Origin of the sequence: Petrimonas mucosa (genome assembly GCF_900095795.1) — a bacterium.
Classification (GTDB): domain Bacteria; phylum Bacteroidota; class Bacteroidia; order Bacteroidales; family Dysgonomonadaceae; genus Petrimonas; species Petrimonas mucosa.
Genome location: NZ_LT608328.1, coordinates 3,038,725 through 3,154,067, shown reverse-complemented (window position 1 = coordinate 3,154,067; position 115,343 = coordinate 3,038,725). Strand labels below are relative to the sequence as shown.

General features: G+C 47.7%; 99 protein-coding genes and 1 pseudogene (2 of these 100 only partly in view). 57 read left to right on the top strand and 43 right to left on the bottom strand.

The window, feature by feature from the left end; genetic code table 11:
- From ING2E5A_RS12585 to ING2E5A_RS12550, 8 genes are all read left to right on the top strand, one after another.
- Positions 1 to 895: the 3' end of a SusC/RagA family TonB-linked outer membrane protein gene (locus tag ING2E5A_RS12585; protein WP_197678504.1), read on the top strand. 1,940 nt of this gene lie to the left of the window's left edge; 895 of the gene's 2,835 nt are visible here — the last part of the coding sequence; the start codon falls outside the window, past its left edge; it ends in the stop codon at positions 893 to 895.
- Between the two features lie 19 nt (positions 896 to 914).
- Positions 915 to 2,513, top strand: a complete 1,599-nt coding sequence (locus tag ING2E5A_RS12580; protein WP_071137701.1) for a RagB/SusD family nutrient uptake outer membrane protein — start codon at positions 915 to 917, stop codon at positions 2,511 to 2,513.
- A gap of 320 nt (positions 2,514 to 2,833) precedes the next feature.
- Positions 2,834 to 3,610: a hypothetical protein gene (locus ING2E5A_RS12575; protein WP_071137700.1), complete on the top strand. Its 777-nt coding sequence runs from the start codon at positions 2,834 to 2,836 to the stop codon at positions 3,608 to 3,610.
- 69 nt (positions 3,611 to 3,679) lie between these two features.
- Positions 3,680 to 4,936: a S8 family peptidase gene (locus tag ING2E5A_RS12570; protein ID WP_083373338.1), complete on the top strand. Its 1,257-nt coding sequence runs from the start codon at positions 3,680 to 3,682 to the stop codon at positions 4,934 to 4,936.
- On the top strand, positions 4,933 to 5,163 hold the full coding sequence (locus ING2E5A_RS12565; RefSeq protein ID WP_071137698.1) for a hypothetical protein: 231 nt from the start codon (positions 4,933 to 4,935) through the stop codon (positions 5,161 to 5,163). Before ING2E5A_RS12570 ends, ING2E5A_RS12565 begins: the two co-directional genes overlap by 4 nt.
- Positions 5,164 to 5,424: 261 nt before the next feature.
- Positions 5,425 to 6,591, top strand: a complete 1,167-nt coding sequence (locus ING2E5A_RS12560) for a COG1470 family protein (protein ID WP_231960387.1) — start codon at positions 5,425 to 5,427, stop codon at positions 6,589 to 6,591.
- Positions 6,592 to 6,594: 3 nt separating this feature from the next.
- Positions 6,595 to 7,386, top strand: coding sequence for an ABC transporter ATP-binding protein (locus ING2E5A_RS12555; protein WP_071137697.1), 792 nt, complete (start codon positions 6,595 to 6,597; stop codon positions 7,384 to 7,386).
- A 112-nt stretch (positions 7,387 to 7,498) separates the two neighbouring features.
- The gene (locus tag ING2E5A_RS12550; RefSeq protein ID WP_071138359.1) at positions 7,499 to 8,425 is read left to right on the top strand and encodes an ABC transporter permease; all 927 of its coding nucleotides are present in this window, start codon (positions 7,499 to 7,501) and stop codon (positions 8,423 to 8,425) included.
- A 92-nt stretch (positions 8,426 to 8,517) separates the two neighbouring features.
- Here ING2E5A_RS12550 and ING2E5A_RS12545 read toward each other — a convergent pair whose 3' ends face one another.
- Positions 8,518 to 9,021: a VOC family protein gene (locus ING2E5A_RS12545; RefSeq protein WP_071137696.1), complete on the bottom strand. Its 504-nt coding sequence runs from the start codon at positions 9,019 to 9,021 to the stop codon at positions 8,518 to 8,520.
- Positions 9,022 to 9,334: 313 nt separating this feature from the next.
- Here ING2E5A_RS12545 and ING2E5A_RS12540 point away from each other — a divergent pair, with 313 nt between their 5' ends.
- From ING2E5A_RS12540 to ING2E5A_RS12515, 6 genes are all read left to right on the top strand, one after another.
- A complete protein-coding gene (locus ING2E5A_RS12540; RefSeq protein WP_071137695.1) occupies positions 9,335 to 9,808 on the top strand; it encodes a YciI family protein in 474 nt (157 codons plus the stop codon).
- A gap of 13 nt (positions 9,809 to 9,821) precedes the next feature.
- The gene (locus ING2E5A_RS12535) at positions 9,822 to 10,250 is read left to right on the top strand and encodes a DUF1801 domain-containing protein (protein ID WP_071137694.1); all 429 of its coding nucleotides are present in this window, start codon (positions 9,822 to 9,824) and stop codon (positions 10,248 to 10,250) included.
- Positions 10,251 to 10,325: 75 nt separating this feature from the next.
- Positions 10,326 to 10,862 (top strand): GNAT family N-acetyltransferase, encoded by a 537-nt coding sequence (locus ING2E5A_RS12530; protein WP_071137693.1) that lies wholly within the window; start codon positions 10,326 to 10,328, stop codon positions 10,860 to 10,862.
- Positions 10,852 to 11,205 (top strand): DUF2200 domain-containing protein, encoded by a 354-nt coding sequence (locus ING2E5A_RS12525; RefSeq protein WP_071137692.1) that lies wholly within the window; start codon positions 10,852 to 10,854, stop codon positions 11,203 to 11,205. The genes ING2E5A_RS12530 and ING2E5A_RS12525 overlap by 11 nt, the downstream gene beginning before the upstream one ends.
- Positions 11,206 to 11,224: 19 nt before the next feature.
- Positions 11,225 to 11,785 carry a DUF4256 domain-containing protein gene (locus ING2E5A_RS12520; protein ID WP_071137691.1) on the top strand — a complete coding sequence of 187 codons (561 nt, stop codon included), beginning with the start codon at positions 11,225 to 11,227 and terminating at the stop codon, positions 11,783 to 11,785.
- Between the two features lie 92 nt (positions 11,786 to 11,877).
- Positions 11,878 to 14,178, top strand: coding sequence for an NADP-dependent malic enzyme (locus tag ING2E5A_RS12515; RefSeq protein ID WP_071137690.1), 2,301 nt, complete (start codon positions 11,878 to 11,880; stop codon positions 14,176 to 14,178).
- 13 nt (positions 14,179 to 14,191) lie between these two features.
- On the opposite strand, the gene ING2E5A_RS12510 is transcribed toward ING2E5A_RS12515, so the two are convergent.
- From ING2E5A_RS12510 to ING2E5A_RS12500, 3 genes are read right to left on the bottom strand one after another with little or no spacing between them, the layout of a single operon-like run.
- Positions 14,192 to 14,740, bottom strand: coding sequence for an RsmD family RNA methyltransferase (locus ING2E5A_RS12510; protein WP_071137689.1), 549 nt, complete (start codon positions 14,738 to 14,740; stop codon positions 14,192 to 14,194).
- Between the two features lie 15 nt (positions 14,741 to 14,755).
- Positions 14,756 to 15,565, bottom strand: a complete 810-nt coding sequence (locus ING2E5A_RS12505) for a DUF3822 family protein (RefSeq protein WP_071137688.1) — start codon at positions 15,563 to 15,565, stop codon at positions 14,756 to 14,758.
- 28 nt (positions 15,566 to 15,593) lie between these two features.
- On the bottom strand, positions 15,594 to 16,295 hold the full coding sequence (locus tag ING2E5A_RS12500; RefSeq protein ID WP_071137687.1) for a hypothetical protein: 702 nt from the start codon (positions 16,293 to 16,295) through the stop codon (positions 15,594 to 15,596).
- 114 nt (positions 16,296 to 16,409) lie between these two features.
- On the opposite strand from ING2E5A_RS12500, the gene ING2E5A_RS12495 reads away from it, so the two are divergent.
- The 5 genes from ING2E5A_RS12495 (at position 16,410) to ING2E5A_RS12475 (ending at position 21,022) form a co-directional block, all read left to right on the top strand.
- Positions 16,410 to 17,834: an ATP-dependent DNA helicase gene (locus tag ING2E5A_RS12495; protein ID WP_071137686.1), complete on the top strand. Its 1,425-nt coding sequence runs from the start codon at positions 16,410 to 16,412 to the stop codon at positions 17,832 to 17,834.
- A gap of 61 nt (positions 17,835 to 17,895) precedes the next feature.
- Positions 17,896 to 18,603 (top strand): hypothetical protein, encoded by a 708-nt coding sequence (locus ING2E5A_RS12490; RefSeq protein ID WP_071137685.1) that lies wholly within the window; start codon positions 17,896 to 17,898, stop codon positions 18,601 to 18,603.
- Between the two features lie 15 nt (positions 18,604 to 18,618).
- Complete coding sequence (rsmI, locus tag ING2E5A_RS12485) at positions 18,619 to 19,293, top strand: 16S rRNA (cytidine(1402)-2'-O)-methyltransferase (RefSeq protein ID WP_071137684.1); 675 nt, start codon at positions 18,619 to 18,621, stop codon at positions 19,291 to 19,293.
- A gap of 76 nt (positions 19,294 to 19,369) precedes the next feature.
- Positions 19,370 to 20,236 carry a Cbp1 family collagen-binding glycoprotein adhesin gene (locus tag ING2E5A_RS12480; RefSeq protein WP_071137683.1) on the top strand — a complete coding sequence of 289 codons (867 nt, stop codon included), beginning with the start codon at positions 19,370 to 19,372 and terminating at the stop codon, positions 20,234 to 20,236.
- A 93-nt stretch (positions 20,237 to 20,329) separates the two neighbouring features.
- Positions 20,330 to 21,022 carry a YjjG family noncanonical pyrimidine nucleotidase gene (locus tag ING2E5A_RS12475; protein WP_071137682.1) on the top strand — a complete coding sequence of 231 codons (693 nt, stop codon included), beginning with the start codon at positions 20,330 to 20,332 and terminating at the stop codon, positions 21,020 to 21,022.
- 1 nt (position 21,023) lies between these two features.
- Here ING2E5A_RS12475 and ING2E5A_RS12470 read toward each other — a convergent pair whose 3' ends face one another.
- The 4 genes from ING2E5A_RS12470 to ING2E5A_RS12455 all read right to left on the bottom strand — a co-directional run bounded on the left by ING2E5A_RS12470 (position 21,024) and on the right by ING2E5A_RS12455 (position 24,836).
- Positions 21,024 to 22,280, bottom strand: coding sequence for an arginine deiminase (locus ING2E5A_RS12470; protein ID WP_071137681.1), 1,257 nt, complete (start codon positions 22,278 to 22,280; stop codon positions 21,024 to 21,026).
- Positions 22,281 to 22,367: 87 nt separating this feature from the next.
- Positions 22,368 to 22,874, bottom strand: coding sequence for a flavodoxin (locus ING2E5A_RS12465; RefSeq protein ID WP_071137680.1), 507 nt, complete (start codon positions 22,872 to 22,874; stop codon positions 22,368 to 22,370).
- A 122-nt stretch (positions 22,875 to 22,996) separates the two neighbouring features.
- Positions 22,997 to 23,989 carry a GNAT family N-acetyltransferase gene (locus tag ING2E5A_RS12460; protein WP_071137679.1) on the bottom strand — a complete coding sequence of 331 codons (993 nt, stop codon included), beginning with the start codon at positions 23,987 to 23,989 and terminating at the stop codon, positions 22,997 to 22,999.
- A complete protein-coding gene (locus tag ING2E5A_RS12455; RefSeq protein WP_071137678.1) occupies positions 23,964 to 24,836 on the bottom strand; it encodes a 1-acyl-sn-glycerol-3-phosphate acyltransferase in 873 nt (290 codons plus the stop codon). Before ING2E5A_RS12455 ends, ING2E5A_RS12460 begins: the two co-directional genes overlap by 26 nt.
- Before the next feature lie 402 nt (positions 24,837 to 25,238).
- Here ING2E5A_RS12455 and ING2E5A_RS12450 point away from each other — a divergent pair, with 402 nt between their 5' ends.
- From ING2E5A_RS12450 to ING2E5A_RS12385, 14 genes are all read left to right on the top strand, one after another.
- The gene (locus ING2E5A_RS12450) at positions 25,239 to 25,682 is read left to right on the top strand and encodes a division/cell wall cluster transcriptional repressor MraZ (protein ID WP_071137677.1); all 444 of its coding nucleotides are present in this window, start codon (positions 25,239 to 25,241) and stop codon (positions 25,680 to 25,682) included.
- Positions 25,683 to 25,726: 44 nt separating this feature from the next.
- Positions 25,727 to 26,623, top strand: coding sequence for a 16S rRNA (cytosine(1402)-N(4))-methyltransferase RsmH (gene rsmH, locus ING2E5A_RS12445; protein ID WP_071137676.1), 897 nt, complete (start codon positions 25,727 to 25,729; stop codon positions 26,621 to 26,623).
- A 27-nt stretch (positions 26,624 to 26,650) separates the two neighbouring features.
- Positions 26,651 to 26,992 carry an FtsL-like putative cell division protein gene (locus tag ING2E5A_RS12440; protein ID WP_071137675.1) on the top strand — a complete coding sequence of 114 codons (342 nt, stop codon included), beginning with the start codon at positions 26,651 to 26,653 and terminating at the stop codon, positions 26,990 to 26,992.
- 1 nt (position 26,993) lies between these two features.
- Positions 26,994 to 29,195 (top strand): penicillin-binding protein, encoded by a 2,202-nt coding sequence (locus tag ING2E5A_RS12435; protein ID WP_071137674.1) that lies wholly within the window; start codon positions 26,994 to 26,996, stop codon positions 29,193 to 29,195.
- A 56-nt stretch (positions 29,196 to 29,251) separates the two neighbouring features.
- Positions 29,252 to 30,730 carry a UDP-N-acetylmuramoyl-L-alanyl-D-glutamate--2,6-diaminopimelate ligase gene (locus ING2E5A_RS12430; protein ID WP_071138358.1) on the top strand — a complete coding sequence of 493 codons (1,479 nt, stop codon included), beginning with the start codon at positions 29,252 to 29,254 and terminating at the stop codon, positions 30,728 to 30,730.
- Positions 30,731 to 30,751: 21 nt separating this feature from the next.
- Entirely contained in the window at positions 30,752 to 32,011 is a 1,260-nt protein-coding gene (mraY, locus tag ING2E5A_RS12425) for a phospho-N-acetylmuramoyl-pentapeptide-transferase (protein WP_071137673.1), read from the top strand.
- A 13-nt stretch (positions 32,012 to 32,024) separates the two neighbouring features.
- Positions 32,025 to 33,362 (top strand): UDP-N-acetylmuramoyl-L-alanine--D-glutamate ligase, encoded by a 1,338-nt coding sequence (gene murD / locus ING2E5A_RS12420; protein ID WP_071137672.1) that lies wholly within the window; start codon positions 32,025 to 32,027, stop codon positions 33,360 to 33,362.
- A gap of 103 nt (positions 33,363 to 33,465) precedes the next feature.
- On the top strand, positions 33,466 to 34,761 hold the full coding sequence (locus ING2E5A_RS12415) for an FtsW/RodA/SpoVE family cell cycle protein (RefSeq protein ID WP_071138357.1): 1,296 nt from the start codon (positions 33,466 to 33,468) through the stop codon (positions 34,759 to 34,761).
- Complete coding sequence (murG, locus tag ING2E5A_RS12410; protein WP_071137671.1) at positions 34,758 to 35,876, top strand: undecaprenyldiphospho-muramoylpentapeptide beta-N-acetylglucosaminyltransferase; 1,119 nt, start codon at positions 34,758 to 34,760, stop codon at positions 35,874 to 35,876. Before ING2E5A_RS12415 ends, murG begins: the two co-directional genes overlap by 4 nt.
- A 1-nt stretch (position 35,877) precedes the next feature.
- Entirely contained in the window at positions 35,878 to 37,254 is a 1,377-nt protein-coding gene (gene murC, locus ING2E5A_RS12405) for a UDP-N-acetylmuramate--L-alanine ligase (RefSeq protein WP_394332590.1), read from the top strand.
- Between the two features lie 34 nt (positions 37,255 to 37,288).
- A complete protein-coding gene (locus tag ING2E5A_RS12400; protein ID WP_071137670.1) occupies positions 37,289 to 38,020 on the top strand; it encodes a cell division protein FtsQ/DivIB in 732 nt (243 codons plus the stop codon).
- 12 nt (positions 38,021 to 38,032) lie between these two features.
- Positions 38,033 to 39,406: a cell division protein FtsA gene (gene ftsA, locus ING2E5A_RS12395; protein ID WP_071137669.1), complete on the top strand. Its 1,374-nt coding sequence runs from the start codon at positions 38,033 to 38,035 to the stop codon at positions 39,404 to 39,406.
- A gap of 19 nt (positions 39,407 to 39,425) precedes the next feature.
- Positions 39,426 to 40,715: a cell division protein FtsZ gene (gene ftsZ / locus ING2E5A_RS12390; protein ID WP_071137668.1), complete on the top strand. Its 1,290-nt coding sequence runs from the start codon at positions 39,426 to 39,428 to the stop codon at positions 40,713 to 40,715.
- A 90-nt stretch (positions 40,716 to 40,805) separates the two neighbouring features.
- The gene (locus ING2E5A_RS12385; RefSeq protein WP_071137667.1) at positions 40,806 to 41,255 is read left to right on the top strand and encodes a GatB/YqeY domain-containing protein; all 450 of its coding nucleotides are present in this window, start codon (positions 40,806 to 40,808) and stop codon (positions 41,253 to 41,255) included.
- A 16-nt stretch (positions 41,256 to 41,271) separates the two neighbouring features.
- On the opposite strand, the gene ING2E5A_RS12380 is transcribed toward ING2E5A_RS12385, so the two are convergent.
- The 10 genes from ING2E5A_RS12380 to ING2E5A_RS12335 form a co-directional block, all read right to left on the bottom strand.
- Positions 41,272 to 42,798: a 4Fe-4S binding protein gene (locus tag ING2E5A_RS12380; protein WP_071137666.1), complete on the bottom strand. Its 1,527-nt coding sequence runs from the start codon at positions 42,796 to 42,798 to the stop codon at positions 41,272 to 41,274.
- Positions 42,799 to 42,812: 14 nt separating this feature from the next.
- The gene (locus tag ING2E5A_RS12375; protein WP_071137665.1) at positions 42,813 to 43,751 is read right to left on the bottom strand and encodes a DUF362 domain-containing protein; all 939 of its coding nucleotides are present in this window, start codon (positions 43,749 to 43,751) and stop codon (positions 42,813 to 42,815) included.
- Positions 43,752 to 43,781: 30 nt separating this feature from the next.
- The gene (locus ING2E5A_RS12370; protein WP_071137664.1) at positions 43,782 to 45,668 is read right to left on the bottom strand and encodes a TonB-dependent receptor plug domain-containing protein; all 1,887 of its coding nucleotides are present in this window, start codon (positions 45,666 to 45,668) and stop codon (positions 43,782 to 43,784) included.
- Positions 45,665 to 46,063 (bottom strand): phosphoribosyltransferase, encoded by a 399-nt coding sequence (locus ING2E5A_RS12365; RefSeq protein WP_071137663.1) that lies wholly within the window; start codon positions 46,061 to 46,063, stop codon positions 45,665 to 45,667. The genes ING2E5A_RS12370 and ING2E5A_RS12365 overlap by 4 nt, the downstream gene beginning before the upstream one ends.
- Before the next feature lie 9 nt (positions 46,064 to 46,072).
- Positions 46,073 to 46,582, bottom strand: coding sequence for an ECF transporter S component (locus ING2E5A_RS12360; RefSeq protein WP_071137662.1), 510 nt, complete (start codon positions 46,580 to 46,582; stop codon positions 46,073 to 46,075).
- A gap of 249 nt (positions 46,583 to 46,831) precedes the next feature.
- On the bottom strand, positions 46,832 to 50,215 hold the full coding sequence (locus tag ING2E5A_RS12355) for a DUF1080 domain-containing protein (protein WP_071137661.1): 3,384 nt from the start codon (positions 50,213 to 50,215) through the stop codon (positions 46,832 to 46,834).
- An 18-nt stretch (positions 50,216 to 50,233) separates the two neighbouring features.
- The gene (locus ING2E5A_RS12350) at positions 50,234 to 51,490 is read right to left on the bottom strand and encodes a Gfo/Idh/MocA family oxidoreductase (RefSeq protein ID WP_071137660.1); all 1,257 of its coding nucleotides are present in this window, start codon (positions 51,488 to 51,490) and stop codon (positions 50,234 to 50,236) included.
- 94 nt (positions 51,491 to 51,584) lie between these two features.
- A complete protein-coding gene (locus ING2E5A_RS12345; RefSeq protein WP_071137659.1) occupies positions 51,585 to 52,148 on the bottom strand; it encodes an RNA polymerase sigma factor in 564 nt (187 codons plus the stop codon).
- Between the two features lie 103 nt (positions 52,149 to 52,251).
- Entirely contained in the window at positions 52,252 to 53,502 is a 1,251-nt protein-coding gene (locus tag ING2E5A_RS12340; RefSeq protein ID WP_071137658.1) for an outer membrane beta-barrel protein, read from the bottom strand.
- A 193-nt stretch (positions 53,503 to 53,695) separates the two neighbouring features.
- Positions 53,696 to 54,928 (bottom strand): DUF4998 domain-containing protein, encoded by a 1,233-nt coding sequence (locus ING2E5A_RS12335; RefSeq protein WP_071137657.1) that lies wholly within the window; start codon positions 54,926 to 54,928, stop codon positions 53,696 to 53,698.
- 215 nt (positions 54,929 to 55,143) lie between these two features.
- Between ING2E5A_RS12335 and ING2E5A_RS15765 the strand changes: the two genes are divergently transcribed.
- Positions 55,144 to 57,027: an IS1634 family transposase gene (locus ING2E5A_RS15765; RefSeq protein ID WP_071135763.1), complete on the top strand. Its 1,884-nt coding sequence runs from the start codon at positions 55,144 to 55,146 to the stop codon at positions 57,025 to 57,027.
- Between the two features lie 12 nt (positions 57,028 to 57,039).
- Here the strand turns inward: ING2E5A_RS15765 and ING2E5A_RS12325 are convergent, their stop codons facing one another.
- From ING2E5A_RS12325 to ING2E5A_RS12315, 3 genes are read right to left on the bottom strand one after another with little or no spacing between them, the layout of a single operon-like run.
- Entirely contained in the window at positions 57,040 to 58,251 is a 1,212-nt protein-coding gene (locus ING2E5A_RS12325; protein WP_071137656.1) for a DUF4959 domain-containing protein, read from the bottom strand.
- An 18-nt stretch (positions 58,252 to 58,269) separates the two neighbouring features.
- Positions 58,270 to 60,204, bottom strand: a complete 1,935-nt coding sequence (locus tag ING2E5A_RS12320) for a RagB/SusD family nutrient uptake outer membrane protein (protein WP_071137655.1) — start codon at positions 60,202 to 60,204, stop codon at positions 58,270 to 58,272.
- 11 nt (positions 60,205 to 60,215) lie between these two features.
- Positions 60,216 to 63,647, bottom strand: coding sequence for a SusC/RagA family TonB-linked outer membrane protein (locus ING2E5A_RS12315; RefSeq protein ID WP_083373336.1), 3,432 nt, complete (start codon positions 63,645 to 63,647; stop codon positions 60,216 to 60,218).
- A 185-nt stretch (positions 63,648 to 63,832) separates the two neighbouring features.
- Between ING2E5A_RS12315 and ING2E5A_RS12310 the strand changes: the two genes are divergently transcribed.
- The 7 genes and pseudogenes from ING2E5A_RS12310 (at position 63,833) to ING2E5A_RS12280 (ending at position 71,571) form a co-directional block, all read left to right on the top strand.
- Positions 63,833 to 65,539 carry a transposase gene (locus tag ING2E5A_RS12310; protein WP_071137654.1) on the top strand — a complete coding sequence of 569 codons (1,707 nt, stop codon included), beginning with the start codon at positions 63,833 to 63,835 and terminating at the stop codon, positions 65,537 to 65,539.
- Between the two features lie 30 nt (positions 65,540 to 65,569).
- Positions 65,570 to 66,850, top strand: a complete 1,281-nt coding sequence (gene glyA / locus ING2E5A_RS12305; RefSeq protein WP_071137653.1) for a serine hydroxymethyltransferase — start codon at positions 65,570 to 65,572, stop codon at positions 66,848 to 66,850.
- Between the two features lie 11 nt (positions 66,851 to 66,861).
- Positions 66,862 to 68,643: pseudogene (gene recG / locus ING2E5A_RS12300) on the top strand (ATP-dependent DNA helicase RecG); the annotation flags it as partial.
- Positions 68,644 to 68,711: 68 nt separating this feature from the next.
- Positions 68,712 to 69,071 (top strand): IS66 family insertion sequence element accessory protein TnpA, encoded by a 360-nt coding sequence (gene tnpA, locus ING2E5A_RS12295; RefSeq protein ID WP_071137354.1) that lies wholly within the window; start codon positions 68,712 to 68,714, stop codon positions 69,069 to 69,071.
- 3 nt (positions 69,072 to 69,074) lie between these two features.
- A complete protein-coding gene (gene tnpB / locus ING2E5A_RS12290; RefSeq protein WP_071137652.1) occupies positions 69,075 to 69,425 on the top strand; it encodes an IS66 family insertion sequence element accessory protein TnpB in 351 nt (116 codons plus the stop codon).
- 80 nt (positions 69,426 to 69,505) lie between these two features.
- Complete coding sequence (gene tnpC, locus ING2E5A_RS12285) at positions 69,506 to 71,155, top strand: IS66 family transposase (RefSeq protein WP_071137651.1); 1,650 nt, start codon at positions 69,506 to 69,508, stop codon at positions 71,153 to 71,155.
- A 92-nt stretch (positions 71,156 to 71,247) separates the two neighbouring features.
- Positions 71,248 to 71,571 (top strand): hypothetical protein, encoded by a 324-nt coding sequence (locus tag ING2E5A_RS12280; protein ID WP_394332589.1) that lies wholly within the window; start codon positions 71,248 to 71,250, stop codon positions 71,569 to 71,571.
- A gap of 65 nt (positions 71,572 to 71,636) precedes the next feature.
- On the opposite strand, the gene ING2E5A_RS12275 is transcribed toward ING2E5A_RS12280, so the two are convergent.
- The 9 genes from ING2E5A_RS12275 to ING2E5A_RS12230 form a co-directional block, all read right to left on the bottom strand.
- On the bottom strand, positions 71,637 to 72,590 hold the full coding sequence (locus tag ING2E5A_RS12275) for an IS1595 family transposase (protein ID WP_071137649.1): 954 nt from the start codon (positions 72,588 to 72,590) through the stop codon (positions 71,637 to 71,639).
- A 131-nt stretch (positions 72,591 to 72,721) separates the two neighbouring features.
- Positions 72,722 to 73,573 carry a sugar phosphate isomerase/epimerase family protein gene (locus ING2E5A_RS12270; RefSeq protein ID WP_071137648.1) on the bottom strand — a complete coding sequence of 284 codons (852 nt, stop codon included), beginning with the start codon at positions 73,571 to 73,573 and terminating at the stop codon, positions 72,722 to 72,724.
- Between the two features lie 65 nt (positions 73,574 to 73,638).
- On the bottom strand, positions 73,639 to 75,153 hold the full coding sequence (locus tag ING2E5A_RS12265; RefSeq protein ID WP_071137647.1) for a Gfo/Idh/MocA family protein: 1,515 nt from the start codon (positions 75,151 to 75,153) through the stop codon (positions 73,639 to 73,641).
- A 612-nt stretch (positions 75,154 to 75,765) separates the two neighbouring features.
- A complete protein-coding gene (locus ING2E5A_RS15400) occupies positions 75,766 to 76,299 on the bottom strand; it encodes a transposase (RefSeq protein ID WP_161942021.1) in 534 nt (177 codons plus the stop codon).
- Between the two features lie 177 nt (positions 76,300 to 76,476).
- Positions 76,477 to 77,370 (bottom strand): IS3 family transposase, encoded by an 894-nt coding sequence (locus tag ING2E5A_RS12250; RefSeq protein ID WP_071137644.1) that lies wholly within the window; start codon positions 77,368 to 77,370, stop codon positions 76,477 to 76,479.
- Positions 77,367 to 77,666: a transposase gene (locus tag ING2E5A_RS12245; protein WP_071135911.1), complete on the bottom strand. Its 300-nt coding sequence runs from the start codon at positions 77,664 to 77,666 to the stop codon at positions 77,367 to 77,369. Before ING2E5A_RS12245 ends, ING2E5A_RS12250 begins: the two co-directional genes overlap by 4 nt.
- 74 nt (positions 77,667 to 77,740) lie before the next feature.
- The gene (locus tag ING2E5A_RS12240; protein ID WP_083373335.1) at positions 77,741 to 78,556 is read right to left on the bottom strand and encodes a DOMON domain-containing protein; all 816 of its coding nucleotides are present in this window, start codon (positions 78,554 to 78,556) and stop codon (positions 77,741 to 77,743) included.
- An 11-nt stretch (positions 78,557 to 78,567) separates the two neighbouring features.
- A complete protein-coding gene (locus ING2E5A_RS12235) occupies positions 78,568 to 79,647 on the bottom strand; it encodes a DUF4838 domain-containing protein (protein ID WP_071137642.1) in 1,080 nt (359 codons plus the stop codon).
- Positions 79,640 to 81,148, bottom strand: coding sequence for an IS5 family transposase (locus ING2E5A_RS12230; protein ID WP_071135755.1), 1,509 nt, complete (start codon positions 81,146 to 81,148; stop codon positions 79,640 to 79,642). The genes ING2E5A_RS12235 and ING2E5A_RS12230 overlap by 8 nt, the downstream gene beginning before the upstream one ends.
- 347 nt (positions 81,149 to 81,495) lie before the next feature.
- On the opposite strand from ING2E5A_RS12230, the gene ING2E5A_RS12225 reads away from it, so the two are divergent.
- Positions 81,496 to 82,449 carry an IS1595 family transposase gene (locus tag ING2E5A_RS12225; RefSeq protein ID WP_071137180.1) on the top strand — a complete coding sequence of 318 codons (954 nt, stop codon included), beginning with the start codon at positions 81,496 to 81,498 and terminating at the stop codon, positions 82,447 to 82,449.
- A 66-nt stretch (positions 82,450 to 82,515) separates the two neighbouring features.
- Here the strand turns inward: ING2E5A_RS12225 and ING2E5A_RS12220 are convergent, their stop codons facing one another.
- The 7 genes from ING2E5A_RS12220 to ING2E5A_RS12195 all read right to left on the bottom strand — a co-directional run bounded on the left by ING2E5A_RS12220 (position 82,516) and on the right by ING2E5A_RS12195 (position 92,169).
- On the bottom strand, positions 82,516 to 83,556 hold the full coding sequence (locus ING2E5A_RS12220; protein ID WP_083373334.1) for a DUF4838 domain-containing protein: 1,041 nt from the start codon (positions 83,554 to 83,556) through the stop codon (positions 82,516 to 82,518).
- 46 nt (positions 83,557 to 83,602) lie between these two features.
- Complete coding sequence (locus ING2E5A_RS12215; RefSeq protein WP_071137640.1) at positions 83,603 to 85,357, bottom strand: RagB/SusD family nutrient uptake outer membrane protein; 1,755 nt, start codon at positions 85,355 to 85,357, stop codon at positions 83,603 to 83,605.
- Between the two features lie 12 nt (positions 85,358 to 85,369).
- Complete coding sequence (locus ING2E5A_RS12210) at positions 85,370 to 88,837, bottom strand: SusC/RagA family TonB-linked outer membrane protein (protein WP_083373333.1); 3,468 nt, start codon at positions 88,835 to 88,837, stop codon at positions 85,370 to 85,372.
- Between the two features lie 122 nt (positions 88,838 to 88,959).
- Entirely contained in the window at positions 88,960 to 90,147 is a 1,188-nt protein-coding gene (locus ING2E5A_RS12205; RefSeq protein ID WP_071137638.1) for a FecR family protein, read from the bottom strand.
- A 116-nt stretch (positions 90,148 to 90,263) separates the two neighbouring features.
- On the bottom strand, positions 90,264 to 90,797 hold the full coding sequence (locus ING2E5A_RS12200) for an RNA polymerase sigma factor (protein ID WP_071137637.1): 534 nt from the start codon (positions 90,795 to 90,797) through the stop codon (positions 90,264 to 90,266).
- Positions 90,798 to 90,954: 157 nt separating this feature from the next.
- Complete coding sequence (locus tag ING2E5A_RS15615; RefSeq protein WP_197678503.1) at positions 90,955 to 91,212, bottom strand: hypothetical protein; 258 nt, start codon at positions 91,210 to 91,212, stop codon at positions 90,955 to 90,957.
- 18 nt (positions 91,213 to 91,230) lie between these two features.
- Positions 91,231 to 92,169: an IS4 family transposase gene (locus tag ING2E5A_RS12195; protein ID WP_197678502.1), complete on the bottom strand. Its 939-nt coding sequence runs from the start codon at positions 92,167 to 92,169 to the stop codon at positions 91,231 to 91,233.
- A 288-nt stretch (positions 92,170 to 92,457) separates the two neighbouring features.
- Between ING2E5A_RS12195 and ING2E5A_RS12190 the strand changes: the two genes are divergently transcribed.
- The 3 genes from ING2E5A_RS12190 (at position 92,458) to ING2E5A_RS12180 (ending at position 97,793) form a co-directional block, all read left to right on the top strand.
- Positions 92,458 to 93,978, top strand: a complete 1,521-nt coding sequence (locus ING2E5A_RS12190; RefSeq protein ID WP_071137636.1) for a TldD/PmbA family protein — start codon at positions 92,458 to 92,460, stop codon at positions 93,976 to 93,978.
- Complete coding sequence (locus ING2E5A_RS12185) at positions 93,975 to 95,294, top strand: TldD/PmbA family protein (RefSeq protein WP_071137635.1); 1,320 nt, start codon at positions 93,975 to 93,977, stop codon at positions 95,292 to 95,294. Before ING2E5A_RS12190 ends, ING2E5A_RS12185 begins: the two co-directional genes overlap by 4 nt.
- Before the next feature lie 183 nt (positions 95,295 to 95,477).
- Positions 95,478 to 97,793 (top strand): transglycosylase domain-containing protein, encoded by a 2,316-nt coding sequence (locus tag ING2E5A_RS12180; RefSeq protein ID WP_231960476.1) that lies wholly within the window; start codon positions 95,478 to 95,480, stop codon positions 97,791 to 97,793.
- Positions 97,794 to 98,095: 302 nt separating this feature from the next.
- Here ING2E5A_RS12180 and ING2E5A_RS12175 read toward each other — a convergent pair whose 3' ends face one another.
- The 3 genes from ING2E5A_RS12175 to serC all read right to left on the bottom strand — a co-directional run bounded on the left by ING2E5A_RS12175 (position 98,096) and on the right by serC (position 100,699).
- Positions 98,096 to 98,467, bottom strand: coding sequence for a BlaI/MecI/CopY family transcriptional regulator (locus ING2E5A_RS12175; RefSeq protein ID WP_071138354.1), 372 nt, complete (start codon positions 98,465 to 98,467; stop codon positions 98,096 to 98,098).
- A gap of 143 nt (positions 98,468 to 98,610) precedes the next feature.
- Positions 98,611 to 99,543 carry an NAD(P)-dependent oxidoreductase gene (locus ING2E5A_RS12170; RefSeq protein WP_071137633.1) on the bottom strand — a complete coding sequence of 311 codons (933 nt, stop codon included), beginning with the start codon at positions 99,541 to 99,543 and terminating at the stop codon, positions 98,611 to 98,613.
- An 88-nt stretch (positions 99,544 to 99,631) separates the two neighbouring features.
- The gene (gene serC, locus ING2E5A_RS12165; RefSeq protein WP_071137632.1) at positions 99,632 to 100,699 is read right to left on the bottom strand and encodes a 3-phosphoserine/phosphohydroxythreonine transaminase; all 1,068 of its coding nucleotides are present in this window, start codon (positions 100,697 to 100,699) and stop codon (positions 99,632 to 99,634) included.
- Positions 100,700 to 100,894: 195 nt separating this feature from the next.
- Between serC and recR the strand changes: the two genes are divergently transcribed.
- The 5 genes from recR to ING2E5A_RS12140 are packed head-to-tail and all read left to right on the top strand — an operon-like array spanning position 100,895 to position 104,844.
- Complete coding sequence (gene recR, locus ING2E5A_RS12160; RefSeq protein WP_071137631.1) at positions 100,895 to 101,521, top strand: recombination mediator RecR; 627 nt, start codon at positions 100,895 to 100,897, stop codon at positions 101,519 to 101,521.
- Positions 101,518 to 101,952 (top strand): hypothetical protein, encoded by a 435-nt coding sequence (locus tag ING2E5A_RS12155; RefSeq protein WP_071137630.1) that lies wholly within the window; start codon positions 101,518 to 101,520, stop codon positions 101,950 to 101,952. The genes recR and ING2E5A_RS12155 overlap by 4 nt, the downstream gene beginning before the upstream one ends.
- The gene (locus ING2E5A_RS12150; RefSeq protein WP_071137629.1) at positions 101,949 to 102,476 is read left to right on the top strand and encodes a GNAT family N-acetyltransferase; all 528 of its coding nucleotides are present in this window, start codon (positions 101,949 to 101,951) and stop codon (positions 102,474 to 102,476) included. The genes ING2E5A_RS12155 and ING2E5A_RS12150 overlap by 4 nt, the downstream gene beginning before the upstream one ends.
- Positions 102,477 to 102,480: 4 nt before the next feature.
- Entirely contained in the window at positions 102,481 to 103,044 is a 564-nt protein-coding gene (locus ING2E5A_RS12145) for an L-threonylcarbamoyladenylate synthase (protein WP_071137628.1), read from the top strand.
- 9 nt (positions 103,045 to 103,053) lie between these two features.
- Positions 103,054 to 104,844: a chloride channel protein gene (locus ING2E5A_RS12140; RefSeq protein WP_071137627.1), complete on the top strand. Its 1,791-nt coding sequence runs from the start codon at positions 103,054 to 103,056 to the stop codon at positions 104,842 to 104,844.
- A gap of 3 nt (positions 104,845 to 104,847) precedes the next feature.
- Here the strand turns inward: ING2E5A_RS12140 and ING2E5A_RS12135 are convergent, their stop codons facing one another.
- Positions 104,848 to 107,106, bottom strand: coding sequence for a T9SS type A sorting domain-containing protein (locus ING2E5A_RS12135; protein WP_071137626.1), 2,259 nt, complete (start codon positions 107,104 to 107,106; stop codon positions 104,848 to 104,850).
- A 105-nt stretch (positions 107,107 to 107,211) separates the two neighbouring features.
- Between ING2E5A_RS12135 and ING2E5A_RS12130 the strand changes: the two genes are divergently transcribed.
- Positions 107,212 to 108,012, top strand: coding sequence for a TIGR02757 family protein (locus tag ING2E5A_RS12130; protein WP_092032577.1), 801 nt, complete (start codon positions 107,212 to 107,214; stop codon positions 108,010 to 108,012).
- On the opposite strand, the gene prfB is transcribed toward ING2E5A_RS12130, so the two are convergent.
- Together prfB and ING2E5A_RS15530 are read right to left on the bottom strand one after the other, a co-directional pair.
- Positions 107,987 to 109,100, bottom strand: a protein-coding gene (gene prfB, locus ING2E5A_RS12125; protein WP_143102491.1) for a peptide chain release factor 2 whose coding sequence is annotated in 2 segments (ribosomal slippage) — positions 107,987 to 109,036 and positions 109,038 to 109,100 — 1,113 coding nt in all. Because the reading frame shifts where the segments join, the coding sequence is not laid out codon by codon here. The two genes, ING2E5A_RS12130 and prfB, sit on opposite strands and share 26 nt — an antisense overlap.
- 121 nt (positions 109,101 to 109,221) lie before the next feature.
- A complete protein-coding gene (locus tag ING2E5A_RS15530; RefSeq protein ID WP_071137623.1) occupies positions 109,222 to 110,199 on the bottom strand; it encodes a C40 family peptidase in 978 nt (325 codons plus the stop codon).
- A 184-nt stretch (positions 110,200 to 110,383) separates the two neighbouring features.
- Here ING2E5A_RS15530 and ING2E5A_RS12115 point away from each other — a divergent pair, with 184 nt between their 5' ends.
- From ING2E5A_RS12115 to ING2E5A_RS12090, 6 genes are all read left to right on the top strand, one after another.
- Positions 110,384 to 110,992, top strand: a complete 609-nt coding sequence (locus ING2E5A_RS12115; protein ID WP_071137622.1) for an HAD family hydrolase — start codon at positions 110,384 to 110,386, stop codon at positions 110,990 to 110,992.
- Between the two features lie 277 nt (positions 110,993 to 111,269).
- Positions 111,270 to 112,574, top strand: coding sequence for a methionine adenosyltransferase (gene metK / locus ING2E5A_RS12110; protein WP_071137621.1), 1,305 nt, complete (start codon positions 111,270 to 111,272; stop codon positions 112,572 to 112,574).
- 37 nt (positions 112,575 to 112,611) lie between these two features.
- Positions 112,612 to 113,223 carry an LOG family protein gene (locus tag ING2E5A_RS12105; RefSeq protein ID WP_071137620.1) on the top strand — a complete coding sequence of 204 codons (612 nt, stop codon included), beginning with the start codon at positions 112,612 to 112,614 and terminating at the stop codon, positions 113,221 to 113,223.
- 21 nt (positions 113,224 to 113,244) lie between these two features.
- Positions 113,245 to 114,132, top strand: a complete 888-nt coding sequence (locus ING2E5A_RS12100) for a DUF4271 domain-containing protein (RefSeq protein WP_083373332.1) — start codon at positions 113,245 to 113,247, stop codon at positions 114,130 to 114,132.
- Between the two features lie 6 nt (positions 114,133 to 114,138).
- Positions 114,139 to 114,906, top strand: a complete 768-nt coding sequence (locus tag ING2E5A_RS12095) for a uroporphyrinogen-III synthase (protein ID WP_071137618.1) — start codon at positions 114,139 to 114,141, stop codon at positions 114,904 to 114,906.
- A 110-nt stretch (positions 114,907 to 115,016) separates the two neighbouring features.
- Positions 115,017 to 115,343, top strand: the 5' portion of a protein-coding gene (locus ING2E5A_RS12090; protein ID WP_071137617.1) for a ribonuclease P protein component. It continues 84 nt past the right edge of the window; only the first 327 of its 411 coding nucleotides appear in the window; its start codon is at positions 115,017 to 115,019; its stop codon lies off the right edge, out of view.

Sequence of the window (115,343 nt, the reverse complement as noted above, 5' to 3'; positions counted from 1 at the left end):
CGATTTCCCGGTTCCACCCTTGACCGGATCCTACTATCTGACCTCTTCAGTCAATATCGGAGAGGTGGAAAACAAAGGATGGGAGGTTTCTGCAAAATGGCAGGATAAGATTGGAGATCTCTCTTACAGCATTGGAGGAATGTTGTTCGACAATAAGAATCAGGTCCTGAAAGCCGGATACAGTGCCTCAGACACGCTGATATTCAAGGGGACAAATGACCGGATCTGGTTCAGAGGTATTCCCATCAATAACTATTATGGTTTCGAAACTGATGGTTATTTCCAGAACCAGGAAGAGATTGATGCAACACCGGCGAAATTTCCCAATACACTCCCTGGTGATATCAAGTATGTGGACCAGAACGGTGACGGGGTATTGAATGATGAAGACAGGATTTTCCTGGGTGATACAGCTCCCCATTATAACTATTCTGTGACGTTCGATCTGCGGTATAAAAAGTGGGATTTCAGCCTGCTTGGTCAAGGTGTAGGTAAAAGGGTAGGCAGATTGGGTGGTCAGGAAGGTTATCCGGTCTTTGTTGATGGAGGAAGTAACAACTTGGGTGCACCCCGTCAGTATTATGCTGATAACCGTTGGACCCCGGAAACACCCAATAGCCGTTTCCCGCGTGTATGGACCGGAACCAGTACAAATACATATTTGAGCGATGTATGGTTGAGTGATGCCTCTTTCTTCCGTATCAAGTCGCTCCAGGTGGGTTATACGATACCTAAAATAAGGCACAATATGAGAAATCTCAGATTATATTTCAATGCTCAGGACTTCCTCACCTTTACAAAATGGGAGGGGCTTGAGCCTGAGCGGGATGGCGGAAATGGGGCATATCCCAGGATGGCAGCCTACAGCATTGGTTTTCAGGTAACATTATTCTAACCTAAAAATAGTTGCAACGATGAAAAGATTATTATATCCGATATTGATACTGACTTTCCTGATTGGTTGTGATGACTTTTTGGATAAAAGAGATCCAACGGCCACATCATTTGTTGAGTTTTTCAATGATGAGGAGGATCTTCGGCGAGTAGTATACAGCAGTTATCTGGATGTCTTTACAAATCCTACGTCCAGACCAATCATATTCTACATGGATGAGGCCAAGTCAGATAACGCATACAGCAGGCTTGCAGATGACAGGCATCAGAATATCGCCAACGGGAACTTCAACAGTAACACTTACGATTTTCTCTATTATTATGAGTTATACATGAAGCATTTGGGACGTTTGAATACGTTTATTGCCAATGTGGATGTGCCCTATGTGGAGGATGAGAGTGTCAGGGGCAAATATCATGGTATTCTTGAAGCGTTGAGGGTATGGCATTATTTCAGGCTGACCATGCGGTGGGGAAATGTCCCGTTCGTATTGGAGCCGGCAGACCTGGAGACCGCCCGTCAACCGGCCACACCCAAAGAGGAGATCTTGAATACCCTGTTCATCCTGGCCGATGAGATAGCCGCAAAATTGCCACCTGATGAATACACTTCGGATAAATACATGTTCAACAGGTATTCATTTAAGGCACTTACCATGCGTTATGCCCTCTATAACGGCAGGTATGAATTGGCGGCTAAACTGGCCAAGGAGATCATTGACAGCAAGAAGTATTCACTCTATCCCGTATATGAGGACCTATTCAATTATAAAGGTTCAAAGGTGAACAACGAGTTCATCATGTGGTTTGACATGGCAAGTCACAACAATAGTGCCACACAGTCATTCCAACACCTGGGACCTCATTACCGGACGGGTCCCGGACAATCATACTGCGTGCCAACCAAAGCATTGGTGGATACATATTGGACTGCACAAGGCAGACCTATAGACAAATGCCCCTTACACTCCAAAGAGGAGTATGAATTAACGCCTTCTCTGAACAGGGATCCCCGTTACAGTGCATCGATCATGGGGCATGGAGACCTCTTCTATGGTGAGGAGATTGATATCTACAATGAGAACTCTCCCATGTTTTATCAAAATCTGAGGTCAAGCAGGACAGGCTTCTGGTTCAGGAAATTTGTGGATGAGACAGATGCCTTTAAAAGCGGAGGCAATATGGACTTCCCGTTGCTGCGTTATGCAGAGGTGTTGTTGACATATGCAGAGGCAAAGATAATGCTGAATCAAATTGATGAGCTGACCAAGAAATGCATCAATGATGTCAGAAGAAGGGCCGGTCTGGATATGAACTATGCTGATGTCACCCTTCCGGAATATAATTCCTATACCCAGCAACAGTGGATTGATCTGATCAGGAATGAACGGAGGATTGAACTTGCAGGAGAGGGGCAACGTTATGACGACATCATACGCTGGAGGATTGCAGAGGTTGTTTTAAATAAACCGGCCGAAGGACATACCAGAATTGTTGATGGTAGAAAGGTCACATTGAAGGTGGAGGACCGGTCATTTAAACCTCACAACTACTTATGGCCTTTCCATGAGAACAGTCTGAAAGTGGAGCCGGGACTAATTCAGAACCCTGGATATTAGACTATTTTAAGGATTGATATGTTTCATTATTTGGGGCGGATTGAGAGTCCGCCCCTTTTTTTGAGATAAACTTTATCTGGTATCAAACAGTTAATTGTTTATGCTGTTTACATTGGGGTTATCATGGTGAAATCTCTTCAAGAGTTTGCCTGTTTCAAAAGTTTTTATTAACTTGCCTATCTGTTGAATAATATGATTGGCCGCACTCGATTCCAAGGTCTGTGCGGATCCTGTGGACCTGCATCTGCAGGGGTAAGCCCCAGCTGAGGAGAGGAATATCTATCTGAAGGAAACGAAAGGATAACTTTACCTGGACAACAATGAATGTAAAACATCTGTGGCCCCTTGCCATCGTGGTTGCCGGAATAGGAGCTACTGCCATAGGTGCTGCCATTTCCCACCATTACTGGAGTTTTTTCGGATTGCTTCTGATCATCTCACTGGCCTCCATGCTTAGTGGGGCCCTGTTGGGTTTTCTGTTCGGGGTTCCACGGTTGAACCGCAACTACGACCCGAGGGAAGATTATGGACGGACCACCAAGTATTTGCCCAACACAAACCTCGAAGATGTATCGGATTGGTTGACCAAGATCATTATCGGAATTACGCTGACTCAGCTTGCCAAGATTCCCGATTACCTGCAGGGCATCGCAGACTACGTCACCGCCAACAGTAGCTGTGCCGGCCAGGATTGCCATCTTGCCGGTCCGGTGATCGTTTCACTTCTCGTCTATTTCTTTATTGCCGGATTTCTATCGGGCTATTACTATACCCGGATTTTCTTGCCCACCCTCTTTTCAATTATGGAAGAGAACAGTATTCTCAGGGCGGAGACTGCCATCTGGAGGAAAGGGGGACAAATTTTGTTTTCAGCTTCCGGCGGATCTGGCCTCTCTTCCAGGTTCGAATCTCTCACCGGTCAGGAGAAAGCAATGTTGCAGCGGATCAGGGAGGAGGGTACTCTTGGCCGACTTAGCCACGATGATAGTGCCGCTTTGAACGTACTGCTTGCGAAGGGAGTTGTAGAGAGCTCACCCGGGAAGAGATCCTGGCGGATTATCGACGAGGAGGTGTTGAGGTTGCTGCAGGAAGATTGAGCAATCTATTGAGAGATCCCTGAACGGAATGTGCAGGGAGTTGAAAAACGGTATATAAATGAACTGACAATGAAACCTCCATTTCTAGGAAAAAGGGTCTTTTGGGATCACCCTGCATCTGATAGTAGTTCGAGTGAGATGTATCGTGAGGCTGCGGCAAGTGATCTGGAGGTCACCCCCTTTTATACCGGACGACATCTGCTCATTCTCCGGAATGGGAAGAGGGAGGTGGTGAAAACTACCCGGCTGCTCGAGACAAAATGGGGCTTGACGGTTGCCAATACGGCCGATTTTATTACGGAAACCATGTGTGAAAGCAGGATAAAGGATGCAGATGTACTCTTCTACAATGAACTGGGGATAGCTCTTGTGGCGGTGGATGACGACAGTATGGAGCTGTTGCACCCTGTAGATGCCGATTATACTGTGGAACCGGAGAAAGTAGTTTATATCCCGGACGATGTTACTGTCGATACAGTGGTAGAATCCTCCTGGGGCATTAAGGCTGTAAGGGCACACGAGTCGGTCTATACCGGTGAAGGCGTCAAGCTGGCTGTGCTGGATACCGGTTTCGATGTAAGACACCCCGATTTTAAAGGAAGAAACCTGACGACCTTCTCGTTTGTTCCCGATGAAACTGCGGAAGATCTCCACGGGCATGGAACGCATTGTATCGGGATTGCCTGTGGTTCGTCCGATCAGCAGGGGGTGCGGTACGGTGTGGCTCCGGGGGTTCAGATTTACGCAGGAAAAGTGTTGAACAACGGGGGAAGAGGGGCGCAGGCCTGGATTCTGGACGGGATGACCTGGGCAGCGAACAACGGGTGTCGCGTATTGTCGATGTCACTGGGATCGAAAGTCCTCCCGGGACAAAGTTACGACATTGCCTACGAAAGGGCTGCCCGGTTCGCACTTTCAAAAGGAACGCTCGTCGTGGCTGCAGCAGGAAATGACAGCAGGCGATCCGAAAATCGGTTCAGCCCGGTGAGCAGCCCCGCCGATTGTCCTTCCATCCTCGCGGTGGGTGCGGTAGACTCAGCGCTGCAGGTGGCCGATTTCTCAAACCGTGCAATCAATCAGGAGGGACTGGTGGATCTGGCCGCACCAGGCGTGGCGATCTACTCATCCTGGCCCATGCCTGCGAGGTACCGTACCCTTTCCGGTACCAGCATGGCTACACCGCATGTGGCAGGAATAACTGCCCTGCTGTGCGAAAAGTTTCCCGATGCCACGCCCGCGATGATCGGACAGGAGTTGATCCGGACGGCAGGCAGTTTAACGTCACCTGCACAGGATGTAGGTGCAGGACTCCCTTTAGCGCCATGAAACAAATTGTTATTACCGTATCTGCTTACTATCTCGACCGGTTAGACGTTGTGGCGGAGAACCTCCGGGAGGAAGGGGTGACGATAACCCGGCTCTACGAGTTTGGAGTGATTATCGGATATGCCGAAGAGACAACCATCGATAAAATCCGTCATCGCAAGGAGATTGCTTCACTGAGAGATGAAAAGGAGGCTGAAATTCCACCCCCAGGGGAGGATATTCAATAAGTAACGGATCTGAATCCGTCGACCGGCTGTAGCTCTTGCTGCCAGCAAGAGCTACAGCTGTTAAATTTTGTCAAATGTTTGATTAGGAGAGATCATTTTCCTTAATTTTGTGTTTGGGAAAACCTTATCCCCCATACTGTGCCGGCCTCCACCGGAATGAAAAAAACAGACTTTACCCGGATCTCGTTTCGTTGGGGCCGACCGGCATTTTTTATTATACATAACCATTTTAAAAGTTTATTATTCGATTTTTGTGAAGCTATGAAAGGAGAATTATTTATGTTGAGTTGCAAGCAGAGTTTAACCCGAATTTTTCTGCCATTCCTTCTGCTTACGCTAGCAGGCTTTTCAACAACTACTGCACAGAGCCTTCGCCTCTACACACCTTATCCCGAAATTGTGGTTCCTCCGGGAGAGAAGATTGACTACACCATCGACCTGATCAATGACGGCGGATCGGTTGCCACGGCTGAAATTGCCGTTGAGGGAATTCCCGACACCTGGACATACTCGCTCCGCTCCGGAGGTTGGAGCGCGCGCCGCATTTCGGTACTGCCCAAAGAGAAGAAAACTGTTAACCTGAAAGTTGAATTGCCCTACGATATAGATAAAGGGAGCTACACGTTCCGGGTATTGGCCAAAAATTACACTGTTTTGCCCATCACCATAGAGGTTTCCGAAAAAGGAACAGTAAAGACCGAATTCACTGCCGACCAGAGCAACATGCAAGGTCACGCAACCTCAGATTTTAACTTCAGGACAAAACTGGAGAACCAGACCGGCGAGAAACAGCTTTATGCACTCTCTTCGCACGCCCCGCGCGGATGGACGGTGGTGTTTAAGCCCAATTACCAGCAGGCTACATCGGTTGAAATTGAACCGGGTCAGAGCAAGGATATCACAATCGAGATCAAGCCTCCCTATAACGTGAAAGCAGGAAAATATACCATCCCGGTGATGGCTACTACCGGATCCTCTTCTGCCCAGTTGGAACTTGAGGCTGATATATCAGGGACCTATGGCATTGAACTGACCACGCCGGAGGGTAGACTCAGCGAGAAGATAACCGCCGGCAGAAGGAAAAAGATCGATCTGGTGGTGAGAAACAGCGGTTCTACCGACCTGAGCAGCGTGCGTATGAGTGCAAACAATCCACGCGGTTGGGAGGCAACTTTTTCTCCCGATACCATTCCTTTCATTGCGGCAGGTGAGACAGCCCAGGTGAAAGCAGAGATAAAAGCTTACGGAAAGGCCATCCCGGGTGATTATGTAGTCAACCTTACCGCACAGACACCTGAAGTTAAGTCCGACGCTTCGTTCCGGATGTCGGTCAGGACCCCCCTGCTCTGGGGTTGGCTGGGTATTCTGATTATCTTTGGTGCGATTGGTACAGTATATTGGCTGTTCCGCAAATATGGGAGGAGGTAGTCTATGCAATCACCAACCATTGAAATCTGTAATCTCACCAAGAAGTATGGCGATTTTACGGCGGTGGATAATCTTACTCTTTCCATTGGCAAAGGGGAGGTCTTTGGTCTGCTTGGCCCCAATGGCGCGGGCAAGTCGACCACTATCCTGATGCTGATGGGGCTGACCGAACCCACCTCCGGAACGGTACAGGTATGTGGTCTGAACCCTGTATCCCAGCCTATCGAGGTGAAGAGAAGGGTAGGATACCTGCCCGAGGATGTGGGGTTTTACGACGATCTGACCGGTCCCGAAAACCTGATCTATACGGCTCGACTGAATGCCATTCCCGATAAGGATGCTGAGGAGAGGGCATTCCGGCTTTTAGAGCGTGTAGGTCTTGATGGAGAGATAAACAAGAAGGTAGGCAAGTACTCCCGGGGAATGCGGCAGCGCCTTGGGCTGGCAGATGTATTGATAAAGAACCCTGAGGTGATCATCCTCGATGAGCCCACATTGGGTATCGACCCGTCAGGTATTAGGGATTTCCTGGGGCTGATCGTATCGTTGAGCCGGGAAGAGGGTATTACGGTACTCTTCTCGTCGCATCACCTGCACCAGGTACAACAGGTGTGCGACCGGGTAGGAATCTTCGTGAAAGGACGCCTGCTGGCGCAAGGCGACATCACTTCACTTGCCCGTCAACTCTTTGCGGAGAGTGAAGAGCAGAACGGCCGTGAATATGGTCTGGAAGATATTTATTACCGTTATTTTGAAGGAGGAGAAAGGAATGAAGATAACAGCGATTCAGCATAGATTTCTTACACGTGGGTATTGGGAGGAGCAATTGCGCCGGATTGTACCGGAATTGCGTAATCTGTGCAGCGCTTACCGGAAATCGGGGGCAACCCCCGGAGTGTTCCGGTCAATGGTGCTGAAGGAAGTAAGTGATCATATCCGTAGCTGGCGGGTGGTTATCCTGATGGGACTTATCCTGCTTACCTGTATAGGTTCGCTTTATACCTCCCTGACTGCAATCGGCAATGCTGGAAGCACGGGAAACAACGATGATCTCTTCTTTTTCCTGCATCTTTTTACCCTTTCCGACGGTAGTCTGCCGCCCTTTTTTGTCTTCATCGGATTTTTGGGCCCGCTTTTAGGTATCAGTCTCGGATTCGATGCAGTCAACTCGGAACAAAACAGGGGTACGTTAAGTCGCTTGCTGGCACAGCCCATCCCGCGTGATTATGTGATCAATACCAAGTTTGTTGCAGCCTTGCTGGTGATCTCGCTGCTCTTTTTCGTACTGAGTTTTGCAGTGATAGGTGCTGGTCTGGTAGCACTTGGTGTTCCACCCACTCCGTCCGAGTTTATGCGTATCCTCTCATTCACGCTGCTGAGCATTGTGTATGTGGCGCTGTGGCTCAATCTGTCGGTCTTTTTTTCTGTCCGTTTCCGGCAGCCTGCTACCTCCGCTTTGGCCGGTATTGCTGTATGGCTCTTCTTTACGGTGTTCTACCCGTTGATTGCCAACCTGCTGATCAAGGCTGCAACGCCGTCGCCTTATGCGTCGGGTAGAACGATCTACCTGTTTGAGCGGTTCAGGTTTCTGCTGATGCAGGCAATGCCCAATGAGCTTTACAGCCAGGCTACCTCTACATTGCTGGTTCCTTCCGTGCGAAGTCTGGGCCCACTTACCATGGAGCAGATGGAGGGTGCCATCCCGGGTCCCCTGCCACTTGGACAGAGCCTGTTGCTGGTTTGGCCGCAACTTACCGGACTGATCGCGCTGACCTTCCTCTGTTTTATCCTCTCATATCTTGCCTTTATGCGGCGGGAGATCCGCTCGAGGTGATACGGCCGTAATCGATAAAGAAGAGCCATCGGCTTCTCCCTTCCAGGGAGCAGTGGCCGGTGGCTCTTCTGCCTTAATTTCTATTCCGTGCCTCAGTGTGCCGGTTCCTTTTCGGCTTCATGCAACAGATCCCTTACGTTAAGGGCCCTGGTGTACATGGTGAGCGATCCGTCCGCCTCCACCGGCCACTGCTCCCTGGGCTTGTCCCAATAGAGCTCCACACCGTTGCCATCGGGATCATCCATGTAGATGGCTTCAGATACTCCGTGGTCACTTGCTCCGGTGAGTGGATAGTTTACTTCGAGTAAACGTTTCAATATCAGTGCCAAATCGCGTCGGGTAGGGTAGGCGATGGCAGTGTGGTAAAGTCCCACCCCCTCAAGTGGCGCCTCCGGCATCCCCTGGCTATGCCAGGTATTCAATCCGATATGATGATGATAACCGCCTGCGGAGAGAAAGGCAGCCTGTTTGCCGTACATCATGGTTACCTCGAACCCTAGCAGGTCGCGATAAAAGGAGAGTGCACGGTTAAGGTCAGACACCTTCAGATGGATATGTCCGATGCGTGCTTGTGCAGGAATTGTATATTTCTCCATAAAATTTTTTCCGCTGTTTTTGATTAATTTAGTAGATTGTATCCATAGGTAACAGCTTTACGCGCGATATTGTTTTGCAACTTACTCTCTTTTCAGCTTTTTAACGGGGTAGAATCCTTTTTTGACAGTTTCGCTACTGCTCTTCCAAAACAAATTCTTTTTTTGTGTGTTAAACTGTTGATTCTGATTTGCAGGGTGTCGATGTTCCTGCGCTTACGCAAGAGCATGATCAATGCAAGTTTTTGATCCGTCCAAGATAAAAACTGAAATCGTATGAAGTCAATCTTGTCGTTTTTTCATCCTCTTTCTTGCGTTGACATATCCTGCTTTCGCCTCTTTCCACTCCGTTTTACAGGAGAGGGGGAAGAAGGCAAAGGCAGAGACAACAACCGTTAACCCTGCGTACGATGCAGCCCTGGCAAAAAAGCTGGGAGCTGATGATTATGGGATGAAGAGTTTTGTGCTGGTAATTCTGAAGACAGGACCCAACACTACTGCCGACGCCGCTTTGGTGTCGGAGTGTTTCAGGGGGCACATGGAGAATATCAATCGTCTGGTGAAAGAAGGTAAACTGGTGGTGGCCGGTCCGTTGGCGAAGAATGAGCAGCACTACCGCGGGATCTTCATTCTCAGTGTGGATACAACGGAGGAGGCAGAAAAATTGTTGGAGAGTGATCCGGCAGTAAGGGAGAAACTGTTGGCCGCCGATCTCTATCAATGGTATGGCTCGGCTGCCCTGCCGCTATACCTGGAGCAGGCGGACAAAATATGGAAAAAGCAACCCTGATTATCTAAAATATATGGCAGAACTGAAGACTAGAGAACATGACGGCGATGTGGCGCATTTTATCCGTAACCATGCCGACACCGAACAGAAGCTGGACGACAGTTTCGCCTTGCTGGAGCTGATGCGCGAGGCAACGGGTTATGAGCCGAAGATGTGGGGCGACTCGATAATCGGTTTCGGGAAGTACCATTACAAGTCGGAGCGTAGCCGTCAGGAGGGTGACTGGATGCTTGTAGGCTTCTCGCCACGAAAGGCCGCCATCTCCCTTTATGTCTATGCAGGTACTCCGGAACAGGAGCAGTTGCTTGCCAGACTGGGTAAGTTCAAAATGGGTAAGGGGTGCATCTATGTGAAAAGGTTGTCGGATATCGATCCTGATCTGTTGCGGAAGATTATCCGTTCAACAGTATCATTCCTGGAGGAGACCTACGGCAAGCAATAAGATGGGCCCGCAGGAACCCGACAGGGGAAGATGATTTCGCTAAACATGGAAGGAGAGTGACTATAAGACAAATATATGATACTGGAAATTGATTCGGAAATAACATTGAGACAATTGGAACGTTCCGACGCTGAGGCGATTTTCGAAACGATCGACCAGCAACGGGAATATCTGGGAAGATGGTTGCCCTTTGTGGCTTATACCCTGGATATCTCAGACTCGCAAGGGTTTGTGGATTCGGTGGTGAATGCCCCGGCCGATCGGTTTGAATATCTCTTTACTATCAGGAAGTGTGGTCGGTTTGTAGGCCTGATAGGCTTTAAGGATACCGACAGGCAAAACAGAAAAACGGAGATCGGTTACTGGCTCTGCGAGCAATATCAGAAACAGGGGATTGTGACAAGGTCGGTAGAGCGGCTCTGTGATTTTGCTTTTAATGAGTTGGGCATAAACCGGATTCAGATAAAATGTGCAGTTGGAAACAGCGCAAGCAGCAATATCCCGAAGAGGCTGGGATTCATATTTGAAGGGATTGAGCGAGAAGGTGAACTCCTTTCCAACGGTTTTTTTACAGACCTGGAGGTATACAGCAAACTGAAACATGAAAAATAGCGAAAAGATATACAAGATGTCTGTTGCCGGCGTCTACCCTTATTATGTAGGGAAAGCTGAACGAAAAGGCAGAAGCAGGGAGGAGGTGGATGAGATCATCTGCTGGCTGACAGGATACGGTAAAGATGAGTTAAAGGCCATCTTGGAGAGCGACATCAATTTTGAAACCTTCTTCAGGCAGGCGCCGGAGATCCATCCAAATGCCTCAAAGATAAAAGGGATAATCTGCGGTTACCGTGTTGAGGAGATTGAGGATGAGATAGTTCAGAAGGTGAGATATCTCGATAAATTGATTGATGAACTGGCTAAGGGGAAGAGCATGGAGAAGATACTGAGAAAGTGAACCGGAAAATTATCAGGATATGGAGAGTAACATCATTGAACCGGAACAGAAGGACCTGCTGCTCGACGTTTTAAGCAGGCGTTTTGCTGGGAATATGGGGCGCCATCCCGGATTGCAATGGGATGAGGTGCTGCGGCGTCTTGAAGAGCATCCCGAAAAATTGTGGTCGCTGCGGGCAATGGAAGAGACGGGAGGGGAACCCGATGTCATCGGTCGCGACAAAAATACCGGAGAATTCATCTTTTGCGATTGTGCTCCTGAAAGTCCCAAAGGGCGTAGGAGTCTATGCTATGATCCAGAGGCGTTACAGTCGAGAAAAGAGCACAAACCCCGGCAGAGTGCCATAGGAATGGCAGAAGAGATGGGAATCTCGCTGCTGAATGAGGAGCAGTACCGGGAACTTCAGCAACTGGGGAGGTTCGATACCAAAACCTCCAGCTGGATTGCTACACCATCCGCGATCCGGCAGCTTGGGGGAGCCATTCTCGGTGACCGGCGTTACGATAGGGTTTTTATCTATCATAACGGCGCTGAATCCTATTATGCCGCCAGAGGGTTTCGCGGGTTGTTGAAGGTATAGCCGTTATATAAATCTCCCCTATTCTTTCATTTATTCGATTGGATTGCCTAAATTTGTACATTTTATTTAGGTTATATAGAAAATCCTGAACAATGTCAACTAAATTGCGCGAAGAGGCCCTGAGGTATCATGCCGAAGGGCGTCCCGGTAAGATTGAGGTAGTCCCCTCCAAACCCTATAGTTCCCAACACGACTTGTCGCTGGCATATTCGCCGGGGGTGGCCGAGCCTTGCCTCGAGATCGAGAAGGATGAGCAGAAAGCTTACGAATATACCTCCAAAGGTAACCTGGTGGCAGTTATTTCTAACGGTACGGCTGTGCTCGGCCTGGGTGATATTGGTGCAGTTGCCGGGAAACCGGTGATGGAGGGAAAGGGACTGCTCTTCAAGATCTTCGCCGGAATCGATGTCTTCGACATTGAGATCAACGAGAAGGATCCGGAGAAATTCATTCAGGTGGTCAAGGCCATCTCGCCCACTTTTGGTGGCATCAACCTGGAAGATATCAAGGCGCCGGAATGCTTTGAAATTGAGGAGCGACTCAAGGCGGAACTGGATATCCCCATCATGCACGACGATCAACACGGTACCGCCATCATTTCCGCGGCAGGTCTGCTAAATGCGTTGGAGTTGACCGGCAAGAAGATCGAAGAGGTGAAGATTGTGGTGAATGGAGCAGGTGCTGCTGCCAACTCCTGTACAAAACTTTACATTGCCCTGGGAGCCAAATTGGAGAATATTGTGATGCTCGACTCCAAGGGAGTGATATCGAAATACCGGAACGACCTGAACGAACGGAAAAGGCCGTTTGCAACCGATCGGAACATCTCCACCCTGGAGGAGGCACTTGTAGGGGCTGATGTTTTTCTCGGGCTTTCAGTAGCCGATGTGCTGACTGTTGAAATGGTGCAATCGATGAACGAGAACCCGATCGTTTTTGCATTGGCCAATCCCAACCCTGAAATATCGTACGAGCTGGCAATCTCTTCCCGCAAGGATATAATCTTTGCAACCGGCCGTTCCGATCATCCCAACCAGATAAACAACGTGCTGGGTTTCCCCTACATCTTCAGGGGGGCGCTGGATGTTCGTGCCACCTGTATCAATGAGGAGATGAAGATTGCAGCTGTCCGCGCGATTGCCGATCTGGCCAAAAAAGCGGTCCCCGATGTGGTGAATGCCGCATACAATCTGAAAAGGTTGAGTTTCGGACGAGACTACATCATTCCTAAACCTTTAGATAACAGGCTGTTGACAGCGGTAGCGCCAGCTGTTGCCAAAGCTGCCATTGCCTCTGGAGTTGCCCGGAAGACCATAACCGACTGGGACGAATACAATGAGATACTTCTTGAAAGGATGGGGTTGGACAACAAGATGCTGCGTCGCTTCTACGAAATGGCCAAACAGAACCCCAAACGGGTGGTCTTCTCGGAGTCGAATCACCTGAACATGCTCAAGGCTGTAGAGACCTGTGTCAGTGAAGGTATCTGTTATCCGATACTGTTGGGCAATGAAGAGAAGATCGCCAATATTGCAGCCGAGAACCAGATCAATCTGGAAGGGGTGGAGATTGTGAATCTTCGACACGACAGGGAGGAGTCAAGGCGTCTGCGATATGCCAAACTGCTTTCCGATAAACGATGCCGTGAGGGTTATACCTTCCATGAGGCAGCCGAGCAGATGTTCAACCGCGACTCCTTCGGGATGATGATGGTGGAGTCGGGCGATGCCGATGCGCTCATTACCGGCGTCTTCGGAAAGTACCTCGACACTATCAACCTGGCCAAGGATATTATCGGCATCAGAAAGGGACTGAACCATATAGCGGCCATGCATATCGTCAATTCAAAGAAAGGGGTGCTCTTCCTTGCCGACACGCTCTTCAACCGGCACCCTTCGGCCGATGCATTGATCGATATTGCCCGGCTGGCCAACTCGACGGTAAAACTGTTTGCTCATGACCCCGTTATTGCAATGCTTTCCTACTCCAATTTCGGCGACGACAAGGTGGGAAGCCCAGCCAGCGTCCACAAGGTGGTGGAGACACTCCATCGAGATTATCCGGATATGGTGGTGGATGGCGAGATGCAGGTGAATGTGGCGCTGAACAAGGAGTTCAGGGACGAGAAATTTCCCTTTACAAAACTGAGGGGGAAGAGTGTGAATACACTGGTTTTTCCCAACCTGAGTTCGGCAAACACGGCCTACAAGCTCCTGCTTGAGACTGGTGTGGGTGATATTATTGGGCCGATCCAGATGGGACTGAACAAGCCCGTTCACATCCTCGACGTGGGCATGTCGGTACGAGACATCGTAAACATGACTGTTATTGCAGTCATTGATGCCATCGTGGAGGAGAATATCAGCGTGAATAGACTGAAAAGGGTAGAGTAGGGGGTGGATATGTTCAGGGCCTCTCCTCCCTCTTCTCGAAAAAAGTGAAATGGACACTGCCATACTTTCGCTCCTCCTTGAAGAGGGGAAGATGTGAGAAGTTGTACTCCTTGGAGTGTTCCATCACGAAGATTCCACCCTCTTTCAGCAAGTTCTTTTCGAGGACAAGCAACGGAACTGTTCCCAGTTCAGGAAGATCGTATGGTGGATCGGCAAAGATCAGATCGAACTGCTGATGAACCGACTGAAGGTATTTGAATACATCTCCTCTTATCGGAAATAGCTCCTTTGCTCCCAATAACTCTTTTGCCTTGCAGATGAAGTTGTAATGGTTGGCATTCATCTCAACGTTCACCACATAGGGACAACCGCGCGACACAAGTTCAAGGGCCACGCTTCCAGTACCGGAGAATAGATCCAAAGCTGTTGTCTCCTCCCACTCTATCAGGTTGTTGAGCACGTTGAAGAGGCTCTCCCTTGCAAAATCGGTAGTAGGCCTTGCTTTCAGGTTAGCCGGTACAGGAATCCGCCTCGATTTATATTTTCCACTGATTATCCGCATACAGGATTTGAGAAGTTAAGATTCAACACTATTCAATGCCAAAAGGATGTCGGTAGGAAGAGAGAGATATCCATTCGGAGTATCGGGCTTCAGCTCCTCCACGTTTCTTATGAGTCTTCGCAGCGTATCGGCACTTTCGCTGTTCTCCCGCAAATTGCCTGAAAGCACCAGCAGGTCTGTATTCTGATCTAGGGATTGATGCTCCCACACATTGGCGATATTGAACAACGCCTCATACCTCTCCCTGGCAGGATAGGTATTGGATGAAAGCAGCCTGGTTCCGTAGAAACAGGTTACGGAAACCATCTCGTCGTGGAAATCCACAAAGCACCTTTTCCGGTTCCCCTCATTCCGGTAGTTGGAGAGAAAGGGGTGTAGCCTGGCCTGATGGCTGTAAAAAGCAGGATTCCACAGATTGCGGCACAAGAAGGAGTAGAGCTCCTCGTCGAGATCGAAAAGGATGTGATATCCAGTTTCAGAAACGAGATTGTTCAGCACCTTTCCATGCTCACCATGTATATTGAATGTGAACAGTTCGCCGGCTCTCTTTTTTTCGAAATAGGCATCCGGAACGGTGGTGTATCGGGGTGACACAACCGTTACCTCTACTTTCTGAAATGGATGAGAGAAAAAATTGACCTCAAAAAATATTTTCTCGATATTTCCGATCTGGGAGAGGGTTTTACTGAACCTCTTTTCCTGGTAGTGAAATACCGATCTGTCGGCGGTGGAATAGATACAAAAAGAAAATCCATCCGGTATTAGCCGGATGGATAATGTATACTTTTCAGATTGAGCTAAATCAATATTCTCAGGTAAAAACATAGATCTTCACAGCGATTTACTGCTGAAGTTATTCCCAGTTTCCAGCGTTGTTGTTAGCCACCTTCAGTGAACCCACCATCAAGCCTGGATATCTGTCGCCGGGACGATCCAATACCTCCTGGATTTTCTGGCTCAACAGTTTCTTGTCCAAATCTCCCAAATAAACTGTGTATGGCGTTTTGACTTCAAACACCTGTACCGGATAACCCGAGGCAGTTATCAGTGAATCAACCGCCATCTCAAATTTTGCCCCTTTTCCATAAGGAACATATGCCAACGAATCGGGATTGATTTTCCTGTTCGGGAAAAGTACTTCAGCAGCAGGTGCAAAGATAGAGTCACGCATGAGCTGGGGAGCATTCTTGGTTTCGTCCCACAAGCCGGCAGCACGTATTGCTTTTTCATTTCCGGTACGGATGATACTCATTGCTTTCGCTTCGGTCATCCCAGCTTCCAATTGCTCCTCGGTGAGGTCTCCCGACCGTGCCACAGATGCCACTTTGCCGTTTTTGATGAACTCGGCCAATTCATTGAAGTCGGCCGTATATGTCCCTTTTTGTGCACGGTAAGCAACCTGTGTTGTGCGGATATCAACCAGTCGTTGAATAACTGCGTTGTCACGACGTTTTACCTCCGCATTGAAGTCAATAGGACCCTGAATACTTTTCCAGCAAAGGAAAACTAATAGGATAATGGCTGCTACTAAAAGCACTCTTGCTACAACTTTCATGGATGTCTTTTTATTTTTTTATTTAGTTTTGAAATATTACTTTCGATTTTAGAGTACAAATTTAGAAAAAGAATAATAAATGTGCTACATTTACCACAAAAATAACTCAAAAAAATGGTAAATCGGTACTTTATCGAAAAAATCAAAGAGAATTTTGCTTTCGATCTTACTGCCGATCAATACGCTGCGATCGCAAAGATAGTTGATTTTCTTTATTCGCGATCAAATAACCAGCTCTTTTTGCTAAAAGGATATGCCGGAACCGGCAAATCATCCCTTATCGGGAGTCTGGTAAGAACGATGTCGCAGTTTAACCAGAAAACGGTATTGATGGCTCCAACGGGAAGGGCTGCAAAGGTATTCTCTGCTTATGCAGGTCAGCCCGCATTCACCGTTCACAAGAAGATTTATCGGATGGATAAATTTACTGAAGGCCCAGGCGTTTTCTCACTGGCCGAAAACAGGCATAGACAGACGCTGTTTCTTGTTGACGAGGCCTCGATGATCAGCAACGATAACCGTGAATTTTCCATTTTTGGCTCGGGCAGGTTGTTGGATGATCTGATAGAGTATGTATATTCGGGCGATGGAAACCGGTTGTTGCTGATTGGCGACACGGCCCAGTTGCCACCCGTACAGCAAGAGTTCAGCCCGGCTCTCGATGAGCAGACCATAAGCTCTTATCTGTTGGAGGTGGTCTCATGTACACTTACCGAAATCGTGCGGCAATCTGAGAACTCGGGCATCCTGATGAATGCAACCCTGTTGAGGAACGCCTTGCGGAACAATGATACGAAGAGGTTTCCCAAAATCAATCTTCATGCCTTCAACGATGTGATGCGAATATCTGGCACCGAACTTATCGAGGAGATTTCGTCTGCCTACCATCGGGACGGGATTGAGGAGACCATCGTGATCTCACGCTCCAACAAACGGGTGAATGCCTACAACAATGGGATCAGGAATAGGGTCCTTTACCGTGAGGAGGAGCTTTCTCCTGGGGATCTGCTGATGATCACGAAAAACAATTATCATTGGGCTGGCGGGATTGAGGATATCGACTTTCTGGCCAACGGTGAATTTGTGGAGGTGGTTCGGGTACGCCGTCAGGAAACGATGTATGGATTCCGTTTCTGCAATGTCCTGCTTCGGCATAACGATTATGGTGTGGAATTTGAAGCGAAAATCAACCTCGACAGCCTGCATACCGAAGTGCCGGGCCTGACCCGTGAACAGAGCGATCAACTCTTCACTGCCGTAATGGAAGATTATGCAGATATCTCCCGGAAAAGTGCAAGATACAAGAAAGTGAAGGAAAATCCTTATTTCAACGCCCTTCTCGTAAAGTACGGGTATGCGGTAACCTGTCATAAAGCCCAGGGCGGTGAGTGGAAAAACGTCTTTCTGGATCTCGGATATCTCAATGAATCGCACATGGGTGACAACTTCTACAGATGGCTTTACACTTCAATTACAAGAAGTTCACAAATGTTATATCTTGTGAATTTGCCAAACGATTTTATTGAGCCAAACAAATAATGATTACTTTTGTGGTCGATTTATCCCGTTTTAACACAAAAACAGCTCAAACCGGGTAATTATGGAAAGAAAAGAGGAGTATATCGACAAGTTGCTTCACCAATTGCACAATCTTGAAGCAATGGTGTCTGCCATAAAACGTGAGGAGTCCGTTTCATTCTCTTTTTTTCGTGAAGCATTTCAGTCAGGACAGGAGGTGATGAAACTGCTTCATGAACTGGAGATGTCCCAGATAGAAGAGATGAAACATCAGATGGGTAAACTGTTGATGTTCCTGTCGGAAAGCGAGAATAAAAAATCGGCCGAGGAGGCCAAGCCTGTTGAGGTGGTCAAGCCTGTTGAAGAGGTCAAACCGGAAAAACCCCGATTGCCGTCAATTGAAGCTGTGGTGGAACCGGCATCACCTCGGAAAAATCTATATGCAGAGGGTGTAGATTTGCCCTCCTATTCCAATCCCAAGATTTCGAAACCAAAGCGGGAAAAACCGGTTGAGGAGATACTTGCAAATCCCCGATCATTGAACGACATGATACAGGCGCCCTCTCCCAGACTGGACATCAGGCGCGGGTTGAGCCTGAACGACCGTTTCTACTTTCAGCGGGAGCTGTTCGACAACGATCGTGAGGCAATGAATGGCATGATGGCCAGATTGAATGCATTCGACAATTATGTGGATGTAGAGCGCTATTTACGGGAAGAGACCTCGTGGGATTTTGACGATGAGAAGGTGAAAAATTTTCTGGCCCTGCTGAAGAAAGGGTTCGAGTAGTTTGCAGTAATCAACATGGCTAAGCTGGTGGTAGTGCCGACACCTGTCGGAAACCTTGACGATATGACGTTTCGTGCAATTCAGGTGTTGAAGAGTTGTGACCTGATCCTTGCCGAAGATACCCGGACAACCGGTTTCCTATTGAAACATTTCGGTATCGAGACCAGGATGCAGTCGCATCATAAATTCAACGAACATCATACCGCAAAACAGGTTGCCGAGCGCATCAAGGCGGGTGAAACCGTGGCGCTTGTGTCGGATGCCGGTACGCCCGCAATTTCCGATCCTGGATTTCTACTGGTTCGTACCTGTGTAGAGGAGGGGATCGAAGTGGAGTGCCTACCCGGCGCAACGGCGTTTGTCCCGGCACTGGTGATGTCGGGACTCCCCAACGACCGCTTCTGTTTTGAAGGTTTCCTGCCCCAGAAGAAGGGACGGCAAACTCGCCTGAAGGAGCTGGCCGAGGAGCAGCGAACATTGATCTTTTATGAATCACCTTACCGGGTGGTAAAGACGTTGGCGCAACTGGCCGAATTCCTCGGTGCGGAGAGAAGAGCCTCAGTTTCAAGGGAGATATCCAAGAAGTTCGAGGAGACTGTCCGTGGAAAGCTGTCGGAACTTGTTGCCCATTTCGAGATCCACGAACCCAAAGGCGAGTTTGTAATCGTTGTGGAAGGAAAATCGGTATAGACAACGGACGAACTCTTCCGCCTCAATCAAACTATTTTGGGTTGAAATCGTTTATTAACAATAAAAGTATTGAATTATGAAAAAAGTATTCGTTCTATTACTCGGCGCAGGGGTCTTGTTCTCTTGTACCAATACTGGAAAGAAAGTAACCGAGTCTGAAGAATATCGGAAACTTCTGGCAGAACGAGATTCATTGGAAACGGTCTTGAGGACGTCGGATGCCGAAACCCAGGAGATGATGGCCGTAATCAGTGAAGTTGAAGCAAACTTCGACAAGATCCGCGAAGCGGAGAAGTATATCTCTACCCAGTCGGCACAGAATGGCGAGATGAGTCAGGATACCAAGAAGAGAGTTAACGATAATTTCCAGATGATTCAGGAGATCCTGAAACGCAACAAAACCCAGTTGGCCGAATTGAACCGGAAATATGCCGCCAGCAACAAGCAGGTGAAATCGATGCAAAATACGATCGACCGGCTAAACAAGGAGATGCAGGAGAGTTCCGCCAGACTGGTCGCCCTGCAGAGCGAACTGGCCAAGAAGGATGAGACCATTGCCCAGTTGTCGGGAGATATCAGTGAATTGGCTCAACATGCCGAACAGCAGTCGGCAACAATCAGGGAGCAGGACAAAACATTGCATACCGCCTATTACGTTTTCGGGACAGCCAGTGAACTGAAAGAGCAGAAGATTCTTTCGGGAGGATTCCTGAAGGCTACCCGGGTGATGCAGGAGACTTTCAACAAGGACTATTTCCTGCAAATTGACATCCGCGAGGTGACTGAAATCCCGTTGTACGCTCCCAAAGCAAAACTCTGGTCGACACACCCCGAAGGGACTTACGAGTTTGTGAAGGGAGCCAACGATAACCTCACATTCCATATCACCGATACACAACGATTCTGGACCCTCACCAAATACCTGATCATTGAGGTGAACTGAGTGAAGCAGCGGGGAGTATAATATTGTGCATCCTGGACGTTACTACCGTTCAGGATGCTTTTTAGATGGAGTTACGATTATTGTTGCCGGATAATGAGTTACAAGAACCTTTTTATCGATTTGGACGATACGTTGTGGGATATACACCAGAACGGCAGGGAGTGCCTTGAGGAGATCTATCTGGATTACGGATACAGCCGTTTTTATCCTACGTTCGAAGACTATTACAACGTTTATATGCCCTCCAATCACCATCTCTGGAATTTATACCGTTTGGGGGAGATCCGGAAGGAGGAGCTGATCGTGGAGCGCTTTCTGGTGCCGGTGAGGAAGTTCGGGATTGACGATCCGGAATATGCCCGGAAGTTGAGCGACGACTTTCTTGAGCGTACTACCCACAAGACAAGGTTGATTGAGGGTGCGCTGGATCTGCTCGATTACTTGAAACCGAGGTATAGGATGCATATCCTCAGTAACGGTTTTAGAGAAGTTCAATACAAGAAGATTGAAAACTCCGGGCTGAAGCCCTATTTCGATAAGATTATCCTTTCGGAGGATGCAGGAGTGAACAAGCCGCATCCGGAGATCTTCACCTATGCACTCAAGAATACCAACTCCCGACGCGACCAGACTGTAATGATCGGTGACAGTTGGGATGCCGATATTACAGGGGCGCAACAGAGCCGTATTGCGCAGATATGGTTTAATCCCGCCAACCTTTCCCCAGCCGGATTTGAACCTACTTACACCGTTTCAAGATTGGAGCAGATAAAGACAATTTTGTAAATTACCCTCTCCGCAGAGGCATGGTCATGCATCTGGGGCCTCCACCGCCTCGGGGAAGTTCAGATCCATCGAGTGTTACCACACATTTTCCAACCCTCTCCAGATCAATTTTTCCATTGATCACATCTTCGGCCGGTACAATCTCGAATCCCTTCTTGTTCAGCTCTTCCAGCGTATTGATGTTCCGGGCATAGGAGAGTACCTTCCCGGGTGCAATTGCCAGAAAATTGGCCCCGCTGTGCCACTGCTCCCGTTCCTGATCCCAGTCGTCCGCCTTTCCCCCACAAATGACCGGCTCGATCTCCATGCCGAGTTTTTTCAGTGCAGTGGGGATATTGTTTGTTTGGGATATCTTGATCACCCTGCCGTTTTCGATCTGTATATGTACGGTCTTGTAGGGATTGCTGTTTATAATCAGTGGTTTGTATACCATGGCGGTGTTGCTGTCGAGAAAGGTGAACACCATATCCAGGTGGATAAAAGATTCTGGAGCTTCAGGCAGTTGCTGCACAATGACATGCTTCCTGCACGACTTCTCGCCACACAGTTCCCGTATCAACAGGTCGATGGCCTGCGGAGTGGTTCTTGCCCCGCTGCCAACCAGCAGAACATCTTCCCGTGCAACCAGTACATCGCCCCCCTCAATGGTGACGGGATCGTTGTTGTGCGACAGGTCGTACATATTTGAGACTTGCGTATTGAAAAAAAGTCCACTGTTGAAGATCGCATCCATGATGAACGACTCCCGCATGCGGACAGCATTGGCCATCTTGCAGACCAGTGATCTGTTTCCGATGACCACCGACGTGTCGCGTGTGAAGTAGAAATTGTAGAGCGGCTGTAATGCATAATACTCCTCCTTCAGAAAGTCGGTCAAGGTCTTCACCTGCATCGGGAGCCCTTCTATCAATACCCGTGCCAGTTGATGCGAGGAGAGCTCCATGAGATATTCGAAGTAATCCTGCACCTTTTCGGCGGAACAGATCTTCTGGAGCAGTATGGCTCGTTGTCGGGGTATTTCAACCACCTTTTCCAGCAGGTCGGAAACTTCGTATACCCTGGAGTATTTCTCCAATACCCCTTTCAGTTGGGCATACTCCTTCTGTGCGATGGCGAGGTTGAGAATATCGTTGTATAGCGCCCGTTGTGCGTTTTTGGGCGTCATGTTCTCCACTTCGGGACCTGGGTAGTGCAGCATCACCGCTTCCAGCTTCCCGATTTCCGATTGAACATTTAAGGTAAGCCTGTTTGTCGACATAGTCTCTCAATTGTATGATTTGAAGCATGACAATTTACGGGCGCGACCGAAGGCGCTCCCGGACCGAAAAGAGGCTTTACCGGCAGGTCAATCCAGGTATTTCTTCAGCGACTCCACCCATTTGTCGATCCGTTCATCGGTGAGGTCGGCGTCATTGTCTTCGTCCAGCGGTAACCCTACAAACTGACCGTTCTTCAATGCCCTGGAGAAATCGAACTGATACCCTTCGGGCGAAACTTCACCTACGACTGTGGCACCCCTCTCCGAAACCGTTTCGTACAAGATGCCCATGGCATCCACAAACGAGTCGGGATAGATAAACGAGTCACCCAACCCGAAGAGGGCTACGGTCTTGCCGGTAAGGTCCATTTTTTCCAGTTTGTGGTAGAAGTCGGACCAGTCGTCTTGCAGATCCTTGACCCCCCAGGTTGAGACACCAAGAATCAGAACCTCGTTTGCATGAAATGCCCCTTCATCCCCGTCGTAGATGTCTACCAGAGCGGGAGAGTATTCAGATAACCTTTCAGCGATTTTCTCGGCAGCTCTTTTGGTGTTCTCCGTACTTGACCCGTATATGATTGCGATTGACTTCATATGATATGACACGTTTAATTAAATGATGATTCTGCAAAGGTAGCATTTAGTTCCATCGATGCAAATTTTTTGCTTCAAAGATGAAGTTGCATCCCTGGTTTCGGCAAGTCGTAAAAAAGTGGCTATCGCTTTCTCGCTTTTCCGGAAATGGCCTGCCTTAACCCGAGCAGGAAGCGTCTGCTCGGCTTGGATTTTATGTATGATTCGATATGCCGTTGCTTTTTCTCCTCCAGGATCTGATTGATCTCGATGAGAATACCCGACTCTTCCACATCGCCAAATTCGTCGTTGATCGATGTCCCGAAGAAACGCATGGAGGGCGACAACCCCATGTATGCGTTGATGAGCGGTGGGATATTCAGTCCGAAACTGCGCACCTCCTTGTTCAGCACCCGGTAATCCTCCTTGAAACTCTTCCCCTTGAAGAGTTGCCTCATCTTATCGATGTCGGTGTTGGTGACAAGCTGCGTGATGGGAGTCACCAGCTTGTCGGGATCGGGAAAATGGAGATGCATGAAATAGAGAATCATGTTCCTGGCCTCTTTGTTGTATGTCCCGTACATGGTTACTTTTCCGAAAAAGTACTTCATTGAGGGATCGATTACTGTCAGTGCCCCCAAACCGTCCCACAGGTTGTCGAGGGCAAAGATGCCCTTGCGGCTGTGGAGGGTGGACTGGTATTCGAGAGAGACGAACGATCGGCCCAGTTCAACGGTATAGGGGAGATAGTTTTTCAGAAAGTCGTCGGAAAAGTTCAACAGATGAGCGGTGGCAAGCATCGGTTTTCCCTTCTCGTCGAAGTCGACCTGTTTGCCCATGATGAATCGGTAACCGCCCAGTATCTCCTCTTTTTCGGGGTCCCATACTATGAGTTGATGATACGGATTCTTCATCAGGTCATACTTGTCGATATCCGCCTCTAGACCTGTTCCCCCACCGTAGTAACGGAAAGCGATCTCTCGCAGCCTCCCTACTTCCCGCATCAGGTTTGGTGAATCGTGAGCGGTGAAGATGTAGATCTCGTTATTGGCCTTGTTGGTGGTGCGAACTCTCTTTCCTACAGTCAGTTCGTTTTTTATAAGGTCTTTATCAACCGGGTCGATGATTTTTTCCATACTTGCTAGTTCTCTGTTTGGGTAAATTGTAAACAACCGTTTTTATCTCTTCTGCCCACTGCGCCGGACTTTTCGATTTGTCCAGAGATTGCCAGGGTATCGGCTTTCCGAAGGTGATGTGGAATGTCTCTCCTTTGTTTTTAAACATCTCACCGGGCAGATAGATCAGTTCGATATTGAACTTGATGCCCAGCGCTTTTCTTATGTTGGCAAAGTTGTAAAAGAAGTTGGAGTTCCTGGCGCCGAAATGGATGGGTATGATATCCCGTTGATATTCGACAGCCTTGACGACGAAGTTTTTCATCCACTGTAGATCCCTGATCTCCCCTTTCTGCTTCCTGGAGCACAATCCTGCGGGGAAGGTGATGATCTGGTTTCCGGATGCGTATGCCTCGTTGATGACCGCGGCCGACATTTTGGCCTGTGAACCGTATTTGTTTACCGGAACAAATATCGATTCAAGATTCCGGATGTTCAGCAATACATCGTTTACCAGGTATTTGATTTTTCCATTGTACCTCTCTCCCAGATAGGCCGACAGGCAAATGCCATCCAGTCCCCCCAGCGGGTGGTTGGAGGCAAAGATGTACCGTCCTTTCCCGCTGGCAGGAATGTTCTCCTCCCCATGGATTTTCAGCTTGACCTTGAACTCTTTATCTACCAGTGCTCGCATGAAGTCAACGCCCTGCTTGTCGCGGTTGCGCTCGATAATTGCATTCAACTCCTCCTGGCGGATGGTGCGCTTCAGATAGTTGATGAAAAATTTGGGGATCTTCTTGTACTGTTTTTTTGCCTTTTCCCGCAAAACAGCATCAATATCCAGTTTGAAATCAGTTTTTTCTGACATAATGACTTTCCTACAACCGACAAAAATACAAAATTAATTATGAAAATTGGAGGGGCTATTCCTATTTCTTTGGAACGGCAATAATAAATGTTTTCCGTTTTGAAGTGAAAGAATGGTTAAAGTACAGTAAATCAAATATTAGTGGAAGTGTTGATAACTTTATTGAAAATTGTGTGTGGAAAAGTGGGGGAAAGTGGATTTATTTTGTAATTTTACCGCAAAAATCATGTATGCAGCAGATTGGGTGATAAAATCTTGATTTTTTCTTTAGGTCTGCAGCCCGATTCGAGGATTGTTGAAGTTGCACTGAGTGGCAGTTGAGGATAAGTGGGGCTGATGCCGTACATGGTTTGGGAAAGTGAAAAGATGTAGAACAAAATAGTTGTAGATACAGAGATAATCGTGTTGCAATTTCTGGGAAATATCGAAGCTAAAGCCGATGCAAAAGGGCGAATCTTTGTTCCGGCCGTTTTTCGTAAGCGTCTTCAGGGCGCTGATGAAGATTTCCTGGTGCTTCGCAAGGATATTTTTCAGGATTGTCTGGTGCTTTATCCCGGTTCGGTCTGGGAAAACGAGATTGAGACGCTCAGGAGTCGGCTGAATAAATGGAACAGGGAACAACAGCAGGTTTTTCGCCAGTTTGTGCTTGATGCCGAACGACTTGAAATGGATGCGAGCGGAAGGATCTTGATTCCGAAACGCTACTTGGTGCTGGTGGGCATCGAATCTGATGTTCGTTTTCTGGGAGTGGACAACACTATTGAGATATGGGCGAAAGAAAAGCTGGAAAAGCCATTGGTTGATCCGACGGAGTTTTCTGCTAGATTGCAAGAGCTGATGTCCTGATATGTCAATGTGTTAGATGATGCAAATATTTACGGATTACTGAGATGTATCACATACCGGCATTGCTTCAGGAGAGTGTGGACGGACTGAATATTCATCCCGACGGGGTGTATGTTGATGTTACATTCGGCGGAGGCGGGCACTCGAGGGAGATATTGAGACGATTGGGTGAAAAAGGCAGGTTGTTTGCCTTTGATCAGGATGAAGATGCTTACCAAAACCATATCCTGGACCCCCGTTTCACGTTTGTAAAAAGCAACTTTCGTTTTTTGAAGAATTTCATGCGCTATCATCGGGTAGATGAGGTGGATGGGATTCTCGCCGATCTGGGGGTGTCGTCGCACCATTTCGACGATTCAAGTCGCGGATTTTCCTTCAGGATGCCGGGAGATCTCGATATGCGGATGAACCGGCTGGCCAGAAAGAGTGCGGCAGATATTCTGAACGAATATTCCGAGGAGAGGTTGTCTGATATCTTCTTCTTCTATGGCGAGTTGAAAAGTGCGAGAAAGATTGCTGCTGCAGTCGCCTCTTACCGTCGATCGAAAAAGATCGATGCTGTTTCCGATTTTCTGGAAATCATGAAGCCATTCACTTTTCGTGAGAAGGAGAACAAAACCTTGGCTCAGGCGTTTCAGGCGTTGCGCATTGAAGTGAATGACGAGCTGAAGGCGCTGGAAGAGATGTTGATGCAAGGATTGCAGATGTTGAAGCCGGGAGGACGGTTCAGTATCATCTCTTACCATTCGCTGGAGGATCGGCTGGTGAAGAATTTTTTCAGAGCCGGGAACGTAGAAGGGGTGGTTGCCGAGGATTTTTTTGGAAACAGAAAGACTCCGTTTGAACTGATCAACCGAAAAGTGATTGTTCCGACGGAAGAGGAGCAGGTGAACAATCCCCGATCGAGAAGTGCCAAGCTGAGAATTGCGGAGAAATTATAGTGGCAGATTGTTGTAATCGGTAAAGCGATGAAAGTAAAAATTGACAGTGTAAGAAAATCGTTCGTGCATGTTTTCGGAGGAAATGTGCTGACGGAGAACTTTTTTGTCAGGAACCTCACCTTTATCGTGGTTTTGGTTATCATCATGATTCTCTTTATCAGCCACAGATATACCGTCCTTCAGCGGATAGCAGAGATGGAGCGACTGAAGGTCGAACTGAAAGATGCCAAGTATGAGTCGCTAACCATTTCGTCCGATCTGACAGAGGCCAGCCGCCAGGGACAGATCGAGAAAAGGGTAGAGGAGTCGGGGTTGGAATTGAAAATAAACAACCAACCGGTTTATCGCATTCAGAAAGGGAAAAAATGAAATGGGAAAGAGAGCCGAAGAGAATAAAAGGAGGATTTTAAACCGTTACGGTCTGATTGTCTTCTTCCTTCTTGGGGTTGGGGTGATGATTATCTTCTCGGCAGGAAAGATTGCCTTCTCGGCGGAAGGGAAAAAGTGGCGTGAAGTTGGGGAGAGGGAGACCATCATCAAGGATCGTGTCATTCTGCCCAAGCGGGGAAACATTTATACTTACGACGGAAAACTCCTGGCTACCAGCGAGCCGCTCTACAGTATCTATATGGATTTCTGGGCGGAAGGGATGAGGAAGGATACATTGATGAAATATGTTGATGAACTTTCGGTGGCATTAGCCAGAAAATTCCCCGACCGGACAGCTTCCCAATATAAGTCGGTCATTCTCAACGGATGGAAGCTCCGGGAGAAGGAAGAGCGACAGATGAAGGAGAATGCGGAAAAAGGTGTCGACAGGAAGGTGAAGTTGAAATCGCGTTACGTGCGTATTCTCAGGCCCGACATCTCATATGTGGATCTGAAGGAGATACGCACCTATCCGTTTTTCAACCAGCGTTCCAACCGCAGCGGACTGATTGCCGAAGAGAAGAATGCCCGAAAACGCCCCTTTGGAAACCTGGCCAACCGGACAGTGGGGAATGTCTATAAGGACCTTGAAAAAGGGGGAGCAAGCGGACTGGAACTGAAGTACGATTCGCTGCTGAGAGGTGTGGAAGGAGTGAAAAGCCGGCAAAAGATCCAGGGCCGCTGGACAGATATTGAGGAGATTGCAGCCAAGGATGGATACGATATTGTAACTACTCTCGATGCCGACATACAGGAAGTTACGGAACGAGCCCTCCGGGCCAAGCTTGAGGAGACTGCCGCGGAATCGGGAACGGCGATCATCATGGAGACCAAAACCGGGGAGATCAAGGGGGTCGCCAACCTCGACAGGTTGAGTAACGGAAGCTATGCGGAGGGTAACCCCAATGCCTTCTCCTATATGAACGAGCCGGGATCTACCTTCAAGACCGTTACGGTGATGGTAGCGCTTGATGACGGGGTGATAACCCCTACCGACTCTTTCCATGTGGGCAACGGGCTGTACCAGTACAATGGGAAGTGGGTGCGCGACCACTATTGGCGGCAGGGTCGCGACAGGGGATATCTTACTGTAAAGGAGGGGATCGAGCTCTCCTCGAACGTGGTGATGAGTAAAATCGTACTCAAGGCATATGGTGACGATCCTGCCAAGTTTGTGAAGGGAATCGACCGGATCGGACTGAGGAAGAAGCTTACTTGGGATGTCCCGCTAAACGGAATTGAGGGGACCTCCTCTATCCGCTTCCCCGATGACAAGACAAACTACTGGTCCAAGACAACGCTGCCCTGGATGTCGTTCGGTTACGAAACGAAGGTGCCGCCCATCTACATGTTGATGTTCTACAACGGGATAGCCAATGGTGGCAAGATGATCAAGCCCTTTATTGCAAAAAAACTGCTGAAGGACGGAAGGGTTGTAAAGGAGTACAAGGCGGAGGTGGTCAACGAACAGATGTGCAAGGAGAGCACGCTGGTCCAGATACAGGATATGTTGCTGGGGGTAGTGGAGAATGGAACAGCCAAGGTAGTGAAATCGGACTATTTCTCCATCGCGGGAAAGACCGGTACGGCACAGATTGCCAGCGGCGGTGGATATAGCGACTACTATGTCTCGTTTTGTGGCTACTTTCCTGCGGACGATCCGCTCTACACCTGTTTTGTAGGGATCAGAAAACCGAAAGGTGTCCCTTCGGGTGGTGGACAGGCCGGTATGGTCTTCAAGAATATTGCGGAGCAGACCTTTGTAAAGCGAACAAGGCTCTCTCCCGAACAGGCCCTGGTTGATGATCCGGAACCGCAGAAAAGACCACCCCTGAAAAATGGAAACTGGGAGTATGGCAGGAGTGTCCTTTCGATGTTGGATCTCAAAACTTCCATTATGAAGTCTGCTTCAGATTGGGTAAAGATTGAATTCGACTCTGTTGCCTATCGCCCTCACGCTTTGGCAATAGCCGACAATTCGGTACCCGACGTGTTGGGGATGGGTGCCCGGGATGCCGTTTATCTGCTCGAGAAATCGGGACTGCGGGTTAACCTGACCGGTTCGGGGAAAGTTGTGTCACAATCGTTTGCGCCGGGAAGCAGGGTGGTGAAAGGTACCACCATCAGCATCACGCTGAGATGAGGGACCGGACGAGGATAGAATGAATGAGAAAAATGGTAATAAATCGGATAGAAAAAATGAGACTGAGTCAACTTCTAGAAAAGTGCAAAATCGTGGCTATTCACGGGGAGGAGAATGTCGAGGTTGAAAACATCACTTCAGATTCCCGACAGGTGCAGAAGGGTTCGCTTTTCATCGCCGTGGAGGGTATCAATACCGACGGACACGATTATATCGGTAAAGCCATAGAACAGGATGTACAGGTTGTGGTTTACGATAAACCGATGTTCGAGGAATATTTCTCCAGAGTAACTTATGTCCAGGTCGAAAATTCGGCCATAGCGCTGGCTCAAATAGCTTCTGCCTGGTTTGGGAATCCGTCGGAGCACCTGAAGTTGGTGGGCGTAACCGGAACGAACGGAAAGACAACGGTGGCTACATTGCTGCACAGAACTTTCAGGACGTTGGGTTACGGTGCAGGACTGCTCTCTACGGTGGCCAACTATGTAAATGACGACAGTTTCCCAACCACGCATACCACCCTCGATCCCATTACCCTCAACGCTTTCCTGCGTAAAATGGTAGATGCAGGTTGCCAGTATGCCTTTATGGAGGTGAGCTCTCATGCCATCCATCAAAAACGGGTGTATGGACTCCGCTTCGAGGGGGGAGTCTTTACAAACCTCACACAGGATCACCTGGACTATCACAAAAACATGCTGGAATACCGGAATGTGAAAAAGGCATTTTTCGATTCACTGCCCGAATCCGCTTTTGCCATCACCAACTCCGACGATAAGAATGGGGCGGTAATGCTTCAGAACAGTGTGGCAAGAAAATATACCTACTCTGTAAAGGGGATGGGTGATTTCAAGGCCCGGATTTTCGAGAAGCATTTCGACGGTACTGAGATCGAGATCAACGGAAAAGAGCTGATTGTGCAGTTTGTGGGAGTCTTCAATGTTTACAATCTGCTGGCGGTATATGGTACGGCCGTTCTCCTCGGGCAACAACCCGACGAGCTGCTCAGGATCCTGACTCTCCTGAAACCGGTGGCAGGGCGTTTCCAGACGTTGCGATCGCCCGCAGGTTTTACTGCAATAGTGGATTATGCCCATACACCGGATGCCCTGACCAATGTGCTGAATGCCATCAATGAAGTGCTGGAACAGAGAGGCGATATCATTACGGTGGTGGGTTGCGGCGGAAACCGCGACAAGACCAAACGGCCATTAATGGCTCGTGAAGCGGTTGAATTAAGTAACAAGGTAATCCTGACTTCCGACAATCCGCGGTTTGAAGAGCCGCAGGATATCATTGACGATATGGTGGCAGGACTTGACGATGAACAACGCCGCACCACACTTTCTATCGTGGACAGGCGTGAAGCGATAAAAACAGCCTGTGCGCTGGCCAAGCCGGGCGATGTCATACTCGTTGCCGGTAAAGGGCACGAAGATTATCAGGAAATTAAGGGGGTGAAGCATCACTTCGACGACAAGGAGGAGCTGGAAAAGATATTCCATGGTTTACTCCCCAACACGCTCAATTCATAAATATTTTCTCCTAGACTGATTATGCTCTACTATCTTTTTCAATATTTGGACAAACTGGATGTTCCCGGTGCCGGTATGTTTCAGTATGTTACATTCCGGGCCTCGCTTGCCGCCATTATTTCGTTGCTCTTCTCAGTCATTGTAGGTGCAAGGATCATTCGTGCACTGCAGAAGAATCAGATCGGGGAGACGATCCGCAACCTCGATCTGGAGGGGCAATACAGTAAACGGGGCACACCCACCATGGGTGGTGTTATCATCATTGTCTCCATCCTGGTGGCGATCCTGCTGATGGGGAAACTTGAAAATATCTATATTATCATCATGATAATAAGCACCGTATGGTTGGGTGCTTTGGGCTTCGCCGACGATTATATCAAGGTACTCAAGAGAGAGAAAGAGGGGTTGAAAGGGAAAATCAAGGTGGTGGCACAGGTGGGACTCGGGCTGATTGTCGGCCTGATCATGTATATGAGCCCCGATATTGTTTCCCGTGAGAATACTGAGGTGAGGGTTAACAACGTAATCGAACAGGTTCAGTACAAGGGACAGGATGTAAAGACCACGAAAACTACCATTCCTTTTGTAAAGAACAACAATTTTGATTACCGCTGGCTGGTCTCCTGGATGGGAGATTTTGCCGATGTTGCCGTCTGGGTTGTTTTTGTCCTCGCTGTGATTCTGATCGTTACGGCTGTCTCAAACAGCGCCAATTTGACGGATGGTCTGGATGGCCTCGCTTCGGGGTCATCGGCGGTCATCGGTGTGGCGTTGGGAGTCCTGGCTTATGTTTCGGGCCGCGTCGACTTTGCCTCCTACCTCAATATCATGTATATTCCCGGAAGTGACGAGCTGATGGTGTTTGCAGCGGCTTTTGTCGGGGCCACTGTCGGATTCCTCTGGTATAACGCCTATCCTGCCCAGGTCTTTATGGGTGATACCGGCAGCCTTACACTGGGAGGAATCATCGGGGTTTTTGCCGTGCTGATCCATAAGGAGCTGCTGCTGCCCATTCTTTGCGGAGTCTTTTTTGTAGAGGCTCTCTCGGTAATCCTGCAGGTCTCCTATTTCAAATATACAAAGAAAAAAACGGGTGTGGGAAAACGGGTCTTCAAGATGACCCCCCTGCATCACCATTTTCAAAAGGCGGGAAATGCAGGTATTGATGCGCTGATTCAAAAACCGCTGGTTCCGATCACCGAACCCAAGCTTGTGTCGCGTTTCTGGCTGATAGGCATGATCCTGGCGGTAATTGCTGTTGCCACACTGAAGATGAGATAAATCGGCAGATATTATGAATGATGAACTGGTTGTATTAGGAGGTGGAGAATCGGGTGTAGGCAGTGCAATCCTGGCCAAGGTAAAAGGACTCAGTGTCTTCCTTTCCGACTCCGGGCTGCTGAAGGAGGAGCATCGTAAAACGCTTCTCGACCATGGAATCGATTTCGAAGAGGGAGGCCACTCCGAAGAGAAGATTCTACAGGCAAGTGAGGTGGTGAAGAGTCCAGGTATCCCTGACACTACCCCCCTGATGCGGAAGATCCGAGAGAAGGGGATACGGGTGATTTCCGAGATTGAGTTTGCTGGCAGGTATACCAATGCCAGAATGATCTGCATTACCGGCAGCAACGGAAAGACAACCACAGCCAGTCTGATTTATCACATCCTGAAATCGGCGGGACTGAATGTGGGATTAGGTGGAAACATCGGACGGAGCTTTGCCAGACAGGTGGCAGAGGAGCATTACGACTATTATGTGCTGGAATTGAGTAGTTTCCAGCTAGAAGGTGTGTATGACTTCAAGGCGGATATTGCCGTGTTGATGAATATCACGCCAGATCATCTAGACCGTTACGATCACGATATGCAGAAGTATGTGGATGCCAAGATGCGGATTGTTCGCAACCATAAGATGGGTGATTCCTTCATTTACTGGATGGATGACCCGGTAGTGACGAAAGAGCTTGAAAAGCTTAAACCCGCATCAGATATCTACTCTTTTACTGAAAAAAATAATCACTTGGCTACCGCTTATTCGGAGGGCAATAAAATGTATATACAAACGAAAGGGACTCTTTTTGACATGGAGCTGGAACTGCTGGCGTTACAGGGGATGCATAATCTCTATAACTCGATGGCGTCGGGGATTGTAGCGAAGCTGCTCGACATATCCGACGACAATCTGCGTCTGGCCCTGTCGGACTTCAAGGGTGTTCCTCACCGGTTGGAGAAGGTGGCGTCGGTGAGGGGAGTCCAATATATCAATGATTCCAAGGCAACCAATGTAAACTCCTGTTGGTATGCACTTCAAAGCATGCGCACGAAAGTGGTACTGATTCTTGGAGGTACCGACAAAGGAAACGACTATTCAGAGATTGAGGATCTGGTAAGGCAGAAAGTGAGGGCATTGATCTTTTTGGGTAAGGACAACAGCAAGCTGCATGCCTATTTCGATGGCATAGTGCCCTCTATTGAAGATGCCGGATCGATGAAGGAGGCCGTAGATGCCGCTTACAGGTTGGCAAAAAAGGGAGATACCGTCTTGTTGTCGCCCTGTTGTGCCAGTTTCGACCTCTTTCAAAATTATGAAGACCGGGGCAACCAGTTCAAGGATTGCGTGAGACGGTTATGAATATAGAATATAGCTCTTAGGATAACAGTATTGAAAGTAAACAGTAGAAGATATGCTCGACAAGTTAAAGGATGCGATAGAATCGTCCAATTTTCAGGAAGATATGGAGAATTCCCGGTCGACCCTGGCTAAACTGGGAAGCAAGATCTTCAAGGGTGACAAGGTGATCTGGCTGGTATTTGTTATCCTCTGTGTGATTTCGCTGGTAGAGATCTTCAGTGCTACCAGCACCATTGTCTACAGGCAACAGAACCAGTGGGGACCAATCCTGCGGCACACCATGTTCCTGATCGGCGGGGTGGGGATTATCGTCTTGATCCACAATATTCCGTATCGTTACTTCTCTTCCCTTATCTTTGTGCTTATCGGTTCGATTATTCTGCTGCTGCTCACTCCGGTTATCGGGACAACCATCAACGGGGCCGACCGGTGGATCTCGATCTTTGGATTTACCATTCAGCCCTCCGAGATTGCCAAGATATCGTTGATGGGGACGATCGCCTTTCTGCTCAGCAAACAGAACGGCATGAACGACGGCCTGCTCTTCAAATGGATGATCGGACTGATGGTGGTGGTTTGCGGTATCATCGCCCTGGACAACCTCTCAACTGCGGTACTGCTCTTTACGGTCTGCTTCCTGTTGATGTTCATAGGAAACGTGAAGCTGAGTAGGCTCCTGAAGGTGGCCGTTACAGGCATTGCCTTTCTGGCACTCTTTATCGTGATGCTGAAGGTGATACCGCCCGAGTGGACCAACTCCGGACCATTAAGCCGTGTAGGAACCTGGCAGAGCCGGCTCGACGAGTTTGGCAGCCATAAGGAGGTGTCGGATGAGACTTACTATACGATTACTGACGACAACTATCAGGTGGCTCATGCCAAGATTGCCATCGCAAACGGCGGCATCTTTGGCAAGTTCCCGGGAAACAGTACCGAGCGCGACTTCCTTCCCCAGGCTTATTCCGACTTCATCTACGCGATAATTATCGAGGAGATGGGGATCATTGGAGGAGTCTTTGTGTTGCTGCTCTATATCATCATCCTGATCAGGTCGGGGATGATTGCCCGGAAAATCGAAAAGCTCTTTCCAAAATACCTTGTCCTCGGTTCGGCACTTATGTTGTCGATGCAGGCATTTATCAACATGGCGGTAGCGGTAAACCTTATCCCGGTTACCGGCCAGCCACTGCCGCTTATCAGCAGGGGAGGAACCTCGTTGCTTATTACCAGTGCCTATTTCGGATTGATTTTGAGTGCTGACCGGTTCGGGATTGGCAAGAAGAGGGGAAAGAAGGGAGCCGATAATCCCGATCAAAGCGACGAGGAAAATGAAACGATGGTATCGGAAGTGATCGATAAACTGGAAGAGAAAGTGGAATTTGAAATTATTCAGGTATGACATCACCATTACGTTCACCGCGGGTAATCATCAGTGGAGGCGGTACCGGCGGACATATTTTTCCTGCCATCTCTATAGCTAACGCGATAATGGATCGATGGCCGGATGCCGAAATCCTCTTTGTCGGTGCCGAGAACCGGATGGAGATGGAACGTGTGCCAGCTGCAGGCTATTCGATTGTGGGACTTCCCGTTGCGGGTTTCGACAGGAGAAATCCGTTGAGAAACATTCCGGTTGCCATAAAGTTGATGAAAAGCATGCTAAAGGCAAAAAAGATCGTCACTTCGTTCAAACCGGACATTGCAGTTGGGGTGGGAGGTTATGCCAGTGGACCTACCCTCAGGGCTGCAGCAGCAGCCGGCGTTCCTACACTATTGCAGGAACAGAACTCCTATGCCGGGGTAACCAACAAGATCCTGGCACGGAAAGCGGCCAGGATTTGTGTGGCGTATGAAGGGATGGAGCGGTTCTTCCCGAAAGAGAAGATCGTGCTGACCGGCAACCCTACCCGCCAGGATCTGGTGGTCTCGGAGGAGAACCGAAAGAGCGGCTACGCACACTTCGGACTAAATCCTGAACTGAAGACGATTCTCCTGGTAGGTGGAAGCCTGGGTGCCCGTACGCTTAACGAGAGTGTCATCGCTTCACTTGCCTCAATAGAACAGTCGGGGGTACAGCTCCTTTGGCAATGCGGCAACTACTATTTTAAAGAGATCTCTGCCCTGAGGGAGCAGGGAGTGATTCCCGGCAACGTACATCTGTTTGATTTTCTCACCCGCATGGATTATGCCTACTCGGTAGCCGATCTGGTTATTTCGCGCGCAGGAGCCGGCTCCATCTCTGAATTCTCACTGTTGGGGAAACCGGTCGTTCTGGTTCCATCGCCCAATGTTGCGGAAGATCATCAAACGCAGAATGCGATGGCGTTGGTAAGAAATGATGCAGCCGTAATGGTGACCGATGCCGAGGCAAAGGGGTGTCTGTTTGAAACAGCCCTGCGTCTGGTTAAAGATGATAGCCGGTTGGATGAATTGAGCCGGAATATATTGAAGTTGGCTCAACCCGGTTCGGCTCGGCGCATTGTGGATGAGATAGCGAAAATTTACGCTCATTAGCATGATTATGGATTTTGAATCGATATATTTTATAGGTATCGGAGGTATCGGCATGAGCAACCTGGCCCGTTACTTCATGTTGAAGGGGAAAAAGGTTGCCGGTTATGACCGGACGGAGACTCAGCTGATCCGGGCGCTGGTCGCCGAAGGTGCGCAGATCCATTATGAGGATGCCGTCAGCTCAATTCCCGTGGAGTTTCTCGACAAGGAAAAGACCCTTGTAGTCTACACGCCTGCGGTACCGGTCACCCATAGCGAGTTGCAATACTTCCTGCAGAACGGTTTTACAGCCATGAAACGGGCCCAACTCCTGGGAGAGGTGACCCGTACGAGCGATGCTGTTTGTGTGGCGGGGACCCATGGGAAGACTACTGTCTCGAGCATGATAGCCCACCTTCTCAGGCAATCTGAGGTAGACTGCAACGCATTCCTGGGTGGAATCCTGAAAAATTACGGTACCAACCTGCTGTTGTCGGATAAAAGCCACATTACCGTAGCCGAAGCGGATGAGTATGATCGCTCGTTCCATTGGTTGCGACCCTGGATTGCGGTTATCACCTCGGCCGATCCCGACCACCTGGATATTTACGGAACGGAGGAGGCTTATCGCGAAAGTTTTGAACACTTCACCTCTCTCATCCGGAAGGGGGGATACCTGATATTGAAGGAGGGTGCACCGGTGACGCCGCATACCGATGCATCGGTGAAAATTTTTACCTACTCCGAGTCGAGGGGCGATTTCCATGCGGAAAACATCTCTATCGGCAATGGTGAGATCATATTCGACTTCGTAGCACCCGACAGCCGGATTGCCGGCATTCAACTGGGCGTGCCGGTGAGGGTGAACATCGAAAATGCGGTGGCGGCAATTGCTGCAGCACTCCTGTGCGGCGTAGGGCCCGATGAGATTCGCCAGGCAATGAAAAGCTTCGGCGGTGCAAAACGGCGGTTCGATTTCCAGCTGAAAAGGCCCGATATTGTCTTTATCGACGATTATGCACACCATCCGCAAGAGGTAGCTGCCTCTATCCGTTCGATCAGGCAGTTATACCCGGAACGAAAGATTACCGGTGTGTTCCAGCCCCACCTCTATTCACGTACGCGTGACTTTGCCGATGATTTTGCCCGCAGCCTTTCGTTGCTCGACGATGTGATCTTGCTCGATATCTATCCGGCGCGTGAGGAGCCTATACCGGGTGTTACCTCCGAAATCATCTTCGATAAGATCAGCTCGAAGGAGAAGGTACTTCTGAAAAAGGGTGAATTGCTCGATTTTCTTCAGCAAAAGAAGCTGGATGTGTTGGTTACCCTAGGTGCGGGAGACATTGAACATCTGTTGCCGGCGATCAGGGAGATGTTGGAAAAACGGGGAGTCTGAAAATAAATCAGATACAATTTGTATCTTTGCATAAATGAAAAAATTGTCCATCATATTGGCTTCGTTACTGGTAACCGGTTATGTTGTTTTCTCGGTGATCTACTTCAGCAACTCATCCAGGAATGTGGTGTGCAACAATTTTGAGGTTGTACTGAAGGATAGTACATATGTCCGGTTCATCCGACAGTCCGATATCGAGGATCTACTGAAGAGAAAGAAGATCTATCCGGTGGGAAAGAAGATGGGCGAAATCAATACATTGCAGATCCAGGATACGATTTTGACCAACCGGCTGGTGAAATCGGCAAAGGTCTATACGGCACAGAACGGATCGGTCATTGCCCATATTTATCAGCGCGAGCCGGTTCTGCGTGTGATTTCCGATACGAAAGGGAGTTTCTATATCGATGACAACCGCGAACCGATGCCGGTGTCGACCAATTTTACGGTCTATGTCCCCCTGGCTACCGGGGCTATAGATGAGGAGTTTGCGAGGAGGGAACTTTATGATTTTGCACGCTATCTGAGTGAAAATCCCGAGTGGAACGCATGGGTAGATCAGATCGTGGTGAGACCCAACAGAGAGGTGGAGCTGATTCCCCGTGCCGGAGATTTCAGGATAGCGTTCGGAAAACTGGAGAACTTTTCCGAAAAGTTTGACCGGTTTGCCCTCTTTATCGAGAAAGGATTGAATGTGGTGGGTTGGGACAGGTACTCGATGATCAGTTTGAAATACGACAACCAAGTGGTTTGTACAAAGAGATAGATAAGAATATATATGACTCAATCAGGATTTATAGCAGCCATAGATTTGGGAACTTCCAAAATTACCGGCGTTATCGGGCGTAAAAACGAGAACAACGTTATCTCGATTCTGGAGTGTGTCTCCCTGCCTTCGGAGAACAGTATCCGTCGTGGAACGATTTATAATATCGACAAGGCCGGTGCAATTGTAAGGAAGCTGGTTAGCATGCTGGAAAACGCACAGGGCCAGAAGATCGGGAAAGTATATGTCTCACTCGGCGGTCAATCGGTGCACACGGAGGTGATCCGTGAATCGAAACAGCTGTCCGCTTCCGGGATTGTTACCGAAGAGGTGGTGGCACAGCTCCGAAAAGTTGCGGAGCAGTATAAACCTGATTTGAAACAGAAATATGGCATCGGCGACGTGGAGTATTTTCTGGACGATAAACCGGAGAAAAATCCGGTGGGGGTTGCCTGCTCCACAATTGAGGCGGAATATCAGGTAGTGGTGGGAAGGCCAAACCTGGCGTTGAATATCGAGAAGACCATCACCGACAAGGGACGCCTCCAGATTGCGGGGCTCGTCGTAGGACCGCTGGCATCTGCCGCAATTGCACTGACGGAAGAGGAGAAGGAGCTGGGGTGCGCCTTTATCGATTTCGGTGCCGGAACAACGGCGCTGTCGATCTACAAGGGTGGCATTCTGCGCCGTATGGTAACCATCCCCTTTGGAGGAAGAAACATCACACGGGATATCGCCGAGCTCAATTTTGTGGAGAGTGATGCGGAACAATACAAGATAAAGTTTGGCAAGGCCAGGGAAAGCAGTGAAAGCTCGCCTTTCTCCTCTCCCTTTCTGATGAAGCCGGATATCGATCTGGTGGAACTGAACCGGGTGATCGTGATGCGGCTCGACGAAATCACAGCCAACATCAAGGAGCAGATCCGGCTTTCAGGTTATCAGGAGCAGCTGGGAGCGGGAGTTGTCATCACCGGCGGGGCATCACAGCTGAGAAATCTGGATGAGTACCTCACCCAGAAGTTGGGCATGCCGGTCCGCAAGGCCGCTTCACGGAAAACCCTGGTGAACAATTCGCCGGAGTATGCCAACGATCCTGCCCTGACATCTGCATTGGGCATGTTGCTGTTTGCCAGTGAAAATTGCGAGAAGATGATTGAAGAGGAGCCGCTTAAAACCGAGGAGAAAAAAACAAAAGGGTCGTCGGTTTGGGATACTTTTTTCGGTGATCGGGGTGGAGATAAGGAGTATAAAGAGCAGACCGACCGGAAAGGTGGGCGGAAAGATCCTTCCAGACAGCCGAACAAGGAGAATAAATCGATCAATCTGGGAGGAAAGATGAAGAACATGTTTTCGACCATGTTTGAGGAAGAAGATGATGATCAGTAAATAAAAAAGCAGTTACATTATGGATTCCGATATATTGGATCTTCAAGTAAGCAGCCGCACCGAAGCGATAATCAAAGTGATAGGTGTGGGAGGTGGTGGCGGGAATGCCGTCAACCACATGTTCAGGGAAGGGATACATGATGTCTCGTTTGCATTGTGCAATACCGATAACCAGGCGCTGATAAGTTCACCCGTGCCTGTAAAGATACAGTTGGGACAACAGACAACAGGGGGGCTCGGAGCCGGTAACAAGCCCGATGTGGCTCAACGGGCCGCAGAGGAGAGTGTCGAACTGATACAGGATCTGTTGAGTGATGGCACGCGGATGGCATTCATCACGGCAGGAATGGGGGGTGGAACCGGAACAGGTGCCGCACCCGTGGTGGCGCGCATCGCCAAGGAGATGGGTATCCTTACGGTGGGAATTGTAACCATTCCTTTTGTTTTCGAGGGGCAGCGTAAAATTGTACAGGCGCTGAAGGGGGTGGAACAGATTGCGGCAAATGTGGATGCCTTGCTGGTGATCAATAATGAACGGCTGAGGGATATCTATCACGACCTGACCATGCTCAATGCCTTTGCCCGTGCAGATGATACCTTGGCTACCGCTGCCAAGAGCATTGCCGAGATCATTACGATCCATGGACATGTGAATCTCGACTTTGCAGATGTGGAGACTACCCTGAAGGATGGGGGTGTAGCCATTATGAGCCGTGGAATAGGTTCAGGAAAGGATCGGGTGAACAGGGCCATCGAAGATGCTATCAACTCGCCGTTGCTTAACAATAACGACGTATTCAGCGCGAAGAAGATATTGATCAACCTCTCATTTGGTGAAGAGAATCCGCTGATGATGGAGGAGATGAATGCGCTGCACGATTTTATGTCGAAGTTCAGCCACGAAATCGAAGTTATCTGGGGAGCAGCCGTGGAGAAGGATTTGGGAGAAGAGGTCAAGGTCACCCTGCTGGCTACCGGCTTTTCGATCACCGATGTTCCCGGAATTGAGGAGCAGCACAGGGCACAGTCGAAAGCGGAAGAGCTGGAACGGAAAATCAAGGAGGACCAGCGGCGAAAGGAGGAGGAAGAGGAGCAACGGCTGATCGACAAGTATTACGGGACATTGGGCCTGAAGATGCTCTCGGCAAGCAGCTATAAATTTGAACCGATTATCCTGTCGATGGATGAACTTGACGACGACAAGGTATTGGAAGCGCTTGAGAAGACCCCGGTTTTCAAACGCGACAGGGAGTTCAATCCACGGGCATTCAGGGTAGAGAGCCGTTTGCCCGGGTCATTGTTTGACTAGTGGTAATCCAGTCCCATCCGCACCTTGCTGATGATGGAAATGATAGCGGATGGTTGCGAATGTTGAGTTGACAATAAAAAAATATAGAGTATGAATCTGTTTGACACAATCAGTGATGAGATAAAGAAAGCGATGCTTGCCAAGGACAAAGTTCGCCTGGAGGCGTTACGGGGTGTAAAAAAGGAGTTCCTGGAGGCCAAAACGGCCAAAGGGGCATCGGATGAACTTCCCGAAGAAACAGCCATGGCGATCTTGCAGAAGATGGTGAAACAGCGTAAGGATAGCGCCGAGATCTATACCTCACAGGGCAGAACAGACCTGGCGCAAGATGAACTGGCCCAGTTACGGGTGATTCAGGAGTTCTTGCCGAAACAGCTTTCGCCGGAAGAGCTGGAGGCGGCCGTAAAGGCGATTATTGCCGAAACCGGAGCCCAGTCTCTGAAAGAGATGGGAAAGGTGATGGGTCTGGCAACCCGTCAACTGGCCGGTAAGGCAGAAGGCAAGGCTATCTCGGAAATGGTGAAGAAACTTCTGGGATAGGCTTGCCTCTCTCTTTTCAGAACCCGAACTCGTCGACAATCACCTCCTCCGCCTTCACCTCCTTTATCTCGATGGTATTGTGGGCGGGAAGTCCTTCCACATATATGGCCTTGTGGGGGATTGCCGGACAGACATATTCGCATCCGCCGCAACCGACACAGATATCGGGGTTTGTCTCCGGGATGGTTAGCGATCCTTTGTAGGGAACCATGTATACCGCCTGTGTGGGGCAGTGCTCCGAACAGGCGCCGCAACTTGTCTCGTCGTAGTAGACGATGCAGTTTTCCCGGATGAAGTTTACCTGTCCCATCTGGGTATGGTGCTTCTCCTCCCGGCTGAGTTTAACCAGCGCATCGGTGGGACAGATATCACAACAGACCGTACAGTCGTAATTGCAGAATCCGTGATCGAAGTAGAGCTTCGGTTGCATCATGCCACCCGGACCATACTCCAGGAAAGATGGCTTGATTACATGCGACGGACATTTGCTTACGCAAAGGTGGCATGAAATGCACTTCTCCCGGAAATGGTCGAAACTGATGGCTCCCGGCGGGGCAATGGGTGTCTGACGTTTCAACTCACGTCTTGTCAGTAATGAAGCGGCACCGTTTTGAGCCATCACCTTACCGGCTGCCACCCCGGTGAGCAGCAGGGCAGAGAGGAAACGGCGCTTTGATCCATCCGGCTGCTTCACTTCTTCCCTCTGGGTGGATCTATCTCCCAGCCCGACCGGAGCATATCGTATGCCATTGTGCTTGCAGATATCGATGCAGTTGAAACAGTTGACGCAGCGGCTGTAGTCGATCTTCCGGTTTTCCGTGTCGATACAGGATGCCTTGCACTTCATGGAGCAGAGGCCGCATCCGTTGCACTTCTCCTCCACAAACTGGATCTTGAGCAGTGAGAAGCGGCTCAGAAAACCGAGCAGGGTGCCTACCGGGCAGACAGTGTTGCAGTAGGTCCTGCCGTTCAACCAGGCCAGCATGCCGATGCCGAGCAGGGTGCCCAATGCGAGTAACAGTGAGAAGAGTCCCAGCGAGTAGATGCCCACCCGATAAAGGCTGTAGTTGTTGAACGAAATGAATATCGTTTCCAACAAATTGTTCCCGGCCAGGTATAGCGGTCGGAACAGGTGGGTGACAAACCGCCCGTAAGCACCGTAAGGATCCAGCAATCCCAACAGAAAAGTGAAGCCGCACAAAAAGGCGATAACGGTAGCTCCCAGGATGCTCCACCTGAGAAGCCCCTTTGCCTTGCTGTGGGTGTACCTCTTTCGCCTCTTCAGCTTTTTGGAAAACCAGGCTACGATATCCTGAAAGATCCCCATCGGGCAGATGGCAGAGCAGTAGACCCTGCCCAGAAGAAGGGTCGCTGCCACCAGGGCGACAAGCACCACCACATTGAGCGCCAACAGTGCCGGAACGAACTGGATATCGGCCAACAGGCTAAAGCCCGGGGGCAGCAGCTCTGCAAAGTCCAGGAAGTAAAATGTTATTAACGAAAAAAGAACAATGGAGAGGGTTATCCGGATTTTTCTCAACATGACCTGTCAGATTTTCAGATTTTTACCCTTCGGATGTTCAATTTATCGAGTTTCATCGTGCCGATGCCCAGCTCCTCGCCTTTTGCCAGGTGGCCTACCTTTTCCAGCGGCATCTCCCTGACCTGGTTAAAGAAGTTGGCGGCAGCAGTATCAACCGCTACAATGTCCTGCGAGATGAAGAGTGCCTTCGACAATACCACGTCGGCTTCAGATTTTCCTCTCGGTCCGCTGGTTTTCATCAACCGGTAGGCATCTACTACGTTCAGGACGGGCCGTTTTGCATAGGTACATACGTCGGCGATACACTGTTGCAGGTCGTTGGCATGGAAGAACCCCCTGTCCCATACGATGCCCATGTAGTTCTTCATCGAGATAGTCAATTGGGCCCCGCCATGATTCTTGAGGATAGGCACGTTGATCCACTTGTCGGCATCGAGAATGGCCTGATGGATCTTGGTCTCCTTCAGGCTTCTGCCTTTAGGCAAGGAGACGCTCCGGTAGTAGGATTCCTGATGGGCTGGAAGAACCTTTGCACCGGCAGCTTTGGCAGCCTCCTCGATTCCGCTGCTGGCGTAACATTTGCGCCAGTCGTCGCAGGTGTGGTCGAAAACCGTCACCTCGCGTGCCCCGGCATCAAAACATTGTCTGATTATCTCCGTTACAAGCTTAGGATTGGTGTTGGCAGCCATTTCGGGGGTCTTGTCCCATCCGATATTTGGCTTGATGCAGATCTTGTCGCCCTTGCTGATGAAATTCTGGATTCCACCCAGCTCAGCAATGGCCTTACGGAACATCACTTCGGGTTCGCCTCCCATCACGGCAACCAGATCATATCTGGTTGCACTGGCAGTCTGGAACGACTGGGTCAACAGGCTCATCGCGTCTGCTTCTTTGATGGTAGTGGCTGCAGCGCCGGTGAGGGCTACCGCTTTTAAAAATTTTCGTCTGTCCATAGTCTATTGTGTCAGTTTTTAGTTCTGTCATTAAAATTGCAACTGGAACCCGCCGAATGCAGTAGTTTTCGGCATCGGGTATCCGGCGTTTATCTCATACTCCTCTCCTAGCAGGTTTTCACCTTTCAGGAAGAGGGTCAGCCAGTCGAGAGCCCGGTAATGGATACGGGCGTTCCAGAGGAGAAAGCTCTCCCTGACCGGTTGCGGTGTTATAGCTATATAGAGGTTGCCGATGTATTGGAGTCCGGTGGAGAGATTCCATTTCCGTTTCGTGTAGGTGGCACCGAGATGCAGTTTATGTTCGGGAGCTGCCAACAGTTTATGGGTCATCTCCAGCAGACTGTAGTTGGCACTCAACCTGATTTCGCGGCTGGCCAGGTAGCGGGCATTGATCTCGATTCCTCTGTTCTCCACTCTTCCTGCATTCAGGTTCATCGGTCTCCCCTCGACCGGAACTGCCTGGATCATGTTCTCCCCCTTGATATAGTAGAGGTTTATCCCAAAATCAAGGCGGTTCCCGGGCAGCGCATGCATAAAGGAGAGTTCGTAGTTCATCAGCCGTTCCGGAAGCAGATCGGGATTCTGCGGGGGGAACATGTACATCTCTCGGATGGTTGGGTTTCGGAATCCCTTGCTGACAATCCCCTTGATTACGGAGGTCGGCGAGGGGGTATAGCTCAACCCCAGTTGCGGTATCCATTCGCTACCGTTCTCCTCGTGATTGTCGAGGCGGATTCCGACATTCAGCGTAAGGCTGTTTTCCAGCAGGCTCTGTTGCAGATTCAGGTATCCGGCAATATTGTCCAGTTGGATATCTGCCAGCACTGCGTTGTTGGATCCGTTGCTATACCTGTTCTCCGCCTTCCCGCCGAACCGTTGGAAATCGACGCCTGCGGTGGTCTTGTTCCCTTCGAAAAGGGTGTAGGACTGGAAGAGCGAGAATCCCAGCATCCGGTCTGTAGAGTGGAAGCGGTATGGCTTGGGTGGCTCTCCTGCCAGATAGCCGTCGTTGATCTTGTGTCTTCCGAAATTGTAGTAGAACCGGATTGCGCCGGAGGTTCTGTCGTATTCATTTTCAATGGAAAAAGAGCTCATCCCGCGAGTGACGTCGGCATCGTTGTCGGACAGGGGGGATGAAACTGTTCCCGGATTGGAGGATTGTGTATTCGAGATATTGAAGTCGACAAAACTGCTCCAGTTGGGGTTGATATTGTATCCCGCTTTCCCGTATCCCGACAACTGTTCGAACCCCATATTCTCACGGTGTCCTTCGGAGCGGTTGAGACCGATATTTCCGTTGAGGTAGAGCCTCTCTCCCTTCCACCCGCCGTATGCTTCGCTACTGAGTGTCTGGTGACTTCCGTACATGAAGCGGACCGAGTGGTGTGTGCCCTCCTGTTTCGGCTTTCTGGTGATGATGTTGATCACCCCGCCCATTGCATTGGATCCGTAGAGTACCGATGCAGGGCCTCTGACCACCTCCACCCGTTCTGTCATGACAGACTGGTAGCTGTCGGCCAGCGGGTGTCCCATCAGGCCCATGAATTGCGGATGACCGTCAATAAGCACCAGCAGGCCCGATGTGGGAGTTCCACCGATTCCGCGGATACTCATTCCGCCGGCAGCACCGGCGGCTACACCGTACCCCATGGTTCCACGTTGGGTGATGAAGAGTCCGGGCACCTCTTCGGTAAGCAGCGGAAGGAGCGAAGGTTCCAACCGGTTCCGGATCTCACCCTCCCCAACGATGGAGACGCTCATCGGCAAGTTCCTCAGGTTTACCTTCGGCATTGTACCGGTGACAATCACCTCATCGAGGCGTATCGAGTCGCCAATCTGCGGTGGTTGCTCCCCATCGGCATAAACAGATGGGAAGAGAGCCAGACAGGAGCAGAGCAGTAGAGCTAACCGGTTCATACAATCCAGGGAAATTTGAAACAGGCTTCGTTGTATAGCGCATAATCGGCATTTCCATTTACCGCGAAGGTCTTCACCTCTCTGGCACCTTGTAAGAGATCGATGGCGAATTTGACAGTCGCCCCTGTTTTGATGCGATCCTCCACCAGAAGAATACGCTTGTCGTGGAAATCGAAATCGATGGGCGATACCAGTCGTGGAGTATCGTATTTTGGTTGTTGGAAAGGATCGCGAAGATTGATTTTCAGCAGATATATCTCCCTGTTCAACCGTTGATTCAGGATGGCGGCAGGGATAATTCCGCCGTTGGCGATCGCTACGATCATGTCGAAACTCTCGTTGAATTCAATCTCGCGAAACCGTTGCAAAACCTCTTCAAATGATTTTCTGTTCATTGTGGCTCTCTACACTTTAGCGAGGGCTTTCAATACGAAGTATCCGGCTGTCAGTTGAAGGAGCATGCCGGGAATACCGATACGGAAATCCTGCACTGCGATGAAGAAGTTCCGGGTCATCGCCCACTCTATCCCCGTTCCGATCACCTGATAGGCTATGATAGCTAAAAGGATACCAAAGAAGGATACTTTTCCTGAATATTTGGCCACCATGGATGCCGCCACTGCCAGGATCGCCGATTTGATCATGATGATCGGCAGCATGGTGGCAGGGGGCATGCCGAACAGCAGATGATTGGCCAACGGCGACAGGATCGCCGTCAGGAGGCCGACATGAATCCCATATTTGTAAGCTGCAACAAGCGTAAAGAAATAGATGGGGAGAAGGATGAGACCTCCCTGGGGCACCAGATGCGCCAGTTGCGGCAGGAGCAGATTGCCCAGCACAAAAAGGGTTGCAAACAGATAGGTTCTTGTGTTGTTCAGACTGAGTGAATAGAGTTTAGCTGTTGTTGCCATAATCTGATGGTTTTATGATTTTGTGATTCTCTTTTTTTGTCTCTGCGCAAGGTTTGCACCATACGAAACAAAAATAGTATAATATTGCGAATAACCTGCAATTTCACTCATTTTTTAACGGTAATCCAAATCCTGACTTCCGGTTTGAGCTTGAGTGAATCGGTTTCATTTTGCGGAAAAAAGAGAAGAACCATTAGCCGGGTCATTCCGCTAATGGTTCTCTGTCTCTACTCTTTATCTGTTGGATACCTATTTCAACTCCTTGATCCGGATATTTCTGAATTTCACCTCCGAACCGTGACCCAGAAAACCGATATGTCCGGTCTTGTTAAGCAGTCCGGGATGTTCACGCTTATCCATCGTACCGTTCTTGGATGCCTCGCGGATGTTACCATCGAGGATGGTGGTACCGTTGAGGATCACCTTGATGTTGTCGCCATCGGCAATCACCTCCTGGTAATTCCATTCGCCGGTGGGTTTCAGGTATCCCCGTTTGGCCGGGATGACACCATAGACCGAACCGTGGTACTGGTATGCCTGGAGATCCTTGTAGATGGGGGCATCGTTGTCGAGAATCTGCAGCTCCATCCCCACATAGGCGGCGTCGCCCTCCAGGGGGGTACGGATACCCAGACCGTTGTTGGCTCCCGGCGTAAGCATGAACTCGAAGCGGAAGACAAAATTGTCGAACTGCTCCTTGGTGTAGAGGTTGCCGCCGAAGTTCTGGCTGGGATAGAGTACGATATTGCCACTCTCCACCACATAGTCTCTCTTGTTGCCGATCCACTGGTCGAGGTTGGTCCCGTCGAAGAGGATGCGGAAGCCCTCCTTCTTCTCCTCGTCAGACAACTGGAAAGGTTCGGGCCGTTCGATCTCCTTGATGAAGATGTCGCGGTAGGCCACCTTGCTGCCGTGTGCCTGTAGTTCGATCTGTTCGATCGGGAAGATCGGCTGGCTGCGATCCCAGTAGTTCTCCAGGATTACATTGTCGGTAACCAGTTCGCCATTGAGCCATACCGAAACCCTTTCGCCCACCATCCGGATGCGGAAGGTGTTCCATTCACCCACCTTCTGGTCTGCCACCTTCAGCGGTTTGCTCGGGTTTTTCTGGTTGTTGTACAAACCTCCCGATCCAACCTGTGCACCAACGTTCACGCGGGCGGTATCCCAGATCTGGACCTGGGGAGTGCCGCGCAGGTAGATGCCGGCATCGGGCTCCGGTCCGGGATAGAGTTTCCAGTCGACCAGCATCTCGAAGTCGCCATACTGTTTTTCGGTGCAGAGGTTGTCCCCTTTACCGGTGAAGAGCAGTATCCCATCTTCAACAATCCAGCCGGTTTTTGCCACTGCATCGGCCTTCTTCTGTGCAGCAGCCAGCTCCTTGGCCGACATTTTGGCGCGCTTGATGGGGTTCTCTACCAGGCCTTTCCAGCCGTCGAGGTTCTTGCCGTTAAAGATGGAGAGATATCCACCCGTCTGCGGATTCTCGTTCAGGAACTTCTTGATCGATTCACGCTGATATCCGGCATCGGGATTTTTCAGCGTCTTGCTCACCTTCTCCAGGATGCGTGTGGTTTCAGCACCTGCAAAACTTGGGTTGTTCAGGGCGATGTTCATGGCCGCCAGCGCTGCATTTTCACTCAATGCCGCATTATCCATGAAGGGGGCCACGAAGAGCATGGCCTGGTACTGGCCGGTATTCCCCAACTGGCGGAGGATCTCGTTCTTCTGCTTGTCGGTTTGTGCAAACTGCATCGCCTCACGCAGATAGAGATACTTGACGGCATCGGTCTGGTCAGATTTGGCGATGGTGGCAACGATGGCATCGGTCAGCTTGCCCAGCTCACCCTTATCGTTACTGCTACGGGCGATATCGAGCATCGGGTAGATGGCCGAAAAGGATTTCCAGTTGATCAGAGCATCCAGGGCAGCACTTTTATTCTTGCCACTCTCTGAACCGTATGCTTTGGTAATCATCGCCATCGCCTCGGGAGTACCGCTGTTGGCCAGGGCGGTATAATAGAGGTGTTTGTTGGCCGATCTTCCCATCCTGTCAGATACCAGTTTCATCTGCTCACCGGCCGGAAGTGCGGAAAGGGCGGCATTGACAGCCTGTTGCAGTGCGGGAAGATAAGCGGCATCCGACTGTTCTAGCAGATTGAAGAGATCGTCCAGTTGCTTGTCGGTCACCACGTGTTGCAGCGTATTGGCAGCCTCGGCCTTAATGACGCTGTTGTCGGTAAACAGCTGGTTGTACACCAGGTTGTATTGCGATTCCATTTTCCGGTTGGCGATAAGTTGCAGGATGGCTTTTTTCCCGGCATCGCCGCACTCATTGAAAACCGAAGCGAGGGTGTAGGAGATGTCACCCTTGTAGGTCGACAAGGCATCCTTTGCCAGTGATACGGTTTCATCGTCCCGGTTTTTCAAGAGTCCGGCCAGAACCAGCATGGCCTGTTCGTTACCGATCTTTGCAAGTGAAGAGATGGCAGCCTTCTGTACCATCCTGTTCCCTGATGTGGCGTAACCCGAAAGCAGGGTGGCTCCATTTGCAATCTTGTGGTTACCTATCCAGTAGATAAGGGCGGCCTGCTTTCCGGCAGAAGCCTTCGGTGTCAGCTCCTTAACGATCTTTTCGGTCGCTTTTCGGTCGTTGTGGAACGGATATGCCTCCAGCAAACGGGTGAGATATTTGATATCGCCATCCTTCAATGCACTGTTGAGGAGTTTGCCCTTATTCACGGAGGGGACTTCCAGCAGCAGTTGTGATGCGGCCACCTTTAAATCGGGACGATTCTGTTTGACGGCAAAAGCGAGCAGCTGTTCGCCCTCTTTTGCCACCTCTTTCGGATCGCTCTTGACCAACCGCTTCAGCAGTGAAATATAGGCCGCAGTTGCACCGTTGGCACCCTGATAGGAGTAGTTGACCTTTTTTGCAGCGTTCTTCAGCGGAACAATTGCATTTCTGGTTCCCATACTGCCCAGAGTGGCCAGCACTGAATTGGCAATTTCCTCCGATGGATTCTCTCCCAGTTCGGATAGCAATATCTGTTCTGCCGGGCTATATCTTGCCTGACCCAATGCGTTGATCAGATTGATCTTCAGTTTTTCCGACCGGCTCGCTGAAAGTTCGGCAGCGATGGCCTCCTTGGCTTTTTCGCTTCCAATGGAGACCAGTGCCTGTGCTGCCGGAGCGGAGAGCTGCTCCTCTTTCAGCAGTGCGGCGAGGCTCTCCACATGCTGGTCGGTGCCTATCTGGCCAAGTTGACGGATGACAAAGGCTTTCACCTCGTTGTCGAGCGACTGGCCGAGAGCTTTTCCAAAAGCGTCTGCAGCAACCGCTCGTCTGGCTTCATCGTTTGCCACAAAATTGGTCCAACCGCTGATGGCGTAGTCTAACCGCTCGTTGCTCTGGTTGCCCGGAGGATTCATTCGTCCGATCAGTTCCAGCAAGCCCTCCTCACCGGTAGAAACCAGATCGGTCATTGTTTGACTGTATTGGGTTTGATTGTCGGCCGGAAGTTGAGCCAATGCATCTGCAATGATTGTGGCTTTGGTTCTGCCCTGCGGCAGTTGGGCCTGAAGTCCGCCTGCTATCAGCAAGCAGATTATGATGAGTCTAATAGCTTTCATTTTCTGACATTTTATAGGTTAAATACTCCATGGAGCTCGCATCGGCTGATCGATCAGGCGATTGGCCTCTTCATCGTTTACAAACATCTCTTTTACAGGGTCATACTCGAGTGTCCTGTTTAATCGGAGTGCTACTGCACCCATATTCACGATGGTTGCGGAGCGGTGACCATTCAGTTCATTCAGTGCAAACTTCTGCCGGTTGCGGACACACTCGATGAAATTGGCATTCTGTTCCTCCGGTTCGGGGAAGTCGGCCAGTTTCTTTTGCCAGTCGGGGATGTCGCATACGAAGTTCTTGTATACATTTCCGTTTGGACCGGCGATGTATGGGGTGTTGGGTTCGCCGTAGTCACCTCCCCAGAGGATAATCTGGCAACCGTCGTCGTAAGTATAGGTGATGGAGCGCCAGGTACCCACTGCATCGGGGTGCTGTTGCGGGGCGTCAACCTCTACCTTTACCGGACTGGTATTATCCTTGCCGAGCAGATATTGAACAGGATCGATATAGTGTTGTCCCATATCGCCAAGACCTCCGCCGTCGTAATCCCAGTACCCGCGGAAGGTTGAGTGGACGCGATGGGCATTGTATGGTTTGTATGGGGCAGGGCCCAGCCACATGTCGTAATCGAGTTCCTGGGGTATGGACTGCGGTTCAAGATGAGTTTTTCCCACCCAGTAGAATTTCCAGTCGAAACCGGTATGTTTGCTGATGGTGACTTTCAGCGGCCAACCAAGGAGTCCGCTATCGACAAGTTTCTTGAGCGGTTTTACCGGTGTTCCTAGTCCGTAGAACTGATCCTTGAAACGGAACCAAGTATTCAGCCTGAAGATGTTGCCGTATTGCCGGATCGCTTCGACGACGCGTTTACTCTCACCAATGGTCCTGGTCATCGGTTTTTCACAGAAAATGTCTTTTCCTGCCTTGGCCGCCTCAATCGACATGATCCCGTGCCAGTGGGGCGGGGTGGCGATATGAACGATGTCGACATTCTTGTCGAGGATAAGTTCACGAAAATCGTGATAGAGATTGATTTTGTCTTTTACCATGGCAGCAGCCTGGTTGAGGTGGTTCTTATCGACATCGCACATGGCTACCACGCGTGTGTTGTCGTAAGGAATGTGACCACGCCCCATTCCGCCAACGCCGATAATTCCTTTTGTCAGTTCATCGCTTGGCGCGATAAACCCCTTACCCAGTACATTTCTGGGAACCACCGTGAGGAGTGTCACTCCCCCAAGGGTTTTTAAAAAGTCTCTTCTGGAGGTCATAATTAATTCTAATTATTTAAAATAGTGTGAGTTTCTACCAATAGGCCCGGTTGCCTTGATTTTCATCGTTCAAATATATGAAAACTTGGAGAGAAATTCAAAAAAATGAAAAGAGGCAGATCGCCTGAGCAGGGAAAATGGAGAAAAGGTTGCTTTCCCTTATCCGCGTTACCGCCTTGCTCATGAGATTGCGGCAGGAGAGGACAGATATCTGCATAAGTGCTGCAATCTCTTCATAACTGTACTCCTGGACATAGCGAAGATAGATGATTTCACGCTGCCTGTCGGTCAGTTGGTTCAATATTTTTTCCACTTTCTGACGTATCTCTTCCCGATCCTCTTCCTCTATCAGATCATCTTCAATGCTTACATTCAACCGGAACGACATCTCATTGCCGCCATCACCGTTGGAGGCAAGTATTCCCGCATGTTCCCTGTTTGACCGGTAGATATCGATGAGTCTGTTTTTAAGTGACCTGAAAAGAAAGAACTTTACGTTCGCTACGTTTTCCAATGAATTGCCATTCGAACAGAGTTTGTAAAAAACATCGTGTATGGCATCCATGGCAACATTTCTGTCAAATCCCCAATGGAGAGCGTAAGCGTATAGCTGATCTATATACTTCTCATAAATTGATTTGACATAGGAGAAATAGGCCATTGATTTGTGGGAATATCATTTTTATAATATGCAAATTAATAAAATAAAGTCAATATAATGAATCCTGTGAGTAATAAATTGTAAATAGAGTTAGTAAAATGATCTATCTCTTGCCCCGATCGCTAAACAATTGGAAAGCATAGGATGCCTTCAAGGCAATTCGTACCAGATTGGAGCTTCGCTTGTAGATGTTCTGCGTAACGTTGGTCGGGGTATAGTAGTCAAACTCCATCCCCAGTGACCGGTAGTTGTATCCGATACCAAACATCGTATGGGAGGAGGCGGAGAACTCTTCCCGGTAGCTATCGCTGAAATCGATATGCGATCCTGATCTAATGATATAGGGCACGAAGGCTGCCTTGACAAAGAGCCGGTTGTTCCTGTCGAGATTCATATAATAATTTATGCCTACCGGGAGTTCCACCGATCTGTAATCTACGGCATAACCGCTGTACATGGGCGGATTCTTCTCGTTGCCAACGGTAATGTTGCCTGTTTTGTATGTCAGGTAGTTGGCTTCGGCAAAAAATGCCCACTTGTATCGGTTGAACGGAAAAATATACTCTGCACCGATTCCGAAACCGATGCTGCTCTCCTTGTCGAAGCGGATCTTCGGGGCTGCATCAATTGTATTCTGTATGTCGAGTGCCATGCTGCCGACACCGATGCCCGGCTTCAACAACAGTATCCCTTTTCTTGTCTGGGCACTCCGGTACAGGGTGTAGCTGCTGTTCCTGCATTTGTGGAACTCTTCAAAATACCTTACCAGCTGTTTTTTCGAGTAGCCGATCCTGTCGGTGCTTTTTTTGCCGTTGCAAGCCAGGTGAAAATCGAGCTGATCCCTGAACATGTTGTTGTACAATATTTGCTGGATGATATTGGGTGAAGTTTCAACCTGATACCTTTTATAAACGAGCGGGACGATATCCGAATCTTCCAGGCTGAAAAAGAAGAGGGGCGTGCCATGGTCATTGTAGGAATATAGCGATGCCAGTTCCCCCTCAAACAGCACGTGGAGGAAAGCGTGTCCCTTTTCCCACTGGGGTACGGTATCTTTGATGCTCTTTATCCGGTCGGGCGACATGTCGATGGATATCAGCGCCCTGATACATTTGAATTCTCCCTCAATGCCAAACTCTTCAACTGTAGACAATTCGATTCTCTGGGTTGTTTTACTCCCCATTAATCGGTATTCAAAATATTGAGTAGACTCTTCATCTCCGCTATTTCTGATGAGGCAGGGAATTTTCTCGTGCCGGTTATTGACGATATATCCCTCTTTGAATTTTTCCTGTGCCGGGGAGAGTAAACAGATAGAGAGCAGGATAGCGGTAAGTATGCCTTTCATTGCCATTGTCGATAGGTTCTACAGGATTATCGGCCCAAATTTAAGGAAATTTGTAAACACGGCAAAAGAAAATTGTACTATTGTTTTTCCCGGTGGCGCACACTTCTGCGCAGGGAGTCAACCGACTACCTGAAAAGAGAACCCGGCAGGTATTGAAAATTGATACCTGCCGGGTTAAGAGATAAGGTCAAGACTGATCTTATCTCACCAAGGTCCCCCAGAGACTGATCTCGGCAAGCAGGATGCGTGGAGCAGCCGCGGGGTTGAAATGTTCAAGACTTCTGAATCGGATATATTGGACAGTTGTATTTGGATCTACCGAATCATTGGGTACAAATTCGAATTCTATCCCGTTGTCGGACAACGCGATGTCCTCTGACGTGGGGAGCTGCCAGGGTGTGGCTATCCCGTTGCCGGATGGTTGGACACATTCAAATCTTCCCAGTAGGATCCAGCTGTCGTCGAGGCTGCCGTCAGGGTTGGGCTCCAGTGATCCGTAGATTTCGAACAGTCTCGGATGTCCCCTGGTCCAGCGGTCGTCGTTGCTTTTCCGCGGCCAGATTCTCATCTTGCTCAGTTTCGCCTTTAACCCCATATCCCAGGTAAAAGTACAAGGTAGCGTCACCGGGTCTACCGAGTGCATAAAGTTGGAGGTGTTGTTGTCCCAGAGGTTCGTCAACGGGTAACTTGCATTCATCCCCATATCGCCTGGCAGACTCAGGCTTCTCCAGGTATTTTTGGGAATCAGTATCACCGGGTCGATCATCTTTTCGCTTGGTGTCGCCTGGAACATATCGATCGCCAGCGAGTCCGGTTTGTGGATGGTGCTGTAAGATAACGGCTCATTCAGGTTAAAGTTGGGGACTACTGTCTCGCTTTCAGCCGGATCAACCTCCATGCTTTGGGGCGCGCCATTTGTGTCGACCCAGTTCACCAAGGTTTCCACCTCGGTATCGCCTGCCACTCCCCAGTTGAGTTTCAAATCCAGCCCATCGTAATAGGTGCTCTTCAGTAACCGGTTAGTCAGCAGGTTTCTGTAATTATCGCCATAGACTGCTCCCAATACCTCGATGGGTATGGATTTGTTGCCTTCGTTGTCATAGGTATGGATCATGAAGGAGTAGGTATTTTCGTCAATCGGGTCGATAATATAGGATACGGTATCCACATCAGCAGGGACAATAAACTCTACCGAGTCGGTATAATTGTTCCAGAATATTCTTGCCGTCTGCACCCTGGGATCAGTACCTCTCAGCCAGGATATCTTTATCCGCTTGTTTCCCGGATATGCAACCGGGTTCTGTGCAGGTCCCGGATATATCAGTCCGTTGGGGACGATGTACTTCTCATAGATGTCGGTCTGACTGTCACAACCGGTGCATACCCCAATGACCACGATAAAGATGATAAACAGTATATTATTCTTCATCATAACTCTTTAGTTTTTCTTAACCCACATTGCAGCACGATTATAAATAGAAGTTAAACTTACCCTCTATTTACGTTAAATCCGCTTGTTTTACGTCTGTTTGCTGACCATAAATTTTTGTATCAGGCTGATATTCAATGTCGGTTTATTTTAAAACACGAATGTAGTCCCCCATTTGATGTTGAAAAAAACGTATCCCTTGATTACTTTTGCGTTGTATGTTTTTCAAGACAAGCATAAAGCAAAAGGATGGGGGCCATGAGTATACCCATTACCGGTTGTGTGAGAGCTACCGGGAAGGCCGCTTCATCCGTAATCGCACGCTGCTCTCTTTGGGTGACCTGGAATCAGTTCTTCCACCTGAAAAGATTCCCTTTCTCTGTCAACGCATCAACCAGGTTTACTTCGAGGGCAAAACATTCATCATCTCATCGCTTCGTGATGACAAGGTGGAAGCCCTGTGCACGAAATACGTGGGACTACTCCATGAAGCGCAAAAGATAGAAAAGGCAAAGAAGAAGGCGGCTGGTATCGAGCAAGTGTACATTGACAGGACAACGAACAGTGATATCCGGGAGGTTGGTGGCGAATGGCTTTGTCTTCAAGCTTGCCGCCAATTGCTCCTGCCGGAGTATTTAGAGACTTTCGGCTGGGAGAAACAAGATATCGCCCTTGCTTTAACCCAGATCATCGCCCGGGCTGTTTACCCCGCATCGGAGTATAAAACCAGCCGTTGGTTGAAGGAGAACTCGGCGCTTTGTGAACTGACCGGGGTTGATCCTTCGGCCATCACCAAAGATAAGCTTTACCAGATGGCTCACCGGCTTTATGGTGAGAAGGATGGCTTGGAACGTCATTTTTCTAACCGCACGAACGATCTTTTTTCCTTGGATGACAAGATTATCATCTATGATTTAACAAATACCTATTTTGAGGGAACCATGCGAGAGAGTCGGATAGCTAAGTTCGGGCGCAGCAAGGAAAAGCGTAACGATACCAGACTGGTGGTGCTGGCTGTGGTGGTCAACCCGGAAGGTTTCCTGAAGGAGTCACAAATCTTTGAAGGCAACATGACTGATCCTGAAAGCCTGCAATATATTCTTGACAAGATGAAATCCCATAGGGGGAGATCCGATAAAAAGCAGGTGGTGGTCATGGATGCCGGCATCGCCACGAATGATAACCTGAAGATATTGAAAGAGGAATCCTTCGACTACATCTGTGTCTCACGGGGTAAACTCAAAGAATACCGTGCAACAAGCCTTTCCCCTGTGGAAATACGGGATAAATCCAACCAGCTCATCGAGATCAGTCAGGTAGAAGTGGATGGCGAAAGTGACAGCTTCTACAAGGTGAAGAGCTATAGCAAGGGTCTCAAGGAAGCGTCCATGGAAAACCGTTTCACGCGGGCCTTTGAATGTGGACTGAGCCAGGCAGCCGAAGCCCTGAAAAAGAAAGGAGGCACCAAAAAGCTTGAAAAGGTGTGGGAACGCATCGGCCGGCTAAAGGAAAAATACCCTTCGGTACACCGCCTGTATCAGATCCATGTGGAGCCCGACGAAAGGGGGATTCATGCCACATCCATATCCTGGGAGAGAATCGAGGCAAAGAGCGAATCAAGACATGGGGAATACTTCTTGCGTACTTCCCTGTCGGTACATGGAGAGGAGATCACCTGGCTGATTTACAACACTATAAGAGAAGTAGAGTCGACGTTTCGTTGCCTGAAGACTGATCTGAACCTGCGTCCCGTGTTTCATAAAACGGATGAGGCGACAATGGCTCATCTTCACCTCGGGCTGTTGGCCTACCAGCTGGTAAGCACGATCCGTTTCAAACTGAAACAATTTGGGATTACCCATGAGTGGAGAGAGATTGTCCGGATCATGAACACGCAGAAAATGGTGACAACGCACATGGTAAATACCGATGAAGAGTGTGTGTCGATTAGAAAATGTTCACTCCCTGAATCCAAAGTAAGAATCATATATAAGGTGTTGGGATACGATGAAAAACCATTTATCAGGAAAAAATCTGTAGTCCCCCAATTGAACCTTGAAAAAAATATATACGCAGGGATACAGGGAATTAGCTCCGGTTAGCTGCAATGTGGGTTAATTTACAATTTCTCCCCAAAAACTCAATTCCACGATATGGACGGTAGAAAATGAGGCGTTGGCATAGGTTGATATGGTCCTGAAGCGGATATACCTGACCGGTGTAAATGGATTTGGGGCAAAATCGGTGACGCCAAATTCAAATTCGATCCCGGCATCCGCAAAAGCGATATCTTCCTGTGTAATTTGTGTTCCGGGGCCAGATGGCTTCACACATTCGAATCGACCGAGCGGTATCCAGCTGTCGTCCATCTCGCCGGAAGGATTGGGCGAAGTGGATCCCCAGATTTCGAATACCTTTGCATGGCCTCGTTTCCATCTGTCGTCGGCATGACCCCTTGGCCAATATTTCAGGCGGCTCAATTTGACGGTTCTTCCCAGGTCCCAGGTCAGCGTATGAGGAAGCATCTGGGTTTCCATGCCGTGGAAGCCGTCAACGCCATACTCCTCATCCCATATTCTTGTAATCGGGTAGCTGGCATTTACCGGAGGAATATCGCCAGGCAGCGTGTAGTCTCTCCAGGTTACTTTGGGTATGAACTCCTCAAACCAGGGTGTCACAGTAGCGGTTACGGTATCGGAGTAGTTACCCCACCGGTCCCTGATATACATGGAGAACTCATGCTCCACCGGATCCAGACCGTCAACACCGCGATAGGTGAAAGTCCCTTTTGGCATGGAGGTGTAATAGGTGATCAATTCGCTCTTGTATCCCAGATTGGCCGTGTCTGCCATCAATACGATGGCGAGGCTTGCTTTCTCAGGATTTTCGAAGTCAATGGCCACACCGCCAAAGGTATCCCTGAACCTTTTGGTTGCCAGTTGCACTGGAGCTGTTGTAGGATTAATCTGAACGACTACTGGTGCAGACTCTTTCTCATTTTTGCCTACAGAGAAGAGCTTGACATTGTACGTATCTGGAACGCCAAACCCTTCCAGAACCAGTGAATCCTTGTAGAACGACGACTTTGTCTCCCTGATCACACCCGGCTTAATCTCATATTCAGCACGTACATAGAGCAGGTTTCTGTCTTCGGGCAATGTGTATTTCAAAACGGCACCTCCCGGTCTGTTTATTACGACGACATCTTTTACCTGTCCCGGAGCAGGAGCCGACATGTCGATAAAGTCAATGCGCCCCTCTTCCTTGCAACCGGTCCAGATAACTGAGACAAGAAAAATTACGGTATATAGTATTTTACTCTTCATGATGTGAAAATTTAGTAGTTACCATCCAATGTTTTGTACCAGGTTTGGATTCGCCTCGATATCGCTGGTCCTGATAGGCCAGAAATAGTCACGGATACCGAACTTCTGCTCTGCAAGAAGCTGCGGTTGATACATCATCCGGTTGACCTCCTCTTCCGTACCGTCGATGGTTGATACCATCATGTTCCAACCCTTCAACGGAGTGTGGTATTCGCTGGGAGCCGTTTTCCACCTGCGGATATCCCAGAAGCGGTGGCCTTCGAACGCAAGCTCGATCAATCTTTCCGTTTGAATGATCTCCCGCATTCCTGCCTGCGTGGTATACTTCTGATTGTTGGTATAGTTGTCCCACGACTCCTTCACTCCCTGCAGCCCCGCCCGGGCACGAACCAGGTCGATGTAGTGGAACAGGTCGGCACTGTTTGCACCAGCAGGGCCTTCGGCTTCATTGATAGCTTCGGCATATAGCAGGTAGAGGTCGCTCAGCCGCATGATGGGCCATGCATAGCTGGGTGATGATATATTATTGATTGCATTCAGCTGGGCTTCGTAGGGGATGTATTTTTTTGGTATATAGCCAGTCCAGTTCCCCTGCCCTTCGGTACCGTCTGTTTCACCGATCTTGAATGCAAGGTACCGCAATGAGGATGGATCCTTATCGTTGTACTGTCCGGCACCGAACCAGACTCCTCCATCAAAGCCCACCCAGGCATAGAATCGAGGTTCACGGTCGAAATGCATGTCCACGGTGGTTCGCCCCTGCCTTATGTAAAGCCTATCCTTGGATGTGGCCGTTCTCAGGTTGTAAAGATCCCCGATGTTTCTGTTCTTGTCCTCATCCAATGGAACACCATTCTCCGTGTAGAACATCTCGGCAATTTTGATCGGCATGCCGAGCCATTTACAGATGTCGTTACTGTTGATATAGTCCGGATTCAGTTTTGGCATGGAAGCATGAATCATCCCTCCGCTGGTCGGAATCGAGATCATTTGCGTGTTTGCCCAGATTATCTCGCTGTTTGACCTGAGATTGAATGCATTGCGGAGAGTGATATTCAATACCGTAGTATCGTTGTATCTTTTAGCTGCATCCTCATATTTGTAGAGCATCATCCCTGCCTCGTGACAGATATCGATGGCCTCCTTGCAGGCCTTCATTGCCGCTTCCCATTTCTCCGGTTTGAATGTCGTATCGAAGAGCGGTGTGCCATCATGGTTTTTCAAGGTGGCCTGATCGTTGTTGCCATTGAACAGGGGACTTGCAGCAGTTACCAGTACTTTAGCCTTTAGCGAAAGAGCTATCGGTTTGGTAATGCGTCCGTAGTCGCTTGCCGGGTCAAGCACGAATGTGGGGAGCATATCCCCCTCGGTGGCTTCATCCAGCAACTCCACGATATAGTCAAAACACTCATCCACCGGATCACGTTCCACCTTGACCGCGTAGACATCTGCATCTACCGGCATGTTTTCACGGATCAATGGAACCGGACCATACATCTGCACCAGGCTGAAGTGGTAATAGGCTTTCAATACCTTGGCCTCTGCGGTCCATTGTTCCCGTTCCCAGGCCTGTAGATCGGGGACCTTGTCGACATTCTCCAGGAATGTGTTGCAGACGCGCAGCGCCTGGTACATGTTGTTCCATCTAGGAAGCACGGGGTTGGTCGCATTCTGGTTCCCTTCACTTATATCGAGACCGGCAAGCGAGAACCGGTTGGAGAAGTGGGTCGTCTTTCGGGTCCAGATATCATCTCCTCCCAGCGTCGCAGGGTCGGCGGACCCACCGTTTTTCGGCATGTAGGAGTAGCAGGTTGCCAGATATTTCAGCGCCTGTGTTCTTGAATTGAATGCCATATCCAGGGTGGCAACACCGTCGGGTACAACATCCAGCCAATCGCTGCAGGTAGACAGCGTCATTATTGCGACAAATAGAAGAACGATATGTTTTTTCATATTGCTAATCCTCAATTAAAAGTTAAGTTTAAACCGAAGTTAATTACCCTCTGAATGGGATAGCCCAGACCATTGCCGGCCATCTCCACATCCCACATCTTGAACTTGCTGAATAGCAAAAGGTTGGTTCCGCTGACGTAGAATCGGAGGTTGTTCATTCCGACCTTGTCGGTCACCCGTTTGGGGATGGTATAACCGAACTCAAGCTGCTTGAGTCTCAAGAAAGCGGCGTTGCGCATAAACCAGGTACTTGTCGCGGTGTTGTTTGAGATCAGTGTCGTGCTCAATCTTGGCCAGAGGGCATACACATCCTGATTCTCTTCAGACCAGTAACTGTTGGCATATGCCTTGAGAATCTGGGCATCGTTGATGAAAGGGGCCGTATTGGCTGCATCGATCCAGAACGATTGCCGGCCCGCACCCTGGAAGAATGTGGAGAAATCGAATCCTTTAAATCCTACAGATATTCCGAACCCGTAAACGATCTCCGGAACTGTGGGATATCCGATGGGTACCCTGTCGGCCTCGGTGATTTTGCCGTCCCGGTTAACATCCAGATATTTGATATCTCCACCACCATATTGGGATGTGCCAATGTATTGAGGTGGCGAACTGGCTGCTTCTTCATCATCTACAAAGAGCCGTTCTGCAATATAGCCTGTTACCTGATTCAGCGACAGGCCTACACGCGACCGCCAGGGTTCCTTGTACTCCGGTTCTTCATATATGTCGTACTGGCTGGTGGCATAGGTGAAATTTGCACGAGCCGACGTCCAGAAGTCCTTGTTCCAGCTCTTCTGGTATTCCAGCATCATGTCCACGCCCTTGCCTGACGCTTCCCCCACGTTTGCCCTTGGGGTTGCGGTAAGTCCCATAGTGGTTGGAATACTGGAACGGGTCATCAGGATATTCGACCTTCTTTCGGTAAAATACTCGGTAACAAGACTCAGCTCGTTCCATAATCCCAACTCGAGGGCAAAGTTCTGCTTGTACGATTTTTCCCAGGAGATATAGGGGTTGGCGTAGCGATTGATGGTAATGCCATTGTATCTCGTGTTGTACTCCTGACCAAATGTGGCACCTCTTCCACCGTCGTTCATGTTCACTTCGGAGAGGTAGAAGAAACGGTCATAGGCAGTACCGATCTGGTCATTACCGATCAGCCCGTAGGAGTAGCGCAGTTTCAAGTTGTTGACGACAGGTTTCAAGTCTACCCAGAACCCTTCGTTTGAGATAAGCCAGGCGGCACCTGCCGACGGGAAGAAGCCAAATCGGTTATTCTTGTCAAAACGTTCGCTTCCGTTATACCCGAAGTTGAATTCTGCAAAATAGCGAGAGTCATATGAATAGGTTGCACGACCCGACAGTCCGAGGTTCCTGGATGGAAGAGAGAGTTGAAGGGACCCTTCATTGGCATTCAGGGTTTCCCGTGCCTGGAATACCAGCAGGTTACTGATGCTGTGTTTCCCGAACTCACGGTTGTAATTGAGACTCCCTTCAAAATAGAAGGTGGAGTTCTGTTTCCTGTCATCGTTCAATTCATAATATGCCAGATACTCGGTGCCGATTTGGGTCTCGAACAGTTTGTAATCACCGTTCAGCCTGTTATAGGTACTGATCTCATAGTAGAAGGGATTGTATGACCTGTTCACCCCGAATTGAGAGAGGCGACTGACATTCATCATTGCTCTTGCGGATAACCCCTTGGTAATGAAATCCAGCTCCTGTTTCAATTCCAGCTGCGCCAGAATCTGTGAACGCGATTTCTCCTTGTAACCCCGTACCATTTCTGCATAAGGGTTGATCTTGCTGTTGTTGTAGTTGCCGAAGAGAATGTGGTTGGAATATTTGAAATCATTGTCGGTTGGGTAGTAAGCAGGAAACAGTACCGGATTGGAGTGTGCCATCAGGTTATACATGTCTGTTTCACCACGCAACGGACCTTTGTACTCTTCAAAGTTTGCACTCAAACGGACAATCAGTTCCGTCGTAGGCATGATGTTGATGTTGACGTTTGAACGCAGGTCGAAGTTGTTGATCGCAATATTGTTGTTGAAGTTGTTGCGCTTGTCCACCTTCAGGATACCATTGTCACGGTTGTACGAGCCGGCAACGTAGTAACGGGCGACACCGCCTCCACCGCTGACGTTCAGATTCATGCGCTGGTTCATGGTATAATCCTTGAACAACATCTCTTTCCAGTCGTTAGCAGGATAGATGAGCGGATATTTGCCAGCTTCGGTCATTTCGATCTTCTCCTGTGAATAGAGGATCGTTCCCAGCGGATCGCGCGTGAGGATCGCTTCGTTATGCATTTTCATGTAGGTGACCGGGTCGGCAAACTCTATAGTCTGGGTTGGAGCCGAGACGGAATTCTCGAAACGGAACGAGATCTTTGCAGGTCCTTCAACCCCCTGTTTTGTAGTAACCAGAATAACCCCATTTGCGCCGCGTGCCCCGTACAGGGCGGTTGCCGTTGCATCCTTCAGTATGGAGAAACTTTGAATGTCGTCGGGACGAAGCCGGGCAAGATCGGTTGAGGTGAGCTCAACGCCATCGATCAAAATCAGCGGGTTGGTATTGGTTCCGAAAGTGGTTATACCGCGTACGAAGAAGTCGGCATTGTCCTGACCGGGTTCACCGCTTCGCTGATAGGCAATTACGCCGGCCATATTGCCAGCAAGTACCGTGGTGAGGTTGCTTGTCGGAGTTTTTAAATCTTTCGGGTTCACGGTAGTGATAGCCCCGATTACGCTCTCTTTCTTCTGTTTTCCGAATGCAACGACAGTCACCTCCTCCAGTTCCATCTTTTTTTCACTCATCTGGACATTGATCACAGTCTGATTCAAAACATCTACAATCTGGCTCTCCATCCCCAAGAAGGCAAAGACCAGCTTGTCGGTCGGCCTGGCTTCGATGGAGTAGGTTCCATCATTATCGGTTATTACACCTTTTGTGGTTCCTACAATTGTAATCGTGACCCCGGGCAATGGATCTCCCAGTTCATCAACCACCTTGCCCCGGATGATGTTTTGCTGTTGTCTGATATCTTCCGGTCTCTCGATGAGGGCTCTTTTCTCTTCTGATTCATACACGACAATCTGTTTATCCAGGATGCGATAGTCGAGTGTTGTATTTGAGAAGAGAGCGTCCAGCAGTTCCGTCACATCTTTTGAACTGACCTCGATGTTTACCTTCTTCTCAACCAACTTCTCACAGTTATCCGAAAAAACAAAAATGTAGTCACTCTTTTTTTCAATCTCCCTACAGACCTCCTTTATCGAAATTGTAGAGGACTTGATGTTGAATCCTTGAGAATAACTGTTTGATGCCGAGGAAAACAAGATACAGAAAAACAAGAAAAATAGTGTTATCCTCATGATTTTCAAACAATTTTTTAAATTATTGAGAGGGTCTTTCCCCCCAATAGATCGTTTATTCATATCTTTGTGCGTTTTTAATTATTGAGTCCGCTCCGAAAAGTCGGAGGGATAATTTTAGTTTATAATTTTTCCTGTTCATAACCTTTTATTCACCGGGTGATTTTCACCCTGAAAAATCTCCTTGAAATATTCGCGTATGTAATTATTATTCATTATCTTAGCGGTGTATTTAAACTCGTTACAACATGTTTAAGAAATCAGATTCCCATAGTCAATTAGACCTGTTTTCATCGCCAACGGAGTACTTCAGGGGCTCCAAGAAGAAGGAATACCTGAAAGATGGCTCCTGGCATAACCTGTTTCGCAAAGAGGTCGTGATGCGCGTTGACGAGAATATATTCAGCGTGCTCTATTCCGAGGGTAACGGCGCGCCCAACGCTTCGATACGCGTACTGGTCGGGATGATGATCCTGAAGGAGGGCCAGGGATGGAGCGACAGGCAGCTGTTTTCCGAATGCGGGTACAACCTTTTGACTCGAAGCGCGCTGGGACTCATGTCCCTCGAGGACGCCGAGCCGGTCCCGTCCACCTATTACCTTTTCCGCCGTAACCTGGTTGAACACGAGAAGGAACACGGCGTGGACCTGTTCAAGGAGTGCCAGTCGCGAATCACCCGCGACCAGGCCCTCGAGTTCAACGTGGAAGGCAAGCGGGTGCGCATGGACAGCAAGCTGGTCGGCAGCAACATCGCCTGGTACTCCCGGTACGAGTTGATCCACGAGACCCTTCGCCTGTTCATCGCTGAAAGAGAGGAGCATATCTTCAAAAGAAGCCTTTCCAAAGAGATGTTCTCCCTTATCGAGAGCATCCGGGGCGAAACGGGAAACAAGGTGGTCTACCGCAGCACGAAGGAGGAGGTGGACGCCCGTTTCTTGGAGTTGGGCAAACTAATGTACCTGTTTATCAACCTCTTCAAGAAGCATGACTATGGACAGTACGGGACCCTTAAAGCGGTCTTCGAGCAGCAATACACCGTCAGCCGGGAAAAGGTCGTCCTCCCGCTCGAGAAGGAAAAGGTGAGCGCCAAGTCCATCCAGTCGCCCCACGACACCGACTGCCACTACCGCGACAAGGACGGCAACAAGGTCAAGGGGTACTCGGTGAACATCACCGAGACATGCGATCAGGAACGTGACGGTCAAGAGGCGGCGTTGAACCTGATCACCGACACGCGGGTAAAGGAGGTTTCAGCCCCGGACAACGGTTTCTTTCAGCAAGCCCTGGAACAGACACGGGAAGTAATAACCGGCGAGATCGAGAAGGTGCATGCCGACGGGGCTTACAACAGTGCCGAGAACCGGGAGTACTGCCAAGGCGATGAAAGCGGCATCGACATGGTGATCACCGCCATACAGGGAGCGATGCCGAGATATGACATCCGCCCGGATGAAGACGACGATAACAACCTGATAGTGACAGATAACAAGACGGGGGAATTAGTACAATCGTACCCGGTAAAACCCCGGGGAGACAAGACGAAAAGGAAATGGAGTATCAAGACCGGTGAAAGGAAATACCGCTACTTCGACGAGGACAACCTCAGGGTTGCCGACTTGCGACGGAAACTAAAGGATATCCCCCCGGGGGAATCCTGCCTCAGGAATAATGTCGAGGCAACCATCTTCCAGCTTGGCTACCATTACCCGGATGACAAGAGCCGTTACAGGACACTTGCCAAGCACAAGCTATGGGCTTACTCCCGCTCGTTGTGGATAAACTTCGTCAGGATAGTAAATTACACGACGCGAACATGTCAAAGAGCACTTTCGGGGCAAAAAACGCCCCGGTATATATCTAATTTATGTTTCAATATGTATATTATTGTAAACAAGTTTATTTTCAACAAGAACAATCAAAACTGTCCGGCGAAATCGCTTTTTTCAGCAATTTGAGAAAAAGAGGTTTTCAGAGCGGACTCATAGATGAAACGAGACACACAGATTTTCGAAATTATCGAACAGGAAAAATTACGTCAGTTAAAGGGAATAGAACTTATCGCTTCGGAGAACTTCGTAAGTGATCAGGTGATGCAGGCAATGGGGTCCGTCCTTACCAACAAGTATGCCGAAGGTTATCCGGGCAGGCGTTACTACGGCGGTTGCGAGGTGGTGGATTTAGGTGAGCAATTGGCTATCGACCGCCTGAAGAAGTTGTTCAATGCCGAGTGGGCCAATGTGCAACCGCACTCGGGTGCACAGGCAAATGCAGCCGTTTTTCTGGCTTGCCTGAAAGCGGGAGACAAGTTCCTCGGACTCAACCTTTCGCACGGTGGACACCTTTCACACGGTTCACCGGTAAACTTTTCCGGTTTGATGTTTCAGGCACTGGAATACAACGTCCGGGAGGACAATCAGCAAGTGGATTACGACCAATTGGAATCGGTTGCGCGTGCCGAACGCCCAAAACTGATCATCGCCGGAGCATCAGCCTATTCGCGTGAATGGGATTATGCCCGTATCCGCAAAATCGCCGATGAAATCAAGGCCCTGTTCATGGTGGATATGGCGCATCCTGCCGGACTGATCGCCGCCGGATTGCTGGACAACCCGTTAAAATATGCGCACATAGTAACCTCTACTACCCACAAAACGCTTCGCGGCCCGCGCGGAGGCATTATTTTAATGGGACAGGATTTCGAGAACCCGTGGGGGTTAAAAACGCCGAAGGGAGAAGTGAAAATGATGTCGGCACTGTTGGATTCGGCCGTTTTTCCGGGAATGCAGGGAGGTCCGCTGGAACACGTCATTGCTTCCAAAGCCGTGTCGTTTGGCGAAGCGTTGGATCCCGAGTTCAAAACCTACCAGGCACAGGTGAAAAGGAATGCAGCCGTTATGGCCCAGGCATTTGCGGATAAAGGTTACAAAGTAGTGTCGGGAGGTACGGACAACCACATTGTTTTGGTGGATTTGCGGACGAAGTTCCCTGCGCTGACCGGAAAAGTGGCGGAGAAAGTGCTTGTGGAAGCCGATATCACGACCAACAAAAACATGGTCCCGTTCGATAGCCGCAGCCCGTTCCAGACCTCCGGATTGCGTTTTGGAACACCGGCAATCACGACCCGTGGAGCGAAAGAATCGCTGATGGGTGATATTGTGGAAATGATCGACACGGTGCTTGCCGACGTGGAAAACGACAAGACAATAGCATCGGTTCGTGAAAAGGTGAATGCTACTATGAAGCAATTCCCGTTGTTCGCGTGGTAGAATTGCAATAGATGATCCTTCAGACCGACATAAAATTTGTTCCGGGTGTGGGCCCCAAACGGGCGGGGATCTTAAATAAGGAACTCGACGTTTTCACGCTGGGCGATTTGCTACGCTATTATCCTTACCGGTATATCGACCGGAGCCGGATGTATTACGTGCACGAAATCGACGGTAGTATGCCGTACATCCAGCTCAAAGGGAAAATAACGGCTTTCGAAATGTTCGGTGAAGGACGGAAAAAACGGCTTGTGGCGCATTTTACCGATGGTACGGGCTTTATCGATCTGGTGTGGTTTCAGGGTATCCGGTTTGTGGAAAATAAGTACAAGGCCAATCAGGAGTATATCATTTTCGGCAAACCCACGCTTTTCAACAACCGTTGGAACATAGCCCACCCCGATATTGATCCCTATTTGAGCGAAGCCGACCGGCCCGATGGCCTCATGGCGATGTACAACACCACGGAGAAGATGAAAAACCATTACCTGAATTCGAAAGCCGTTCAGAAAATCATCGAAAATGCGTTTGGAATGATTAACGGCAGGCTTCCGGAATCCCTCTCTGCCGATGTGGTGAAAACGGCTCATCTCATGTCGTTCCACGACGCTGTCGAGAACATTCATTTCCCCAGGAATCCCGTATTGCTGCGGGACGCCGAGTTCAGGTTGAAATTTGAGGAGTTGTTTTTTATCCAGCTTAACATCGTCCGGTATGCTGCCGACCGGAAAGACAAACTCAACGGCTTTGTTTTTAAAAGGGTGGGGAAGTACCTGAATTTGTTTTACGAGAAACACCTGCCGTTTGAACTGACCAACGCGCAAAAACGGGTAATCAAAGAGATCCGCAAGGATACGGCGTCGGGCAAGCAGATGAACCGTCTTTTGCAAGGGGATGTAGGTAGCGGGAAAACGTTGGTGGCGGTCATGTGCATGCTGATTGCGATGGATAACGGTTTCCAGTCCTGCCTGATGGCCCCTACTGAAATTTTGGCGTCACAGCACTTCGAGACTTTCCGCGGGCTGCTGTCGGACATGGATGTGAATGTGGCGTTGCTGACGGGCTCGACCCGGAAAAAAGAACGTGCAGACATCCATGCCGGATTGTTGTCGGGAGACATACACATCCTTATCGGTACCCACGCCCTTATTGAAGATGTGGTGCAATTCAACAACCTGGGATTTGTGGTTATCGACGAACAACATCGTTTTGGCGTGGCGCAGCGTGCGAAACTTTGGTCGAAGAACGAGCATCCTCCACACGTTTTGGTGATGACGGCCACCCCCATCCCCCGTACGCTCGCCATGACGGTTTACGGCGATCTGGATGTCTCCGTGATTGATGAATTGCCCCCCGGAAGAAAACCCGTGCAGACACTGCACCGGTACGACAAGAAGCGGGGAGCGCTTTATCAGTTTATCCGCGAACAGGTAAAAGCCGGAAGGCAGGCTTATATCGTCTATCCCCTGATCGAGGAAAGTGAGACGCTGGACCTGAAAAACCTGGAAGAGGGGTTTGTCCATATCCGGGAAGCTTTTCCCGAATTTACCGTCTGTAAAATGCACGGACGCATGAAACCTGCGGAGAAAGAGGAGGTGATGCAGCGGTTTGTGGCCAACGAAGCACAAATCATGGTGTCCACCACCGTTATTGAGGTGGGAGTCAATGTGCCGAACGCTTCGGTAATGGTAATCGAAAGCGCACAACGTTTCGGCTTGTCGCAGCTTCACCAGTTGCGGGGCAGGGTGGGACGTGGCGCCGACCAGTCGTACTGTGTGCTGATCACGCCTTACGGTAAGCATTCGGTAAACCCCGTCCTATTTAACTTTTGATCCTTGCTATATTTGCCCACAAAAAAAATATGTGGACATTAAATCAGTTTGAGGAGATTTTTGATCGTTACCAGGCCAGCGGGCTTCGGATAAAAGAGTTCTGCCGGAACGAGTCGATAGTGGAATCCAAGTTTTATTACTGGCAAAAGAGATTGCGAGAGCATAACTACAGGACTGGGCGAGAGTCCGGTTTCGTTCCGATCGTCTTTACCGGCTCCAATCCATCACCGGCAACCAAAGAAGTTGTCCATCATCAACCGATTCCGGTGCATGTTGACCCCACCCCGGGAAATGTTCTCGAAATAGTCTATCCCAATGGAGTAAAAGTGCGTGTTCCAAAGGGGACTGATCCAACACAGCTGCGTTCATTAATCCTCCTGACCCAATAAGCCATGTTCAATCTGAACGCCTCGATGCGTTACTGGCTTTATCCTTTTCCAACGGACATGCGAAAAGGGTTCTACACTTTAAGCGGACTGGTCACTGAGGGGATGGGACAGGATGTACGCAGCGGTGACGTGTTCATTTTTCTGAACCGTCATTGCACGAGTATGAAAGCATTACATATGGAGCACGGCGGACTGGTGATCTACTATATGAAACTTGAGAAAGGCAATTTTGCACTGCCCCCGCTTGATGAAAAAGGCAAAATCCACCCCTTTTCCTGGCAAAAACTAATGTTGATGGTACAGGGTATTGACGCTGAAAAATGTCACTATAAAAAACGTTGGAAAAGCGCATAAACAGACGATTTTAGTCACTTTTTCTCTTGCATATATTGCCCCTTTTTTGTATCTTTACTCTCGTTATCTGACAGAAAAAGATGCAAGAAAACAAGGAAAATCCGAACGAACTTCTCGAACTCCTTTTGGAGAAATGCGACCATTTATATCAGGAGAACATGCTCCTGAGGGGTAAACTGGAAGATCGCACGGATGTTGATGCATTAAAATCCTCTTACGAGAAAACCATATCCGAGAAAGATACTAAGATCGTCGACCTGGAAAAGCAGGTAGCTTATCTCAGGCGCCGCATATGGGGTAAATCCAGCGAGCGCTACATCCAGGAAGATCCGCAGCAGCGACGTATCGACTTTGACGGCTTTGACCTGTTGCCCGGGGAAATAGAGCTTGTAGAGGCAGCCAGGGCAGAGATAGAGACCTTCAGGGAAAGACGCGTGAAGGAGCGGGTGAAACAAAAACCGGTTCGCAAGCCTTTATCTGAAGACTTCCCCCGCATTGAGGAGCACCTTTATCCCGATGAAATAAACGACAACATGGATGCCTGGACCGAGTTAGAACCGGAGGTCACCGAGGTGCTGGAGTATGAACCCGGGAAATGCTATGTCAGGAAGATTGTCCGTCATAAATATGTTTTAAAAAGCAAGCCATCACGGGAGTCTGAAGAGAAGTCTTCTCTCATTGTAACGGCATCACTTCCGACAAAATACCAGCCTATCGCACGCAGCTATGCCGGAGCATCCCTTTTGGCGGAGCTGATGATAAACAAGTACGTGAATCACCTGCCTTTTTACCGCCAGATACAGATGATGAAACAGCTGGGCGCCAATCTGCCACCACCCACGGTCAATGATTGGTTCAAAGATACGGCCGATTTACTAAGACCGCTTTACTATCGACTCAAGGAACTGGTTCTTGCCACCGATTACATCCAGGTGGATGAGACAACCGTGCCCGTGATCAATAACGAGAAGCATAAAACCGTCAATGGATACATGTGGATGGTGCGTTCTGTCATGGACTCACAGCTCTTCTTCCATTATGACCATGGCTCAAGGGCTCAGAATGTTGCCTTGTCCTTGTTGAATGACTTCCGTGGTGCCATGCAGACAGACGGGTATGCCGTGTACAAAATGTACGAGCAGAAAAAAGGTGTACTTCCCCTGGGATGTTGGGCCCACGCCAGAAGGAAGTTTACAGAGTCGTTGAAAAATGACAAATCCCGTGCTGAGTATGCGCTTGAACAGATCGGCCTTCTCTACGAGGTGGAAAGGGAGGCTGATGACAAAAACCTCTCCTATGAGGATAGGGCCAAGCTCAGGGAAAGCCTCGCTTACCCGATCATGGTTGCCTTTGAAAAGTGGTTGGTTCGTGAATATGAAAAGGTTCTGCCCAAGAGCCCGATAGGAAAGGCGATAAAGTACACTTATGACATCTACCACCGTTTGACACGTTACCACCTGGATGGCAGATACCGCATTGACAATAATCTCGCCGAAAACAGCCTGAGAGGCCTGGCCCTGGGAAGAAAGAATTACCTTTTTTGCGGTAACCATGACGCTGCCGAGGATGCTGCAGTCATGTACTCGTTGCTGGGGTGCTGCAAGGCTGCCGATGTGAACTTCCGCGACTGGATGGTGTATGTGCTGAGCCATATACACGACTATGACGAAGACTACACCAGAGATCTTGCAGAACTGCTCCCGGGTAACTACTCCAGGAGAAACTCCTAAAAACTCCACATCGACTCCGAATGTTTTGGAGGTTTTTGAAAGTCCACTTTCTTAGACCAAGAAATCATAGAATCAAATACGGGCATCACCGAATGCTTACGCCTTACGAGCTCTCTGCCGATACCCGTAAGCGGATGGAGATCATGACCGAGAGCAACGACGGATTCGTTATCGCCGAAGCCGACCTGAAACTACGCGGTCCGGGCGACCTGGAAGGCACGCAGCAAAGCGGTATCCCCTTCAACCTTAAAATAGCCGACCTGGTACGGGATAACGCCATCCTGTTCCGCGCCCGCGAGGTTGCGGAAAACATCATCTCCCAGGACCCTAAGCTGTCCCAACCGGAACATTTGGTGTTGAAACAACAGCTCAGCCGTTTGGGCGGAAACCGCTACGATTGGGGAAGGATTGGGTAGGAAAGACCCCGTCGAATTATTGATGTTGTATCGACGGGTCTAAGAAAGAAGAAAAGTTTATATGATTATCCGCAATAGTTCCTATTGTAAATTCTTGATTTGAAATCAGGCGCACACGATACGGCGGCTATCAACAGCCTGTCAAACTGGTTTTCCCCGAAGTAACGCCTGTTGAATTTATAACAGAACTGGTTGAGGTAATATTGCAAGTATTCTGGTTTTATCTTGTAATACACGCCCAGGAGCTGTCGTTTGGCATTGCTGATCGCGGTATGCACCCAGGGCAGCACCTTGGAAAGATCCTCGTGTGGAATAACAGATGCCGTATGTGAATGAACATGCTCTTTCAATTTAGTGTAAGATGTTGAGTCATCGGTGGTCAGATCCGCCGTGCTTTCAACGTGCTCTTTGACATTCCTTGTAATTGTACCGGACTTCAAGTTACTGATCACTTTCATTTTCAGGTATCTAACCTTCTTGGGTTTCTTACCCGGTTTGGGGTTTTCAACGGTTTTGCTTTCAGCCATTACCAGCACTTTGGTCTTTTTTTGGCTCCCGCGGCCGCGCTTCAACGGTTTGTCCCTCTCTTCAAGGGATATTTCGGTGGAAAAGAAGGCGTCGTCCAACTCGATGGCTCCCTCGAGGGTGTACTCATCATCGCGTTTGCCCATCACGTCACGCAGTTTATTGACCATTTCCCATATGGGCTGGTAACGCTTGTGTCCCAGCTGGCGCTGCAGCTCCGCAGCGGAAAAGGAGCCCTTGGTCGCCGTGAGCAGGTGCATGGCCACGAACCAGTAACGGTAGGGCAGGTTGGAGTGCTGCATGACGGTGCCTGAACGCAAGGTTTGGCGTGCGCGACAACGCTTGCATTCATAGGCCTGCTTGTTTTCCAGCCAATAATGTTCTTTACAATTACAATGACGACAGGTTACTCCCATTTGGTCTCTTTGTTCTTTGAATTTTTTCCGACAGGATTCCTCATCGGGGTAATTTATAGCAAAATCCAGGATATTCATAGCTTGAATCTTTATATCGCTAGCGATGTAAATATAATGAATATCAGTGAATTGTGCAAGTATTTTTGAAACTTATTTATAACTTTTTCCCGCTAAATTCTTTAGGAATAACTGCGGATAATCATAAAAGTTTATAATATCTCTTCGGTAGTCTGATTGAAGTAATCAATCGATTGTTTGATTTCGGGCAGGTTATTTTCCCAGTTAGCTTCGTATTCAATAGTGAAATACCCTTTGAAATCTTGTTGTTTTAACTCTTCCAGTATTCCTTTCACATTCAAAATACCCGTTCCCCAGACTACATCTTCCAACTGTTTCCCTTCACCTTGCGGAGCGATATCCTTGAAATGCATTGCGATTAGTCTCCCCTGGAGTTGTTGTAGTGCCGGTACCGGATCGATTCCCATTCGCTTGAAATGACCTACATCAGCGCTTGATCCTAGCAAAGTCCCCCGGTTGCCGATATAATCCAACAAAATCTCCGGTTTCCAATAGGAGTTTTCGTTGGGATGGTTATGTGCAGCTAATTTTATGCCATATTTCCCCGCAAGGTTTTCTACAACGTCCCAATCCTCGCGAGAGGGTTCTGCACTTATAAATTCCATCTCCATGTTTTTGGCAAAAGAAAACACTTTCTCCCACTCTTCGCGTGAAGAAGTCCAAACGCCGGACGATACAATTTTTATATCTTTCGACTTTGCCACTTCTTTCAGTTGTTCTTGTTGTTCGGGAGTTAGATCATAGCCAAAAATAGCATCTCCGAAACCTTCTCCCATCTTTTGTCCCGGATAAATTTCGATGTAATGTAATCCCAGTTGTTGCGTTTTGTCCAAAGCTTCAACCGCTGTGAATAAATGAAAGGTATAGGATTGCATGGAAAGTCTCCACCCCTGTTTCTCGGCCTTGGTTTCCTTTCTGGACGGAACTGTGCAAGCAGACAAGCAACAGGCTAAAAGGAAAAATAAAAGTTTGTTTATTTTCATATTGTCGGTTTTTATAACGATAGCACGCTTAAGAATTCAGCGTGCTATCGCATTGATTTATTATCTTAACTATTTGGCATTGCCGGTAACGAAAAGCCGTTATGATAGGTGTGTTTTATCCACTCATTTGCCATATCTAATGCATTAAATTCTGCAAACCTTCTATCAAATTTCGGATCACCATCAATTACTGCATATTCATCAACCGTAACAATTTTAATTTTATCGTTTGGTGAAATATTGGAGAATCTCATGTTCTCACCGTCCCATTGCAGTTCGCGATGCAATCCTTGCAATCCCGAAAGACGTGTAGCCAGCACACCCATTACTACCATTTCATTAAACGGTCCTGAAAACTGGAAGTTTGAGGAAGATTCTCTCCTGCTTGAAGGAGATTCTTTGCAAGCCCTTATCCAGTCTTGTTCGTGGGCATTTGTTGCCCAGATGTTGCCGTTACCTCCTTTTACCCTTGGAATGGTAGGTTCAGGTTGTGTGAAATCAGCCATTTTTGAAGTTGGTAATAACGTTGGATTCATACCATAGCATCCGGTCATAATTTTTCCTTTTGTCCCGATCAGAATGATTCCGCCATTCTCATCCCCCATCATCTCTCCGTCTTTCAATTCCGAGGGGCGGTCGGGTAACAATCCTCCGTCGTACCAATATACTTTTAGTTCTGGCATATTTACCTTTTCTTTTGGTGGGCGTGCAGGGAATTTATAAGTGACGACCTGGGCTTGTGGAGGAGAATACAGGTTTGACAATGTTGAACTCGCTGATACGCTTGTGGGATATTTTAAATCCAGCGCCCAATACAAAGGGTCCATAATGTGACAGGCCATATCCCCCAATGCGCCGGTTCCAAAATCCCAGAACCCTCTCCAGTTCCAGGGTGTATAGGCTGGATTGTATGGCCGTTTTTGAGCAGGTCCGATGAATAAATCCCAATCCAGATCCGCAGGGATAGCTGGTCCACCTTTTGGTTCGGATAAGCCTTGAGGCCATATGGGCCTGTCAGTCCATGTGTGAACTTCATAAACATCCCCGATTATTCCGGATTGCACCCATTCAGCTATCTGTCTACACCAATCAAAAGAATTACCCTGATTCCCCATTTGCGTTGCTACTTTATATTTCTTAGCAAGTTTGGTAAGCAAGCGAGATTCATATACACTATGAGCTAATGGCTTCTGCACATAGGTGTGTTTACCCAGGGTAATTGCATGTGCTGCAACTCCTGCATGAGTGTGATCGGGAGTGGCAACCATAATGGCGTCTATGGATTTACCCATCTTATCAAACATTTGCCGCCAGTCTTTAAAACGTTGCGCTTTTGGGTAATCGCTAAACGTCTTCGCTGCATATTTCCAGTCTACATCGCACAATGCCACGATGTTCTCTGTTTTCATATTTGCCAGGTTACGGCGCCCTACACCGCCAACGCCGATTCCAGCGATGTTTATTTTATCGCTGGGAGCCAGATGGCCGTGTGATTTACCCAATATGGTATTGGGTGCAATTGTGATACCAGCTGTTGTAATTGCAGCTGTTTTTAAAAAAATTCTGCGTGAAATTGACATATTTATTTTATTTTAGTAGCTCAAATTTGAGTTAATTCGTCGAGCCTTAAAAAGCCCAACTTTCTTTGGTTTGTAAAATTATACCGCTCCTGATTGGGGTAAGTTTTCTGTCCAGAAACAAAAATATTTTTCCAAAAAAAAACAGAAAGATGATTTCCACTTGTTTATCATCCTTTTGAAGTTGCAACCGGAGACTGCGAGCATCACGGTGATCTTCTTTCAGGTGTCCGATTACCGGATCAATGCTTGCACACTTGCGGAAGTACTTTCTCTCTTTATTCTTTCGATACGTACTCAATGCTTTCTTAAAGGATTTGGGGATGTGGATGAGTGTATCCCTGACTTTACTTCTTCCACGGTAACCCCTTTCGAAGATACCGTTTCGGAGTTTTCTTTCCGTCAACTTCTCCACTTGTTCAATAGCCTTGTCCAATGTGTGCCCGTCAAATTCATTTCTAAAACTCAAGGCACCTGCAATTACACCGGTACCGGTTCGTGTGATGGATACCTTGTTTTCAAACTCGTACAGTTTATGCTCTTTCTCCTTGCTGATGCATTGCACATTAACCTTGGCGCCCAGTTTCCTTTCCACGTCGCGTACGAGCCGTCCGGCTATGGGACGCCCCTTCTTATTCGCTTTCCTGGCTTTACCCTTGTTTCGTGGGTGATTGCGGAAGCGTTGGTCGTAGGAAAGATTTTTAGGATTCGCCTGTAACTCTGGCGCAATTTCAAACCATTTCTGTCGGCTATCTTCCAGCACCTCTTGATAATCTTCTTTGCCAGTTTATCATCCGTGGGAAAGGTGATGCTCTTCTCCTGGACAGTGGTATCGATGTAGACGTCCGTATCGTTCGAAACTTTACCATTGATGCGAATGCTCTCCCTTAAGATCAGCTCAACACCCTTTTTGCCGATGCGATGACGGAAATGAACCAGCTCGGATGCTTCACAAGGTACCCGGGGTTGAAACTCCTGTTCCCCACAAAAGTATTGATAGTAGTTGTTTTCACTTCGTTGTTTCACCATGCTTTCGTCAGAGAGATCGTAAACACGTTTCAGGATCAACAAACCCACCATTAGGCGAATGGGTTTCGCCGGACGTCCGTTATCGGGACAATACAGGGGTGAGGACTCTCTTTCAAACATCTCCCAATCAATTTTATTGGCTAGAATGAATAGCGGGTGCTTATGATTCAATGTGCTTTCAAGTGAAAAGAACAATGAGTGTTGTGACCGATCTTGTTGCTTTGCCAGCATAATTTTCTGCAAGATTTATATCTCAAATTTACAAAATGGACTTGCAAACTTAATTGAGACAAAAAGTTAAGCGACATTTTTAATTGAATCTTTTTTAATATTATACTGATTCCAAAATTCATCAATGGTTAAGTTTCCCAATGCTGAGAATCTTCTTTTATGATTATACCAGGATTCAATATATTCAAATACATACAAGCGCATTTGCTCTCTTGTTTTGAGTTTGGTACCATAGACCAATTCAGATTTGAAAGTTTTGAAAAAGCTTTCAGCCACGGCATTATCCCAACAATTTCCCTTTCCACTCATACTTTGTTCCAGCTTCAAGGATTTCAACAGATTGACAGTCTGTTTGCAAGCATATTGTATGCCCCGGTCAGAATGAAATATCATTCCTTCTCCAAAAGGTCTGTTCCTATTGGCCATCCTGATGGCCGGAACTACGGTATGGGATGCATTCATATGATCGCTTATGGACCATCCGATCAGTTTGCGGTCAAAAAGATCCAGCACACAGGTCAGATAAAGAAATCCATCCTTACACGGAATATACGTCAGGTCAGAGACACACGCTTTCACAGGCTCATTCTGATTAAATTCGCGATTCAACAGATTTGGAGCAACCTTATAGTTGTGAGAGGCATCCGTCGTCACTTTGAATCGTCTCGAGAGTTTGCTGCGCAAGCCCATTTTCCTCATGTGGCTTGCTACAGTGGTTCTCGAGACAGGAGTTCCGGATACCTGCAAATCCTTTGCCAGCCGGGGGCTTCCATTGCGTCCCCTGGCTGCAAAATATGCATCCCTGATCTTTTCGTCCAGCTCCATATATTTGCGCTTACGTTGGCCCTCCGGATCTTTAAGCCAGCGGTAATAACTGCTCCTGGGGACTTTCAGTACTCTGCACATCACCTCGACCGTCCATTGTTTCGAGTTATATTCCTTTATAAAGAGATAGATCAACGATCTCTCTTGGAGATGATGCTCAAAGCTTTTTTTAATATGTCCCGCTCCGTTTCAGCCTCGCCAAGGCGTTTTTCCAGTTCAGCAATCCTTTTGGTATCTTCACTTAATGACTGGACACCGTGTCCGGGGAAACTGGCTTCTCCTTTCTGCTGGTATTCTTTCCGCCAACGATATAAAAGAAAGGGGGCAATACCCAATTCCTGTGCAAGCTCGGAAATATTCTTGCGTTCTAAACTGAGTTTGACCGCATTCTCTTTGAATGCCTTGTCAAAATGGGTTCTTTGTTTTCTCATATTACACAAAAATAAGCGTTTATGCTTAACTCTGTGTCCCGGCTAAGTTAGTAATTCCACTTATGCTTAAATTTCTATTTGCTACTCAAATACAAGGATCCAAATGATGTGCATACATGAAAATCGGGATCGTTGGTCTTAGGGTCTATCCAAGACCACCAGTTAGGATTTGTATCTTCGGAAGATGCGAAGTCGCCGCGGTAAAAGCCCATAATAAGCTTGCCATCAGAAGAAAGTAAACCCAATTTGCGTATTTGATCTAGCGAGATAGCACCCTCGACAAAGTATTGATCATTATCAATACGTGTAGCTATTTTCATTGCCTGCAGATCCCATTTGTAATCAAATTGACGATAGTGTAGGGCACTATAGTCCATCACCTTGCCTTGTGGATCGATTTCAATACAATAATACATTTTCTCTAGCTTAGTATCCTGCGCAAAGAAGAGTTCTACACGGTCGCTCACATTTACAGATGACTCCTCAGAATCGTTATTATATGTTATCTCTGTATCGGCAACATCAAACGCGAAATAGAGCCAGTCAAAGTCATGAGCCAAATAAAGTTTTGTATCATCGGTAAGATGCTTCCAACACTCAATCAATGGACCGATAAGAGGCTCAACACACCAGTCCTCACTCTCACCATCCACCTTGATGTTTTTAGCAACAGGAACTATCAAAAATTTATCTTTTATACTACATGCAGACACCAATAAGCAGACTGTTAACAACGTAAAAATACTGGGTTTCATACATCTCTTTTTCTTTAAAAATCGTCTGACAAGAGAATTATTTGACAGATCAACGGGAAAATTATCGTTCGCATCACTAACCAGATCTGAAAAGGTAGATATAGAAGCAAGAGATAAAAATATTATTTTCTTCATACTCTTTTTTATTATTTGGGAGGACAGTACTCGCTTAGAATCTTTGCATACTCTTTCAACGAAGTAGTGTCATGATAAGCTTTAAAATAGGCATCATCCATATATACTGCGAAAGTAGTTATATTACGAATGCCATAGTTTGCGTATATGTCAATATCTTTTGAGAACACATTCTTATCCCAAACAACCTTTTTTGCAGGCTTCGTGTAAGCATTTTGAAGCGATACATCTAGCCAATACTCTAAAATAACCGCTTCGGTAGCATCAAATACCTTGAGATTCTCTGCTAAGTAATCAAGATTTTGACCGTTTGTCATATCCAAATTGCCTGTGCATACAGCATCACGATCGGCCAAAGAGACAGTCCAATTACGGTATACGGGAGCAAACTCGAGGAAGATACCATCTTCAGGAACAATCTTCACGGGAGCTTTCAAAGTACCTTGGTATGCAAGGTGAGCTAACTTAGCTTTAGAGTCAATTCTGGCACGTAAAGCCTTTATGATATGATTTTCGATAATTAGAGCCTGTTCGCTTTCGGAGTATTCAGCACATTCACTACACTCGCAACCAGCAGCATTGTCATCACACCAAAAGTAGTAACGGTGGTTTGTGGGTACTAGGGTCTTTGCTATCTCCACAGCATTATTAGTGATAATATCCAATGCCTTTTCAGAGTGAACGCAACAGTTAAAATCTGCGATTCGAAGACCCTCAATATTCATTCTGAACATTGTAGAGTCCTCGGCAAAAAGTTCACGAGGCAAAAGATCGGTCATAGAGTGAAGCTGATGTTCAACATCAATACCATACTTCTTGCAATCCGTCAAAAATTTTTGCCCTTTATCTGATTTTATAAAATCTCTTACTTGGTTAGGAAAAACATGTGTCCCAATTGTATTGATTCCACTTTCAGCAGCCAATTTAGGCCAATCAACTGTCTCCAAATCATGAACGCTTAACACTACGCCTATCATCTGATATCCATCATTGTTCTGATATCCATCATTGTTGCTGCATGAAACGAGTAAAGTAGTAACTAAAACAGAGAGAACTAAATAGGGTCTGCTTATTAATTCCCAATCAGGCACACAATTTCATTTGTGGCCCGAGTGGATAAATGTTTATATTTCTCACTATCATTAACTTCTGTAGTAACGAGACAAAATAAGGTAAGGGAATATCCCTCATATGCCGGATCAGATTCATCACAAAAATGATAGCCCCTATCCAACTCCTTGACGTCGAGGAGAGTCTGGCCCGGATATCATTTAAACCATATCCACGCTTGCCCTGTCCAAACTTCCCTTCAACCTGGTTGCGTTCCGCCGTCTCTCGTCGCTCTTTACGTTTTTGGTATCTGCTCTTGATCTCTTTTGCCGGCTTTCGTCCCAGTGGTTCCCCGGTGTAGCGGATTCTTTTCTCTTTCAAGAACCGTCTGTTCTCCCGGGTAAGATATATCTTGTCCACCTGAACCAGCTCCGGATACTTCCCTGTCAGCTTCCTGAAGCGTTCAACCTGTGACTGAAGATCCTGCCCCTCATTGAACGCATCCCAGTGGAAATGATCTACCCTGGCATAGCCATCCAGCAGGCTGATGTTGATCTTGGCGCCAAACTCCGTCTTGGCCTTGGCTTTACCACGGACGATGGGGCGAACATGTGGCTGATGAATGTTCACTATGCGATCTTCTACTTGATGGCTCTTCTTCTTATACATCGTCTCCTGTTGTTCCAGCAGATGCTGGATGACAAAAAAATACTTTAGTTGCCGCCGGTCGAAGGGAATCGGTTTATCCTTTATGGTGTCCAGTATCCCGTTGATAGTCCGCACATCCCGTTTCAGGTAGTTGATCTGCTTGCGTATCGCTTTTCGTAACACGTTGGCTGGTTTTCTCTTCATTTTCGACACATTCAAAAAATCCTTGCGTGCAACCCTTCTGTATGTACGGGGTTTATCTTTAATACCCAGTTTCAAACACAACTCATCGATCAGCTCTTCTGCCTTCTGGCGGCTCTCGTTCAGCAGATCCAGATCGGTGGGATACTTGATATCCGCATCACAGACCGTTGCATCCATTTGGAGCTTCCCCTTGTTCCCGGGATGCGGATCGGGATCGTCATCATTATCATCTTCTTCATCCTTCGCATCCTTGTCAACCACTTCTTGATTTGCCCCGGCTTTTAGCTTCAACCCTTTTCTTATCAAGTCGTCCGTCAATGATTCAAAGACATCAAGGTCGATTCGCTTTCTGATGGAGACCAGCAGTGACGGTGTCATCACCTGTTCATAGGTGAAAGCTTCGAGACCAAGAAAATACTGCATGTAGGGGTTCTCCTGTATCATCTCTATTACTCCACGGTCGTCACTCTTCATGATGTGCTTGATGATGATTACTCCCAGCACAAGCCTGGCATCTTTGGTGGGGGCACCCCGGTTGCTTTTGAAGTTCTTGTAATAAAGCCGGGCGAACTCTTCCCAGGGAACTATTTTTGAAAGAATAACCCACCGGTTATTCTCATCCAGTTTTGCCTCAAAGGGCATCTTGAACTCTGAAATTGAAAGCTGCCTGGAGCTCTTGTATCGTATCATAAAATGCAAGGTTTATGAAGTAAAAATACTCAATTTCTTGCAGTTATGCAAATTTTTTACCAACTAATTTACTGATATACAACACAAATGCCAATTATTCAGCAAACCCTAAATATCTTTTTTTTATCATAAGATTGTTCTTAATATGTTTGAAAGCAACACTATTATTGATTTAAATAGTGTGTATACCTTCAATTGGGATTGTTGTAAAAAAAATTAAAATGTATATCCGCAGTTATTCCTAAAGAATTTAGCGGAAAAATAGTTATAAATAAGTTCGCAAATGCTTACACAAATCACAGATATTCATTATATTTACATTCTGAACACATGTAATATTTCAAGCTATGAATATCCTGGATTTTGCTATAAATTACCCCGATGAGGAAACCTGTCGGGAAAAATTCAAACAACAAAGAGACCAAATGGGAGTTACCTGCCGTCGTTGTAATTGTAAGGAGCATTATTGGCTGGAAAACAAGCAGGCTTACGAATGCAAGCGTTGCCAAGCGCGCCAGACGCTGCGTTCGGGCACGGTCATGCAGCATTCCAACCTGCCATACCGTTACTGGTTCGTGGCCATGCACCTGCTCACGGCTACCAAGGGCTCCTTTTCCGCCGCCGAGATACAGCGACAGCTGGGGCACAAGCGTTACCAGCCCATATGGGAAATGGTCAATAAACTGCGTGACGTGATGGGCAAGCGTGACGACAAGTACACGCTCGAGGGCGCCATCGAGCTGGACGACGCCTTCTTTTCCACCGAGATATCCGTTGAAGAGAAGGAGAAACCGTTGAAACGCGGCCGTGGAAGCCAAAAAAAGACCAAGGTCCTGGTGATGGCTGAAAGCAAAACGGTTGAAAACCCCAAACCGGGTAAAAAACCCAAGAAGGCCAGATACCTGAAGATGAAAGTCATCAACGACTTGAAAGCCGATACAATTACAAAGAATGTCAAAGAGCATGTTGAAAGCACGGCGGATCTGACCACCGATGATTCAACTTCTTACACTAAATTGAAAGAACATGTCCATTCACACACGGCATCCGTTGTTCCACACGAGGAATTGCCTAACGTGCTGCCTTGGGTACACACCGCGATCAGCAATGCCAAACGACAGCTCCTGGGCGTGTATTACAAGGTAAAACCCGAGTATTTACAGTACTACCTCAATCAGTTCTGTTACAAGTTCAACAGGCGTTACTTCGGCGAGAACCAGTTTGACAGGCTGTTGATAGCCGCCGTATCGTGTGCGCCTGATTTCAAATCAAGAATTTACAATAGGAACTATTGCGGATAATCATTAAAATTAATTATATTGTATTTATAAGATCTTATAAATACAATATAATCAATTCAAATAATTTTACTGTAAAATATTACCGTATGTATTCAGTATTTCAATTGCCTTATCTTCACCATAAAGATCAAAATACTGCTGATGTATCATCCACGTCGCAAATGAGGTAATAGAAGTTATCCCTAAGCTTTTGTAATAATCGATATCTCTCTTATAATAATCCTTATTCCACGGAATTTCTGTCCAATTATCCTTTTTCCATCCTGAAAACATAGAAACATCTAACCAATATTCTAAAAGGTGCGCTGTATTTATAGGGAAAACCTCCAAATTTTCTTTTAGATATCTTTTATGTTCGGCAGTTAGAGGTTCTGAATAATTTCTGGAGATAGGAGCATATTCAAGAAAGACACCTTCTTTTGGTGTTACAGATCTTGGTGCTTTGAGTGTATTATGATATGCCAAATGAGCTACTGTTGCTTCTGTGTTGACTTTTTGAAGCATTTCTAATAGCTTATTTTCATACATTAAAGCTTGTTCGCTTTCGGTATATTCACTACATAATTCACAGTTACAAAAAGCGTCTTTAACATCGTCTGTCCAGAAGAAGTAACGATTAGTGGTTGGTTTTAACCATTTCGTTATTTCTAACAGGTTTTTTTCTATCTCATTGTATGCGCCTTGAGATGAAAAGCACATATTAAAGTCATTGACTCTTATTCCTTCGTTGTCTACTCTAAAATAGTCAGGATGCTCAGTAAATAGGTCTCTAGGTAAAAGTTCCTCTAACGCATGTACTTCATACTCTACAGATATATTATTATTTTTGCATTCTTCAAGTAAAACTTTACCTTGATCACTTTCTATAAATTCTCTAAGTGCAGCAAGATTCTCTACTCGGTGTTGAGCATGAATACCTAAAAGATTCAGATTGGCATCAGACATTATTTGAACAAGTCTACTACTTCCTATCGACACAATATCATTAGGGTATAATACTACCCCTCTGTAAGAGATATTGCTCTGAACAGACTGCTCGTTGCTATTACAACTAACAAGTGTTACAAGTATTATAGAAATCAGTAATAATATAGTTTTTATATTCATTTTTGTTTATTTATTAAATTAACGGATTCTATTTTTCTAAAGCTTATTATTCTATCCATCCAGGATTTTGCACTAGATTTGGATTTAATGTCAGTTCCTCTTTACTAAGAGGTAATAAATAATCTCTATCTGGTTTAAACCCCCAACCATTAGGTAGACTTATAGCGTAAGGATCAACATAACCATCGGAAGAAAGATGAATATTTACCCCTGGGGTTAATTCTGGATACATGCTCTGATCGAATTTTATTCCCAACGGCTTTTGTCCACTAATTAAATGGTGTGCCCTCCACCTTAAGATATCATTAAGTCTAAATCCTTCACATGCCAACTCGTTCCTGCGTTCACGTCTGATTTCATTCATTACAGGCGAAAGTTCTGGAAAATCCCAGTTAGGATCATTCACGATATTGCTTATGTTTAAATGTGCCATATTTACTCTATCTCTAATTTTGTTGATTGTTAAATCTACATCGGCTTGAGTCAATGTTCCCAATTCTGCTTTTGCTTCAACATAGTTTAAAAGGATTTCGGCATACCTAAAATAAATAATTGCAGTATTTGAAGTGAAGTCTACTTGTTGGCATCCGGAGTTGTTGTTGGGAGTCAACCCTTTCTTAAAATTAAATCCGGTTGGAGAACGTAGATTTCCAGATAAATGAATGGTACCTTTCTCAAAGGTAACAAGTGTGTCATTACCCTCAATTGTTCTAGGATCACCTTTAACGAAAGTAATTTGTTTTAATCTAGGATCACGATTTTCATATATATCGAATGGTAAATCATCTCCTTGATAAAGCCCATTGCTGTTTGAAATAGGGTGACCATTTACGCATAAATAACTATCAATTAATGATTTGGTTGGATGCGGATATGTTATACCTGTATATCGTTGGAGGTTGTGACCGGTTCCTAACTCAAAACGATACTTAGCCCAAAAAATAATTTCGCTATTGGATGATAAGTCGTCTTGATTAAACAGATTAAAGTAATCCTGATCTGGATCTCCTGTTGTATGTATAGAATATATTTTTCCATATTTGCCAACAATAATATCGTTTGATGCCTCCAATGCTATTTGCAAATATTTTTGTGAATTTGAAGTTTTTGCTGCAAATGGAGTATTATTATGATACTTTTCCCAAGTACCTTCAAATAGAGCAACACGCGATTTTAATGCCAAGGCTACCTCCTTGCTTAATCTATCAGTCTCTGCATCTACTGCCGGTCTTAAGTAACTTATTGCTGTGTCTAAGTCTTTGAGGATATAATCGACAATCACGCTTCTATCTTCTCTTGGAGAAAAAAGTTCCGGAGAAGAGGTTGTTAATACTTTGTCTATCCAGGGTACTCCACCATATTTTAAAAGCAGGTCAAAATAATACCATGCTCTAAAAAAATAACCTTCACCTAAGTAAGCATTAGCTTGATCTTTTTCTATATCTAATATGTCTAACTGACTTCCTTTTTCCAGAAAATAATTAACACTCCTTATATTACTGTAATTTAAAACACTTCCGGTATTTGGGATAGTAGTTAAACCAGCTAGCCTAATATCGTAATTTTCATAAATCATATTGTCGCTTCTACCATCATCATCATACAATCCTTGGTCATAACCACCAATTTTTGGGAGTGTATTATAAAATTGATTTACAAAAATCTTTAAATCATTAGTTGTTTTCCAGAACGAAGGTTCTGTGATATTCGTTTCAGGAGTTCTTAGTAAATAATCGCTATCGTTACAAGATAAGAAAAAAGAAATAGCGAGAAATATTATAATGTGTTTGATTAGTTTCATTTCTCAAATTTTTTAAAGTGTAACATTTAAACCAACCGAAATTTGCTTTGGAAGTGGATGAACTTTACCTTCTCCAAATTGTCCTGATAATGCTTCAGGATCAAAATAATCAAAGAGATTTGAGAATGTAACCATGTTTTCACCACTTAAATAAATAGTCACATCAGAGAACACTTTTAAGCTTTTCAACAGATCTTTATCTAAACTATATCCTAACTGAATATTCTTCAACCTGATGAAGTTTGTCTTTTGTAGATACCTGTCGGATACCTGACGATTTTTATTTGGTTGATATGCCGGTCTGGGAAAATAAGCGTCTGGATTTTCAGGACTCCAATAATCAAGATGTTCTTTGAATGCAGAATGATGCCATAGATCACCTACACCCCAAAATGTGTAATTTGAAAACCATCTATCTCGTTTACCGATACCACTCCACAACATTGAGAAATTAATATTTTTCCAGTTAACTTCAGTTTTTATGTTGTACAAATAACGTGGTAAGGAGTTACCAATAATTGTTCTATCTCCCGGATTCTGAAGAGTATTATTACCAGCGCTAATTTTACCATCATTATCTAAATCAGAATAACGCACATCTCCCGGATACCATGTTCCAAAAATTTCGTTTTGATTTGGTGCGCTTGCGATCTCTTGTTCAGATTGAAATAAACCTTCAGTTTTATAGCCCCATATTTCTCCAAGTGTTTTACCTACGTAGTCCAAGGATAAAAGACCATTAGGGTTATTAGTTTTAACTACTTTAGTAACATAATCTGATATATTTAAACCAATACTATAATTAAAATCAGAGTTTACTCTTTCAATCCAATTAATTGTTAGTTCCCACCCTTTAGTTTTGTGTACATCATAATTTATAGAAGGTGCAGATGTACCTAGTAATGATGGTAGAGGCATTCCGGAAGAGATTATATCAGAACGTTTTCTTTCATAAAGATCAAAATATGTAAATAGTCTATTCTGAAATAGAACAGCGTCGATACCTATATTCTTAGTAGTTAATGTTTCCCAAGTTAGGTTATCACTTAAAATATTGGGGATTGAAACTGTACTGGGACGATTATCTCCAATTATATAATTAATTTCGGGAGTTACATTCATAATGCTCAAATATGAGTATGCAGCACCTGCTTGATCACCCAATTCTCCATACGATGCCCTTACTGTTAAAAGTGGAATAAAGTTTTTTAATGGTTCGAAAAACGACTCTTCTGAGATTCTATATCCTGCAGAAATTGAAGGGAAAAATCCCCATCTATCTTCTTTCTTATACTTATAAGAACCATCATATCTTGCATTTAGCTCTAATAAATATTTCTCTGAAAAGTTATAATTTATTCTACCAAAGTAACCCATAGTAGCAAATTGTGTAATTTCATCATTTGAAACTATACGACCTGTAGCAGTTGAAAGCGATGGAACTTCATCTGTAACTAGATTTTGCTTCTTTGAGTACAAATAATTATTGCGTCCTGATTGTCTGTTATGACCTACCATTACTTTAAAGTTGTGATTCTCTACTTGATACTCATAAGTTGAATATAAATCAATTTTTTGGAAGTTATCGCTTCTAAATTCTTTATGAACCTGATTAGGAGGAACAAGGTCATAAATTATAAAGGGCACACCATTAAGGTCGTTTAGATAAACTACCGGTTGATGATTCAATCGATCGAAAGACCTTTTACCATAAGTATAGTTACCTATGATATTCCAGTTTTTCATTGGTTTTATCTCAGCCTCATAAGTTAAATATAGATTCTCATCTGTATTTTTATCTCTTGCCCCACTCTCATAAATTGCTATTCTCGACATTTCACCCCATTGTCCATCAGGAGTTGTAACAGGATCAGTAATCCACCTTCTAGCTAAATCATGAAATAGCACTTGTCTTCCTAAACCATCTCCTCCATATCCGTCGTGTGGCCAATCAGTTATCGCACGAGAAAACTTAGGTTTAAATCCAATTCGCAACCAATCTTTTATATCATAAGTAAAAGAACCGGAGACTGTAAAACGTTTATATGAATCATCACCATAAGCCATTTGACCTTTATTGTCGTAGAGACCTGCTGATAAAAAATAACCTGACTTTGTTGTTCCACCTCTTAAAGAAATATTATGTTGTTGGTGAACAGCCCAATCTTTAAAATATACTTGATACCAATCGGTATTAGCATTTGCTTGATCCATCCTTCCCCACCTTGTAGGATTACTACTATCGGGATATGTTGAAGGTGCATTTTCAGGATCTTCTAAATAAGCTTTAATTCTCTCAATAACTACAGGAGAAAACATAGGTGCTGCTCCCGAATTCTCTGTAATTGTATTCCACCAGTTTGCATACTCTAGACTATTCATCATTTTGGGTAACGTTGTGGGCTTAGAGAATGCTATATTGTTTGAATAAGTAATGCTAGTTCCTGTATCGAGCTTTCCCGATTTTGTAGTAATAAGTACAACACCATAAGCTGCAGATCCCCCATAAATAGCAGCACTAGATGCATCTTTTAATACAGTTACACTCTCAATATCATTTGGGTTAACACTGTTAACATCCATAGGGATTCCATCAACTAAAATATATGGAGAACCTTGTCCTCTAATTTGCCAATTTAGTTTTGCATCCGGATCACCACCTCGAGGGTACGCTATTGTTAGCCCCGGCACAAGACCTTGTAGTACTTCTGATGCTCTTGCAACCGGTCTGTTTGAGATCTCATCCTCATTAACTGAGGCAACTGATCCTGTTAAGTTGATTTTTTTCTGAACACCATATCCCACTACAATAACCTCATTTAACGACTTAGCATCTTCTAAAAGTGTAATATTAAAAGTAGATTGTCCGACAGTAGCTATAGTTTGTTCTAAATATCCGATATACGAAATTCGAATAGTAGCATTGTCTCCCACACTAAGCGAAAATTTTCCATCTATATCGGTAACGGTTCCATTGGTTGTCCCGGTTTCAATAATGTTTGCTCCAATTATGGCATCTCCTTGTGCATCTACGACTTTACCGGTTATTTGCTTTTTAGCCGGTTGTTGAATAATATTGATGTCCGGTTGTTCAACAGCTACAGACGGAGCAGATTCTGTGGATTTATAGACAACAATTTGTTTATCCAATATTTTATACGTGAGCCCTGTGCTGGATAATACTGTATTCAGAACTTCCGTCACATCTTTTGAGTTAGCTTCAACGTTTACTTGCTTGTCAATCAGCTTCTCACAGTTATCCGAGAAAATGAAAACATAATCACTTCCCTTTTCAATCTCCTTACACACTTCTTTTATAGAAGCCGTTTTTGATTTGATGGTAAATTTCTGAGAATAACTGTTTGACGCTGAGGAGAACAGTATGCAGAAAAATAAGAAAGACAAGGTTATTCTCATGATTTTTAGACAATGTTGAAAATTATTGAGGGGCTTCCTTCCCTCAATTGAATGTTTATTCATATCTTTGTACGATTTTAATTATTAATAATCCAGGTAATTAAATTCAATTTGGCCGGACGGTATTCCCAGTATCGTTCGGCTTTTTTGTTACTTTTATCTATCCTTGTTCATAGGCACTAAATTTAATTAGGTTCATTAATTATAAATATTTGGTTGTTGTCTTTTATATATTTTGTTGAGGAAAGAAGCCCTATTGTGGTCATGACGTTATCCAGGTTTTCCGACAGGTAGATTTTCCCGGTACAGGTCCGCTTCTGTAGGTTCACATCGTTATCGAAGTCAAAAGAGAGGTTGTAGTATCTTCCGATCTGTTTCAGTACTTCTGTCATAGGGGTTTTATCGAATTCCAGGTAACCATTTTTCCAGCTGATAAACTGATTTACATCTACTTTTTGCGTGTTGAAGGTTCCGTTATCTGAATAAACAGCCTGTTCGCTGGGCGATAAGAAAGTTTCCTTTTTATTTATGGGTTTCAGACTCACTTTGCCTTCCACCAACACTACCGATCGTGGGGAATCGGCATAAGCGGAGATATTGAACTTGGTGCCGTAAACCTTTACGTCAAAATCGGAGGTACGTACGTGAAAAGGCTTTTTACCGTCGGGTGCCACCTCGATGTACATCTCACCCGATGCCAGCCGGACCTCACGGTTGTTTCCGGTAAATTGTGCAGGAAACTCCAATGCGGAACCGGAATTGAGCCACACTTTACTTCCGTCAGAAAGAGTGAGCGTGGAGCGTTTTCCGTATGGGACGATTAGTGTATTTTGTTTGCTCCCAGTTAATTCTGCGGTTTTTCCTCCATTGTTTCCCTGTGTAATTTTTGCTTTTCCGCTTTCATCGAACTCCACTTGCACATCGTTTTGAAACAACAACGAATCTTCTTCCGTAATCAGCTGAATATCTTTATCGTTTAACAGACTTCCAACAATGAGTTCTTGTTCCGGTGAAAACAGGGTTCCCTTTTCTTGGAAAACAAAGTGGTTTAATCCAATAATAAGTAAGGTAATAGCTGCGCAGGAAGCAACAGAGAGTTGAATAAGCCGGCGGCTTTTTATTCTTTTCAACGATCGTTCGACGGTGGATTGAATTTCATTCAACAAACGTATACGTTCATCCTCGTTTAAGGTGCTTTTGTTCAGTCCGGTTGTTTTAAGGTAGTCAATGGCTTGCTGTAAGGCAATTTTTAACTCCGGGTTTTGTTTGATAAAGCCTTCCCAATGTGCTTCCAGCTCCTCATCCGGCGCTAATTGCCAGCGGATGAACTGCTTGTCTTTTAGAAAATCGGTATATCGTGTATAATTTGGCATCGTAAATTCATTTCATGCGACTTCAACCAGTTAGAAGCGCGTTCATTAAATAGACGACTACGGGAAAAATTTATCCCCTTGTTTTTGAAAAATCCTATAATTTTAACACTTTCGCGTTAAGAAAAGAGAAAAAGGAAAACGAGTGCACCGTACTTTTCACGTAGGTTTTGCATGGCTTTTGAGAGAAGTTTCCGGCATCCGTGGATACTGATGTTCAGCAATTCGGAGATTTGTGCATAATCGTATTCCTGAACGTAACGTAGGTAAACCACTTCACGTTGACGTTCGGTAAGGCTGTCAAGCATTTCCGAGAGCTGGTCTTTTATCTGTTGCTGCTCTTCTTTGTCGATAAGCCGGTCCTCGATGGTAACCTGGATATTGAAAGGCGCATCCTGCGCGTCAATGGTTGATAATCCAATATATTTTTTTTGCGCTTTATAAATATCGTATATTCTATTTTTCAGTGATTTGAAAAGGTAGAATTTGATATTTAAGACATCTTCTGCTCTCTTTTCGCAGGATGCAAACTTACAAAACACATCGTGAATGGCATCCATGACCACCTCTTTCTCGAAACCGAGATAGAGGCCATACGTGTACAGATCGTCCACGTAACGGTTGTAGATGGATGCGATGTTTTCCTTTCTCATTTATTTTGCAAATTTTCACAAAATGAAATACAAAATAAACAAAAAAAGCAAGAGAAATCAAATTTAAACCATTGCCGTCCGATAAAAACTGATTTTAATTTTGCTTGACTTCCAACCGTCATATTATCAGACATGTTTTTTTAGTTTTCTATTATTCTCAAAAGTAAGCCCCCCTGAAAAGGGTGAGCATCCCTAAATTCTTGTCATCCCGTTGCCAGTCTCGTTCCGGATTTTCTAAAAATCTCATCAAATGCAAGTAATTGAACAGGTGTATCCTGCAAAATGATACCAGGTTCGAGAATGCCCAGCGCCGTTTCAACCGCTTTTGAACAACCGTGAGCAAGAGGTTCACGATCAAGGCGCAATATATCTGTGTTTTTATCGCGTTCTCGTTGTCCCCGAGGAAGTACTTCAAGGGGAAGTTACCTTTTAACTACCTGAACAGCAATTCAATTTGCCATCTAATCTTGTAAAGGGCGGCTATCATGTCGGGACGAAGGTCGAACAGGTTGGTGAGGAACTCGAACTTGCGTTTCAACACCCTGTCGTAGAACACCACCTTGCGCAACATCAGCTTGCCCTGCCCATCGTCCTCCTTGACGGTCACCTCTATGATGGTGTCCTCCAGCACGCCGCTATGAATACATTCTTCAACGTGAAGCTCTTGTTCCACCTTGTAAACGGCGTCGTCCTTGATGCGGGTGACGAAGCCGGCCCCCTTCTTACCGAACAGCTTGAAGGCCTTGTAGTCGTTGTATCCCTTGTCGAAGACGTAAATGGTGTTGTCGTCGGGGCTGAGTTTCTTCAACAGCGCGTGGTCGTGCGTGGCGGCGGACGTGAACCATACCATCTTGGGAACGGGCTCGTCCACATTGATGACGGTGTGCACCTTGATCCCCCCTTTGCGTTTACCGTTAGAGGGTGTTCTGCCGACGCACTTCAGGATGTCCTGAAACAAGCTGATGACCGTGCTGTCGAAGATCTCGACCTGCTTGTTCAACACGGCCTTGAACCGGGTGTCCGAGATCACGTGTTGATACTCGCGGAGCAAATCGTGATACACGCCCGAGAAGAAATCAACACTCCGGCGCTTGTTGGCGTCCGACAATGTGCTCCTGTAGGGTATGTGGCCGAGTTGGAAATGCCTGGTCTTGCCTGAAAGACCGAGCATTGCGCCCGCCACCTCTCGCAGGGAGGAGCATTTGGCGAAAACACAAAATAACATGCTTATGAGGTGATCCTTGGCCATGAAACGTTTCACGTAATGATCAGCCTTGTGGCGTTTGCTGTTTCGAGCGATGATTCCTGAATCTATCATAGATATGAGCTGTCCGAAAACCGATTGTCCGAAAAAATAAGTACTTTTGTTCATTGTAGTCTTGTTTTGTGCTAAATACAAAGCTACAATTATTAGTACGATGGGCAAACTCAGATTTGCCCTCGTACTTCTTCAGAAAAAAGTTTTATCGGACAACAGTGAATTAAAACCTTGAAAAGTGAAATAAACATGAAACATGAGGAGATACTGCTTTACGGAAACGATAGCAGGGGTATAGGGATGTAATGAAATCTGAGCGCTGCACGTCTAAATAATAAATTATTGTGTACTTTTACGTCGTATTTAGACAATAGTCTAATAGACGGACGATAAATCTATTTTATGGACAGACGAAATTTCATCAGAACAGGCAGTCTTGCCCTTTTGGGTGCAGCGACTGCTCCTACCTTCGCTTCCTCTTTTGCCGGGAATAAGAACGCTACACCGGTGTTGTCGGCCATGGAGCATTTCGGTGTATCTGATGCTGATGTACGCAAAACATTGGCGGCAGCATTGGAAAAGGGAGGTGATTATGCCGATCTCTTCTTCGAACATACTTTCTCGAATAGCATCGGACTGCAGGACGGTATCGTGAACCGGGCCAGTTCTAACATCGATTTCGGGATGGGTGTCCGGGTGCTTTCCGGCGATCAGACCGGATATGCTTACATCGAAAACATCACGCTTGAGGAGATGCTGAAAGCAGCCGGGACTGCTGCCCGTATTGCCAGTAGCAGTGTCAAGGCGAAGCCGGTTCCGTTGACGGAAAAGCCGATCAAGTCAAATTACTACGCTATCTCCACACCTTGGGAAGGTGTCGTGCTGAAAGAGAAGACCCCTTACCTTCAAAAACTGAACGACAAGATCTTCTCTCTCGATAAACGGGTGCAAAAAGTATCCGCATCGCTCAGCGACAGCACTTCGCATATTCTCTTCTGCAATTCGGAGGGGGTCAGCTATTACGATTACCGACCGATGGTAACCTTGAGCGCGGTCTGCATTATGGAAGAAAACGGGAGGTTTGAGAACAGTTATTCGGCGAGAGCTTACCGGAAAGGGTTTGAATTCCTGTCGGACGATATGATCGACGTAATCGCCCGCGAAGCTGTGGAGAATACTGCCATCCTCTTCAAGGCCATCAAGCCCAAAGGCGGGGAGATGCCCGTCGTGATGGGGTCGGGTGGATCGGGAATCTTGTTGCATGAGGCGATCGGGCATGCCTTCGAGGCCGATTTCAACCGGAAGAATATCTCGATCTTTTCAGAACAACTCAACAAGAAGATCTGCAACGAACATATCAATGTGGTGGATGATGGAACGATCCCCTTCAACCGCGGGTCGATAAATATCGATGATGAGGGAACCTACGGCCAGAAGACCTACATTGTGAAGGAGGGTATCCTTACCAGTTACCTGCACGACCGGATCAGTGCGAAACACTATGGCATCCCATCCACCGGAAACGGCCGCCGTGAATCGTTCCGCAACATGCCGATGCCCCGCATGCGTGCAACCTACATGGAGGCGGGAAATGTGACGGAGTCTGATATTATTGCCTCGGTAAAGAGGGGAATCTTTGTGGACAAGTTCACCAACGGTCAGGTCCAGATCGGTGCCGGTGATTTTACCTTCTTTGTGAAATCGGGCTACCTGATCGAGAACGGAAAGTTGACCCAACCGATCAAGGATATCAATATTATCGGCAACGGACCGAAGGCATTGGCAGATATCACCATGGTGGCGGATAACGCCAAGATCGATAACGGCACATGGACATGTGGAAAGGATGGACAGTCGTGCCCGGTTACCTGCGGCATGCCGTCGGCATTGGTAAGTAAATTAACTGTAGGAGGTGAATCATGATAACAGACGAAAATAAGAGACTGGCGCAATGGGCCATGGAGTATGCCCTGAAGAACGGTTGCCAGGCAGCAAAAGTATCACTATACTCGGGGTCAAACACATCTTTTGAACTTCGGGATGCAAAGATGGATAAACTACAGCAGGCTTCCGAAAGCGGAATGAGCCTTTATCTCTATGTCGACGGACGTTACGGCACCTATTCCACCAACCGGTTGGATAAAAAGGAGCTGGAGTCGTTTATCAGGAACGGCATAGAATCAACGCGCTACCTGTCGAAGGATGAAGCTCGTGTTCTACCCGACGCCTCACGTTACTACAAAGGGGGTAAACCCGACCTGCAACTGCTCGATCCCAAGTTCAGCAAGGTGCATCCCGATGAAAAGGTTGCACTGGCAAAGGCAATTGCCGAAGAGGCAATGGGCCGGGATAGCCGGATCATCTCGGTGGAATCGTCGTATGGCGACGGGGAGAGTTACGGTTACCAGATTACCAGCAACGGATTCGAGGGTGAGACTCGTCAGTCCTGGTATTCGCTTTCGGCAAGTGTTTCAGTGAAAGGCGAGGGAGAGACCCGTCCGTCGTCCTATTGGTACGAATCGTCGCTCTACTTTGATGACCTGATCAAGAAAGGAATAGGGCAGAAGGCGCTGGAACGCACCCTGCAAAAGATTGGACAGAGAAAGAGCTCTTCGGGCAAGTACACGATGGTGGTTGACCCGATGAATTCTGGGCAACTGTTGCGTCCTATGCTAAGCGCAATTTATGGTTCCGCACTGCAACAGAAAAACTCTTTCCTTTTAGATAAAATCGGTGAGAAGGTTGGGAGCGACAAGTTCACGTTGCTCGATGAACCCCACCTTATAGGTGCCTCGGGGGCACGTTACTTCGATAGCGAAGGGGTGGCCACGGAACGCCGGACTGTTTTTGACAAAGGGGTGCTGAAGACATATTACATCGATACCTATAATGCAAAAAAGATGGGAGTCGAGCCTACGGTTGCCAATCCCTCGATAATGGTCATGCAGACTGGGGAGAAGGATCTGAACGGACTGGTTGCCGGAGTGGATCGGGGAATCCTGGTTACCGGATTCAATGGAGGAAACAGCAACAGCTCAACCGGCGATTTTTCATACGGGATTGAGGGATTTCTTATTGAAAAGGGTAAACTGACCCAACCCCTTTCGGAGATGAATGTTACCGGAAACATGATCACATTATGGAGTTCACTGGTGGAGACCGGAAACGATCCGCGACTGACTTCATCGTGGCGTATCCCCTCATTGGTTTTTGAAGGGGTTGATTTCAGCGGTCTGTAAAAGGGTTTGTTCCATCTTTTTAACACCGGCGGTGAGGAGTTATTCATCGGTTTTGCGTATTTTTGCGCCAAATCTTGTTAAAATCAACAACCAATCGGTTTCATTCTGACTATGGGGAAAAAATCGGGATCGAATAAAAAAACGAACAAGGGCAACTTGTCCCAAAAAAGCATTGTCAAATGGATGTGGCGACTCTTCTTCCTCTTTGTCGCTGCAAATATTGTCGCTTTCTTGCTGATGTCATCCGGATTGATCGGATACCTGCCTCGCATCGACGAGCTGGAGAACCCTATCGACAAGTATGCGTCGCAGGTAATTTCATCGGACGATCAGCTCCTGTTTACCTATTCGCAGACCGATGAAAACCGGATCTTTGTAAGTTACAACGAACTCTCTCCTCATCTTATCCATGCGCTTGTAGCAACAGAAGACCGTCGCTACTATTCCCATTCGGGAATCGATTTTATCGGTTTGGGCCGTGCCGTTTTCAAGACGTTGCTGCTTCAGGATGAGAGTAGCGGTGGTGGCAGTACCATTACCCAGCAGTTGGCCAAACTGCTCTACTCTCCCAAAGCGAGCAACAAGCTGCAACGCATGTTCCAGAAGCCCATCGAGTGGGTGATTGCCACGAAGCTGGAGCGGTTCTATACCAAAGACGAGATCATCAATCTTTATCTCAACAAGTATGACTTTAACTACAATGCGGTAGGGATTGAATCGGCGGCGCGCACCTATTTCAACAAGCGGCCTATCGACCTGAACATTCAGGAGTCGGCCATGCTTGTGGGGATGTTGAAGAACTCGTCGTACTACAACCCGATCAGGCGGGAAAAGATAACCAAGGAGCGGCGCGATGTGGTGCTGACGCAAATGCGTAAGGCGGGACATCTCACTTCAAGGGAGGTAGATTCGCTTCAGAAACTGCCTATCGAGCTGAACTTCAATCGTGCCGACCACGTAGCTATCCCTGCTCCCTACTACCGCCAGCACCTGGCCAAGGTGATGATGGCGGTGAAGCCTGAGCGGAAAAATTATGCATCGTGGCAAAAACAGCAGTTTACCGAAGATTCGCTTGCCTGGGAGGTCGATCCGCTTTATGGCTGGTGCAACAAGAACAAGAAGCCGGACGGTTCTAGTTACAACATCTATACCGATGGTCTGAAGATCTACTCCACCATCGATTCACGCATGCAGAAATATGCCGAACAGGCTGTCCGGGAGCATCTGCAGTATCTGCAACCCCAGTTTAACGCGGAAAAGCGGGGCAAGAAATATGCTCCCTACTCCAACAGCGTGGCGAACGATGTCGAGAGATTCATGCAGACAGCCATGAAGCAGACCGACCGCTACCGGATTCTGAAAAAACAGAACTGGAGTGAGGAGAAGATATTGAGCAATTTCAAGGATACCCCGGTAGAGATGAAAGTATTCTCTTGGAAGGGAGAGATTGACACTACAATGACTCCGTGGGACTCCATCCGTTACCACAAGGGATACCTCCGGGCAGGATTCATGGCGATGAGCCCCGTGACGGGTCATGTGAAAGCCTATGTGGGAGGTCCCGATTTCGGCCATTTCAAGTACGATATGGTAAGCAGCGGGAAAAGGCAGATCGGTTCGACGATCAAGCCCTATCTCTATACATTGGCAATGGAGGAGGGGTTGAGTCCCTGCGATGGGATGATTCACGGACCGGTAACCCTGATTGCCGAGACCGGTGAGCCCTGGACGCCACGCAATACCAGGGAGGCGCTTAACCATTTTGTGACCATAAAATGGGGATTGCAAAACTCCGATAACTGGGTGACTGCCTATCTGATGAGCCTTTTCTCGCCCTACGCTTTTGCGCGGATGTTGAAATCCTTCGGATTGAAGAGCCCCGCCGATCCGGTTGTCTCACTGGCGTTGGGTCCGAACGATGCTTCGGTGTACGAGATGGCTGGAGCCTATACGGCGTTTGTCAACCGTGGCATCAGGGTTGAACCGCTGCTGGTTACCCGGATCGAGGACTCCTACGGGAATGTGGTGGCCAACTTTGTCCCCAGAATGCAGGAGATCTTCAGTGAAACTACCTCCTACAAGATGCTCGATATGCTCAAGGCGGTGGTCGACGGAGGCACGGGCGGACGACTGCGCCGCGTCTACAACCTGAAAGGAGAGATGGGGGCCAAGACCGGAACGACCAACGACAATTCAGATGCCTGGTTCATGTCGTTCACACCCGAAATCGTGGCTTCGGCCTGGGTAGGAGGTGAAGAGCCTTCCATCCATTTCGACCGCATGACATACGGTCAGGGGGCAGCCGCAGCACTACCGATTCACGGATTGTTCTATCAGCGGGTCTATGCCGATCCTCAACTGGGTTACAAAGATAATGGCAAATTCGATATTCCTGCCGATTTTCAGCCCTGCTATGACATGGAGCGCTACTCGTCCGATTTCTACCTGAATGAACAACCGATAGAGCAGAGCGAGGGTATCGACGACCTGTTCAATTAGGAGCAGGCTCAATGATCTGCATAGCCTGTAGACCTCACCCCATACAGACGGGAAGCGACAAGAGTTGCCTGCTCAGAGGAGTTCACTCTGACACCATATCGATTACCCGTAGCACTTCGTTGTTCAGGGGACCATTTTCTCCAGACTGAAAGTGACAGGTAGCATGAAGCGTAGCCTCACTGTCCAATGCCGGATCAACCCTACGTACAACCTGAACATCACTTATGGTGCCCCCCTTCTCTATCGCAAAGTTGGCGGTAACCCTTCCTTATTCATTCTTCTCCTGTGCAATGACCGGTATGCTATTTCTCCTTCTTTTGATTTTGTTCGATTAGCCGGATAATCTCTGCCAGCTCTTCGGACGAAATTTTCTGCTCCTTGGCAAAAAACGATACCAGCTCCTTATAGGAATTGTCGAAATAACTTTTCACCACTCCCGACAGAAAATATTTTTTGTAGGCTGTTTCCGATATTTTCGGTGTAAAAACCTTCATGTTGCCGGAGCGCGATTTGCAGAGATAACCCTTTTTCTCAAGATTGTTGAATACCGACGCCACGGTGGTGTAGGGTAGTTTCGGATCTTCAAGCCTTTCGTGGACATCTTTTATGGCACACTTTCCAATGCGCCATATGTGAAGCATGATCTTTTCTTCCTGAGGAGTCAATCTTTCCATAACCCTGTTCATTCTAATTGTCTACGATACAAAAGTATGAAAATATCGTAATAAGTGCACTTTTTGGAGATCATTTATGGTTAAAAAAACCAAAAGAGGGTGAACCCGGATTGGAATTCACCCTCTTTCCGTTATTCATTTATCTATTTTACAGGATTCACCCTGAATGTCTCGTCACCTTCGGCAAAGTACCTTACAATCTGCTCAGCCGCAGCGATTCCTGCATTTAGGTTGGCCTCATTGGTTTGTGCTCCGCTCTTTTTGACAGATGCCAGGTAGCGGTTTCCGAACTTCCGCACCATCTTGTCGTGATTGATCGGCTTGATGTCGGTAGCATACTTGAAGTTTGCCCGTTCCTCCATGATCCGCATCAGGGCGGTTTCGTCGATCACCTCCTTGCGTGCAGTGTTGATCACAACCCCGTTCTGCGGCAGCCTGCCCAATAATCCATAATTGATGCTGCCCCGGGTCTGTTCGTTAGCGGGCATATGAAGCGATACGATATCGCAACTCTCATAGAGCTCTTCGGGGGATTGCACGACTGCTACGTTGAATCTTTTTCCCGCTTCTGGGTTTAGAGCCAGCGATGGCGAATAGGCCAACACCACCATTCCAAAACCGTTTGCAATTTCCGCTACCCGTTTTCCCACATATCCGAAGGCATGAAGTCCAATTTTTTTCCCTTTCAGTTCCGAGCCGATTGAACCGTCAAAGCCACTACGGACAAGATAGAGCAGCATGCCGAAAACCAGTTCGGCCACAGCATTGGCGTTCTGCCCGGGGGTATTCATAACGCATACGTTATTGGCTGTTGCCGCATGGAGGTCAATATTGTCGTACCCGGCTCCGGCACGAACAATGATCTTCAGGTTGGTCGCGGCATCCAGTATCTCCTTGTCGATGATATCGCTCCGGACTATCATCGCGTCGACACTCTGCACGGCAGCCAACAGTTCACTCTTCTCTACATACCTCTCCAGCAGGATGGTTTCATGACCAGCATTTTCGATAACCTCCCTGATTTGTTTAACTGCCGCTGGAGAAAATGGTTTCTCGGTTGCGATTAAGAATTTCATAATAGTTGTTGTGGTAAATTGATCCAACGTACCGGAAAAGGAAGAATCCTTTATCCGGCACGTAATTTTGTGGTTATGAATCAGAGAACTAATGGGTCCTTTCGAACTCCTTCATGCAGTCAACCAGGGCTTGTACCCCCGATTTGGGCATTGCGTTGTAGATGGATGCGCGGAATCCTCCGATGGAGCGGTGTCCTTTGATGCCAGACATGCCTCGCTCTGTGGCGAATTTCAGGAATTCGGCTTCCAGCTCTTTGTACTCCTCCTTCATGACAAAGCATACGTTCATGATGGAACGGTCTTCCTCTTTTGCCGTGCCGACAAATAACCGGCTGCTGTCGATGGCATCATACAACAGTGCTGCCTTTTCAATGTTGATCTTCTCCATTGCCGCCAGTCCCCCCAAACCCTTCAGCCAACGGAGGGTTTCCATTGCCGAGTAGATCGGTAAAACGGGCGGGGTATTGAACATTGAACCCTCCTTGATGTGGGTACGGTAGTCCAGCATGGTCGGTATCGGACGTGTAACCTTGCCCAGAAGATCCTCTTTCACTACAACGAAAGCAACTCCTGCAGGAGCCAGATTCTTCTGTGCACCGCCGTAGATCAGACCATACTTGGATACATCCACCGGGCGGGAAAAAATATCGGAAGACATGTCGGCCACCAATGGTACGGGACTGTCGATATCTTTCCGGATCTCGGTGCCGTAAATGGTATTGTTGGTGGTGATGTGGAAGTAGTCTGCATCTGCCGGAACCGTGTAATCTTTAGGGATATAATTGAAAAGCGACTCTTTTGAAGAGGCAACTTCCACTACCTCCCCAAACAGTTTTGCCTCTTTCAGGGCTTTGCTGGCCCAGGTTCCCGTATTCAGGTAGGCTGCTTTCTTCTCCATCAGATTGTAGGGAACCATACAGAACTGCATGCTAGCACCTCCTCCAAGAAAGAGTACGGAATATCCCTGGGGAATCTCCAACAGTTCCTTGAAGAGAGACACCGCTTCGTCGATGACGGCTTGAAACTCTTTCGACCGGTGACTGATTTCAAGAATGGAGAGCCCGATTCCGTTGAAATTCTTCACAGCCTCAGCTGTGTTTTCAATTGTCGACTGCGGCAATATTGAAGGGCCTGCACTAAAATTGTAAATCTTCATAGAGAGTATATTTTTAATGTTTTCTGTTTAAAGGTTATGGGGCTCAAACTGTAACCAAATTCAGAACAAAGATAAAAGTTTATTTGTAAGTATCAATGGTTGAAAAGGAAAATAATTGAGTCGCCTTCGCTCCCCGATTTCTCTCGCTTATCGAAATAGTTACTATATTTGTGGTTTAATTGGTTTTTGAATTTGATGAGTTTACATTATCCCTCGGTTTTGCTGGAAAATGCAGTCAACGAATTTGCAAAATTACCCGGTATAGGTAGAAAAACGGCATTGAGGCTTGTCCTGCATCTGCTCAGACAGGATGTTTCGCAGGTAGAAGGTTTTGCTCAGGCCCTGGTTACACTGAAACAGGAGGTGAAATATTGCCGGAGTTGTCACAATATCTCCGACAGTGAGATCTGCGGTATCTGTGCCGACCGGTCAAGAGATGCTTCAACACTCTGTGTGGTGGAGAATATCCGTGAGGTGATGGCAATCGAGAGTACTTCCCAGTTCAACGGTCTCTACCATGTGCTGGGAGGAGTTATTTCACCCATCGACGGGATCGGGCCGTCCGACCTGCAGATTTCCAGTTTGGAAGAGCGTGTCAGACAAGGAGAGGTGAAAGAGGTTGTCCTGGCACTGAGTGCAACCATGGAGGGTGATACAACCAATTTTTATATCTTCCGCAAGTTGCATCCGTACAACGTGAAAGTGAGTATTATTGCGAGAGGAGTGGCGGTAGGCGATGAGATTGAGTATGCCGATGAAATCACACTTGGCAGGTCGATTCTGAACCGGACTCCCTTCGACGAATCGTATAAGTTAAAATGAGAAGGAGAATTAACCTGTTGAAGAGGCACTACTGGATCAGCATAGCTGTTATGGCCCTCTTGTTCCTGCTGGCGCTGGTGAGGGCTACCCTTGCAGATCCGCTGGTTCAGACAACGGTGACTGTGGAGATGTATGCCATTGCCATTACGCTGTTGGCCATTCCCGGAGCCCTGAAACTGTTTGCCGAAAAGATCAGGAAAGTTTCGCAGGGCAGTAGCAGGGAGACGATCGTGAAACGTTACCGGAATGCTTGGTTGTTGAGGATCTATGTCGTGAATCTGGTTGCGGCAGGCAACATATTGCTCTATGGCTTGTCACAGGGACGAAACTTTATGTGGCTGGCCCTGGTCTCCTTTATCGTCTACATGTTCTGCCAACCATCTCTCCAGGAGCTGGAGTCTGTTGTCCGGGAAAAGGAGGAGGTACAATGAGCGGTTATTTTGTCCGGGATGCCCTTTTGTTGAGACCGTTGGAACCTGAGGATCTGGATCAGCTTTACCGATGGGAGAATGATACCCGCCTGTGGGAGAACGGGTCAACCGTGACGCCTTTTTCGAAGTTTGCTCTCCGGCAATATCTGCAGGATGCCCGGCAGGATATTTATCAGGTCAGGCAATTGCGGATGATGATTGTTGACAAGGGAAGCAATAGGGCGGCCGGGACAATCGACCTGTACGATTTCGACCCGCTTAACGGCCGTGCCGGGATCGGAATATTGGTGGATGAGGATTTCCGCCGGAGAGGTTATGGACTGCAGGCGTTGTCCTGTATGGAGGATTATGCCTTCAACCATTTGAAACTCCATCAGCTCTATGCTTTTGTGCCTGCCGGGAACAAAGCAAGCAGGGCCCTGTTCGAGAAGGCCAAGTATGAAAAAAGTGCCGTCCTGAAGGATTGGGTTACGGTAAGCCGGGAATTTGTCGATGTCATTGTAATGCAGAAAATCAAAAAATAAGCGTATGCAGGAAGAGATCAGAAGAGCGTGTGAAGTATTGCAGAAGGGGGGAGTGATCCTGTATCCCACCGATACGATCTGGGGGATAGGTTGTGACGCCACCAACGAAGATGCCGTCAGGCGGGTCTACGAAATAAAGAGGCGTAACGACTCGAAATCGATGTTGGTATTGTTGGATAATCCGGTAAAACTGCAAAACTATGTTGCCGAGGTACCCGAGATAGCCTGGGATCTGATTGAGCTTGCCGACAAGCCGCTTACCATCATATACGACGGGGCCAGAAACCTGGCTCCCAACCTGATTGCGCCTGACGGGTCGGTCGGAATCCGTATTACAACGGAACTTTTCTCTGCCGCACTTTGTAAAGCGTTTCGCAAACCTGTCGTCTCTACCTCAGCCAACCTGAGCGGAGAGGTCGCACCGTCAAATTTCGGCGAGATTCCGGAAGAGATAAGGGGTGCAGTGGACTACATTGTTGAGTATCGACAGAACGAAACCGGCAAGGGAGAACCTTCGGGAATAATCAAGTTGTCGAATGATGGAACCATCAGTATCATAAGAAAGTAAAGAGAGAGAATGAATATCGGTGAAGTGTACAATAGAATCCACCTCTGGAGGAAGGAAAACATCAAGGAGCGTCATTTCCTGCTGTTTACCTGTTTCATTGTGGGAATACTTACTGCATTGGCTGCATACCTGCTGAAGCTCGCCATCCATTTCATCGAACTGTTTCTCACCAACAATTTTTCACAAACCGGTGCCAATTACCTCTATCTGGTCTATCCCATCATTGGTATCCTGCTTGCCGGACTCTTTGTCAAGTACTGGGTAAAGGACGATATCAGCCACGGCGTTACAAAGATCCTCTTCTCCATCTCACAACGGAAAAGCCGAATCAAGCCACACAACATCTATACTTCACTGATGGCAAGTTCCATCACAATCGGTTTTGGCGGATCGGTAGGGGCAGAAGCGCCTATCGTATTGACGGGATCGGCCATCGGTTCGAACGTGGGGCGCTTTTTCAAGCTCGATCAGCGTAACCTGATGCTACTGGTAGGTTGTGGTGCTGCAGGTGCAATTGCCGGGATATTCAAGGCACCTATTGCCGGAATCCTCTTTGTGATAGAGGTGTTGCTGCTCGATCTGACGTTGTCGTCCATCCTTCCCCTGCTGGTGACGGCCGTTACGGCCACTACCATCTCCTATATCCTCACCGGAACGGACGCCATGTTTGCCTACTCGCAGATGGAGCCTTTTACTCTCCACCGGATACCCTTCGTCATCATGCTGGGGATTATCTGCGGCTTTCTCTCGCTTTATGTCACCCGGACCATGAGCTGGAGCGAGGATCTCTACTCCCGGCTGAAGCCCTGGGGTCGGTTTGCATTGGGTGGTGTCACGCTCAGCACCCTCATCTTCCTGTTTCCGCCATTGTTCGGTGAGGGGTACAACTCCATCGAAACACTTCTTGCCGGAGGCAGTAAATATCGTGATCTGCTCAACGGCAGTTTCTTCTATAGCTTCCAGAGCCGATGGGGCATTGTGATATTTCTGGTGTTGATCCTGCTTTTCAAGACTTTTGCCACCAGTGCCACCAACGGCGGTGGCGGCACTGGAGGAGTCTTTGCACCCACTTTGTTTATGGGGTGTATTCTGGGTTTTATCTACTCCTATACGTTGAACGAGCTGGGTTGGGGGACCTATCTTCCGCAGGAGAATTTTGCACTGATGGGAATGGCGGGAGTGATGGCCGGCGTTATGCATGCACCGCTGACAGGCACCTTCCTTATTGCCGAGCTTACAGGTGGGTATGAGCTGTTCCTGCCGTTGATGATCGTCTCCATCTGCTCCTATGCAACCATCATGGTTTTTGAACGCCACAACATCTATGCGATGCGCCTGGCCAAGAAGGGGGAGCTGATCACGCACCACAAGGATAAGGCAGTCCTTACCTTCCTGAAGGTAGAGGACATGCTGGAGACCAACATACCGGTGGTCCATCCCGATATGACGCTTGGCGATATGGTGAAGGTGATCTCAACCAGCCAGCGGAACATCTTTCCGGTGGTGAACGATGATGGAAAGTTACAAGGATTGGTATTGCTGAACGATATCCGCAACATCATGTTCAGACCGGAACTTTATGACCGGTTCAAGGTGAACAAGTTTATGGTGGGATCGCCTGCCGAAATCAAGATAGACACGCCGATGGAGAAGGTGATGAATACCTTCGAGGATACCAAGGCATGGAACCTGCCGGTTGTGGATAGTGACGGAGTATACATGGGCATCCTGTCACAGTCGTCCGTTTTTAACTACTATCGGGAGGTACTCCTCGAGAACTACTCAGATGAGGAAGAGTAGTGGCTATCTCACCAGCACCTTCAGGGTTTCACTCTTGTCGTTAACGCGCACTTTCACCACATATACCCCTTTGGCCAGATGTCCAACCGGGAAGGAGGCCCTGTTGATACTGCTTTCAGCCTTCTCTTCAAAGACTTTCTGACCCGAAACATAGAAAACTTCCCATGCCACCAGATCCTTGTTTGACTCAATGAAGATCCTCTCTACCGACCTGCTGTAGTAGGCCTTTATTTTCGTCTCTTCCTGGGAAGGATCATCCGGTTCCGACAGTCTCGATCCGATCACGTAGGGGGTGATCAGCAGCGATGTATTGACCGGATGATCGATATTTTCGGACGATTTTACCCAACCGGTTGCATTCTTCATCCAGGCTGTCGAAGGTACTCCCGAGCCGATCTTCCGGGGCTTCACGTTGAGCAGGGAGAAGCCATTGGGCATCTGGTTGGCATCTGAATAGGAGATGTAGAATTTTCCCGATACTTCCACCGGGTCGGGAAACTTTACGTAATTCTCCACGTTGTATCTCATGTCACGGGGCGTCTCCTGGAAGCTCCCGCTTTGATAGTAGCGGTATGAGTATCTGAGCGGCACCTCGTATACGACACTGCCAGGTGCTCCGTTATTGTCGGAGTAGATCCTGATCCGGACATTCAGGGTCTGGATATTGTTGGTAATGGGAGAGGTGACAAATACTCCGTCGAGGGAGGTGGGAACGGATGCATGGAACTCCTCGGCAAACTCGTTGTAACCAAGCGTGTTGTTGGTGGCAAATATCGGTATCGAGTTGTAGTACGTCTGGATAACGGAATCGGTGACTGAATAGTTTGAACTGCGGGTATAGGGCTGGTTCTTGTAGGGATTGAACCCGTCAATCTGCTGGACCTGCGAGTTTACGGGATCCAGATAGCTTTTCAGCGAATTGGGGTTGCCAAGCGAACCGGTGACGTTCCACGCCTTATAGAGCGATGAGTAGAGGTCGGGTCCTTTCGGTGAAGAGCATTCAGACACGCCACCGGTAAGTGCACCCAGAATCCTTTTCCCGTTGTCCAACAACGGTGAACCAGATGACCCTTCCTCTGTTGCGGCCACGTCCCATCCACGAACTGCCCAATGTCCATTGGGCTCCATATTGTATTTCGGATTATCGAACGATCCGATTACTAAAGGGTCATTCTCGACAGCAACCTTCTTGACTCCCCCGTTGGGATGGTGGAGGCCGTGAAATGGGGGTTGTGGCGAGGCGCTGACATTCCAGCCCAGGTAATAGGGTTGATACTCTTTAGGCGGAACCTGTTTGAATCTCAACAGGGAGATATCGTATCGCTCACTGATCAGAACCGAATCGGCAGACGCCATGGTCATCTGCAGCGGCCCACGTATCTCATGGCCGCAAACGGGTGATTGATAAGAGAAAAATGCGACGATGGTTCCGGCAACCATATCGTACCTCCGGTTTGCCAGGAAAGAGGGATCGTAATCACGGTTGATGCAGTGGGTCGCAGTGAGCAGATAGGGGGTTCCGTCACCCGTCGTGTTGTTCACCAGCGATCCGGTACAATAGGTGGTGCCGTTGATGATCAGTGCCACCACACCGCTGCCCGGTTGGATATCTTCGGGGTAGCAGACAATATCGGGATGGCACGATTGTGAGGGATCCCTCGGTTCGGTAGCCCGAAAAATTCCGCGAAAATCGTGATTTACTTCACCTATCTCGATCTCTCCCTTAAATGGAGCATCCAGCGGTTCCTGGTATTCCACGATGATCTCGTCGCCGGCAATGGGCTGGACCGGCAGCAGGTTGAGTTCGCTGTTGTTTTCGTGGGTGAATGATCCCAACACTTCAGACTGGTCGCTATTGTAGACAAAAACTTTAGCACCTTCCGGCAAACGAAACTTTGAGAAGAGGATGTTCACCGAGTATGCGTTTCTGGAGCGGATTCCTACTCGCCATACCTTCCGGTTGTCCAACGTGGTAAATGTAATCCCTGAGTTGTCGGGACGAAGAGAGACGTGAAACTTGTGTGCGAACTCCAGACTCCGGAACCGTTTCTCTTCGTCACTTGAACGCAACAAAGCCTGCTGCAGGTCGAACGACGGCATCTCTACAAAGGGGATAGCCATGGGTTGAAGGGCTCTGGTATAGGCGCTGGCATTAACGGGTAACGGTTGTCCTCCGTGACTGATCTGGGAAAAACCTGTGGGGGCAAGGAGGAGAACCAGGAGCAAGAGAAGGAGTTTATGACGAGCGTTGGTTACGGACATACTGTTCCTGATTAAGATTGACTTTTGCAAATTTAAGACGTTTTTAATAAACAAGATTATTTTTGAGGTGTTTTATTCCTTTTGAGGTACTTTATTCCAATGAACATGGTTCTTTTACAACAGGAGCTGAAAGATTTTCTCGACCGGAAGGCGGATCAGTACAACCGGATATCGTTCATCGAGAACGACCCGATCTTTGTGCCGCACCAGTTCACGCTGAAGCAGGAGATTGAGATAATGGGCTTCTTTGCTGCGATATTTGCCTGGGGACAACGGAAGACCATCATTCAGAAATCGCTGGAACTGGCTCGGAGATTTGATGGTAAGCCGTATGAATTTGTTATGAACCACTCCGGAACAGACTTGAAGCAGTTGATGGGATTCAGACACCGAACCTTCAACGACACCGATCTGCTCTATTTTGTAGATTTTCTGCAAAGGCACTACCGGCAACACGAGAGTCTGGAGAGTGCCTTTGTTCCGGAAAACCGGTTTACAGATATGGAACGTTCGCTGATCTACTTCCAGCAATACTTTTTCGATGCTCCTCATGCACCTGTACGTACCCGCAAACATGTGGCATCTCCAGCGAGGAACTCTACCTGCAAGCGGCTCAACATGTTTCTCCGCTGGATGGTACGATGCGATGAAAAGGGGGTCGATTTCGGGTTGTGGAAGCAGATTGATCCCTCAGCACTGATCTGTCCCATCGATCTGCACGTAGAAAGGACTGCCCGAAGGCTAGGGCTGATCAGCCGGCAGCAAACCGATTGGAGAGCTGCCGTTGAACTGACCGAAAATCTTCGGCGGCTGGATCCCCTGGATCCTGTCAAATATGATTTCGCCCTTTTCGGGTTATCGATCGAAGAGGAATTGCCAATTAAGCTTTATCCCCGAATTCCATAAGGTAGGCTTTGATGAAGGCATCCAGATCACCGTCCATCACGCCGTTGACGTCAGAGGTTTGATAGTTGGTGCGGTGGTCTTTTACCCGCCTGTCGTCGAAAACGTAGCTGCGAATCTGTGAACCCCATTCGATTTTCTTTTTACCTGCTTCGATCTGGGCCTGTGCCGCCCGTCGTTTTTCGAGCTCTATCTCATAGAGCTGCGATCTCAACAAACGCATGGCATTCTCACGGTTTCCCATCTGCGAACGGCTCTCGGTGTTCTCGATAACAATCTCCTGCTCCTCGCCCGTATCGGGATCCTTGTACATGTAGTGCAGCCGTACGCCGGTTTCTACCTTGTTTACATTCTGTCCGCCTGCTCCCGATGAACGGAAAGTATCCCATGAGATGTTGGCCGGATTTACTTCGATCTCGATGCTGTCGTCGACCAGGGGTACCACAAATACAGAGGCGAATGAGGTCATTCGCTTACCCTGCGCGTTGTAGGGGGAGACCCTTACCAGCCGGTGCACACCATTCTCGCTTTTCAGAAAACCGTAGGCCAGATCACCTTCCACCTGCAGGGTTGCCGTTTTAATGCCGGCATCGTCGCCATCCTGCCAGTTGGTGACGGTGGTCTTGTAACCCTTGCTTTCACACCAGCGCTGATACATACGGAAGAGCATCGAGGCCCAGTCCTGGCTCTCGGTACCACCTGCTCCGGCGTTGATCTTCAATACTGCTCCCAGCTGATCCTCTTCTCGGCGGAGCATGTTTTTCAGTTCAAGGTTCTCAATCAGCTCGATAGCCCGTGCATAGTTGGCATCTACCTCCTCTTCACTGACAATTCCCTCCTTTAAAAAATCGAATGCCAGTTGCAGCTCTTCAGTTGCCGACTTCACCTTGTCGTAGGCGCTGATCCAGCCTTTCAACTCCCGCACGATTTTCATCTGGGCTTCGGCAGCCTTGTTGTCGTTCCAGAAATCGGGAGCCTGGGTTTTCAGTTCTTCTTCTTCGAGGCGGATGATCTTTGCATCGATGTCAAAGATACCCCCTCAGCGCCTGCTCGCGCTCCAACACACTTTTAAGTTGGTCTGCTGTTATCATGTTTTTATTTGAAATGAATGGTTGAGTTGGACTTATGTTTCGCTTTTCAGGGTGCAAAAATAGACAAAAATAGTCACCATTCAAAATATCACTTTTGCGGATACCCGGCATTTTGCGAAGTTCATGGCCGGATGAGAAGTTTTTCTCCTCTCCTCAACACCGCTCCCAAATGGGGGTTCCATTCCTTCAACTGTGCCACTGTACACTCATATTTCCGCGAAATGGAGTATAAAGTTTCACCCGGTTCAACCAGGTGCTGTAATGAAGAACCGTCGGCTGAGAGATTTGATTCGGCGGGTTCCGGTACCGATATGGTATCTGGCAATATGATTGTCTTGATTGTTGGTGGAATTCTCCCTTCTCTTTCAGGATTCTTTGGGGTGGGACCGGATTCCGGTTGAGATAAGGGGCGCGTGTGGACTGCAAGCGTCTGTTTCTCCCTTACTGGCTGATCGAGAATCTGACTTTTATCCGCTTTTGCTTTGGGGGCCTCAATCAGGACCTGTTCATTGGCCTTGGCTGGATTGAATCCGTTTTTCCGTTTATCTATCCTCTTCTCTTCTTTTGTCTTCTCCTTGGGGATTCTCTTTGCAGCGACCAGTGCATTGTTCTCTTTCAGGACCCTGCCGCCACGCAGGTAACGCGATGCGTAATAGGGTTCGGCAGAGTGGGAGACGATCACTCCGCTGGCTGTTGATGCATGCAGGAACCGGAACTCGCCGTTAGGAAGCAGCTCCTTCACGATGCCCACGTGCCCTACCTGGCCGTTGTGTGCACGTCCCTCAAAGAAGACCAGATCACCAACCTGCAGGTGCTCCCGCTGCATGATACTGGGCAGCTGCCGATCTTGTCCCGCAGAACTGGAGCTCAGCCTATAGCCGAATTCCCTGAAAACAAATGAGGTGAAGCCGGAGCAGTCGAAAGCGTGCGGCCCTTTTCCGGCAGGCCGGTAAGGTTTGTTCAGGTATCTCATTCCGAAATTGATGATATCCTGACCGATACCGGTAATTTTCTTGTCGGGCGGTGCCGTTGTTTTTCTCACTCCGCAGGAGGCCATCAGGACGCCAATAAGTATCAGCAGTGCGGTTCTCTTATGCATCCTTTCCCTTCTTTATTTTTGAATAAGTTCACTTTTCACGCTTGCAAAAATAGAAAAATATCTTTGACGAACCGTATGGGACCCGCCACTTTAACGAATTCTCCGAAAAATTAGGAGTTGCAGGCACCGTTTCATATGAGGGAAAAGGCTATTTTTGCACTTTATTGTAACCAGAGCGAGAAAAATGAAACAACTGAGAAACATCGTTTTCGATTTCGGCGGAGTGCTGATCGACTGGAATCCTGAGTATCTTTATGGCAAAGTATTTAAAGAGCGGACCGAGATGGAGTATTTCCTGAACAACATCTGTCCCTATTCGTGGAATGTGCTGCAGGATGCCGGGCGTCCGGTTGCAGTTGCAACTGCCGAGAAAGAGCAGGAGTTTCCTGAATACAGGGATGAGATTGCCATGTATTACGGCCGCTGGGAAGAGATGCTGGGAGGTGAGATTGTAGAGAATACCCGGCTGGTAAGCGCCTTGAGCGAGAGATACTCCATATTCGGACTGACCAACTGGTCGGCCGAGACGCTCCCCCTTGCCGTGAAACGGTACGATTTTTTCAATTACCTGACAGGAATGGTTGTTTCGGGCGAAGAGAAGATCATTAAACCCGATCCGCGGTTGTACCGAGTCCTGTTGGAGCGGTTCGGCCTGAATCCCGAAGAGACGCTCTTTATCGATGATAACGCCCAGAACATAGCTACCGCGGTGATGCTGGGCTTCAAGACCATCCACTATTCACCAGGAGTGATCCTGAAAGATGAGTTGGAAAAGATGGGGGTGGCATTGTAATTTTAACCTTTAGCAAGATACTATTTGCCAATTATTTTCTATCTTTGCGCCTGAAAACAATCGTGTGGACAGATTTGAACTGCTTGCAACCACAGAAAAAAATGCTAAAAATGTCTTGTATGTTTCCCCGCATTTTTCCTTCGTGCACAACCGCCAGTTTAGATTTTCCATCACAGTTTATAAACAGCTTTATTAATCACAAAACCAGAATCGAAAGTTCATGGTGTAGGTTTTCTCTTCTTTGCCCGTTGGACTTGATTCTGTCAATTTTTTTAAAATGAACTATTTCTTTACCTCCGAATCGGTGTCGGAAGGACACCCCGATAAAGTAGCCGATCAGATATCGGATGCTTTGCTGGACGAGTTTCTGGCGTATGACCCTGACTCGAAAGTAGCTTGCGAAACTTTGGTGACGACCGGACAGGTTGTCCTTGCCGGAGAAGTGAAATCAAAAACCTATGTGGATGTGGCCGAAGTGGCCCGACGTGTGATTGCCAACATTGGCTATACCAAGAGTGAATATCAGTTTGAAGCAAAATCGTGCGGCGTTTTCTCCAGTATCCATGAACAGTCAGACGACATCAACCGTGGGGTTGACGGCAAGGAGAACCCGATGGATCAGGGTGCCGGCGATCAGGGGATGATGTTCGGTTATGCCACTGCCGAAACGGAGAACTACATGCCGTTGGCGCTCGACCTGAGTCACGCCTTGCTGCGTGAACTGGCACATATCCGGAAGTATGAACCGGAGCTGATGCCCTATCTCCGCCCCGATGCAAAGTCGCAGGTTACCATTGAGTATTCGCCCGACGGGACTCCGGTGCGGATCGATACCATTGTGGTCTCCACCCAGCACGACGAGTTTATTTATCCCGAAACGGACACAAAAGAGGCAAGCTTGAGGGCCGATGCGGCCATGCAGTCTCAGATCGCCCATGACGTGAAGAGGATCCTGATCCCGCGCGTTCGCGAGAAATACAAAAATATGCGTGATATCCACAAGCTTTTTGACGACAAGATCAAATATCACGTCAACCCCACCGGAAAGTTCGTGATCGGCGGACCGCACGGCGATACCGGGCTGACTGGGCGCAAGATTATCGTGGATACCTATGGTGGAAAAGCGTCGCATGGCGGTGGAGCCTTCTCAGGAAAAGATCCTTCGAAAGTCGACCGGTCGGCAGCTTATGCGGCACGTCATATCGCCAAAAACCTGGTAGCTGCCGGAGTCGCCTCCGAAGTGTTGATTCAGGTCTCGTACGCCATTGGCGTGGCGCAGCCGATGAATATCTATGTGAATACCTATGGGAAAAGCAAGGTGAATATGTCGGATGCGGAGATTGCCAAAAAGGTGGAATCCCTGTTCGACATGCGTCCCAAGGCGATTGAGGAGCGGCTGAAACTTCGCAACCCGATCTATCTGGAAACCGCCTCCTACGGACATATGGGGCGTCAGCCGGAGAAGGTTGTGAAGAGGTTTGAATCCCGCTATATGCCGGAACCGGTTATCAAGGAGGTAGAACTCTTTACCTGGGAAAAACTCGATTTTGTAGAGGCGGTCAGGAAAGCGTTTGGTCTATAATCGGGGCATCAGCCCAACATTTGCCAATAGAGAAGGTATGGAACAGAGTCAGTCTGGAAAAAGAGTCCGGGAGGTAGTGGTCTATTGTGCCTCCAGCGCGAATATCGAAGGGTGTTACTTCGATGCGGCCCGGCAGTTGGGAAAGAGTCTGGCGCAGCATCAGATCACCTGTATTACCGGCGGAGGGAAACAGGGGCTGATGGGGGCCGTGAACGACAGTGTGCTGGAAAATGGTGGACGGGCAAGGGGAATCATCCCGCAGTTCATGGTCGATTCGGGCTGGTGCCATTCCCGGTTATCCGAACTGATCATTACTGAGTCGATGCACGAGCGCAAATTGTTGATGGCCAGTCAGTCCGATGCCGCCATTGCACTTCCAGGCGGATTGGGTACACTGGAGGAGTTGGCCGAAATCCTCACCTGGAAACAGCTGGGACTTTACAAAAATCCCATCGTCATCCTCAATACCAACGGATATTATGATCCGTTGCTGGCGATGATCGACAGGATGGTCAGGGAGAGATTCGTGCACCAGAACTACTGCAACATGTGGAAGGTAATCGATTCACCGGACAGGGTGGTAGATTATCTGCAACAGGCCGAGATCTGGAATCCTGCGTTTACAAAATATGAGAAAAAAGAGTTGTAATTTTGCAGAAATTTCCAAGGTGTGCCAGATACAATTCCCGACATAGCGATAGATACCGTCTCTTTGCATGTGCTGAAAGATACGGTGCTACACCTATCCGATTCGATCCGGATCGGGTTCTCCTCGTTTGAATATATCCCGACCGACAGTAGCCGTCTTTTTTTCGATGTTGCTATCCCTGCCGGGGTGGGGCAACCCGGCCAGTTGGCAGAGGGTTTCTCGGGGACACTCCTCCCTTTTTCTCCAACCATCCAGAGTGTTTTCTCCCTCCTCTTTACCCTCTGTTTTGTCGTTGCTGCATTTTGGTTTAACCGGGAGGGGCCCACTCTGGCTGCAAATTTCAGGAATATCTTTTCGGGGGGCGTGAGAAACCGGACGATCTTTAAGGAGGAGATCACCGCGACTGCCCTTTGGAGCGAATTCTTTTTGATATTCCAGACGGTGCTGATATTGACCATCGTGTCGTTCACCTTCTTTTGGGATAAAGGGATATCCGGCTTGTCACTCATGGAGATGATGCTGTTGTTTCTGGCTACATTTTTAGGTATTTTGCTCTTTCTCGCGATCAAATATCTGGTGTACAGATTGATCGATTATATTTTTATTGAATGGCGTCTTGGCGAGTGGACAGGGAAATATTTCAGGATTGTTGAACTGCTGGGGGTCTTGATGTTTGTACCGGCGATGTTTTTTGTGTTTGTTCCCGAGTTTTCAAAGGTGGTCCTGTTTTTACTGATTATTATCTTTTTTATTATAATGTGCGTGGTTTTCTGGAATCTGTTAAATGTTTTTGCTAAAAACAACGTGGGTTTGCTTAATTATTTTTTGTACCTTTGTGCCATCGAAATTGTCCCTTTTTTTCTGATTTACAAGGGTGTATTTTTTTTAGTTAATATAGCAGGCAATTAATACGTTATGGCTGTACGCAGAGTTAAAAAAGTCCTTATATCACAACCTCAACCAAGTAACGGAAAGTCTCCTTATTATGAACTGGGAGAGAAGTATCACGTAGAATTTCAGTTCAGACCTTTCATAAAAGTAGAACGGGTCTCCTTGAAGGAGTTCCGTCACCAGCGCATAAATATACTCGATTTTACAGGAATTGTGATGACTTCACGCACGGCAGTAGATCATTTCTTCTCGCTTTGTGAGGAGTTGAAGATCTCCATGCCCGAGTCGATGAAATATTTTTGCATATCGGAAACAGTTGCGCTCTACCTGCAGAAATATATCGTTTACAGAAAGAGAAAAATATTCTTCAGTCAAACCGGGAAGATTGAAGGGCTGAATGCCGCCTTTACCAAGCATTCGAAGGAGAATCTGCTTGTCCCGGTTCCGGAAGAACATAACGAAGAGGTGTTGAACTATCTCGCTTCGAAGAAGTTGAAGTATACTCCAAGTGTAATGTACCGTACCGTAAGTAATGATTATGGTGAAGGTGAAGTTCTGGATGCCGATATGATCATCTTCTTCAGCCCTATCGGTGTGCAATCTTTGTTGAAGAACTTCCCCGATTTCAAGCAGGGCGACATTGCTATCGGCTGCTTCGGGTCGACTACGGCAAAGGCTATCGTCGACGAAGGTCTCAGACTCGATTGTGAAGCTCCTACACCGGAGTATCCCTCGATGAGTATGGCTCTCGATGCCTTCCTGAAAGAGAATCAGAAAAAGAGCGTGGACTGATTTGCCACGGATTGAAAATTCTGTTTTTTTATTTCCCGGGCAATATGTTCAATTGCAAAAAACAACTATCTTTGCAACTGTAATTGCTTTCGGAGGAAATGCTCTTATCTATGGTTGAAAGACAACGTTTTACGTTCAAAAAGGAGGAGCGTGTAACTGGCAATAAAAGGATTTCAGCCCTTTTTGCCCACGGTGCCTCTTTTCTTGTCTATCCGTTCAAGGTTGTCTTTTACGACTATGAGTGTGCTGTTTCCGGACCTGTTTCGGTACTGGTAAGTATACCCAAGAAGAGGTTGAGGCGGGCAACGGCACGTAACAGGATGAAAAGGCTGGTCAGGGAGGCTTACCGGATAAACAAGGAGCTGATCCCGTCAGATCTGCTGCCTGATAACCGACGTGTCGATATTGCGTTTATCTATATTAAGGATGAACTTTCC

What these genes read in the sequence shown, in the direction of transcription:
- ING2E5A_RS12580 (WP_071137701.1), top strand. Translation starts at nt 915, where the DNA reads ATGAAAAGATTATTATATCCGATATTGATACTGACTTTCCTGATTGGT.
- ING2E5A_RS12575 (WP_071137700.1), top strand. Translation starts at nt 2,834, where the DNA reads ATGAATGTAAAACATCTGTGGCCCCTTGCCATCGTGGTTGCCGGAATA.
- ING2E5A_RS12570 (WP_083373338.1), top strand. Translation starts at nt 3,680, where the DNA reads ATGAAACCTCCATTTCTAGGAAAAAGGGTCTTTTGGGATCACCCTGCA.
- ING2E5A_RS12565 (WP_071137698.1), top strand. Translation starts at nt 4,933, where the DNA reads ATGAAACAAATTGTTATTACCGTATCTGCTTACTATCTCGACCGGTTA.
- ING2E5A_RS12560 (WP_231960387.1), top strand. Translation starts at nt 5,425, where the DNA reads ATGAAAGGAGAATTATTTATGTTGAGTTGCAAGCAGAGTTTAACCCGA.
- ING2E5A_RS12555 (WP_071137697.1), top strand. Translation starts at nt 6,595, where the DNA reads ATGCAATCACCAACCATTGAAATCTGTAATCTCACCAAGAAGTATGGC.
- ING2E5A_RS12550 (WP_071138359.1), top strand. Translation starts at nt 7,499, where the DNA reads ATGGTGCTGAAGGAAGTAAGTGATCATATCCGTAGCTGGCGGGTGGTT.
- ING2E5A_RS12545 (WP_071137696.1), bottom strand. Translation starts at nt 9,021, where the DNA reads ATGGAGAAATATACAATTCCTGCACAAGCACGCATCGGACATATCCAT.
- ING2E5A_RS12535 (WP_071137694.1), top strand. Translation starts at nt 9,822, where the DNA reads ATGGCAGAACTGAAGACTAGAGAACATGACGGCGATGTGGCGCATTTT.
- ING2E5A_RS12530 (WP_071137693.1), top strand. Translation starts at nt 10,326, where the DNA reads ATGATACTGGAAATTGATTCGGAAATAACATTGAGACAATTGGAACGT.
- ING2E5A_RS12525 (WP_071137692.1), top strand. Translation starts at nt 10,852, where the DNA reads ATGAAAAATAGCGAAAAGATATACAAGATGTCTGTTGCCGGCGTCTAC.
- ING2E5A_RS12520 (WP_071137691.1), top strand. Translation starts at nt 11,225, where the DNA reads ATGGAGAGTAACATCATTGAACCGGAACAGAAGGACCTGCTGCTCGAC.
- ING2E5A_RS12515 (WP_071137690.1), top strand. Translation starts at nt 11,878, where the DNA reads ATGTCAACTAAATTGCGCGAAGAGGCCCTGAGGTATCATGCCGAAGGG.
- ING2E5A_RS12510 (WP_071137689.1), bottom strand. Translation starts at nt 14,740, where the DNA reads ATGCGGATAATCAGTGGAAAATATAAATCGAGGCGGATTCCTGTACCG.
- ING2E5A_RS12505 (WP_071137688.1), bottom strand. Translation starts at nt 15,565, where the DNA reads ATGTTTTTACCTGAGAATATTGATTTAGCTCAATCTGAAAAGTATACA.
- ING2E5A_RS12500 (WP_071137687.1), bottom strand. Translation starts at nt 16,295, where the DNA reads ATGAAAGTTGTAGCAAGAGTGCTTTTAGTAGCAGCCATTATCCTATTA.
- ING2E5A_RS12495 (WP_071137686.1), top strand. Translation starts at nt 16,410, where the DNA reads ATGGTAAATCGGTACTTTATCGAAAAAATCAAAGAGAATTTTGCTTTC.
- ING2E5A_RS12490 (WP_071137685.1), top strand. Translation starts at nt 17,896, where the DNA reads ATGGAAAGAAAAGAGGAGTATATCGACAAGTTGCTTCACCAATTGCAC.
- rsmI (WP_071137684.1), top strand. Translation starts at nt 18,619, where the DNA reads ATGGCTAAGCTGGTGGTAGTGCCGACACCTGTCGGAAACCTTGACGAT.
- ING2E5A_RS12480 (WP_071137683.1), top strand. Translation starts at nt 19,370, where the DNA reads ATGAAAAAAGTATTCGTTCTATTACTCGGCGCAGGGGTCTTGTTCTCT.
- ING2E5A_RS12475 (WP_071137682.1), top strand. Translation starts at nt 20,330, where the DNA reads ATGAGTTACAAGAACCTTTTTATCGATTTGGACGATACGTTGTGGGAT.
- ING2E5A_RS12470 (WP_071137681.1), bottom strand. Translation starts at nt 22,280, where the DNA reads ATGTCGACAAACAGGCTTACCTTAAATGTTCAATCGGAAATCGGGAAG.
- ING2E5A_RS12465 (WP_071137680.1), bottom strand. Translation starts at nt 22,874, where the DNA reads ATGAAGTCAATCGCAATCATATACGGGTCAAGTACGGAGAACACCAAA.
- ING2E5A_RS12460 (WP_071137679.1), bottom strand. Translation starts at nt 23,989, where the DNA reads ATGGAAAAAATCATCGACCCGGTTGATAAAGACCTTATAAAAAACGAA.
- ING2E5A_RS12455 (WP_071137678.1), bottom strand. Translation starts at nt 24,836, where the DNA reads ATGTCAGAAAAAACTGATTTCAAACTGGATATTGATGCTGTTTTGCGG.
- rsmH (WP_071137676.1), top strand. Translation starts at nt 25,727, where the DNA reads ATGTATCACATACCGGCATTGCTTCAGGAGAGTGTGGACGGACTGAAT.
- ING2E5A_RS12440 (WP_071137675.1), top strand. Translation starts at nt 26,651, where the DNA reads ATGAAAGTAAAAATTGACAGTGTAAGAAAATCGTTCGTGCATGTTTTC.
- ING2E5A_RS12435 (WP_071137674.1), top strand. Translation starts at nt 26,994, where the DNA reads ATGGGAAAGAGAGCCGAAGAGAATAAAAGGAGGATTTTAAACCGTTAC.
- ING2E5A_RS12430 (WP_071138358.1), top strand. Translation starts at nt 29,252, where the DNA reads ATGAGACTGAGTCAACTTCTAGAAAAGTGCAAAATCGTGGCTATTCAC.
- mraY (WP_071137673.1), top strand. Translation starts at nt 30,752, where the DNA reads ATGCTCTACTATCTTTTTCAATATTTGGACAAACTGGATGTTCCCGGT.
- murD (WP_071137672.1), top strand. Translation starts at nt 32,025, where the DNA reads ATGAATGATGAACTGGTTGTATTAGGAGGTGGAGAATCGGGTGTAGGC.
- ING2E5A_RS12415 (WP_071138357.1), top strand. Translation starts at nt 33,466, where the DNA reads ATGGAGAATTCCCGGTCGACCCTGGCTAAACTGGGAAGCAAGATCTTC.
- murG (WP_071137671.1), top strand. Translation starts at nt 34,758, where the DNA reads ATGACATCACCATTACGTTCACCGCGGGTAATCATCAGTGGAGGCGGT.
- murC (WP_394332590.1), top strand. Translation starts at nt 35,878, where the DNA reads ATGATTATGGATTTTGAATCGATATATTTTATAGGTATCGGAGGTATC.
- ING2E5A_RS12400 (WP_071137670.1), top strand. Translation starts at nt 37,289, where the DNA reads ATGAAAAAATTGTCCATCATATTGGCTTCGTTACTGGTAACCGGTTAT.
- ftsA (WP_071137669.1), top strand. Translation starts at nt 38,033, where the DNA reads ATGACTCAATCAGGATTTATAGCAGCCATAGATTTGGGAACTTCCAAA.
- ftsZ (WP_071137668.1), top strand. Translation starts at nt 39,426, where the DNA reads ATGGATTCCGATATATTGGATCTTCAAGTAAGCAGCCGCACCGAAGCG.
- ING2E5A_RS12385 (WP_071137667.1), top strand. Translation starts at nt 40,806, where the DNA reads ATGAATCTGTTTGACACAATCAGTGATGAGATAAAGAAAGCGATGCTT.
- ING2E5A_RS12380 (WP_071137666.1), bottom strand. Translation starts at nt 42,798, where the DNA reads ATGTTGAGAAAAATCCGGATAACCCTCTCCATTGTTCTTTTTTCGTTA.
- ING2E5A_RS12375 (WP_071137665.1), bottom strand. Translation starts at nt 43,751, where the DNA reads ATGGACAGACGAAAATTTTTAAAAGCGGTAGCCCTCACCGGCGCTGCA.
- ING2E5A_RS12370 (WP_071137664.1), bottom strand. Translation starts at nt 45,668, where the DNA reads ATGAACCGGTTAGCTCTACTGCTCTGCTCCTGTCTGGCTCTCTTCCCA.
- ING2E5A_RS12365 (WP_071137663.1), bottom strand. Translation starts at nt 46,063, where the DNA reads ATGAACAGAAAATCATTTGAAGAGGTTTTGCAACGGTTTCGCGAGATT.
- ING2E5A_RS12360 (WP_071137662.1), bottom strand. Translation starts at nt 46,582, where the DNA reads ATGGCAACAACAGCTAAACTCTATTCACTCAGTCTGAACAACACAAGA.
- ING2E5A_RS12355 (WP_071137661.1), bottom strand. Translation starts at nt 50,215, where the DNA reads ATGAAAGCTATTAGACTCATCATAATCTGCTTGCTGATAGCAGGCGGA.
- ING2E5A_RS12345 (WP_071137659.1), bottom strand. Translation starts at nt 52,148, where the DNA reads ATGGCCTATTTCTCCTATGTCAAATCAATTTATGAGAAGTATATAGAT.
- ING2E5A_RS12340 (WP_071137658.1), bottom strand. Translation starts at nt 53,502, where the DNA reads ATGGCAATGAAAGGCATACTTACCGCTATCCTGCTCTCTATCTGTTTA.
- ING2E5A_RS12335 (WP_071137657.1), bottom strand. Translation starts at nt 54,928, where the DNA reads ATGATGAAGAATAATATACTGTTTATCATCTTTATCGTGGTCATTGGG.
- ING2E5A_RS15765 (WP_071135763.1), top strand. Translation starts at nt 55,144, where the DNA reads ATGTTTTTCAAGACAAGCATAAAGCAAAAGGATGGGGGCCATGAGTAT.
- ING2E5A_RS12325 (WP_071137656.1), bottom strand. Translation starts at nt 58,251, where the DNA reads ATGAAGAGTAAAATACTATATACCGTAATTTTTCTTGTCTCAGTTATC.
- ING2E5A_RS12320 (WP_071137655.1), bottom strand. Translation starts at nt 60,204, where the DNA reads ATGAAAAAACATATCGTTCTTCTATTTGTCGCAATAATGACGCTGTCT.
- ING2E5A_RS12315 (WP_083373336.1), bottom strand. Translation starts at nt 63,647, where the DNA reads ATGAATAAACGATCTATTGGGGGGAAAGACCCTCTCAATAATTTAAAA.
- ING2E5A_RS12310 (WP_071137654.1), top strand. Translation starts at nt 63,833, where the DNA reads ATGTTTAAGAAATCAGATTCCCATAGTCAATTAGACCTGTTTTCATCG.
- glyA (WP_071137653.1), top strand. Translation starts at nt 65,570, where the DNA reads ATGAAACGAGACACACAGATTTTCGAAATTATCGAACAGGAAAAATTA.
- tnpA (WP_071137354.1), top strand. Translation starts at nt 68,712, where the DNA reads ATGTGGACATTAAATCAGTTTGAGGAGATTTTTGATCGTTACCAGGCC.
- tnpB (WP_071137652.1), top strand. Translation starts at nt 69,075, where the DNA reads ATGTTCAATCTGAACGCCTCGATGCGTTACTGGCTTTATCCTTTTCCA.
- tnpC (WP_071137651.1), top strand. Translation starts at nt 69,506, where the DNA reads ATGCAAGAAAACAAGGAAAATCCGAACGAACTTCTCGAACTCCTTTTG.
- ING2E5A_RS12280 (WP_394332589.1), top strand. Translation starts at nt 71,248, where the DNA reads ATGCTTACGCCTTACGAGCTCTCTGCCGATACCCGTAAGCGGATGGAG.
- ING2E5A_RS12275 (WP_071137649.1), bottom strand. Translation starts at nt 72,590, where the DNA reads ATGAATATCCTGGATTTTGCTATAAATTACCCCGATGAGGAATCCTGT.
- ING2E5A_RS12270 (WP_071137648.1), bottom strand. Translation starts at nt 73,573, where the DNA reads ATGAAAATAAACAAACTTTTATTTTTCCTTTTAGCCTGTTGCTTGTCT.
- ING2E5A_RS12265 (WP_071137647.1), bottom strand. Translation starts at nt 75,153, where the DNA reads ATGTCAATTTCACGCAGAATTTTTTTAAAAACAGCTGCAATTACAACA.
- ING2E5A_RS15400 (WP_161942021.1), bottom strand. Translation starts at nt 76,299, where the DNA reads ATGTTTGAAAGAGAGTCCTCACCCCTGTATTGTCCCGATAACGGACGT.
- ING2E5A_RS12245 (WP_071135911.1), bottom strand. Translation starts at nt 77,666, where the DNA reads ATGAGAAAACAAAGAACCCATTTTGACAAGGCATTCAAAGAGAATGCG.
- ING2E5A_RS12240 (WP_083373335.1), bottom strand. Translation starts at nt 78,556, where the DNA reads ATGAAGAAAATAATATTTTTATCTCTTGCTTCTATATCTACCTTTTCA.
- ING2E5A_RS12230 (WP_071135755.1), bottom strand. Translation starts at nt 81,148, where the DNA reads ATGATACGATACAAGAGCTCCAGGCAGCTTTCAATTTCAGAGTTCAAG.
- ING2E5A_RS12225 (WP_071137180.1), top strand. Translation starts at nt 81,496, where the DNA reads ATGAATATCCTGGATTTTGCTATAAATTACCCCGATGAGGAAACCTGT.
- ING2E5A_RS12220 (WP_083373334.1), bottom strand. Translation starts at nt 83,556, where the DNA reads ATGAATATAAAAACTATATTATTACTGATTTCTATAATACTTGTAACA.
- ING2E5A_RS12215 (WP_071137640.1), bottom strand. Translation starts at nt 85,357, where the DNA reads ATGAAACTAATCAAACACATTATAATATTTCTCGCTATTTCTTTTTTC.
- ING2E5A_RS12210 (WP_083373333.1), bottom strand. Translation starts at nt 88,837, where the DNA reads ATGAATAAACATTCAATTGAGGGAAGGAAGCCCCTCAATAATTTTCAA.
- ING2E5A_RS12205 (WP_071137638.1), bottom strand. Translation starts at nt 90,147, where the DNA reads ATGCCAAATTATACACGATATACCGATTTTCTAAAAGACAAGCAGTTC.
- ING2E5A_RS12200 (WP_071137637.1), bottom strand. Translation starts at nt 90,797, where the DNA reads ATGAGAAAGGAAAACATCGCATCCATCTACAACCGTTACGTGGACGAT.
- ING2E5A_RS12195 (WP_197678502.1), bottom strand. Translation starts at nt 92,169, where the DNA reads ATGAACAAAAGTACTTATTTTTTCGGACAATCGGTTTTCGGACAGCTC.
- ING2E5A_RS12190 (WP_071137636.1), top strand. Translation starts at nt 92,458, where the DNA reads ATGGACAGACGAAATTTCATCAGAACAGGCAGTCTTGCCCTTTTGGGT.
- ING2E5A_RS12185 (WP_071137635.1), top strand. Translation starts at nt 93,975, where the DNA reads ATGATAACAGACGAAAATAAGAGACTGGCGCAATGGGCCATGGAGTAT.
- ING2E5A_RS12180 (WP_231960476.1), top strand. Translation starts at nt 95,478, where the DNA reads ATGTGGCGACTCTTCTTCCTCTTTGTCGCTGCAAATATTGTCGCTTTC.
- ING2E5A_RS12175 (WP_071138354.1), bottom strand. Translation starts at nt 98,467, where the DNA reads ATGGAAAGATTGACTCCTCAGGAAGAAAAGATCATGCTTCACATATGG.
- ING2E5A_RS12170 (WP_071137633.1), bottom strand. Translation starts at nt 99,543, where the DNA reads ATGAAATTCTTAATCGCAACCGAGAAACCATTTTCTCCAGCGGCAGTT.
- serC (WP_071137632.1), bottom strand. Translation starts at nt 100,699, where the DNA reads ATGAAGATTTACAATTTTAGTGCAGGCCCTTCAATATTGCCGCAGTCG.
- recR (WP_071137631.1), top strand. Translation starts at nt 100,895, where the DNA reads ATGAGTTTACATTATCCCTCGGTTTTGCTGGAAAATGCAGTCAACGAA.
- ING2E5A_RS12155 (WP_071137630.1), top strand. Translation starts at nt 101,518, where the DNA reads ATGAGAAGGAGAATTAACCTGTTGAAGAGGCACTACTGGATCAGCATA.
- ING2E5A_RS12150 (WP_071137629.1), top strand. Translation starts at nt 101,949, where the DNA reads ATGAGCGGTTATTTTGTCCGGGATGCCCTTTTGTTGAGACCGTTGGAA.
- ING2E5A_RS12145 (WP_071137628.1), top strand. Translation starts at nt 102,481, where the DNA reads ATGCAGGAAGAGATCAGAAGAGCGTGTGAAGTATTGCAGAAGGGGGGA.
- ING2E5A_RS12140 (WP_071137627.1), top strand. Translation starts at nt 103,054, where the DNA reads ATGAATATCGGTGAAGTGTACAATAGAATCCACCTCTGGAGGAAGGAA.
- ING2E5A_RS12135 (WP_071137626.1), bottom strand. Translation starts at nt 107,106, where the DNA reads ATGTCCGTAACCAACGCTCGTCATAAACTCCTTCTCTTGCTCCTGGTT.
- ING2E5A_RS12130 (WP_092032577.1), top strand. Translation starts at nt 107,212, where the DNA reads ATGGTTCTTTTACAACAGGAGCTGAAAGATTTTCTCGACCGGAAGGCG.
- ING2E5A_RS15530 (WP_071137623.1), bottom strand. Translation starts at nt 110,199, where the DNA reads ATGCATAAGAGAACCGCACTGCTGATACTTATTGGCGTCCTGATGGCC.
- ING2E5A_RS12115 (WP_071137622.1), top strand. Translation starts at nt 110,384, where the DNA reads ATGAAACAACTGAGAAACATCGTTTTCGATTTCGGCGGAGTGCTGATC.
- metK (WP_071137621.1), top strand. Translation starts at nt 111,270, where the DNA reads ATGAACTATTTCTTTACCTCCGAATCGGTGTCGGAAGGACACCCCGAT.
- ING2E5A_RS12105 (WP_071137620.1), top strand. Translation starts at nt 112,612, where the DNA reads ATGGAACAGAGTCAGTCTGGAAAAAGAGTCCGGGAGGTAGTGGTCTAT.
- ING2E5A_RS12095 (WP_071137618.1), top strand. Translation starts at nt 114,139, where the DNA reads ATGGCTGTACGCAGAGTTAAAAAAGTCCTTATATCACAACCTCAACCA.